The following is a 115343-nucleotide window of genomic DNA, read 5'->3' as shown; positions in this document are numbered from 1 at the left end:
AGCCTTTGTCGTACCGGGATATTTGCTTATGTATAAGTATGCAAAGGTAAATTATTCAGGTGTATTAACGCTAGGTCTATTAGGTGGTGCCATCTTTAGTTACCTATTAAGTCCGACAACAGGCATGGAATTTATTGTTAATGCATTGATGTCTGCACTTGCAGCGGGTCTGTTTTTATTTGGTTTAAGACAGGGTCTTACAACACAATCTTCTCATCAATAGCAGAATATTTAATCAAGCTGACTGAAATTGAGGGCAAAATGTTTTTTTTTGCCCTTAAAAGGTTTCATTTGTCGTCTACAAAGAGTACCTTTAGCTACTGTATGTTTAATAAGAAGTAGTTTGGTATGCAAAAGCAAGATTTTTACCAGTCATTAGTTAAACAAACTGAGTCGCTAATCACTGGTGAATCAAATGTTATTGCCAACATGGCAAATATTAGTGCGCTGTTATTTACCTCTTTAGAGGATATAAACTGGGCGGGCTTTTATTTAATGGATTCACCTGAAGAATTAGTGCTAGGGCCGTTTCAAGGTAATCCTGCATGTATCCGTATTCCAGTAGGTAAAGGGGTATGTGGAACTGCCGCGCAAACACAACAAACACAACTCGTTGAAGACGTTCATGCATTTGCTGGGCACATTGCCTGTGATGCTGCATCGAATTCTGAAGTCGTTGTGCCGATTTTCAAAGACGGTAAAGTATTTGCTGTACTTGATATCGACAGCCCAAGCATTGCGCGATTCGACGCTGATGATCAAGCTGGTTTAGAAGCATTGGTAAAATGCTTTGAGGCAAATCTAAAATGAAAGATCTGCTAAATGTGCAAGATTACCTCTTTGCAATTGCTGATGTTGGTGATTGGGAAGGGGAAGAAGAAGTTGTTGCCGAAAGGCTCAACGACTTGATTCACATGGCTTGGGATCGTCTACCGGATGACCTTGACTGTGAATCAATTGATGAAATTATAAATGGTATTTGGGAACACCTTCGTGGTGATTTAGCGCTTATTGAAGCGGACTTCGAAGAGTTGACCGACTGGGTAACACACTATGTCGATTCATCATTAGATGAAAAGATGTAATAAAAGGTTCTAACATGGAAACCACAAACAAGCTAAAAGATATTAATGAAGTATTGGATTTCTTATACCAAGAATTTCCACAATGTTTTAAACAAAAAGACGGCATTCAACCGCTTAAAGTCGGTATCTTTAAAGATATTGCTGAGCGCATTGAAGGTTCTGAGAAAGTAAGTAAGACTCAGGTACGTCAAGCACTAAGAAAATACACCTCAAACTGGCGCTATTTAGAAGCCGTGACTAAGTCTGAGTTCCGTATCGACCTTGATGGTAATCAAGACGAAAAAGTGGAACAAGAGCACATTGAACACGCGCAAAAAGCGTTAGAAGAAAGCCGCGCTAAAATGGCGAAGCGTAAAAAGCCACAACGTCCACGCAAAGACGGTGACACAAAATCTTACAAAAAGAATACAGGTCATCACGCTAAATCTGGCGAAAAAGGCGCTAAAGTAAGTAATAAGCCTGCTAAAGCTGCTCCTGTAAAACGTTCAGGAAAAGTTGAACCTTTACCTGCCTCTGAGGTCAAGGTAAATAGCAAAGTTAAAGTTAAACTTGGCCAAGCACTTGTAAACGCAGTTATTACTGAAGTGAATAAAGATGAAGTTCACGTTGAGTTAGTAACAGGGATGCAAGTTAAAACCAAAGCAGACAGCCTGTATATCATTTAATAGCTGTAAAAAATAAAGGAGTTGTGTATGAGTAAAAAGTTTACGCTCATTCCGTTAGTCGCTGCCCTGTTTTCAGGTTCATTATTGGCATCGTCAGATAATCTGACAGAAAAAGATTTGCCAGTACTCAAGCAAGAAAGCCAACATAGTACAGCAAGCAAACGGGTGACAAACTTATTTACTCGTGCACACTACAAACCAATTAAATTTAACGATGAATTATCTGAACAGATTTTTGATCGCTACATTGAATCTCTCGACTACAACAAAAGTGTATTTTTAGCGTCTGACATTGCCTCGTTTGAGCAATATAAAGACCAGTTTGATAATGCATTGTCGACAGGTAAATTGGGTTTTGCCTTTGATATTTTTAACTTAAGCTTAAAACGTCGTTTTGAACGTTACGATTATTCTTTATCGCTACTTGAAAATGAAATGAAGTTCGATAATGAAGATGAGTACGTATTTGACCGTGAAGACGCTGATTGGGCAACAAGCCAAGCTGAGCTTGATGAACTTTGGCGTCAACGCGTTAAATATGATGCGTTACGTTTAAAAATGACCGGTAAAGATTGGCAGGGCATCAAAGAAGTTCTGACCAAACGCTACCACAATGCGCAAAAACGTTTAGTTCAGACAAACAGTGAAGATGCGTTTCAAATCGTGATGAATTCATTTGCACGAAGCATCGAAGCACATACCTCTTATTTATCACCACGACGCGCTGAACAGTTCAAGATGGATATGGATCTTGAGTTAGAAGGTATTGGTGCGGTGCTTAGCTATGATGAAGACTACACAGTTATCCGTAGTTTAGTGCCTGGTGGCCCAGCTGATAAATCAGAACAAATTAAAGCAGACGATCGTATTATTGGTGTTGCTCAAGAAGGCGAAGACTTTGTTGACGTAATTGGCTGGCGTTTAGATGACGTCGTTGATTTGATCAAGGGCCCTAAAGGCACAAAAGTTCGTCTGCAATATCTTAAAGGGGCAGATGCTCACGGCACACCGAAAGTGGTTGAAATTACGCGTGATAAAATTCGCTTAGAAGATCGCGCTGCAAAATCTGAAGTATTTGAAGCAAAATATTCAGACTTAACCAGCAAAATTGGTGTGATTGAAATCCCTGGTTTCTATAACAATTTATCGCAAGACGTTAAAGTTGAAATTGCGAAATTAAAAGAAGCTAAAGTCGACGGCATCATCATCGATTTACGTCAAAACGGGGGCGGTTCACTTTACGAAGCGACTCAGTTATCTGGCTTGTTCATCGACCAAGGCCCTGTTGTACAAATTCATACCCTGAATAATCGTATTGAAGAGCAAAAAGATCGTGACGGTGTCACTTTTTATGATGGCCCGCTAACTGTGTTAGTTGATCGCTACAGTGCGTCTGCATCAGAGATTTTTGCAGCTGCAATGCAAGACTATGGCCGCGCAATTGTGATTGGTGAACAAACCTTTGGTAAGGGTACCGTTCAACAGCACAAACCACTTGGCCGTGCTTATGACTTATACGATCACCCATTAGGTAGCGTGCAATATACCATTGCAAAATTCTACCGGATTAACGGCGGCAGCACACAACACAAAGGCGTGATCCCAGATGTATCGTTCCCATCGGCAATTGACCCATCAGAGTGGGGCGAGAGCCAGCAAGATAACGCATTACCTTGGGATAGCATCATCCGTGCTAAGTACAATTCGGTTGATAACCTAAAACCAGCGATTGCTTACGTTAATAAGCTTCATGATACGCGTATTGCCGGTGAGCCTGAGTTTGGCTATGTGTTTGATGACATTAAGCGCTACCAAGAAGAGAAAGACCGTAAAACTATCTCATTGGTTGAAGCGACCCGTCTAAAAGAGAAAGATGAAGGTGAAGAGCGTGCCTTAGAGCGTGCTAATGAACGACTTGTTCGCTTAGGTGAAAAGCCAGTTGAAAACCTTGATGATTTACCAGATAGCCTTGATGAACTAGACCCTTTCTTAGAAGAAGCGGCATTAATCACCCAAGATTATATAAAATATGGTCGTATCGCTAAGAAATAATTAGCAATTAATTAGCAATATAGATTAATAAAAAGGCGCATAAGCGCCTTTTTTGCTACCTAAAACAGGTCATATTGGTATAATCACAATACTTGGCTGCATAAGGCCACTGAAGTTTGCGTCAAAGCTTACAATAATAATTAAACACGCCACATAAGACGTGTAGGAGACTATCTTTTGAATTCAATTGAAGAGAAGCCAATTAAACAGGCCAGTTTTTTAGATGCCTTAATCCCAATTACTGTGCTCGTGTGCCTATTAGGCGCTGCTGTTTATTTATTCGGTGATAATTCATCATCAGGTCCTAACCAAATCGCATTATTATTCGCTACATTTACCGCGGCATTAATAGGCTTAAAAAATGGTTACACCTGGAAGAAACTAGAACAAGCTATGATTGAGGGGATCACCTTATCCCTGGGAGCAATCATTATTCTATTAATGGTGGGTGCCTTAATTGGTACTTGGTTGTTATCAGGCACCGTACCTACTTTAATTTATTATGGTCTACAGATTATCAACCCTAGCTGGTTCTATGCCGCTAGCTGCTTGATTTGTGGCATTGTCGCTATGAGTATCGGTAGCTCTTGGACAACGGCTGCGACCATTGGTGTAGCGTTATTAGGTGTTGCAACTGGTCTTGGTCTTGAACAAGTTGTCACTGCGGGTGCGGTTATCTCAGGTGCCTACTTTGGTGATAAATTAAGCCCGCTTTCTGAAACAACGAATTTAGCGCCGGCAGTGGCAGGGGCTGATTTATTTGACCATATTCATCACATGCTTTGGACAACGGTACCAAGCTTTATTATCGCATTAATCATTTTCATATTTATGGGCTTTAATGCTGGCGGTTCAGCAGAAGCAGGTCGTATTGACGAAATCGTAAATTTACTAGAACAAAATTTTAATATTGGTTTTGAAATGCTAGTGCCACTGGTGGTGCTGTTATTTTTAGCAATTCGTAAGATGCCAGCTTTCCCTGCTATTTCAATTGGTGCAGTGCTAGGTGCAATTTGGGCTATGTTATTTCAATCAGATTTAATCAATAGCCAAATTGATGCATCACAAGGTCATGCTATTGGCTACTTTAAACTAGTTTGGACAACGTTCTTCGATGGTTTTAGCATTGATACTGGCGATGAAAAAATGGACTCACTATTAAGCGGTGGTGGTATGGCTGGCATGCTAACAACAACGTGGCTGATCATGACGGCCTTGATGTTTGGCGCTATCATGGAAAAAACCGGCTTACTTGATATGTTCGTTAAGAGCATCTTAAAAATTGCTAAAAGCACCGGCTCGCTTATCACTGCAACGATTGCAACATGTATTGGTACGAATGCAGTTGCAGCGGATCAATATATCGCGATTGTTGTTCCTGGTCGTATGTTTAAAGATGAATACGAAAAACGCGGTTTAAAGCCGGTTAACTTATCTCGCACATTAGAAGATGGCGGCACAATTACCAGCCCACTTATCCCATGGAACACCTGTGGTGCCTACATGCAAAGTGTTTTATTAATCAATCCATTTGATTATGCCATGTATGCATTCTTTAATTTAATTAATCCACTTTTAGCGATTGTTTACGCTTATTTAGGTATTAAAATTTTACGTATTACCCCAAAGCACCTTAAACAAGAAGCTAACGCTGAATAAACTATATAGGCCCTGCAGTGCAGGGCCATTTGGAGTCAGTTATGTCTACTACGACTAAACCTCAAGCTCAATATTTAAAAGATTACCAAGCCCCACAATTTTCAATCCAGCACATCAATTTACGCTTCGAATTAGCCCCTTTAAAAACATCAGTACAGTCAACAATGACAATCAACCGTACTGATGAGAGCAATGCAGATCTTGCGCTTGATGGTGTTGATTTAACACTTATCTCAGTAAAGGTTGATGATCAAGCGTATGATGATTACACGCTTGAAGATGAAAAGCTGATTATTCATAATCTGCCTGCAAGCTTTATTCTTAAAATTGAAAACCATATTGATCCACAAACGAATACTTCGTTAGAAGGTTTGTACTTGTCGGGTGGAGCTTACTGTACGCAATGTGAAGCTGAAGGGTTTAGAAAGATTACCTATTACCTTGACCGCCCAGACGTACTTGCCAGCTTTGATGTAACCATTATTGCCGACAAAAAGTACACTCATTTACTGTCTAATGGTAACCAAATTGAATCAGGTAACTTAGATGACGGTCGTCATTTTGTAAAATGGCAAGACCCATTTAAAAAGCCTAGCTACTTATTTGCATTAGTCGCCGGTGACTTTGACGTATTACGTGACCATTACACGACGCAGTCTGGTCGAAAAGTAGAATTAGCTTTGTTTGTTGATAAAGGTAATTTATCTAAGACGCCTCATGCTATGACGTCTTTAAAGAAATCAATGCAATGGGATGAAGAGCGCTTTAACCTTGAATACGATTTAGATATCTACATGATTGTTGCCGTTGATTTCTTCAACATGGGCGCAATGGAAAATAAAGGTTTGAATATCTTTAACTCTAAATGTGTTCTGGCGAATCAAGAAACAGCCACTGACAAAGATTATCATACGATTGAATCAATTGTAGGGCACGAGTATTTCCATAACTGGACCGGCAACCGTGTTACTTGCCGTGACTGGTTCCAGCTGTCGTTAAAAGAGGGCTTAACGGTTTTCCGCGACCAAGAGTTTAGTAGCGATTTAGGTTCTCGTGCGCTTAACCGTATCGATGCAGTTAAAGTCATGCGTACTCACCAATTTAGTGAAGATGCAGGGCCGATGGCACACCCAATTCGCCCTGAAAAAGTCATTGAAATGAATAACTTTTATACAGTGACTGTGTATGACAAAGGGGCTGAAGTTATTCGCATGATGCACACCTTACTTGGAGAAGAAAAGTTCCAGCAAGGTATGGCATTGTATTTCGAACGTCATGACGGACAAGCTGTTACCTGTGACGATTTTGTAGCTGCAATGAGTGATGCCTCAGGCATTGATTTAACGCAATTTAAGCGCTGGTATAGCCAAGCGGGAACGCCTAAACTCAGTGTAGAACAAGAGTTTGATGAAAAGAATCAGACCTTTACATTAAGTATTGAGCAGTTTGCACCTGATAATCAGCCTAACAATGCCTTATTACATATTCCATTTGCTATTGAGCTATTAGATAGTGAAGGGCAGTCGCTACCTCTTATAATTGATAATCAGCTCCAAGATTCGGTATTAAATGTCACTGAAAAAACGCAGCAGTTTGTTTTCGAGGGCATTAAACAGCGCCCTGTAGCAGTGCTACTCGAAGATTTCTCTGCGCCGTGTATTGTTAATCAAGATACCTCTGCTGCTGATCTATTACATATCATGCGTTTTGCTCGCAGTGATTTTTCACGTTGGGATGCGCAGCAGCGTTTATTTACCAATGAAATGAAAGCGGCGATTGCCAGTGGTGAAGCCTGTTTATCGGATGACATTTTATTCGCATTAAAAGCATTAATTGATCAGCGAGAAGGTGATCTTGCTCTAATTGCTGAGCTTTTAAAACTGCCTAGCTACGATACCCTCGCAGCAGAATATGCAGTTATCCCTGTTGATGACATTATTGCTGTACAAAATGCATTTGAATCACAAATAGCAACTCACCTAACAGAATCATTGGTAAATTGTTATAACGCGCTAGAAGATGATGGTTCAACATCTGCGACATCTGTTGCCGTACGTGCTCTTAAGCAACTTTGTTTACATTATTTAGCGAAAACGAATCATAGCGACGTTAATAGCCTCATCATAGAATCTGCACACAGTATTAATATGACCAATGCCCTTGCCGCATTGAGTGCGGTGGTAAAAGCAAACCATTCACTATGTGATACGCTGCTAACAGAGTTTGATGCAAAGTGGCGCCATGATGTGCTCGTTATGGATAAATGGTTTGCGTTGCAAGCAATGAAAGATTCTGCAACGAGTATCAACGATATTAAAGCGCTCTATGAACACCCAAGTTTTGACTTTGGTAACCCTAACCGCGTGCGTGCTTTAGTTGGCAGCTTTAGTCACTTTAATATCACTCAGTTCCATCGTGCAGATGGTAAAGGATACCAGCTGTTGGGTGACTTATTAGTGAAGCTTAATGATATTAATCCACAAAATGCATCACGTATGCTGACGCCATTTATGTCATGGAAACGCTATGATGAAAATCGTTCTGCGGCAATGAAAGCACAACTACAACGTTTAGCTGATTTAGATGGACTCAGTGATGATCTGTTTGAAAAAGTAGAGAAAGCACTCGAAAGTTAATGACAGAATATTATTTTGCATTGTATCTGAGTTACTCAGAATGTCTTGATTACTACCACGGTAAATATAAATCGGTGCAAGTCACAGAAGATGGTGGTAAGACAGTTCGATTTGCTGCCGGTCATTTACGTCCTTTTATTTCATCGTTAGGAATAAGAGGGCGTTTTAGATTAACGTTAACCGCAGATAATCAATTCTTAAAACTCGAAAAAATCAGTTAATAAAGCAGCTTCGGCTGCTTTTTTGTCACCTAAAAAGCTAATTTTTACTGTCCCCAATTCGCTAAATTTATTATATTTTTGTTAATTCGATTTGTTCTATTGTTAATTTACGTGTATAAAATATCTGGTATGACGTCTTACCAATACGTAAACGTCACATTTTTAAATAAATATTAACCGATTGAACGCGTTCCGTATTGTAATTTTTGCGTTTCGCTTCTATCGTTAGAAAGATACTAAAAACAACAATTTGATCACAAAACAACCCGTTACAGGGGGATGAACACAATGATAAAACGATCGCTTTTTGTTAAAAACAAAATAGCTTTGGGACTCGCTGCAGCTACACTCGGACTCTCAAGCACATCTTTGCATGCGGCAAATTTTGAGTTAGGTGGTTTCGACGTTCGATTTGACTCTAACTTTTCTTATGGTCAAAGCATACGAATTGAAGACCGTGATTTCCAACATATTGGTAAAAGTAATAATCCTTCATTTGATTGGACGGGTTATCACTCTGCGCTAAATCCAATTTATTCTTCTGCTGATGTATGGAACCAACCGGGTGCTTACTCAAATAATGGTGATGCAGGTAACCTTAATTTTGATAGTGGTGATTCATTTTCAAAATTATTAAAAGGTAACCATGAGCTATCAATCAGCAAAGATAACTTTGGTTTATTTACTCGTTTCATGTATTTCTACGACTTCGCCCTAATGGATGGTGATTTTGCGTATAGCAACCCAACATCAGGTAAAAAAGTAGACCCATGTGATGATGACGACACCAAAGAACAAGTGTGTGCTGATCTGCGTTTATTAGATGCTTATGTATGGGCAAACTTTGATTTAAATGAAGGTCGTAACCCGCTGTCTATTCGTTTAGGCCAACAAGTTGTTAACTGGGGGGAGAGTACTTTAATTTCTCATGGTATTAACGTAAACCCTGTTGATATCGATCGTTTAAAAGCCCCTGGTGCTGAATTAAAAGAAGCCTTTATTCCAGTTGGTATGCTTTGGGCGTCTTTAGGTATTACTGATAATGTAACCCTTGAAGGCTTTTACCAATATCAATGGCATGAAACGCGCCTTCCAGCGGCTGGTACGTACTTCTCGACCAACGATTTCGCATCTGAAAATGGTTATCAACAAAATATCCAATTAGGCTTCACGTCTAACCCAGATATCGACTTAGCATTCTTAACTGAAAGCTTAAATAATTTAGATGACATTGTTCGCTCGCAAGGTGTTGATCCTACATCAGTACAAGGCCGAGCAATGATGGCACAAATGTACCTAGCTTACCCAACTAAAGTGGCGTTAAAAGGCAAGGGTGGTGCTGGTAAAAACGAACCTGATGACGGTGGCCAATACGGTTTACGTTTAGGTATGTTCTTACCTGATTTGAATGATACTGAGTTAGCGCTATATCACATTAACTATCATAGCCGTCGCCCGGTAATCTCTGGTCAGGTTTCAAACTTTACCAGTGAAGCAATTGCTGCCGATATCGGTATGCTTTTAACAACAGATATCACTGAAGATAACGTAACAAACCTACAAGCATTCACTAAAGGCCAGTTAGAATACCCTGAAGATATTAAACTTTACGGTATCAGCTTCAATACCTCGCTAGGTGAAACAGCATTTGCCGGTGAATTTGCCTTCCGTCAAGATGAGCCTCTACAAATTGATGACGTAGAGTTACTGTATGCGGGTATGCCTGAGCAACTAGCTGTTGCGGGTATTCGTCCTGACTTTGCTGGTATTTCGCAAATGAGTCTTGGCGATGCAACAAGTGTTGTAGGTCCGGGTGAAGTTGCACAAGGTTTCATCCTGCGTAATACAGCACAGTTACAATTTACAGCAACACATCTATTTGGCCCATCATTAGGTGCTGATAGCTGGGCAGTTGTTGGTGAAATTGGTGGTGTACGCATTAACGATATGCCTGACTACGACGAGCTTCGTTTAAACGTAGCGGGTACTGGTCGAAGCGGTATCATGCAAGGCCCGTTAAGTGATGATTACTCAACACTTCATCTAGGTCTGTCTAATGGTCCTGAGACGAACCCATTCCCAACAGCATCGGCTTGGGGTTATCGTCTTATTGCGAAAGGTGATTACTACAACATTTTTAATGGTGTTAACTTCTCGCCACGTTTTGTGTTCTCACATGACGTGAATGGTATTACACCAGATCCAATGTTCTTATTTGTTGAAGACCGTAAATCGCTCGGTGTTACTATGAACTTCAACTATCAAAATGCGTGGTCGTTCGACTTTAGCTACAACTCTTTCTGGGGTGGTGGCGCAACGAATACTTTCTCTGACCGCGATTATGTTTCTTTCAATATTAAATATTCAATCTAAGGGTAAATTATGATTATTAGAAAACCTACCCTCATTGCTGCAGCATTTTGTGGCATTTTCGCAAGCTCGAGTGTACTTGCAAAAATTACCGCTGATGAAGCGGCACGTTTAGGTAATGATTTAACGCCAATTGGCGCAGAAAAAGCAGCGAATAAAGACGGCTCAATTCCAGCTTGGACTGGCGGCATTACAACGCCACCGGCTAGTTATAAGCCAGGTATGCATCATCCTGATCCGTATGCAGATGATAAAATTTTATTCACGATTGATAAATCGAATGTTGCCGAGTACAAAGATTACTTGAGCCCAGGTCAAATTGAATTATTCAATACCTATCCTGACACATTCAAAATGAACATCTATCCAACCCGTCGTAGCGCGTCTTATCCGCAGTTTGTATATGATGCAACGAAAAAATATGCAACGACAGCGGAATTAGTGGAAGGTGGTAATGGTATTAAAAACACTGCTGTAGGTGTGCCGTTTCCAATTCCTAAAGATGGTTTAGAAGCTATTTGGAACCACTTATTACGTTTCCGTGGTTTATCAATCGAGCGCTCTGGTGGTCAAGCCGCACCAACAGCATCAGGTTCTTATAACTACGTTGGTTTTGAAGAGCAATTGTTAGTTGAGTATTCATCGCCTGAAGCGACACCTGAAAAACTACAAGAATCAAATATCTTGTTTAAGTTTAAGCAAAAAGTAACTGAGCCTGCGCGTCTTGCTGGTACTGCGTTATTAGTTCATGAAACCATGGACCAAATCTTAACGCCACGCCAAGCTTGGACATACAACTCAGGTCAACGCCGTGTTCGTCGCGCACCTAATGTTGCTTATGATGCACCAGGAACAGCGGCTGACAGCTTACGCACAACTGATGACTTTGATATGTTCAATGGTTCACCGAACCGTTACAACTGGACATTAAAAGGTAAGCAAGAGCTTTATATTCCTTATAACAGCTACAAGCTACACAGTGACAAACTGAGCTATGATGACATTTTACAAGCTGGTCATATCAACCCTGAGCATGTTCGTTATGAAAAACACCGTGTTTGGGTTGTAGAAGCAAATCTAAAAGAGGGCACGCGTCACATTTATAAGAAACGTGTTTTCTATATTGATGAAGATAGCTGGCAAGTACATGTAACGGATATCTACGATAACCGTGATCAAATGTATCGTGTAGCGATGGCACATGGTCTTAACTACTATGAAGTACCAACTCATTGGAGTACGTTAGAAGTTTACCATGATCTTAACTCACGTCGTTATTTAGCAATTGGTTTAGATAACCAAGAAAAAATGTATGATTTCTCTAAATCATTCAACGATAACGAGTTTACTTCAAGCGCATTACGTCGCGAAGGTCGTTAATCAAAATAAGGCACCTGCTAACAGGTGCCTTTTGCAATTCGCGTAAGTCATCAGGACACGCAATTGGTTTTCCCAGTGGCTTTTTTGACTTCTCTTTTTATCATTTCGAAGGCGATTTATCTTTATGAAGTATTTGCTTTATGCCTGTCTTGCTTATAGTGCTTCATGTTTTTCTCAAGACATGCCAGTAGCGCAACACGCCGTTAGCGCTGTTAATGCGAACAAAACTCTTCTTACTGACATTGAATTAGCAGGTTCACAGCTGGTTGCTGTAGGTAAACATGGTGTGGTTATTACAAGCTCAGATGCGCAATCTTGGCAACAAGCGAGTGTTCCAACACAAGTGCTACTCACAGCCGTTGATTTTTACAACAGCGACTTAGGCTGGGCATGTGGTCATGATGCAACCATCATTAACACAGTGGATGCAGGTAAAACATGGCAGTTACAACAATCTTTACCAAACATGGATAAACCGTGTTTGGATATCTTATTTACATCAGAAAAGCACGGTTATGCCGTTGGTGCTTATGGTATGTTCTTTGAAACCAATGATGGTGGTGAGCATTGGCAAAAGCGCTTTTTAGATAGTTTACTGTTTGAAGATGACCGTGATTATTTAAATGACTTAAAAGAAAATGATCCTGAGGGTTATGAAGTCGAGACAGCATCAATACTGCCACATTTTAATCGCATCGTTAAAGCCGGTGAGCGTTTGATTTTAGCCGGTGAAATGGGTCTGATGGCAGAAAGTGTCGACAATGGCCAAACATGGCAACGCCTCGAAGAGATCTATATGGGCTCTTTCTTTACGTTTGCGTCAACTGCAGATCAAGGTGGCGAAGACATCGTTGCAGGACTTCGTGGCAATATTTTTACTCGTCAAGCCGACAGTGATCAGTGGCAGCAAATCCCGCACAGCAATTATGCAACCGTGAATAGCGCAATTAATTACAATAATGAATGGCTATTATTTGCAAACAGTGGCGTGATTTTCCATATTAAAAATGATCAACTCTCAGAAGAACAAATGGCAGATGGTAAGTCATTACTCGATGGCGTTGTGTTTCAAAACAAACTGATTATGGCTTCAGAAAATGGCATTAAAGTGAAGGAGTTGAATCCGTAATGCGTGGTTTTTTAGATATTTTAGAAAGAGCGGTGTTTCGCCATCGCTTGTTCGCAATTATTTCTTTTGCTTTGATCACCTGTTTTTTATTATTCAAAGCAACGCAAATTCAATTAGACGCGTCGTTTAACAAAAATATTCCGCTCAATCATGACTACATGAAAGTTTACACTAAACACGAAAAGCAGTTTGGTGGCGCTAACAGTATTTTAATTTCAGTCTGTGATGCAGACGGTGATATTTTTAATGAAGAATTTTTTACTCAACTAAAAGCAGTTCACGACCAGCTTTACTTTATTCCTGGGGTAAATCGTCCGTTAGTAAATTCAATTTTTGCACCGAGTGCGCGTTTCGTTGAAGTGGTTGAAGATGGTTTCGCCGGTGGTCCCATTATTCCTGCAAACTTTACAGCAGACAAACGTGGTCTTGCGGTTGTAAAAGAAAACATCGAAAAAGCAAAAGTAGTTGGTCGCATGATTGCAAGCGACTACTCGTGTGCAATGGTAACTGCTCAGCTACTCGAGACTGATCCACAAACACAAGAAAAACTCGACACGTTAGCCTTTGCTGAAAAGTTAGAAACACAAGTACGTGAACCGCTAAGCACTGACAAGGTCAGTATTCATATTATCGGTTTTGCAAAAATGGCTGGGGATGTCGCAGAGGGCGCTAAGGGCGTACTGTTATTCTTTGCTATTGCTATTGCTTTCACATTTGTAATGGTTTGGCTGTTCTGCCACTCTTTAAAACTGACTATTTTACCGATTGCTTGTTCGATCATTGCTGTTGTTTGGCAGTTAGGTTTGCTGTCAAGCCTAGGCTTTGGTTTAGACCCTATGTCAATTTTGGTGCCGTTTTTAGTGTTTGCCATTGGTGTAAGCCATGGTGTGCAAATGATTAATGATATCGGTAAAAAAGTCACATCGGGCAGCTCAACCAGAGTGTGCTGTCAGGCAAGCTTTAGAGCACTACTTATTCCAGGCGGTATTGCTCTGTTATCTGATACTGTGGGCTTTTTAACTTTACTGACGATTGATATTGGTATTATTCGTGAGCTTGCTATTACCGCGAGCTTAGGTGTTGCGGTTATTATTTTCACAAACTTAATCTTATTGCCGGTTTGGGCTTCGTATATGCGCTTCGAAGGTTCAGTGCATATTCAAGCGGGTACACATACAGACAAACCGAATTTCTTAGATAAACTACGTGAACTGTTAGTTAAAGCAACAGACCGTAAAACAGCTGTGTTCATCATTGCACTGACAGCTGTGTTATTCGCTGTGGGCTATTGGCAAGCTGATAAGATGCGTATCGGTGATTTACATGCTGGTGCACCATCACTGCATCAAGATGCCCGTTATAACCAAGATACTTTCTTAATATCAGATAAATACACCATATCTTCAGATATCCTAAAAGTGATTGTTGAAGCCTATCCTGCAGCCTGTACTGAGCATGATGTGATGGAACGTATTAGTCGTTTCCAATGGCAAATGGAAAACGTAGCAGGGGTGCAATCGGCTGTGAGTTTAAGCTCAGTTGCGCAATCTGTGAATGCAGGCTTTAACGAAGGTAACTTAAAATGGCAAAGCTTGCCGCGAAACACCGCGAGCTTAGTGCAATCAACATCGCGTGTTGAAACAAGCTCAGGCTTACTTGATGGAAACTGTTCTGTCATGCCGGTGATTATTTTCTTAAATGACCACAAAGCAGAAACGATTGACCACGTTGTTGCTAAAGTTAAAGAGTTTGCTGCTGGCGAAGAAACTGACACGTTGAAGTTTAAACTTGCATCAGGGCCTGTGGGTGTAATGGCTGCAACGAACGAATCAGTATCAGCTGCACAGCTACCTATGATGCTTTACGTTTACGGCGCCGTAATCCTGCTATGCTTAATAAGCTTTAGAAGTGTGAAAGCCACAATCGCCGTAGTATTACCTCTGTACATCGTATCGACGTTAGCGCAAGCGTTGATGGTACAGTTAGAAATTGGCTTAACAGTGTCGACACTACCTGTTATCGCTTTAGGTGTTGGTATTGGTGTTGATTATGGGATTTATATACTGTCATCAATGATGGGGCAGCTAAAACAAGGTGTCGCACTGGAAGTGGCTTATCGCAATGCATTAGCAGAGCGTGGTAGCGCAGTGTTATTCACGGGTATTACCTTAGCCATCGGTGTCAGCACATGGATTTTCTCTGATCTGAAGTTCCAAGTAGATATGGGTATACTTTTGACCTTCATGTTCTTGGTTAACATGTTGGGTGCAGTATTACTTTTACCTGCAATTGGCAGCTTCCTCTGGACTGACCAGAAAAAATAATGTGAATAATTGTGCTCCAATATGGCCAGTAATGGCCATTTATATCTATATTTTGTGAATAGATGACCAAATAGCTGAAAAGCTTAAAATGATTTCATCGAAAAGGCTGTTTATTAGCTGTAAAAGAGTTAGAATTTACCTGACTCCACGCTAATAAATGGCTGTACAAATATTCTACTAATCGATAAGTAGTATAGATTAAGGAACATACAATGACACGAAATGAAGGGCAAGCCTCGGTTATCTTAGATAATGTCTGTAAGCTGATCCAGAAAAAAGTTCACGCTGATAATGTGTTACTCGTTGAGAAATTCGCCAAAGCCTTGTACAGCAATATGTCTAAAGAGGATTTGGCACATCGCAACGATAGTGACTTATATGGCGCTGCACTAAGCCTATGGAACTCGCTAGAAAAAAATAATTCTGATGACGCGGTTGTCCGTGTCTTCAACCCAGAAGTAGCAAAAGATGGCTGGCAGTCATCGCACACTATTGTTGAAATCATCGCGAAAGACATGCCTTTCTTAGTTGATTCTGTGCGTATGGCCATGACTCGCGCAAACATCGCTTCTCACTTATTACTTCACTCTCCGCTGAAAATCCAACGTGATAAAAACACGAAAATCACGGGTATTTCAAGCTTAAAGGCAGAACAAGAATCAACGTCGACAAAAACTGTGTTCTTTATCGAAATTGACCGTCAAACAGATGCAAAAGTAATTGAGTCTTTCAAAGAAGAACTTGAATCTGTGCTTGTTGATGTATCGATTGCTGTAGAAGATTGGAAGCCAATTCGTGACAAGTTGATTGCGGTAACCAAAGAGCTACCAAAACGCCATCATAATAATAACGATAGTGAAGTTGCTGAAACCGTTGAGTTTTTAGACTGGTTAGCAAAAGATAACTTTACCTTAATGGGTTATCGTGAATACGAATTATCAGCGGTTAAAGGTGATTATCAATTAAAAGGTAAAAAGGGCACTAGCCTTGGTTTGATGAAAAATTCAGATGAAGAGCACAGCCGTTTATTATCAGAATTACCTGAAGTTGCTCGTCAAGAAGCACGTAGCAATAACTTACTGATCTTAACTAAAACTAACTCAGTATCTCGCGTTCATCGCCCAGCTTATATCGATTACGTAGGTATTAAGCGTTTTGATGACAAAGGCAATGTAATTGGTGAAGACCGTTTTATCGGTTTATTCTCATCAAGCTTCTACAACAATAGCGCTGCTGATGTGCCGGTACTAAAAAGTAAAATTAACCGCATCATGGATATGTGTGATTTTGCAAAAGGTACACACGCATACAAAGCGGTATTAAACATTCTAGAAACGTATCCACGTGATGAACTTGTGCAAGCACGTGAAACAGAGCTACTTGAAGTTGCGATGGGTGTATTGCAAGTTCAAGAGCGTGATATGTGTCGCTTGTTCGTTCGTAAAGACGCTTATGGTCGTTTCTTATCTTGCATGGTTTACGTACCACGTGAGCGCTACAACACGGCTCTTCGTCGTGAAACGCAACGTATCTTAGCCAATGCATTTAATTCTGACGATAAAGTCGAATTTACTACTTTCTTCTCTGAGTCAACATTAGCCCGTACACACTATACGGTGCGTGTGACTGACAATAATATTGAATATAACGTGAAAGACATCGAAAACAACCTAATTGAAGCTGCCCGTACATGGGAAGATAGACTCCAATCTGCACTCTTAGAAAGCGCAGGTGAAGCACGTGGTAAAGAATTAAACCGTAAATATGCGCAAGCGTTTGCAAGTGCGTATAAAGACCAGGTTCTACCAAGTGCAGCGGTTGTTGATATTGAAAAACTTGAACTTCTGAATGACGAAAACAAACTAGAAATGTTGTTCTATCGTCCACAAGAAGAAGCAAATACCAACGTAGTTCGTTTAAGCTTATTCCATAAAGATGAGCCAATCCACTTATCTGACGTCATGCCAATGTTAGAAAACTTTGGTTTACGTGTCGTGGGTGAAACGCCTTACTCAGTTAAAACAACTGATGGTAAAGTTAATTGGATCATGGACTTCACCATGCTAATTGACAACAAAGGCATTGCTGACTTTGATAAAGTTTCAGCGCGTTTCCGTGCTGCATTAACAAATGTGTGGAATAACCGTTTAGAAAACGATGGTTTCAACCGCTTAGTATTAATGGGTGGTTTAACGGGTCGCGAAGCGTCTATTCTTCGCGCCTATGCAAAATACATGCGTCAAATTGGTGTAACGTTCTCACAGACTTACATTGAAAGCACATTTGCAAATTACCCACACATTGCATCGCAAATCGTAAACTTATTCACTAAAAAGTTCTCAGTTAAGAACCCTGGCAGTGAAAAAGTTTTAGAAAAGCTAATCGCACAAATTTATTTAGAACTTGAAAACGTAGCGAACCTGGATGATGACCGTATCATTCGTTTATACGTAGACATGATCATCGCGACACTAAGAACGAACTTCTTCCAAAAAGAAGCGGATGGCCAATTTAAGTCATATGTATCGTTCAAGGTTCAGCCTTCTATGATCCCAGAAATGCCATTACCGCTTCCAGCGTTTGAGATTTTCGTATACTCACCGCGCGTTGAAGGTGTGCATTTACGTGGTGGTAAAGTTGCGCGTGGTGGTTTACGTTGGTCTGACCGTCGTGAAGATTTCCGTACTGAAGTACTGGGTCTTGTTAAAGCGCAACAAGTTAAAAACACGGTTATCGTGCCAGTAGGTTCTAAAGGTGGTTTCGTATGTAAACAGCTACCGACAGACCGTGAAGCGTTCTTTAAAGAAGGCCAAGAGTGTTACAAAATCTTCATCCGTGGTTTATTAGATATCACAGATAACATCGAACGTGGTGAGATTGTGCCACCAGTTGATGTTGTTCGTCATGATGAAGATGATCCGTATTTAGTAGTTGCTGCCGATAAGGGTACTGCGACTTTCTCTGATATCGCTAACGGCATCGCAAATGAATATAACTTCTGGCTAGGGGATGCATTCGCATCTGGTGGTTCAGTTGGTTATGACCATAAGAAAATGGGTATCACTGCTAAAGGTGGTTGGGAATCTGTTAAACGTCATTTCCGCGAAATGGATATTGACTGTCAAACAACAGACTTCACTGTTGTGGCTATCGGTGACATGGCAGGTGATGTATTTGGTAACGGTATGCTGCTTTCTAAGCACATTCGCTTACAAGTTGCATTTAACCACATGCATATCTTCGTTGATCCAAACCCAGATGCAGCGGCATCTTACCCAGAGCGTGAGCGTTTATTCAATCTACCGCGTTCTTCTTGGGAAGATTACAACAAAGACCTTATTTCACAAGGTGGTGGTGTATTCTCTCGTGCGGCTAAATCAATTAGCTTAAGCCCTGAAATGAAGAAAATGCTTGGCACTAAAAAAGCAAGCATGACACCTAACGAGTTAATCAAAGCTGCACTGATGATGGAGTTTGATTTACTTTGGAATGGTGGTATCGGTACTTACATCAAGAACTCTAAAGAGACAGATGCTGATGTGGGTGACCGCGCGAATGATGCACTTCGTATTAATGGTTCTGAGCTTGGTGCGAAGATCTTAGGTGAGGGCGGTAACTTAGGTGCGACGCAACTTGGTCGTATCGAATTTGCTGCGAAAGGCGGTCGTGTTAACACTGACTTCATCGATAACGTAGGTGGTGTTGCGTGTTCAGATAACGAAGTAAACATTAAGATCTTACTGAATGGTCTAGTTGCTGAAGGTGACTTAACGCGTAAACAACGTGATGAGTTACTTTATTCAATGACTGATGAAGTGTCTGAGTTAGTATTAAAAGACTGTTATCGTCAAACACATACCTTATCGATTACACAATCAAAAGGTACATCAACGCTTAAAGAAAAAGTACGCTTTATCCATGCCCTTGAAAAAGACGGCAAGCTTAACCGTGCAATCGAGTTCATCCCAACAGATGAAGAACTTGCAGAGCGTGCAGCAGCGGGTAAAGACTTAACTCGTCCAGAGCTTTCTGTACTTGTTTCTTACGCGAAAATGGTTCTTAAAGAGTCTCTAGTGGTTGATGAAATCACAGAAAACCCTTATTACCGTCAGTTATTAGTTAATTCATTCCCGGTACCACTTCGTGAGAAGTTCAACGATGCAATGGATAACCACCCACTTCGTAAAGAGATTATCGCAACGAAACTTGCAAACAACATCGTTAACGATATGGGTCTTAACTTTATGGTTCGTATGCACGAAGAAACAGGTGCTAACGAAGCTGAAATCGCACTTTGCTACTCAATTGCAAAAGAAGTGTTCCAGATGCCAGAAACATGGTCATCAATTGTTGCACTTGATAATAAGATCCCAGCAGCTGTACAAACAGAAATGCTATATCAATTACGTCGTACGGTTCGTCGTGCAACACGTTGGTTCTTACGTCATCGCAATAAAGCACAAACGATTGAGCAAGCAATTGAATTCTTTGCACCAACATTTGCTGATTTAAGTGAAAACTTAAACAGCTACATGGTTGAAAAAGAAAGCGAGCGCCTAGTTAAAGCGGCAGATAAGCTAATTGACAGCAATGTACCAAAAGCACTTGCAACACGTATTGTGTCACTATCAAGCTTATTCTCTGTCATGGACTTAGCTGAAATCGCTAACAATTCAGAGCGTAGCATTGATATGGTTTCTAACACCTACTTCAAGTTAGGTGCGCGTATGGGCTTACATTGGTTCCTTGACCAAATCACCAACCAACCAGTTGCGAACCACTGGCAAGCACTTGCTCGTGCTTCTTACCGTGAAGAGCTGGATTGGCAACAACGTACATTATCAGCTGTGGTACTTAATAGCTTTGCTGCAGACAGCAAAGACATTGATGCACAAATTGATGAGTGGATGGATAACCAAGATCTACTATTACAACGTTGGAAGCAGATGCTATCTGAGTTCAAAACATCGCAAAGCCATGATTTTGCGAAGTTCTCAGTGGCACTTCGTGAACTAATGTTGTTAAGCCACAACTGTGACACTTCCAAATAAGTGAAAAGTCGTTAAAATACATACCCCAGCTCGCTGGGGTATTTTTTTGCCCTTAATTTGCAATGGTCCGTTTACAAACGGCTACCTTGTTTATTTTTACCTAAGGAACAAACCATGTTTTATGATCTAGCTCGCCGTTTTATGTTTACCCGTGATGCGGAGTGGGCTCATGAATTTGCACTTAATAATTTACGCCGATTTGCTCATACGCCATTGAGTGCTGCGTGGTCACAAACTGTCCCTAATAAACCCGTTAACTTTTTAGGTTTAGAGTTTAAAAACCCAGTAGGTTTAGCGGCAGGCTTAGATAAAAATGCCGAGTGTATTGATGCATTTTCGCAAATGGGTTTTGGTTTTGTTGAAGTAGGCACTGTTACACCACGTCCTCAAGCGGGTAATGACAAACCACGTATTTTCCGCTTACCTGAATCAAATGCGATTATTAACCGCATGGGCTTTAACAATAAGGGCGTTGATAACCTAGTTAACAATGTTAAAGAAGCGAAATACGACGGTATTCTAGGTATTAATATTGGTAAAAATAAAGATACACCAAACGAGCAGGGTAAAGATGACTACATCCACTGTATGCGCAAAGTATTTGAGCATGCATCATACATCACAGTAAATATTTCTTCACCGAATACGCCAGGCCTTCGTGACTTACAATATGGTGAGGCGCTGGATGACTTATTACAAAGCTTAAAGAACGAGCAACTTGATCTAATTGCTAAACACAACAAACAAGTGCCAATGCTGGTTAAGATCGCCCCTGATCTTGATGAAGTGCAAATTGCCCAGGTAAGTGAGTCATTGATCACTAATAAGATCGATGGTGTTATTGCAACAAATACGACGCTTGAGCGTGCGGCAGTACAAGGCCAACAATACGCAAACGAAGCGGGAGGTTTATCTGGCCAACCAGTACGTCAGCGTTCAACCCACGTGGTTAGTGAGCTTAAGCGTTTAACTGATGGTAAGTTACCTATCATTGGTGTGGGTGGTATTGATGATGCGGATTCTGCAAAAGAGAAATTTGCAGCGGGTGCAGACCTTGTTCAAGTTTACACTGGATTCATTTATAAAGGCCCAGAATTGGTAAAAACGATCCTAAATAGCTTATAAGGATCAGTTATCTAAGCAATTGATCATTAATAAAATGTTCTAAGAAATCATTTTATTAATGGTCTGCTTTAGTTATAATTTACGATTAAGCGCACAGTATTTATTCGTTAGGGAGGAGACATGTTACAAGCATCTAAGCAATGGAAATGGCTTGCTTGTGCGAAAAATAATCGTCTTTTGGTTGACCTTGACCAAGATATGCAACTGTGCACGCCTTATAAACTTCGCCAACTCACTGATGCAGTATTAGAACAACCAAACTTCAGCCTTGAAGATGCGGCTTTCTATCAGCAAGTTTATCAATACCTCGAAACATTCTCACTGTGGAACCCAGCACAGCTTTGTCAAATTGCCCTTAACGCTACAGCGGTTAAATTTCATTTAAAACCAGTACTTGCAAAAAGTTGGTTCTTTCATGAGTATCATGGCAGCCAGCCAAGTGTCGAAGCTGTAGTGAAATTGTGCTCACAGGCACAAGAAGGGGAGTTTTTAATTGTTGACCATTCAAGTGAAGCGTCGGTATGTATTAACCTAAGCCAACACTTTCAACTAGACGAAAACCTTTCTCTTGAACAGTTTGAGGCTATTAAGGTTTTAAATAACCGTATCCATCCTGTTTATATTCAACAAAAACAGTTTAAATCTGCCTAGGGCGTGTTGACCTTTGTGAATTAAAATTTGTTCACTCTAGGGGCGATTTAATCGCGGCGCGAGATTTGTAACCTAGTGGGCTAAGTAAAAATCGAGCAACAAAGAGTTAATCGCCCCTAGGAAGAACCCGAAGGGCAGCGCGTGTTTGGCATTTATGCTGCGTTATCGCCTATTTATGGGAAACAATCACACTACATAGGCTCTGCCTTGCCAAAATACCAAACACACTGCTGCAAAATTAATCAAAAAAAGTCAACACGCCCTACTATCCCTGCAAATGTTGGCGTTTTTGTTCGCCAAGCTATGCTATAATCCTGCGCAATTAGCATTTAAGGGTTTTTACTTTGCAATTTATCGCACTTACTTCTATCGGAATAGAAAATTTACTTGTTGATGAGCTTACTACACTCGGTGCAGAAGTCTCTAAACAAACCGTGGGCTCTGTACGTTTTGAAGCAGATAGCTTATTAGCACAGAAGATTTGTTTATCGAGCCGTTTTGCGACTCGTATCATGATGCTGATAGAAGAAAAGGAAGGCGTAAAAGACAAAGACAGCCTTTATCAATTTGCGCGACTGCAGCCTTGGCAAGAGTGGTTTGGTCCTAAACAAACTTTCGCTGTTGATTTTAGCGGCACCAATAACGATTTAAAAAATACACAATTTTCAGGTCTTGTTGTAAAAGATGCGATTGTTGATTATTTTGCAGATTTATTCGAACAACGCCCAGATGTTGATAAATACAATGCCAATGTTCGTGTTGTAGCAAGGTTGAACCGTCAAGGTGTTGCGCTTTATATAGATTATTCTGGCCCGCGTTTATCTGAGCGTGGTTATCGTCAAGATCAAGGTAAAGCGCCAATTAAAGAGCACTTAGCAGCAGCACTAGTGAAACGAAGTGGCTGGCTTGAAAACGTACAACAACCTTTGTTCGATCCTTGCTGTGGTTCAGGTACTATTTTAATTGAAGCTGCAAGCATGGCGCGCAATGAAGCGCCGGGTTTATTCCGCGAAGGTTTTGCCTTTGAGCGTCTACCAAGTTTCCGTATTCAAAAGTACAAAGAATTAAAAGCTGAATTAATGGCACAAATTACTGATCCTAAACTTTGGCTTATTGGTCATGATATTGACGGTAGTGTTATTGCAAAAGCGCAAGAAAACGCAGAGCGCGCAGACCTTGGTAGTGTGATTAAATTCAAACAGAGTGATGCGACTAAACTAACGTCTGTTGCAAAACTTCCGGGTGTAGTGATATCAAACTTACCTTATGGTGAACGATTAGGTTCAATGGCGGAGCTGGTGAACTTACACCGTAGCTTAGGTGTAGGCTTTAAAAAGCACTTTAATCATTGGAAACTTGCTTTGCTTGGCACCGATGAAAGCTTATTTAAGCTATTAAAATTAGTTAAGTTAAAACGCTATAAGTTTAAAAATGGCCCGTTAGATGTGGTATTAAATCTATACCAATTAGATGATAAACAAGTAGAACTTAGTAAAGAAGATAAACCTGCTCTTAATTTTGAAGGTTCAACAGCGTTTGCAAATCGTTTAAAGAAAAACAAGCAAAACTTAAAGAACTGGTTAAAGCAAAATGAAGTAAGCTGTTATCGTGTTTATGATGCGGATATTCCAGAATATAACGTAGCTGTTGATGTATACGATGATTCAGCGGTTATTTTTGAATACGCTGCGCCAAAAGAAATTGATGACAATACAGCACAAAAACGTCTACAAGATGTGATTAGTCTGACTGCTGAGCAGTTAGAAATTGCCCCTGAAAATATTGCGGTTAAAGTGCGTAAAAAGCAAAAAGGTGAAGAGCAATATACCAAGGTATCAAAGCAAAATCGCACACAAGTGGTAGAAGAATTTGGTGCGAAATTTAAAGTGAACCTATTTGATTACCTAGATACGGGTTTATTTTTAGATCACCGCTTGGCACGTCGTTATATTCAACAAAACGCACAAGGTAAACGTTTCTTAAACTTGTTTGCCTATACTGGCAGCGCATCTGTACATGCTGCTGTTGGTGGCGCTAAAGCCATTACCACGGTTGATATGTCGAAAACTTATTTAAAGTGGGCACAAGAAAACTTTGCGCTTAATGACATAAGTAATACACGTTATCGTTTTGAACAAGCTGATTGCTTGAAATGGCTTGAGTATGCTCAAGGTCAATACGATTTAATCTTCTTAGATCCACCGACGTTCTCAAATTCAAAACGTATGAAAGATGCATTTGATGTACAACGTGACCATATCAAACTACTTACTTGGGTTAAGAAAATCTTAAGCCCGAATGGTACGCTTATATTCTCAAACAATAAGCGTGGCTTTAGCATGGATGAAGTCGGGTTAATGGGCCTAGGTTTGAAAGCAGAAAACATTTCTGACAAGACCTTATCACCAGATTTTAAGCGTAATAAGCAAATTCATAATAGCTGGCTTATTACCCATGGCTAATTTTACCCTGTACCACACTGATGGCTGTCATCTGTGTGACATGGCCGATGAATTATTAATTGCTACAAACGCTTCGTTTGTAGCAAAAGACATTATGGACAGTGAACAGCTGATTGAACTTTACCAAACCAGTATTCCGGTTGTGGAATCTCATCAAGGCAAGAAATTATTTTGGCCTTTTGATGCTGAGCAATTAGCGCAATTTATTGCTGATAATAAAGAATAAGAGTAGTAATCACGATGGATTTAATCAGAATAGCCAAAGCTCAACTCGCTTATGGTACGCATCCGCTACTAGATGATGCCGATGCCGTTATTGAGTCAGGTGAGCGCGTTTGTATCGTTGGTCGAAACGGTGCAGGTAAATCAACACTATTAAAAGTACTTGATGGCCAAGTGACATTGGATGATGGTGAAATCAACCAATTAGGCGGTATTCGCATTTCACGTTTAGAGCAAGATCCACCAAAAGGGGCGGCAGGCTCAGTATTTGATTATGTCGCGCAGGGCATGCCTGACATTGCTAACTTACTGATAGAATATCACCAAGTTAGTAATCAAATGCAGACAGATTATAACGATAAATTGCTTAACAAATTAGAGCGTTTATCTAATCAATTAGAAACCGTTGATGGCTGGCGTTTTGATACCCGTATTCAGCTCGTTTTATCTCGCTTAGAGCTAGACCCAGAAGCCAAGCTGGAATCATTATCGGGTGGTTGGCTACGTAAAGTTGCTCTTGCACGAGCCTTGGTTAGTGAACCTGATTTACTGCTACTTGATGAGCCTACCAACCACTTAGATATGAGTAGTGTTATTTGGCTTGAGCAGTTTTTAAAAGAGTTTAAAGGCGGTATCGTTTTTATTTCTCACGACCGTGCATTCATTCGAGCAGTTGCAACCCGTATTCTTGATTTAGACCGTGGTAAGCTGGTTTCGTACCCTGGCGATTACGCGACGTACCTTGAACAAAAAGCGCATGATCTAAAAGTAGAAGAAACACAAAACGCATTATTTGATAAGCGCTTAGCAGAAGAAGAAGCGTGGATCCGCCAAGGTATCAAAGCACGTAGAACGCGTAATGAAGGCCGTGTACGCGCTTTAAAAGAGTTACGTAAAGAGCGTAAGCAGCGTGTTGATCAAGTTGGTAAAACTGATTTCAATATTGAAACAGCGGACCGTTCTGGCAAGTTAGTATTCGAAGCGAAAAACATCTGTCATGCATTTAAAGATAAAGTGATCGCGAAAGATTTCTCGACCCTTGTTATGCGTGGCGATCGTGTTGGCCTGGTCGGACCCAATGGTATTGGTAAAACAACACTGCTTAAAATTTTATTTGGTGACTTAACACCTGATAGCGGCAGTGTTAAGCAAGGTGTTAACTTAGAGTTTGCTTATTTTGACCAGTATCGTCAAAAGCTTGATGAAGAAGCCACAGTACAAGATAACGTAGCTGAAGGTAAGCAAGAAGTGATGATGGGCGGGCGCTCACGTCATGTACTTGGTTACTTACAAGACTTCTTATTTCCGCCGGCAAGAGCACGTACACCGGTAAAAGCATTATCGGGTGGTGAGAAAAACCGCTTATTATTAGCAAAGTTATTTTTAAAGCCATCGAATATTATCGTACTCGATGAGCCAACCAATGACCTAGATATTGAAACCTTAGAGCTTTTAGAAGAGATTATTAACCAATATCAGGGCACTGTACTGATTGTAAGCCATGACCGTGAATTTATTGATAATACTTGTAATTCTGTCTGGGCATTTGAAGGTAACGGCAAGATCACTGACATTGTCGGAGGCTATAGCGACTATGAAGCATATGCTGCTCATTTAGCTGAGCAAGAAAAACAACAACAGCAACAAATTAAGCAAGAAAAGCCGCCCGTTGTTAGCCAAGATAAAACACCAAAGAAAAGTAATAAACTCTCTTACAAATTAAAACTTGAATTAGAAGAATTACCCAGTAAAGTGGAACAACTTGAAAAAGCGTTAGACGCTCAGCAAGTTGTGGTTAATGACCCAGACTTTTTTAAGCAAGATGCTGCAATTACGACAGAAGCATTGAACCATTTAGCCGAGTTAGAGTCTGAGCTTGAAGCCGCTTTTGAGCGCTGGGAAGAACTCGAAGATTTAAAGAATCAGTAGTAAGGATTAAAATGAAATACAAATTACTCGCTGCCAGTATTTTAGCCACCCTAAGTACCTCAGCGATGAGCGCAACCTATAAATTAGAAGAATTAGGTGGCGTTGATGGCGCTAAATTTAACTACGTAACAGATGTTAGTGAAAACGGTCACATCATAGGCTTAGCAAATGGCCTTTACAAATTACCCGTTGATGTCTCTTATATCGATTTTACAGATTCGTTGATCAAAGATGCTTATGATACAGCTAAAAAGCAGTATGAACTCATTGATAAAGAAATTACTTTCACCCTTGATGATATTGCGAATAACGATGCGGTAAATACCAATGCCGATGCCCATTCATTTATGGTTAGTTTTTTAACAGGTCGTTCAACTGATTCTGAATATCAAAAACTATCAAGCGCTATAGCGACGGTATATTCATCTGAAGGTTCAACAGAGCAAGTATTATTTGATGAACAATCGCTTGATTTTGACGGCTTAACACGTTCGACGTCTAACTTACTAAATGCAGTAACAGATGACGGTGTAATGGTCGGTTGGGGTAGTGCACCTTACGAAAAAACATCGTTCACACAAACTGATGAAGACGAAGAAGAAACACACTTCTTAAGAGACTTTATTAGTCGTGCGATTGTAATCTCAGAAGATGGTGTGAAAGTTGAACTCGCACCTGAGTTTGATGATTACGGCGGTATTAGCTCGGCAAATGACATTATTAAAACAGCTAATGGCTATGAAGTTGTAGGTACAGTATCAACGGATATCGCGGTTGACCCACTTGATGATATTACCGATAACTGTGATGGTGAAGATGAGCCAGTTTCAGACTGTGTAGAAGCTTATAATCGTACTTATACAACTGGCATCTATAACAAACGCGCTGTGAAATGGACGCTTGATAGTAGTCTTAATATCACTAACACTGAAATTTTTGGTTTAGGTTTAACACCTGAAGATGATGAAGATTTTGCTTTTCGAAGTAACGCACTTGCTATCAACGAAAATGGTCTGGTTGTAGGTACTTCTGATGTTCGTTATAAAAGCAATAGCACCCGCATCACTATGCCTGTTATCTTCGAAAATGGTGAAGTAAAAGAGTTTATCAATCAAGAAGACGATTGGATTTCGGGACAGCCACTTGCTGTAAATAATAACGATGTTGTTGTTGGTTACGCAAGCAAACGTATTGATGGTACAACGCGCACAAAATTCTTCTACTACGATAAAAAAAGTGACAGTGTTGTTTTCCCAACTGATTACTTCTCGAGCTCAAGTTCGTTAGCAAATGATGTTAATGACAATGGGATCGTTGTTGGTGAAGGTGAAACTGACATTTACAATACTTCTACGCGTCGTCGTGAAGGTTTCATGTACACCATTGGTGAAGATAAAGTTGTTAACTTAAACGATTTATTACCATGTTACGAAGAAGATGGTGAGACACGCTTTAAGTATACGGTTGCTGAAGCTAAATCAATTAACAACAATAATGAAATCTTCGGTGTTGCGACTAAAACAGTCGAAAAGACAGATTCATTTGGCAATGTAGTTGTCGATGTTGATGGTAATATCGAATATGAAAGTATTGCAGTTGCTGTTAAATTAACGCCAATTGATGGCAGTGTAGAAGAGTGTCCAGCGGAAGAGATTGAACAATATGAGCGTCAATCTGCAAGTTTTCCTTGGTATGCACTATTGTTAGTGCCATTTGCAGCTGCACGTCGCTTCTTTAAAAAGTAATCGTTTCGTAATCGAGACTTACTAATCAATATTAAAAAACCCAGCGTCAAGCTGGGTTTTTTGTCTATACTAAAATTATAAATTGCTAATATTATTTTTTATGGCGATGTATCCAGGCTTTGCGCACTGAGCGCTTCCAAAGCATATCGATACCAAAATAACCAATAATAGCCGCAGCCGTTGCACAAATAAGTGAACCAACTAAAAACGCAGGACCGATAGTTGTCAGGCTTTCGATGAACCATTGCCAGCTTGGTTCAAATTGGAAATGCTGTGGAGGCTGGGCTAGGGCAATCGTGCCAACAATATATGAACAATAGAAAATAGGAGGCATTGTTAGTGGGTTTGTGATCCACACTGTCGCAACAGAGATAGGTAAATTCACTCGAAATGGAATAGCCAGGGCGGCTGCAAGAACCATTTGAAAAGGAACAGGGATGAATGCGAAAAATAAACCAACCGCAAATGCACCGCGTGCAGAGCGTCTATTTAAGTGCCACAAATTGGCATCATGCAATAAACGACCAAAAATTCTTAAATACTTGTGTTCTCTTACCTTGTTATGATCAGGTAAAAACCGTTGGATCGTTTTTTTAGCCATTTAAAGCAACCATTTACATCAATTTGGTTATGCAGCGGCTTTGTCATAGGCTGTTTTATCACCCTATATACATTTGGCACTGCGGCGTTCTATATAATGAGTTTTGCTATTTTATTAGCAGGTGCTTATTTTAAGCCTTTTTTGATTCTATTGTCAGGGTTTATTTGCGCAATTTTTTTAGTGATTTTTCATTACCTAATTTTTTACTCCGTGAGTGATTGCAAAATAAACTACCAACTCACTAGAGTTGTCAAATTTGAGGTAATTGAAAGCGTTAGTGCGAAGAGTCCTTTTTACATCAAAGCCCGATTAATAAATATAGAATCCTGCGAAAGAATAATTCGTCCTGCACCACTTGCCATGCTCAGTATTACATCAGATAAACCACTTCTCTCAGGTGATTTAATAGAAGGCAAAGTAAAGCTCAAGCGTTATCGTTCTGTAAAAAATTTCGATAGTTTCGATAGTGAAAGAAATGCGCTTAAAGAACGGATATTTTACAAAGGTCGTAGTGTTGGTGAAGTTAGCTCCTATGGTCACCAACAAGGCAATAATATTCGAGAACGGTATCGGCAGTACATTGCCAGCATCACTGAGAATACACATTTGCAATGGCTTTACTATGCTTTACTTACAGGTGATAGAAGCAAAATTTCCTATGAAGATAACACTCAATTAAGAGAGTTAGGCCTAACGCATTTGCTCGCGATTTCTGGACTTCATATCGGACTTATCTACGCAATAGGTTTCTATACGAGCAAATGGCTGGTAAAAGTAAGTAAACTGCGGATAAATCAAGCATACCAGTTGAACAACGGTTTTGTTTTATTTGGCTTTAGCTGTGCACTTATTTATGTCTACTTGAGCGACTTTATTGTCTCAGCAACGCGTGCTCTTGTTATGCTCGGCTGCTATTTGGTCATATATCAGTTAGGTAAAAACCCGCTGCGCTGGCGCTCTATTCTGTATGCTTTAACACTTGTGCTGCTGATTGACCCATTTTCGCTTCTAAATCCGGGGCTTTATTTTAGTTTTACTGCGGTGACAATTATTTTCCTATTAACCAAGCATACGTTAGATATAAAACTCGGTTTAATAAAGCGTATTAGCCAACTTATGTATGTTCAGTTGGCCTTGTTCTTTGGCTTATTGCCATTGTCATTATTTTATTTTGACGGTACCAGTATAATTGGTCTTATAGTCAATTTAATCGCCGTGCCACTTGTTGGCTTGGTGTTACTCCCTTTGTTGATATTTTATAGTCTGATTTCAAGTTTTCTCGATGTGGTTAGTTTATTGTCTCTTGTCGATAGTGTTCTGAGTTTTGGCTATCAATTACTACTTAGTATTCCTAAGCATTGGCGTTGGTTTTCTTTCACAGAGTTTAATTTTTCGCTATTGACCATCAGCTATCTTAGTTTGCTCATCTTACTGTTTAGCCCAAAGAAGTACTTATCAGTACTTCCACTTTTTATCCATATCATTGATTGCAAGCTACAGCCACAGGTTCAATTCCAAGTGGATATCTTTGATGTAGGCCATGGCCTTATGGTGATGATAAGTGCACATGAGCATGCCCTAATTTATGATTTAGGGCCAAGGCACTTTTCTCGCTATGATTACATCAATAGGGTGTTAGTTAGGAATATTAATAAACACGCATTAACGGTTTCGGCGACACTAATAAGTCATTTAGATAACGATCATGCGGGTGGTTTAAGTTCTTGGTACCGAGCTGGGTACCGCGATACATTCTCAACCTTTCATCCTGAGGGGCTAAGAAAACCTTGTGATAGTAAACGTTTGATATTTGAAGGGCTAAACATAAATAGCTTTCATGCTGATGTGAATGGTGATAATCGAAATGATCACTCATGCTTACTAAAAATTAGTTCTAGAAATTATTCAGTGTTGTTAACAGGTGATATCTCCGCTTTTGCAGAAGCAACCCTGATTGAAAAGGGCGTTGACCTGCATGCGACTGTTTTATTGAGTCCTCACCATGGTAGTAATACATCATCGAGTGTTCGCTTTATTGATGCTGTAAACCCAGAAATGGTGATTCATTCGTCGGCTTATCAAGGCCAATGGCATTTTCCGCACCCAGAGGTTGTAAAACGCTATCAGCAACGCCATATACCTCAATTCTCCACCGCCGAGCAGGGGCACATTCGTATCCTATTTTATCGTGATAGTTATCGTTTGGAATTTGCCCGCGAGCAGGAAAGTTATTGGTTCGAACAAGATTGACGTTTTGTTTTTAACCCCATGAGGCTACAATAGTCGAAGTCTATGAATAAGAGAGTGTTATGGATCAAACTACATCCCAAATCTATAAGCGATTAATCAGTTATGTGGGTGATTATAAGTTAATCGCGTTTTTCGCCATTGTGGGCATGATTGGTTATTCCGCTATGGATGCATTGTTTATCAATTTAATGAAACCCTTCATTGATGAAGGTCTTAATGCCCGTAACACTGAAGTTTTAACCTATGCCCCATTTGTTGTTATAGCGCTGGTGTTAGGTCGAGGCATGTTTAACTATATGTCGTCGTATTGTTTAAGTTATGTTGGCTCGCAAGTTGTTAGAAGCTTACGTCAGCAATTGTTTGAGCATATCTTACATTTACCTGTTTCATTTCATGACAAAAACTCAAATGGTGATTTAATTTCAAAAATCACCTTCGATACTGAGCAAGTACAGCAAGCTATCACGAAAGCGCTTTTAATCGTGGTTAGAGAAGGGGCCTTTGTAGTCTTTTTGCTATTCAATATGTTTTATACCAGCTGGAAACTTTCTTTAATATTTTTAGTTATTATTCCGCTGGTGGCTGTGATTGTCGCGTTTGTTTCAAAACGTTTTCGTATGATTTCGAAAAAAATTCAGTCAGCCATGGGGCAAGTAACGCGTAGCTCAGAACAAATGCTCTCTGGTCACAAAGTGATTCATGGTTTTGGCGGTCAGCAACAAGAAATTGCTCAGTTTTCAGCAATTAACAATCATAATCGCCAGCAGCGCATTAAAATGGATGCCACCAAAGCGTTAAGTGTTTCTGTTATTCAAATATTGGCAGCAAGCGCTATGGCAGTGATTTTATGGGTTGTGTCGATGCCGTCTATGATTGACACCATTAGCTCTGGCGACTTCGTATTGCTAATTTCATCAATGATGATGTTATTGCGTCCACTTAAGCAACTTTCAAACGTAAATAGCGATTTACAACGTGGTATTTCTGCTGCGCAAAGTATCTTTTTAGTGCTTGATGAAGAGGTTGAAAAGGACACTGGTACATACAGCATTGAGAAAGTGACGGGTCGTATTGAAGTGAATAATGTGACCTTCAAATACCCAACTAAAGATGAGCCTGTTTTGAAAAACTTGTCACTCACGATTAATGCCGGTGAAAGCATTGCATTAGTAGGGCGCTCTGGGTCAGGCAAGTCGACCATCTCGAATTTACTGCCGCGTTACTATGAACTTGAAGGTGAAAGTGAAATTTTGCTCGATGGTGTTAATATCGCGGATTACAAGCTAACGGATCTTCGTAAGCAATTTGCACTGGTTTCACAGCAAGTCGTGCTCTTTAACGACACCATTGCTAATAATATTTGTTACGGTCTAAGCCGTGAATTAACGAACGAAGAATTAATGGCCGTTGCCAAGCAAGCCCATGTTTGGGAGTTTGTAAAAGACTTACCAGAAGGGTTAGATACCATGGTGGGTGAAAACGGCGTGATGTTATCAGGCGGCCAACGTCAACGTATCGCTATTGCACGTGCAATATTAAAAGATGCCCCTATCTTGATCCTTGATGAAGCCACCTCAGCACTTGATACTGAATCTGAAAAACTGATCCAGCAAGCGCTTGATAGTTTAATGAAAGAGAAAACTTCAATAGTCATTGCGCACCGTTTATCGACTATCGAAAACAGTGATTGTATTTATGTCATTGATCATGGACAGGTTATCGAAAAGGGCACACATAGCGAACTGCTTGAAAAAGACGGTACCTATTCAGCCTTATGTAAGATGCAATTTGGTGAGCAATAGTGAGTGTTATTGAAAAAAGCTGGTATAAAAAGCCAGGTTTACTAAGCATTTTACTCTTGCCTTTGAGTGTGCTTTTTTGGTTTATCTCAACACTTCGTGCTTTGTTTTATAAGCTTAATATACTTAAGGCTTTTAAAGCGCATGTTCCTGTTATTGTGGTTGGTAATATCAGTGTAGGTGGCAACGGGAAAACGCCATTTGTTATTTGGCTTGCTGAGTACTTACAGCAACAAGGTTTAAAAGTGGCTGTGATCAGCCGTGGCTACGGTGGAGAGTCAGATTCGTATCCACTGTTAGTGACAGAACAAACGAGTACAACGCAAGCGGGTGACGAACCTGTATTGATACAACGTCGTTTAGGCTGTGTTGTTATGGTTGGCCCTAACAGACAAGCAAGTATTAAGGCATTAGAGTCGCATGGTATTGATGTGATCATTTCTGATGATGGCATGCAGCATTATAAAATGGCGCGTGATATCGAGTGCTGTATTGTTGATAGTGAGCGACAATTTGGTAATGGTCTATTAATGCCAGCAGGTCCACTTCGCGAAACAAAAGCGCGTTTAAAGTCGGTTGATTTAGTGATTGAAAATGGTGGCAACGCACAGAGTCGCTATGATTTGGCATCGAGTCCATTTCGAACCGTGAGTGATTCAAAGCTTGCTAATTCATTTCAAGATAAAGGTCATGCGGTTAGTGCAATAGGTAATCCTAAACGCTTCGAAAATAGTCTTGAGCAGCAGGGAATTAAGTTGTTATCGACTCATCATTTTCGAGACCATTATGCCTACCAAGCAAATGACTTCAACGATTTTGCCGACGATGCAGTGTTTATGACAGAAAAAGATGCAGTTAAATGCTTTAGTTTTGCTAAACCTAATTGGTATTATTTACCTGTTGATGCAAAGCCGACACCAGCAGTTATCGACAAACTAAATTTATTATTAAAACAAAAAGGGATCCTCAATGGCCTTTGATACAAAATTACTTGAAATTATCGCTTGCCCAGTTTGCAAAGGTAAACTACGTCTTGATAAAGAAAATCAAGAGCTTATCAGCACAGCTGCAAAACTTGCGTACCCAATCAAAGACGATATCCCGGTGCTATTAGAAAATGAAGCCCGTGAATTAAGCCAAGAAGAGGTTGATAAGTGGAATTCGTAGTCGTTATTCCTGCACGCTACGCATCAACACGTTTGCCGGGTAAACCACTGGCTGATATCTGTGGTAAACCCATGATCAAACATGTTTATGAAAAAGCCGTTGCCTCAGGTGCATCACAAGTTTACGTTGCCACCGATCATCAAGCTGTGTTTGATGCAGTAAAACTCTTTACTGATAACGTGCTTATGACGCGTGAAGATCATCAATCTGGTACAGAGCGTTTAGCTGAAGTTGTTGAGCAATTAGAGCTTGAAAGTGACATCATTGTTGTGAATGTGCAAGGCGATGAGCCTTTATTGGCGAGCGAAAATGTTTCTCAAGTTGCCACGCTACTTGCAGACTCAGATGCGCCAATGGCGACTTTGAGTACAAGCATTGATGAGATTGACGATATTTTTAATCCTAATTGTGTCAAAGTTATTAACGATGCAGATAACAATGCGTTGTATTTTTCACGTGCGCCAATCCCTTATCATCGTGAAGCGATGATGAATGATGATAAAGCAAAATTAAATCTTGCTGATTTTGCACGCCATATTGGTATTTATGCGTACAAAGCAGGTTTTATAAAGGACTACATCGAGTTACCTGAGTCTCGTTTAGAAGTACTTGAGTCTTTAGAGCAACTTCGTGTCCTTTATCATGGTTATAAGATTAAAATCGCAAAAGCAGTGTGCGCGCCACAGGCGGGTGTTGATACACCTGAAGATTTAGCGCGAGTCATTGCTGTACTTGGCAAATAGCGCATGTACGATGTAAACACTGTTCATCTTCATGCTAGTGAAGATGACTTTTTTGTTTTTTATAAACCAGCAGGTGTAAGCTTTCATAGTGAACAGTGTGCTGGTTTTGTCGTACTTGCTGAAAAGCTCGTAAACGAGAAGCTCTATCCGGTTCATAGGCTAGATAAAGTGACTTCTGGTTTAATTATTTTAGCCCGCAATAAAGAAGCCGCAGCCGAATTCACCACGCTATTTTCTGATCATAAAATAAATAAATTTTATCTAGCCGTCAGTGATGCCAAACCGAAGAAAAAACAAGGTTGGATAAAAGGGGATATGCAAAAAAGTCGTCGTGGTGCATTTAAGCTTTTAAAGACGCAAACAAACCCAGCGATTACTCGTTTTTATTCCACAAGTATTCGCCCAGGGCTTCGTGCTTATTTGTTAAAACCTTATTCAGGTAAGACACATCAGCTTAGAGTCGCGATGAAAAGCTTAGGCGCCCCAATTCTTGGTGATTCCACTTATGCAGGAAGTAAAGACGAGCGCACTAATTTGCATGCCTATGCACTACAATTTAGCTATAAAGGGCAGCTTAAAGAATATCGATGTGGTTACACTTTTGGCTCGCATCTTAACGAAGTTTTTAACGCAGACGAATTCCAAGAGTGGTTCACTCCTTGGACGTTGGATTGGTAAATGAAAGAAACAACACAAGACATCCGCTTTGGTGGCATTAAACGTTTATATGGTCATCAACAATTTGATTGGTTACAACAAGCCCATTTTTGTGTCATTGGTATTGGTGGCGTAGGTAGTTGGGCTGCTGAAGCATTGGCTCGAACGGGTGTTGGGCAACTAACGCTTATTGATCTTGATGATATTTGTGCAACCAATGTAAATCGTCAAATTCATGCTTTAACGGGCACTGTTGGTGAAGCAAAAGTTGAAGCCATGAAAACACGTTGTGAGTTGATAAACCCAGATATCAAAATTAATGTTATTGATGATTTTATTACCCTTGATAACATTCGTGAACATATTCAAGGCTTTGACTATGTAATTGATTGTATTGATGCTGTAAAAGAAAAAGCAGCGCTAATCGCACATTGTAAACGTATAAAACTACCTGTAATAACAACTGGTGGCGCAGGCGGGCAAACTGACCCTAGTCAAATCAGTTTTGGTGATGTTGCAAAGACAACACATGACCCATTACTTGCAAAAGTACGTTATATTTTGCGAAAACAGTACAACTTTAGTAGCAATCCAAAGCGAAAATTTAACGTTGATTGTGTTTATTCAACTGAGCAGCTTGTATATCCAACCTCAGAAGGTGAGGTTTGCCAAGCAAAACAAGGTGCAGATGGTTCAATGAATATGGACTGTAATAATGGTTTTGGCTCTGCAACCATGGTGACAGGCAGCTTTGGCTTTTTTGTAGCAGCCAAAGCGATTAGAAAATACCTAGATAAAAAACAGCGCGGTGCTTAACTTAGCGCTTTTGTTCAGCCATGGTTTGAATTTTATCGACCATGGCTTTGATGCCATTGCCGCGGGAAGGGCTTAAATGGTTAATTAGACCAAGTCGTTCAAATTCATCATAGGCATTTATTTGCGCTGCTTGCTCCGGTGTTAGACCATTGTATAAGGCTAAAATCAAAGCCAGTAACCCTTTGACGATACGCGTATCTGAATCGCCTGCTAAAACAAGGCTATTTTCCGAGTGATCAAACTCAATATAAAGCCACACTTTACTCTCGCAGCCTTTTACAAGCGCATCATCGACCTTTAATGCATCAGGCATTGCTGGTAATTGTTTACCCAGTAGCATAATTTGGCGGTATTTTTGTTGCCAACCTGCCGCTATTTCAATGTCTTTAGTTACGGCTTTAAACGTTGAATTCATATCTTATCCAAAATTAATCTAATAATTCGATACTGTTTTTAAGTGCATTTATAAAGGCGTCAACATCGTCTTTATTGTTATATAAGGCGAAACTAGCGCGTACTGTTCCAGGAATACCTAGTTGGCTCATGATTGGCTGGGTACAGTGGTGACCACTACGTACCGCAACACCAAATCCATCAAGTAAGGTGGCAAGATCAAAAGGGTGTTCATCTTTATAATTAAAACTGATGTTACCAATGTTACATTCTTGATTTGAATATATTCGAATACCGTCAATTGCTGCTAACTGGTTTATCGCATAAGCGAAAACTGTATGCTCATGTTGACGCATTTGCTGAAAATCTAAAGACGTTAAATAATTAATTGCCTCTGCAAAGGCAATGACACCCGCAATATTAGGTGTTCCTGCTTCGAATTTACCCGGTGCATCACGAAAAGTGCTCTGAGTTAAGGAAACTGTTTCTATCATTTCGCCACCGGTTTGATAAACATCGAGCGATTTTAACAGCTCATAACGTCCATATAAGCCACCTAAACCTGTTGGGCCGAGCATTTTATGGGCAGAAAATACGTAAAGGTCACACGAAATTTCTGGTAAATGAGGGCGCAAATGCATCGCCGCCTGCGCACCATCTACAACCGAAATAGCATTAATGGCTTTACATGCGCTAATGATAGGCGCTAAGTCAGTAATATTACCTAAAGTATTTGATGCATGGGTAATGGCGACAATTTTTGGCCTTTGTTGTGTGATAAATTCACTACAGTGTTCGCTATTAATACTTAAATCATTTTCTATCGGCAAAATAATGACTTGTGCACCGGTACGCTGAGCGAGTTGTTGCCAAGGGACGATATTGGCGTGATGCTCAATAGCAGATAAGGCAATCTTATCGCCAGGATTAAGCCTAGAAGCCAGACCATTTGCGATTAAATTAATCGATTCAGTTGCGCCTTTGGTCCACACTATCTCATTACTTTTTACAGAAAAATAATCAGCAAGTAGCGTTCGGGTATGTTCATAGTTGCGTGTGGCGTTTTCACTGAGAGTATGACGACCACGGTGGACATTTGCATTCTCATGGCTATAAAAGCGTGCAAGGGCATCAATTACAGCTTGTGGCTTTTGAGAGGTCGCCGCTGAGTCTAAATATACCAGAGGCTGCTCATTAACCGTTTCATTCAGCAGTGGAAAGTCAGCACGTATTTTAGCAATGTCGAACATGGAAGGCCCTTAACAGCGAGAATGCGACGATTTTAATTACTTTGCACAAATAGACAAGTGCAGGGCAACAAAAAAGGCCGCATAGCGGCCTTTTTTAAACACAAATACAGTCTAGCGTTTGTCAGCTGGAACGTAATCGCGTGAAGTTTCACCAGTGTATAACTGACGAGGACGGCTGATCTTGTGACCAGGTTGAGAAAGCATCTCATCCCAGTGAGAGATCCAACCAACAGTACGTGACATTGCAAAGATTACAGTGAACATGCTTGTTGGAATACCGATTGCTTTTAAGATGATACCTGAGTAGAAATCTACGTTAGGGTAAAGTTTCTTCTCTACGAAGTATGGGTCTTCAAGTGCAATTTGCTCAAGCTTCATTGCGATATCAAGAAGTGGATCTTGAATGTTTAGCTCAGCAAGTACTTCGTGACACGTTTGACGCATTACTGTCGCACGTGGGTCGAAGTTTTTGTATACACGGTGACCGAAGCCCATAAGACGGAAAGGATCAGACTTGTCTTTCGCTTTCGCAACGTACTCATCGATGCGGTCAACAGAACCGATTTCTTCTAACATGTTAAGACATGCTTCGTTAGCACCACCGTGTGCAGGACCCCATAGAGATGCGATACCCGCCGCGATACACGCGTAAGGGTTAGCACCTGAAGAACCTGCTAAACGAACTGTTGACGTTGATGCGTTTTGCTCGTGGTCAGCGTGAAGCATGAAGATTTTGTCCATTGCTTTAGCAAGAACAGGGCTTACTTTATATTCTTCAGCAGGTACTGAGAACATCATGTGTAAGAAGTTTTCAGCAAAGCTTAAATCGTTACGTGGGTATACGAATGGTTGACCAACGTTGTATTTGTAAGCCATCGCAGCGATAGTTGGTAATTTAGCAACTAGCTTGATTGCGCTTGTTTTACGTTGTGTAGCATCAGTGATGTCTAAATCTTCGTGGTAGAAAGAAGAAAGAGCACCTACAACACCACATAGCATTGCCATTGGGTGAGCGTCAAAGCGGAAACCTTGGAAGAAGTTTGCGATTTTAGTATCAAGCATTGTGTTGTGCGTGATTTCTTGTGCAAACGCATCGTATTGTTCTTTAGTCGGTAATTCGCCGTTTAATAGTAAGTAGCAAAGCTCGATGTAGTTTGAATCATCAGCTAATTGCTCGATTGGGTAACCACGGTGTAATAAAACACCTTTGCCGCCATCGATGTAAGTGATTGAAGATTCACAAGAACCGGTCGACATGAAACCTGGGTCATAAGTGAAATAGCCATGAGAACCTAACGTACGTACGTCGATTACGTCTTGGCCAGCAGTGCCTTGGTAAATTGGAAGTTCGATTGGATCAAGACCATCAATATGGACCGTGGCTTTCTTATCCGCCATCTATTTATCTCCTATTAAGATAACAACTCTGATTGTTATGTTCTGAATCTGTTTAAGCACATTCTTTTCATTTTAACGTGAAAGAGGGGTGTAAAGTCAATTTTTATAAACATTATGCACAAATGGATAATAAATATTCTAGCAGGATTAAATATTATACCATTGGCTAATTCGCAAACGTCTCTTACTAAACAAGAATTGTAAAAAGACCTTGGGCTATATATACTATCCAAGGTTTTATACCGTATTGTCTGTAGGTAAACTTTATTTTTACATTTGAGTTTTGCATAAGTGTGAACTTTTTGTGTATCAACACGGTTTACTTAGATAGTTCCATCGAAATTCATTTTGATGGGTTTTAGAAAAACAAGTAGATGAGCTCCTTAGTGGGCAAGATGGGCAAGTAACTGTGAAAAAGCAAAGACCTGTAAATCTAGATCTAACAACTATATCTATGCCGGCAACGGCTAAAGCATCAATTTTTCACCGCGTCACCGGTGTTGCATTATTTTTTGCTTTAACGTTTGTCATTTGGGCTTGGTCTGAGTCTCTTTCTTCTGCGGAAGGTTTTGAATTCGTCAAGGGTCTGTTCAGCGGATTCATTGCCAAATTCATAGCATGGGGCACCATTTCTGTATTGGCGTATCACTTAATCGGTGGTATTCGTCACATCATTATGGACATGGGTCACTGGGAAGAACTTGAATCAGGTAACTTCAGCGCTAAAGTTGCATTAGCTTTAGGTGTTGTAGCTGCAATTCTAGCAGGAGTGTGGATATGGTTTTAAATCAAGCAACTCTTAAACGTGATGGTGTACAAGATTTCGTATCACTACGTACAACAGCATTAATCATCAGCGCTTACGCGATTTTTATTGTTGGCTATTTTTTATGTACACCAGAAGTCACTTTTGAAGCCTGGCAAGGCCTATTCTCTAACCTAGCAATGAAAGGGTTTACACTAATTACCCTAGTTTGCATCATGGTTCACACCCGTATCGGTCTTTGGCAAGTTCTTACGGACTATGTTAAAAACGCGAAATTACGTGCTGTTTTAGGCTTTGTATTAAACCTTATGGCTGTTGCTTACGTAGCAATTGGTCTAATCGTTTTATGGGGTGTTTAAGTGAATTATTCTGTTCGTGAATTTGACGCTGTAGTGATTGGTGCCGGTGGTGCGGGTATGCGTGCTGCACTAGCTATCACTGAATCAGGCAAAACCTGTGCACTTATCTCAAAAGTTTTCCCTACACGTTCTCACACTGTGTCTGCACAGGGTGGTATTACGGTTGCGCTGGGTAACTCACATGAAGATAACTGGGAATGGCACATGTACGATACTGTTAAAGGTTCCGATTTCATCGGTGACCAAGATGCTATCGAATATATGTGTAAAACAGGTCCAGAAGCTATTACTGAATTAGAAAACATGGGTTTACCATTTTCTCGTTTTGAAAATGGCCGTGTTTATCAACGTCCTTTCGGCGGTCAGTCGAAAAACTTTGGTGGTGAACAAGCTGCACGTACTGCAGCAGCAGCTGACCGTACAGGTCACGCGCTATTACACTGTCTTTACCAGCAAAACGTTAAAAACAAAACAAACGTATTCTCTGAGTGGTATGCACTAGATTTAGTTAAGAATAGCGACGGTCACGTTGTAGGTTGTACAGCAATCGACATCGAGTCTGGCGAAGTTGTTTATTTCAAATCTAAAGCTGTTGTACTAGCAACAGGTGGTGCAGGTCGTATCTTCGCATCTACAACAAATGCTCACATCAATACAGGTGACGGCGTTGGTATGGCAACACGTGCTGGTGTTGCAATGCAAGATATGGAAATGTGGCAGTTCCACCCAACAGGTATCGCTGGCGCTGGTGTACTTGTAACTGAAGGTTGTCGTGGTGAAGGTGGTTACCTTCTAAATAAAGACGGCGAACGCTTCATGGAACGTTATGCACCAAACGCGAAAGACTTAGCATCTCGTGACGTTGTTGCTCGTTCAATGATGACTGAGATCCGTGAAGGTCGTGGTTGCGATGGTCCTTACGGTCCACACATCAAGCTTAAGCTTGACCACTTAGGTGAAGAAACACTTAACCTACGTCTACCTGGCGTATGTGACCTTGCGAAAACATTCGCACACGTTGATCCGGCAAAAGAGCCAATCCCAGTTATCCCAACATGTCACTACATGATGGGTGGTGTTCCAACTAACGTGAATGGTCAAGCATTACAAGTTGATGCAAATGGTCAAGAAAAAGTAGTTGAAGGTTTATTCGCTGTTGGTGAGATTGCGTGTGTATCTGTACACGGTGCGAACCGCCTAGGTGGTAACTCGCTACTTGACTTAGTTGTATTCGGCCGTGCGGCTGGTAACTTCCTAGGTAAATACCTAAACGGTGTTGAAGCAGGTAAAGATGCGTCTGAATCAGACCTTGAAGCATCACTTGCACGCTTTAACCGTTGGGAAAGCTCTAAAGCTGGCCAAGGTGAAGACCCAGTTCAAATCAAGAAAGACTTACAAATGTGTATGCAACTTAACTTCTCGGTATTCCGTGAAGGTGATGCAATGGCAACAGGTCTTAAAGAGCTTAAAGAAATTCGTGAACGCCTTCAGTACGCTCGTCTTGACGACAAGTCAACTGAGTTCAACACTGCACGTATCGAATGTCTAGAGCTAGATAACTTGATGGAAACAGCTTACTCAACAGCAGTAGCTGCTAACTTCCGTACAGAAAGCCGTGGTGCTCACTCTCGTTTTGACTACCCAGATCGTGATGACGAAAACTGGTTATGTCACTCAATCTACGATCCTACGACCGAAGAAATGAGCAAACGTGATGTAAACTACGCGCCGAAACTGCGTGAAGCTTTCCCACCTAAAGCACGTACATACTAGGAGCGAGACGATGGCACAAGTACAATTTTCGGTATATCGTTACAATCCAGATGTTGATAATGCACCACGTATGCAAGACTTCTCGCTAGAAACGCAAGAAGGCCAAGATATGATGGTATTGGATGCGCTTATGCAATTAAAAGAGCAAGATCCAACATTATCATTCCGTCGTTCATGCCGTGAAGGTGTGTGTGGTTCAGACGGTATCAACATGAATGGTAAAAATGGTTTAGCGTGTATCACGCCTTTATCAACGCTACTTAAAGGTGGCAAAGGTAAAATCGTAATTCGCCCATTACCAGGTTTACCTGTGGTACGTGACCTTGTTATTGACATGAGTCAGTTCTACACTCAATACGAAAAAGTTAAGCCTTACCTAATCAACGACACGCCAGCGGCGGGTGAGCGTCTTCAGTCAATCGAAGAACGTGATAAGTTAGATGGCTTATATGAGTGTATCTTATGTGCATGTTGTTCAACATCGTGTCCTTCGTTCTGGTGGAATCCAGACAAGTTCATCGGTCCTGCGGGTCTTCTTCATGCGTATCGTTTCTTGGCTGATAGCCGCGATACAGCAACTGAAGAGCGTCTTGCTGACCTTGACGATGCGTTCAGCGTGTTCCGTTGTCACAGTATCATGAACTGTGTTAGCGTGTGTCCAAAAGGTCTTAACCCGACCAAAGCAATTGGACAAATCAAATCAATGCTATTAAACCGCGCTGTTTAAAGCTTGAATATGTAAGGTGGTTAAGTGATTAACCACCTTGTTTTTACAACAATTAATTTCTGCGCTAAAGAAAAGGGCTTATAAATGCACGAAGGTGTGATGAAGGCATGGCTAGAATCTTCTCACTTAAACGGCGGTAACGTTGCTTACGTAGAAGAGCTTTATGAAGCGTACTTAGATGATGCGACTTCTGTGCCAGAAGAATGGCGAGAAGTGTTCGAACAATTACCAAAAGTTGATGGTGTGGATGTTGACGTTAAACATTCAGAAGTTCGTTCACAATTTGCACAGCTTGCTAAAAACAAGCATAGAGAAGTAGTGGTAGCAGAGGGTGGCTCTGGTGATCCTAAACAGGTCAAAGTGCTACAACTTATTAATGCTTTCCGTTTCCGTGGTCACCAAAATGCCAACCTAGATCCATTAGGTATTTGGCAACGCGAACGTGTTCGTGATCTTGAATTAGAGTACCACGAATTATCTGAAGCTGATTTTGACCGTGAATTCAATGTGGGTTCGTTTGCTGTCGGTCGCGAAACCATGCCATTAGGTGAGCTATATCAAGCGCTTAAAACGACTTATTGTGGGTCGGTTGGTGCTGAATATATGCACATCACTTCAACTGAAGAAAAGCGTTGGTTACAACAACGTTTAGAATCAGTGCAATCACGCCCAACCTTCTCAAAAGAAGAAAAGCTACGAATCCTTAAAGGATTAACAGCTGCAGATGGCCTTGAAAAATACCTAGGGGCTAAGTTCCCAGGTGCAAAACGTTTCTCACTTGAAGGTGGTGATGCGTTAGTACCAATGCTTAAAGAACTTATTCATCGTGCAGGTGAAAGCGGTCAAAAAGAAGCTGTTATTGGTATGGCTCACCGCGGTCGCTTGAACGTACTAGTGAACGTATTAGGTAAAAACCCATCAGAATTATTCGATGAGTTCGCTGGTAAACACAAAGACACATTAGGCTCAGGTGATGTTAAATATCACATGGGTTATTCATCTGACTTTGCAACTAAGGGCGGCAACGTGCACATGGCACTTGCATTTAACCCTTCTCACTTAGAAATCGTTAACCCAGTAGTTATGGGTTCGGTACGTGCGCGTTTAGACCGTCTAGGTGACAAGTCAGGTATTAAAGCTTTACCAATTACTATTCACGGTGACTCTGCAATCGCAGGTCAAGGTGTTGTACAAGAAACATTTAACTTATCGCAAACTAATGCATTTAGTTGTGGTGGTAGTATCCGTATCGTTGTTAATAACCAAGTTGGTTTCACAACGTCTAAGCAGTCTGATGTACGTTCTACACCATACTGTACTGATATTGCGAAAATGGTTCAGGCACCAATTTTCCACGTTAACTCTGATGACCCAGAAGCGGTTGCATTTGTAACTCAAATCGCTCTTGATTTCAGAAATCAGTTTAAACGTGATGTAGTGATTGATTTAGTATGTTATCGCCGTCATGGTCATAACGAAGCGGATGAGCCGAATGCGACTCAACCACTTATGTACCAAAAAATCAAAAAACACCCAGTTCCTCGTTTAATTTACGCAGATCAACTTGTTGCTGAAGGTTCATTCTCTGAAGATGAAATTAAAGCACTAGCAGATGATTACCGTAATGGCTTAGACAAAGGCAACTGTGTTGTTGAAGAAATTCAGCTAGAAACATCACACTCTTCTGATTGGGCTAAATTTGTTGGCCACGATTGGGATGTTGAGTACGATGCAACAGTGTCTGTTGAAAAGTTAAAAGAACTTGGTGAAAAGGTCGCAAACTACCCAGAAAGCCACAAAGCTCAGTCTCGTGTTAAGAAAATCTACGATGACCGTAAGCTAATGGCAACAGGCGAAAAAGCGCTTGATTGGGGTATGGCCGAAACACTTGCTTATGCAACACTTGTTGATGCAGGTACTGATATTCGCTTAACAGGTCAAGACTCAGGCCGTGGTACATTCTTCCACCGTCATGCTGTAATCCATAACCAAAAAGACGCTTCAACTTACTTACCGCTGCAAAATATCAGCGAAAAGCAAGGTGCGTTTGAAGTATTCGACTCTGTACTTTCAGAAGAAGCGGTACTTGCATTTGAATACGGTTACGCAACAGCTGAACCGACTTCACTTGTTATGTGGGAAGCGCAGTTTGGTGACTTCGCTAACGGTGCGCAAGTTGTATTCGACCAATTCTTAAGCTCAGGTGAGCAGAAGTGGGGCCGTTTATGTGGTCTTACATGTTTACTTCCACATGGTTATGAAGGTCAAGGTCCTGAGCATAGCTCGGCACGTCTTGAGCGTTTCTTACAATTGTGTGCTGATCACAACATGCAAGTTTGTGTGCCTTCAACACCTGCGCAAGTTTATGCAATGCTACGTCGCCAATCTGTACGTCCACTTCGTCGTCCATTGATTGTTATGACACCAAAGTCATTACTTCGTCATCCGCTGGCAACATCAACACTTGAAGAGTTATCGGAAGGTGTGTTCCACAACATGATCGACGAAATCGATGATATTGCAGCAGACAAAGTAGAACGCGTTGTATTCTGTAGCGGTAAAGTTTATTACGAGCTACTACAAGAGCGTCGCAAGCTTGAATTAAATAACATTGCTATTGTTCGTGTAGAACAATTATATCCATTCCCACATGCTGAAATGGATACAATCATGCAACGTTACCAACACGTTAAAGATTTTGTTTGGTGTCAAGAAGAGCCACAAAACCAAGGTGCATGGTATTGCTCTCAACATCATTTTGTTGATGCAATCCCAGCGGGTGCTAAATTAACTTACGCAGGTCGTAAAGCATCAGCATCACCAGCGTGTGGTTACATGTCAGTGCATAATAAAGAACAACAAGCGCTCGTTGCTGATGCGCTTACTATTGAAAAGAAAGGATAAGCAATGAGCACAGAAATTAAAGTTCCTGTACTTCCTGAGTCGGTTGCTGATGCTACAGTTGCAACATGGCACGTAAGTGTTGGCGACAAAGTAAGCCGCGACCAAAACTTAGTAGATATCGAAACAGATAAAGTTGTTTTAGAAGTTGTTGCACCAAATGACGGTGTGATCACTGAAATTTCACAAGAAGAAGGTGCAACGGTACTTGGCGAACAAGTAATTGCATTACTTGGTGATGCAGATGCTGCACCAGCAAGTGATAGTGCACCAGCTAAATCAGAAGACGCGCCAGCGGCGCAATCAGCACCAGCATCAGAAGGTAAAGAAGTGGACATTAAAGTACCTGTACTTCCAGAATCAGTCGCAGACGCGACAATTGCTACTTGGCACGTTCAACCAGGTGAAGCGGTAACTCGCGACCAAAACCTAGTTGACATCGAAACTGATAAAGTTGTTCTTGAAGTTGTTGCTCAAGAAGACGGTATCATGGGTGAGCACATTCACGCTGAAGGCGAAACAGTACTTGGTGAGCAAGTAATTGGTACAGTTAAAGCGGGTGCAGCACCGGCAGCAGCAGCTCCTAAAGCTGAAGCAGCTCCAGCAAGCGATTCAAGCGACAGCTCTGACGTTTTAACACCGTCAGTACGCCGTTTAATTGCTGAGAAAGGTCTTGATGCATCTAAAATCAAAGGTACAGGCAAAAACGGTCGTGTAACTAAAGAAGATGTTGATACATTCTTAAAAGCACCTGCAGCAGCACCAAAAGCTGAAGCAGCAGCGCCAGCAGCACCTATGGGTGACCGTACGCAAAAACGTGTTCCTATGACGCGTTTACGTAAAACAATTGCTAATCGTCTTCTTGAAGCGAAAAACTCTACTGCAATGTTAACGACGTTCAACGAAGTTAATATGAAGCCAATCATGGATCTTCGTAAGCAGTACCAAGAAGTATTTGAAAAGCGTCACGGTATCCGTTTAGGTTTCATGTCTTTCTACGTGAAAGCTGTAACTGAAGCACTTAAGCGTTTCCCTGAAGTTAATGCGTCTATTGACGGTGATGATATTGTTTATCACAACTACTTCGACATCAGCATCGCGGTTTCTACACCTCGTGGTCTTGTGACACCAGTTCTTAAAGATTGTGACAAACTTTCAGTTGCTGAAATCGAAAAAGGTATCCGTGAGCTTGCGATTAAAGGTCGTGACGGTAAATTATCTATCGAAGATATGACAGGTGGTAACTTCACAATTACTAACGGTGGTGTGTTCGGTTCATTACTATCTACACCAATCATCAACTTACCACAGTCTTCAATCTTAGGTATGCACAAAATCCAAGATCGTCCAATGGCTGTAAATGGTAAAGTTGAAATCTTACCAATGATGTATTTAGCGTTATCTTATGATCACCGCCAAATCGATGGTAAAGAATCAGTAGGCTTCCTAGTAACAATTAAAGAGTTACTTGAAGATCCAACTCGTTTACTACTAGATGTTTAATCTGGTTGTATAAAAACTAAGCTGTGAACCTCGTTCACAGCTTTTTTTTTGCGCCTTTGGTCTAACTGGGGTTTTCATGTGGAGCCTTGGGATTTATACTAAGTGCGCAATTTGGGATAGCTGGCTATTTGCATAAATATTCAGCTCTTTTAGTATAAAAAATTGGATAAAGCATCATGAATTTGCATGAGTATCAGGCAAAACAACTTTTTGCCGAATATGGTTTACCAGTTTCTCAAGGTTTCGCTTGCGATACACCTGAAGAAGCTGCAGCAGCTGCTGAGAAAATCGGCGGTGATATGTGGGTTGTTAAAACACAGGTTCACGCAGGTGGCCGTGGTAAAGCTGGCGGTGTTAAGCTAGTTAAAACAATCGACGAAGTTAAAGAGTTCGCTGCGAACTGGTTAGGTAAAAACTTAGTTACTTACCAAACAGACGAAAATGGTCAGCCAGTAGCTAAAATCCTTGTTGAAAGCTGCACTGACATCGCTAACGAATTATACCTTGGCGCTGTAGTAGATCGTGCTTCTCGTAAAGTTGTTTTCATGGCATCTACTGAAGGTGGTGTTGAAATCGAGCAAGTTGCAGAAGAAACTCCAGAATTAATTCACAAAGCTGAGATCGATCCACTAGTTGGTCCTCAAGCTTACCAAGCTCGTGAATTAGGTTTCAAACTAGGCTTAAACCCTACTCAAATGAAACAGTTCGTTAAGATCTTCATGGGTCTTGCAAACATGTTCAACGATTTCGATTTCGCATTATTAGAAATCAACCCGCTAGTAATCACAGACGAAGGTAACCTTCACTGTCTAGACGGTAAAATCGGTGTAGATGGTAACGCGCTTTACCGTCAACCTAAAATCCGTGAAATGCACGATCCTTCACAAGAAGACGCGCGTGAAGCTCACGCTGCAAGCTTCGAGCTTAACTACGTTGCACTAGACGGTAACGTTGGTTGTATGGTAAACGGTGCAGGCCTAGCGATGGGTACAATGGACATCGTAAACCTACACGGTGGTAAGCCAGCTAACTTCCTAGATGTTGGTGGTGGTGCTACTAAAGAGCGTGTATCTGAAGCATTCAAGATCATCCTATCTGACGACAACGTTAAAGCTGTTTTAGTTAACATCTTTGGTGGTATCGTACGTTGTGACATGATCGCTGAAGGTATCATTGGCGCAGTTAAAGAAGTAGGCGTAAACGTTCCTGTAGTAGTACGTTTAGAAGGTACTAACGCTGAACTAGGTCGTGAAGTACTTGCTAAGTCTGACCTTAACATCATCGCTGCTGAATCACTAACAGACGCAGCTGAGAAAGTTGTTGCTGCTGCGGAGGGCAAATAATGTCTGTATTAATCAATAAAGATACAAAGGTTATCTGTCAAGGTTTCACAGGTGGTCAAGGTACTTTCCACTCTGAGCAAGCGCTTGAGTACGGTACACAAATGGTTGGTGGTGTAAGCCCAGGTAAAGGCGGTCAAACGCACCTTGGTCTTCCAGTATTCAACACAGTACGTGACGCTGTTGAAGCAACTGGCGCAACTGCATCAGTTATCTACGTACCAGCACCTTTCTGTAAAGATGCAATCTTAGAAGCTATCGATGCTGGCATCGAGCTAATCGTTTGTATCACTGAAGGTATCCCAACACTAGACATGGTTGACGTTAAAGTTAAGCTTGAAGAAACTGGTGTTCGTATGATCGGTCCTAACTGCCCAGGTGTTATCACTCCGGGTGAAACTAAGATCGGTATCATGCCTGGTCACATCCACAAGCCTGGTAAAGTAGGTATCGTATCACGTTCTGGTACTTTAACTTACGAAGCGGTTAAGCAAACTACTGACGCTGGTTTCGGCCAATCAACATGTGTTGGTATCGGTGGTGACCCAATCCCTGGTACTAACTTCATCGACGTTTTAGAAATGTTCGAAAAAGACGAGCAAACTGAAGCTATCGTTATGATCGGTGAAATCGGTGGTACTGCAGAAGAAGAAGCTGCAGAATACATCAAGCACAACGTGACTAAACCTGTTGTTTCTTACATTGCGGGTGTTACTGCACCTCCAGGTAAGCGTATGGGTCACGCAGGTGCAATCATCGCAGGCGGTAAAGGTACTGCTGATGAGAAATTTGCTGCATTAGAAGCTGCTGGCGTAAAAACTGTACGTTCACTAGCTGATATCGGTGCTGCACTTAAAGAGAAAACAGGCTGGTAATCAGTTCTGAACTCTTAAAGAAGGCTCGCTTATGCGGGCCTTTTTTGTATCTATCACTTTCTTATAACCCGCACGAAAATTCCGCCTGCAAATTAAGAATAATAATGCTTTATTTGTGAATATAAATTCTCTACACTTGTGGCTTGTATAGTTGTTTTTATTAAAACATTCGACTTTAATAAGGTAAATATTACGTGCGTACCACAGAATTGGTAGATGGATTTCGCCAGTCAACCCCTTATGTAAATGCTCACAGAGGCAAAACATTCGTTGTCATGCTTGGTGGTGAGGCGATTGATCAGTCTGGTTGTCGCAGTATCATCAATGATATTGCGCTTTTAACGAGTCTTGGTATTAAGATTGTTTTAGTGTTTGGTGCTCGCCCACAGTTTAATGCCGCGCTTGAGCAAGTTGGCATAACTAGTCAGTTTCACAATGAGATACGAGTGACCGATAACGAAACGTTTGATGTAATAAAAAAAGTTGCCGGTGCAATGCAATTTGACATCACAGCACGCTTATCGACATCTTTGAGTAGTACACCAATGTCAGGTTCTTTCTTAAATGTTGTCAGCGGTAATTTTGTTATTGCTCAACCCTTAGGTGTTGATGAAGGTGTCGATTACCATCACTCAGGAAGAGTGAGACGCATTGACGTTGCAGGCATTCGCCATCAGCTAAATAACAACGGTATCGTGTTACTCGGTCCGATTGCAGCATCAGTGACAGGTGAAAGCTTTAACTTAACAGCAGAAGAAATTGCCACACAAGTAGCGTTAAAACTGCGTGCTGATAAGATGCTAGGCTTTTGCCAAGAAGCTGGTATTTTGGATGAAAATGGCGAAGCAATCGCTGAGCTTATGCCAAATGAAGCAGAGCATGTATTAGCGAATTATCGCAATCAACCAGATTCATGTTTAAGTGCAACCGTATTCTTACAAGCGGCGATTGATGCGTGTCGTGGTGGTGTACATCGCTGTCACTTAGTGAGTTACAAAGAAGACGGTGCTTTGTTACAAGAGCTTTTCTCATTAGATGGCATTGGTACGCAAATCGCGCCGCAAAGCTCTGAACAGTTACGAAGTGCAACAATATCTGATATTACCGGAATTATTAATCTGATCAGACCACTTGAAGAGCAGGGCTATTTAGTTAGGCGTTCTAGAGAGCAGCTTGAGATAGAAATAGAGCAATTTACTGTCATTGAGCGTGATGGTTTAATTATCGCCTGTGCTGCGCTGTATCCGTTTGCTGAAGAACAAGTGGGGGAGTTTGCGAGTCTGGCTGTTCATCCACAATACCGAGATGCAGATAGAGGGAGTTACCTACTGCGTTTTATTATTAATAAAGCTAAACGTGCTGGTTACTCGCATTTATTCGCTTTAACCACACGGAGTATTCATTGGTTTTTAGAACAAAGCTTTGAATTAGTGACCGTTGATGAGTTACCGGCGAAGAAAAAGGCACTGTATAACTATGAGCGCCGTTCTAAAGTGCTACGACTGGACCTTACTAAACTAAGTAAAAACCGGTGATAGTACAACCGTGTAATAATACTTAATTGAGTGGATTGCTATAAAAAAGGTGACGCATGCGCGTCACCTTTTTTATATATTGTATTTAATTAATACTCATAGTTAATGTGCTGATAAAAGCGCACACGTAAATCTTGGCGCGTTGGATTAAAGGCCAGCTCGTCAGTTACTTCATTAATTGTGCTTTGCACTTGATTCATAAACTTACCATAACCAATGTCATGCTTGTCTTTATCGGCTGCGGCAATCACAAAATGTAGAGAATCAACAAGTTGATTTGCATCCCAATAATGTTGTAATTGCACTTGCTCTGAGCTGCAATCAAAGGTTAGCTTTTGCAGTTCACTGTTACTTTGTGCGTTATCAATATTGCTATTACGCACAATTGGGCGCGTACCATTTGCGATAAAAGCACCAAGGGTTAGCGCTCGTTTTTCGCAAGCTCGTTTAAATGCATCAAAAATATATTGATAAAATTGCGTGTAATTCTCTTCATTCAACATATGTTGAAATTGCGTTTTAATGGCACGTGTAACAGGAATTGAAAAACCAGCATAAGTCATTTCACTGTGCTGTGTTGGTAAATGACATTGGCGAGATTGATAGCGTGGATATAAGCTACGCAATTTATAGCCATAGCTTTCTTTGTGACCTTTTGCTTTAGCAAATAAATCATAAGTAAGATGCTGGTGATCGCGAATTTTAAGCGGTGGTTGGCCGCTTAATAGTTTTTCTTGTAATGAGTTAATCACTCGTTGCACATTATGATGAAAACTTGCTGCATGTGCACGAATATCTTCACCGGTTGCTAAGAATAATAAACGTATTTTTTTGCATCTAACTTCACCATCGGCAAATACATTATGTGCTTCATGGTATTGCGGATTGTAGAAAAATAAAATCTGCTTAGCGGTTTCTAAACTGTATGCTTCATCATGGTAACGAACCACAGGTAGTTTATCGTTTGCGATTAAATGTACGTTATGCAATTCATACTCATCACATAGCGCAAATAATTCCCTTGCAAGACGCTTATAAGCGCAGCTCACATTAGTAAACTGGGCAAAAAACTCATCAGTAGGTTTAAATTCAACTAACACATACTGGTTTGCACGTGCTGAGCTAGGAATATAGACTCGGTGTTGATTGAGCGAAGCCATCTTTTTTCCTTATTGGTAATGAAACTGACGGCACTATATCGCTAGTCAATGATCATTTTATTGCGTTAGAACAATTTTTTTACCGATTTTGTCCAGTCTGTGAACTATGTATTCAAGAATCGACTTATTATCTTCAATAAACATGGTTCAACTACTGTATGTTAGGGTTTGTTTTTGTAATAATGCAGTAGTTTTGTCACCATGCAATATTCAGAGGATTATGCTCCTATGGCGGAAATTGAGAATCGCCCAAGTAACTTTATTAGAACGCGTATCGATGAAGATCTCGCAAGCGGTAAGCATGCGACTACGCACACGCGTTTTCCACCAGAACCAAACGGTTTCTTACACATTGGTCATGCAAAGTCGATTTGCTTAAACTTTGGTATTGCCAAAGATTATCAAGGTCTTTGTAATTTACGTTTTGATGATACTAATCCAGAAAAAGAAGACATTAATTACGTAAACTCAATTAAAGAAGATGTGCAGTGGTTAGGTTTCCAGTGGGATGGTGAAATCAAATATTCATCTAACTATTTCGATGCGTTATACGGCTATGCTGTTGAGCTAATCGAAAAAGGCCTTGCGTATGTGTGTTTCTTGTCACCAGAGCAAGCACGTGAATACCGTGGTACATTAAAAGAGCCAGGTAAAAACAGCCCTTACCGTGATACACCGATTGAAGAAAACTTAGCGCTTTTTGAAAAAATGCGTAATGGTGAATTCAAAGAAGGCGAGTGTGTACTGCGTGCGAAAATCGATATGGCTAGCTCGTTTATCGTTTTACGTGACCCGATTTTATACCGTGTACGTTTTGCACATCATCACCAAACGGGTGACAAGTGGTGCATCTACCCAATGTATGACTTCACGCACTGTATCTCTGATGCGTTAGAAGGTATCACACATTCATTATGTACTCTTGAGTTCCAAGATAACCGTCGTTTATACGATTGGGTATTAGATAACATCAGCCTTGAATGTCATCCTCAACAAATCGAGTTTTCACGTTTAAACCTTGAATACACGATTATGTCTAAGCGTAAATTAAACGACTTAGTGGTTAATGGTCATGTTGAAGGCTGGGACGATCCGCGTATGCCCACAATTGCTGGTTTGCGTCGTCGCGGTTATACACCTGCATCAGTACGTGAATTCTGTTCTCGCATCGGTATCACCAAGCAAGAAAACATGGTTGAAATGGGTATGCTTGAAGCGTGTATCCGTGAAGATCTTAATGAGCATGCACCGCGTGCAATGGCTGTTCTTGATCCGGTGAAGATTGTTATCGAAAACTATGATGCAGATAAAGTAGAAACTTTATCTGTAGCAAACCACCCTAATAAAGAAGAAATGGGTCGCCGTGATGTGCCTTTCACTCGTGAACTGTATATCGAGCGTGAAGATTTCCGTGAAGAAGCAAACAACAAGTTCAAACGTTTAGTACTTGATAAAGAAGTACGTTTACGTGGTGCTTATGTAATTAAAGCTGAACGCGTTGAAAAAGACGAAAACGGTGAAATCACGACTATTTTCTGCTCATACGATCCAGAAACACTGGGTAAAAACCCGAGCGATGGTCGTAAAGTTAAAGGTGTTATTCACTGGGTTTCAGCGAGTGAGTCAATCACTGCAGAAGTTCGTTTATACGACCGCTTATTCAACGTACCAAACCCAGCTGCTGCTGAAGACTTCAATGCAACGTTAAACCCTGAATCACTTGTGGTTCTTGCTAACGCGAAACTTGAACCGTCACTTGTTAATGCACAAGCAGAGCAGGGCTTCCAGTTTGAACGTATGGGTTACTTCTGTCGTGATAACAAAGCCGACTCATTAGTATTCAATCAAACTGTGGGTCTTCGTGATTCATGGGCGAAGATTGAACAAAAAGGCTAATACCAATCCGCAATAATACTTAATCATTTTGAGGGATTAAACCTGTCGCTAACGGCGTTAAAAATTTCTGATTTAGAACAACTAAATAACGAAATTTTTGCCTTGTTATCAACGAGGTTTCATTGCCTCAAAATAGACTACTTAATTAAGCGAATTGGTATAATAGCTAATCTATTAAGTTTCTAAACTTAATAAAAAACCCTTTCACTTTTAAAGTGAAAGGGTTTTTTTATAACCATTTAAAGCGATTAGAAATAACCGCGAATACCCAAGCTGAAGTTACGACCAGGTAATGGTGCTTTTTCTTTAATGAATGAACTGTGTACGAAACCTAATTCATCGGTTAAGTTGTCAACATTAATATAAAGCTGTGTATCAACAGGGCCTAAATCAAGTTGGTAGTTAGCTGATGCATCAAACAATGTGTAACCATCTGTTTTTGTTTCATACGCAGTGATGTCAGATTGCTCAAAGTAATGAGTGCCTGTTAGGCTAAATTGCCAATCCGCTACTGTGTACTGTAATTCCGAGCCTAGTTTATTAGCCGGAATACGCGGTAAGTAACCTTCATCATCTTTTAGCTTAGCGGTTGTTGAATCGCCAAATACTTTAACTAGGGCACTTGGTGTGACTTGATAGTGCACATCAAATTCAATACCGTATAGTTTTGCGTCTTTACTAGTAAACTGATAAACCGCCATCGCATCTTCATCAGCATCAGCTTGACTGGTTAAGCCATTATCTTCATCAAAGGCTAAGCCCGTATTCTGCTGGTAATAGTAGTTTTCAATATCGTTATAGAAAAAGTTAACGGTATAACCAAAGTCACCAATAAAACGACGGAAACTTAAATCAAAGTTGGTTGATGTTTCTTGTTTGATATCTTCAGGTTCAAAATGAATTTCACCGTCTTCGATATGATAGCCAAGACCTAGTTCATAAGTGCCTGTTGCAATATGAACACCATTTGATAGTAATTCAGCACTTAGCGGCGCACGCTCAGAACGAGATACACTTAAAGCAACACTTTGGCCTTCTTGATACTGCCAAATTGCGCCTGCAGATAAGCTAAGGTTAGTGAAATCTTCACTGTAGTTAATGATTTCTGCTTCTTCTTCATCGTGATCTTCTTCTTCTGCTTCATGATCATGATGATGTTCAGCCATGCTAACTGCAGAGTCGATTTGGTAATCTTCAAGTCGTGCACCTAATTCAACGGTAACATCACCAAATTGACGCTCTTCAAGCATGAATAATGCATTTGATTTTGTCACACTTGCAGGTGTAAAGGCTTCTTCACCATCTGCATCATAGTCTGATTCCGTGTAGTGATAACCTGCCATACCGTGCCAAAGACCTAATTTATGCTCAACAGTGGCACGTGCTTCTGTGGTTTTGTTTGAAAACACAGTACCAACAGCACCATCTTCAATTTCAGCATGTTTATAGTCAGTGTAACCAACACGTAATGAGATATTTTCAATCCAATTATCATGCAGCGCATAGCTCATGTAACCTTGCCAACGATCTTGCTCTAATTGTGCAAAAACAGACTCTTCATGTTCTTCTTCATCATGATCAGCCGCTTCTTCTTCATGATGGTGGTGTTCATGTGCTGGAATACCATAGTCAGTTTCGATACGACCATAAGATACACCTAAGGTCAGGTGTTCACCCACATAGCTGGTACCAAAGTTTACATTTTGGCTATCGATAAAGGTGTTTTCAACACTGTTAGCTGTTTCGTGCTCTTCATGATCTTCACCTTCATGTTCATCGTGCTCCTCAGGAAGCTCGAATGTTGGTGTTTTGTAGTCATGGCCTTTACGCTTAGTACCATCAAAATGGAAGTTGAAGCCATCGTTACCGGTTTCAAGTTTTGCAGCATAGGTGTTGGTATTTGATACTGTATCGTGAGTGTACTGAGCAGCACCGGTTAAAGTGTCAATGTTATCGGTAGGAATACGGTTATCAACTACGTTAACCACACCACCAATTGCGCCAGAGCCATAAAGTAGGGTAGCTGGGCCGCGAAGTACTTCGATTTGCTCAGCTGCTAAGCTGTCGTTCGATGTTGCGTGATCTGGACCAATACGAGATGCATCGCTGCTATCAAGACCATTTTGAGTGATTTTAACACGTGGACCATCTAAGCCACGAATAATCGGGCTCGAAGATACTGGGCCAAAGTAACTGGCATTAACGCCTGGTAATCCTTTGAGTGTTTCGCCTAGAGTTGGTTTTGCCTTATCTTTTAGTTCATCACCGGCTAAAACATTCACTGGTGAAATCATTTCAAGGCTATTTTTATGAAGTGCAGAGGCATAAACAACCACAGTCTCAACTGAGGTTGGGGTAAGTGTAACAACCAGGTTTTGATTTTCACCGTTGATAGCAACGCGTTTATCAATGTAATTGTCTTTACTAATGTGCAGCTGGCCTTTGTTGTCTACATCAATTTTAAATTGACCTTGTGTATCGGTGACAACAGATTGCGATTTACCATGTACGTGTATTTCGGCATTACTGATAGGTTGTTGGTTTTTATCTAATACTTGACCTGTGATCACAGCAGCCATTGTTGATTGAGAAAACAGCGCAGCGGCAACAGCACTAGAAAGAATTGAAAGTTGCTTCATCATTACTACTTCTAAGTTTGTTGTTGAGTGTTGTGATATAATATAACACCGCAATTTTTTAACTGCAATAACGTTATACTATAACTTTACCTTATGTCGCGATTTTAACACCATACACTATACTTAGACTGTTACAGTGAGATGGCCAACTCTTATGTCTGATAAAAATAGGGTGTTTAAAGCAAATTTTACGATTGCTGATTTAAGAGCACATCGTAATCACAAAGAGGTGTTTACTACGGCCTGTGGTCGTCGTGAAAGCTATCAGCATTTTGTACTTAAACTATTAAGTTATTGCTTGTTTTCTCATAATGAATCGGCCATTTTGAATACAAGCCATAGCGATTCTGAACCTGATGTGTCAATAAAAGCGTTGGATGATCATTATCAAACCTGGCTAGCTGTTGACCAACCAGATATTGTGCAGCTCAATAAAATAGCGAAACGCGTGGATGAATTATGGGTTGTTACGACGCTAAACCATGAATGGTTACAAGAGTATGAGCATCAACTAGAGCTGATAAATAATAGCCATTTAATTGCTTTTGATGACAACTTTATTGAGCAATTGGCGAGTCATTTAACGAAGAACTTACAGTGGGATGTAACCATAGATCAACAAACAGTGAGTGTGTCAGACAAAGAAAACTTCTACCAAACAAATGAACTTGTGTGGCATTAAAGTTCTATTTTCACCTTACCATTGGGTTTACTACAGCACAGTAACACTTCACCTGTTCGAACAAACGCAAGTGGCTCTTGATTGTAGCTCACATCACCTTCAACTAATTTTGCACGGCATGCGCCACAATAACCTTCACGGCATTGGTAGGGGACATCTATTTTGTGTTGTTCTAGGCATTCAAGGAGAGATGAACAGCCAGAATCAAAATCAAGATCCTGGCTGTCTGTTCCTGCAAGGATAACCTGTGCAGTGGTATTCGCGCTCATTACAGGTCGAAGTCACCAAAATCTGATGCATCAACTTGTGAATCAATTTGGCCAACTAGGTAAGAGCTGATTTCAGCTTCTTGTGGCGCAACCTGAACATTGTCAGATACTAACCATGAGTTAATCCAAGGAATAGGGTTACTCTTACTTTCAAATTGAGCTGGCAAACCTACCGCAGTCATACGTGCATTTGTAATGTATTCAACGTATTGACATAAGATATCTTTGTTAAGACCGATCATTGAACCATCTTTAAATAGATACTCAGCCCAATCTTTTTCTTGTTCAGCGGCCTCTTTAAACATCTGGATCGCTTCTTCACGGCATTGTGCAGCAACGATTGCCATTTCTGGGTCGTCTTTACCTTCTTGCATGATGTTTAAGATGTGTTGCGTACCAGATAAGTGCAATGCTTCATCACGCGCGATTAGCTTGATGATTTTTGCATTACCTTCCATTAATTCACGTTCTGCGAACGCAAATGAACAAGCAAAACTAACGTAGAAGCGAATCGCTTCAAGAATGTTAACCGACATCATCGCAAGGTAAAGTTGCTTTTTAAGATCAAAAAGGTTGACCTTAACTTCTTCACCGTTGATCACATGTTTACCTTCACCGTACAGGTTGTAAACAGAAATCATGTTGATTAAGTCATCGTAGTATTTAGTCACGGCATCCGCACGCTCACTGATTTTCTCGTTACTTACGATGTCATCAAAGATAAGCTCTGGCGATTGCGTCACGTTACGAATAATGTGCGTGTATGAACGGCTGTGAATGGTTTCACTGAATGCCCATGTTTCTATCCATGTTTCAAGTTCAGGAATAGACACAATTGGTAGTAACGCAACGTTAGGCGAGCGACCTTGTACACTATCAAGTAATGTTTGATATTTTAAGTTACTTAAAAAGATGTGTTTTTCGTGCTCTGGTAACGCTTGGAAGTCAAGACGGTCTTTACTTACGTCAACCTCTTCAGGGCGCCAAAAGAACGATAATTGTTTTTCAATTAGCTTCTCGAAGATAGGGTACTTTTGTTGGTCGTAACGTGACACGTTTACCGTTTGGCCGAAAAACATCGGTTCTTGTAATTGGTTATTATGATTTCGGCTAAAAGTTGTATATGACATAGTGATTACTCAAAAAACAGTCAGGACAAAGCGGGCTAATGAGCCCGCTTTTGTTATGTTATTAATTTAATTAGATTTTACAAGCGCCGCCTGCACAACCATCATCTTCCACCTCTGGTGTTAGCTCATCTTGAGCATCCGATGCACCGTCACGCGTGTTGTGATAGTACAGGGTTTTAACACCAAGTTTGTAAGCAGTCAGTAGGTCTTTTAATAGCACCTTCATAGGTACTTTACCGCCTTCGTACTTAGATGGATCATAGTTAGTGTTAGCAGAAATCGTTTGGTCAACGAACTTTTGCATAATACCAACAAGTTGTAGGTAACCATCGTTTGAAGGAATATCCCACAGTAGCTCGTAGTTATCTTTCAGATTTTCATAATCTGGCACTACTTGCTTTAAGATACCATCTTTACTTGCTTTAACGCTGATATGACCACGTGGTGGCTCAATACCATTTGTTGCGTTAGAGATTTGTGATGATGTCTCTGAAGGCATAAGGGCAGATAGCGTTGAGTTACGCATACCGTGCTCTTGAATGCTTGCACGTAATGAATCCCAATCTAAGTGAAGTGGTTCATTACAGAACTGATCTAGGTCACGTTTGTAAGTATCTGTTGGCATAATGCCTTGAGAATACGTTGTCTCGTTAAATTTAGGACACGCACCGCGCTCTTTTGCTAACTCATTTGATGCTTTCATTAGATAATATTGAATTGCTTCAAATGTTTTGTGAGTTAGTGCGTTTGCGCTGCCATCTGAGTAACGCTTACCATTCTTCGCTAAGTAGTAAGCAAAGTTGATTACACCGATACCTAGCGTACGACGACCCATTGTTGCGTTTTTAGCTGCAGGAACAGGGTAGTCTTGGAAATCAAGTAAGTTATCAAGGGCACGAACAGCAAGTTCAGCAAGCTCTTCTAATTCATCTAATGACTCAATAGCACCTAAGTTAAACGCTGAAAGCGTACATAGTGCAATTTCACCTTCTTCATCCATTACATTGCTTAGCGGCTTAGTCGGTAATGCAATCTCTAAACATAAGTTAGATTGACGAATTGGCGCCACAGTCGAGATGAACGGGCTGTGCGTATTACAGTGGTCAACGTTTTGTAAGTAGATACGACCTGTGCTCGCACGCTCTTGTGCGAACATTGAGAATAACTCAATCGCTTTAATACGCTTTTTACGAATAGACTCATCTTGTTCGTACTTAACATATAGCTCATCAAATTTGGCTTGATCTTCAAAGAACGCATCGTATAAACCCGGTACATCTGACGGGCTAAATAATGTGATGTAATCGTCTTTGATTAAACGGCTATACATTAATTTGTTGAACTGTACACCGTAGTCAAGGTGACGAACACGGTTGTCTTCAACACCACGGTTATTCTTAAGCACAAGTAAGTTTTCAACTTCTAAGTGCCATAGTGGGTAGAATAGGGTTGCTGCGCCGCCACGTACACCACCTTGAGAACAGCTTTTAACTGCTGTTTGGAAGTGTTTATAAAACGGGATACAGCCAGTGTGGTACGCTTCGCCGTTACGAATTGGGCTACCTAGCGCACGAATGCGACCGGCATTGATACCAATACCTGCACGTTGTGAAACATACTTAACAATCGCAGACGATGTTGCATTGATAGAATCTAGGCTATCACCACATTCAATTAATACACATGAACTGAACTGACGTGTTGGTGTACGCACACCTGCCATAATTGGTGTTGGTAATGAAATCTTGAATGTCGATACTGCATCGTAAAAACGCTTGATGTAATCAAGACGTGTCTCTTTTGGATAATCAGAGAATAAGCTTGCAGCCACTAAGATATATAAAAACTGTGCACTTTCGTAAATTTCGCCAGTAACACGGTTTTGAACTAAATACTTACCTTCAAGTTGCTTAACAGCAGCGTAGCTGAAGTTTAAGTCACGGTTGTGATCGATGTAAGCATCTAACTCGTCAATTTCTTGCTCGGTATAATCAACTAATAGGTGTTGATCATAACGCTTGTCTTCAACTAATTTCGTGATGTGATCGTATAAGCGTGGTGGCTCAAATTGGCCATATGCTTTTTTACGTAAATGGAATACAGCTAAGCGAGCAGCAAGGTACTGGTAATCAGGCGTATCTTTAGAGATCTGATCAGCTGCAGCTTTGATGATTGTTTCATGAATGTCATCGGTGCGAATGCCGTCATAAAATTGAATATGAGATTTTAATTCAACTTGTGAGACAGACACATTATCAAGACCTTCTGCGGCCCAAGCGATCACGCGATGGATCTTATCTAGATCAAGTGACTCTTTACGGCCGTCACGTTTGCTTACAGATAGCTGTTGGTTCATAGTTTTGCCTGTATTCCTTGGGAAATTATAGTTGTAAAGACAAAGGTATTCTTTATGTAATTATTATTATTAAACACCAGAGAACTAATTGAATAACATTTAGCCACAATATCTGGTGTTGTTTAAATTGCAGATCACAAGATAGTGTGGTCTGCGCTGTTTTGCAAGGGATAGAATTGCCCCATTTTGTGGATAACTATTGGATAAACGCTTTGTGTTAGTAACCATTAACCTTTGAACATTCATAGACGACGAAATTTGTAGAAATCAACAAAAGATCCAGAAAATTTACCGTAATTAAAAATAAATTTTGACTGTTTTTTTTATCATCAAAGAATGTTCAAAAGTAAATCAGATCACAATATATGGTGTTTTAGATATTAAATAACACTATATATGGTTAAAGCCATCAATTGGCGAGTGCCAATTAAAATCCGCTTGCCAGCCAAGCGCAGCGTCTAGACTGGGTATGTAACCCCATAACGCCGTGGCGCTGTACATATTCGCAGCCTTTGCCGCTTGAATATCACGCTCAGCATCACCGATATATAAACAACGGCTCGGATCAACCTCTAAGATTTCAGCGGTATGGAGAAGTGGATCCGGCGATGGTTTTGCCACAGCTAATGTATCACCACTGACAACAGCCTGGGCATTACTTAATGACGGGATTGCTTGCACTAAAGGTTCAGTTAAAAAGCCGGGCTTATTGGTCATAATGCCCCACTTAATATTGTTTTGTTTAAGCGCAATTAAAAGCTGCTCGATGCCAGTGAAGCATTTACTGTGTACAGCGATATCTTCGGCATAGTAATCCAGAAGCTGTTGGCGTAAAGCAAGTTGTTCAAGTTCAGGCCATTTATCACCAAAGCCGGCTTCTAATAATGCATTAGCGCCATTAGATGCAGCAGGGCGGTATATATGTTCAGCAACAGGGGCCACATTGGCATCTGCTAACACACGGTTTAATGCGCCACCTAAATCATCTGCGGTATCGAGTAGTGTGCCATCTAAATCAAAAATAAAGGCATCAAAATCGATAGAGGGTGTTTGCACACCACTCATTAGGCTAGTTTCTCAAAGTGCAGGATGTAATTAACACTTACATCATCATTTAAGCTGTATTGCTTTGAAAATGGGTTGTAGTTAAGGCCAGTACTGGCTCTTACTTTTAGACCCGCTTCTTCAGCCCACGCAATAAGTTGTGCTGGTTTGATAAACTTTTTGTGGTCATGGGTACCTTCAGGCACCATTTTTAATAGCTTTTCAGCACCTACGATGGCAAACAAATAGGCTTTTGGTGTTTTATTTAGTGTTGAGAAAAACACATCGGCACCCGGTTTAGCAAGCTCAGCGACAGCGCGGATAATAGAAGCTGGATCTGGAACATGCTCAAGCATTTCCATACAGGTCACAACATCAAAGCGAGCAGGCTGCTCAGCAGCAAATTGTTCTGCAGGTACCTTTATATAGTCAACAGGCACGCCTGTTTCTAAACTATGTAATTTAGCAACGGTTAAAGGCTCTTGGCCCATATCGATGCCGGTTACTTTTGCGCCCATACGCGCCATACTTTCACTTAAAATGCCGCCACCACAGCCAACATCTAAAGTTTCCTTATCAAATAAGCCGCCCACTTTATCAGCGACAAAATCCAAACGCAGAGGATTTATTTCATGAAGGGGTTTGAACTCTCCGTCGCGGTCCCACCAACGTTCAGCGATGGCTTCAAACTTTGCAATTTCTGCATTATCTACATTTTGATGCTCGGTCATAAAAAACTTCCTCGTTAATCTGAGGCCATTATATAGGGGGAAATTAATAAATCGCAAAGATTTAGCGCCTGTAAATCTAAATAAATTGTGATAGCATGGTCTGGAAATAATAACTAAAGCTCTTAAGACGGCGGTTTGCCTCTTAATGAGTCAATACTGAAGGAATGTGAAATCAAATGACTGATCTCGCCAATGAAATTCTGCCAGTCAATATTGAAGATGAATTAAAAAATTCCTACCTAGATTATGCAATGAGTGTAATCGTAGGACGTGCATTGCCAGACGTACGTGACGGCTTAAAGCCAGTTCACCGCCGCGTTTTATTCGCAATGAACGAACTCAATAATGATTGGAATAAACCTTACAAGAAATCAGCACGTGTTGTTGGTGATGTAATCGGTAAATACCACCCACATGGCGACAGCGCGGTATATGACACCATCGTTCGTATGGCGCAGCCTTTCTCATTACGCTATATGCTTGTTGACGGCCAAGGTAACTTTGGTTCTGTTGACGGTGACTCTGCGGCAGCAATGCGTTATACGGAAGTCCGTATGGCGAAAATGTCACATGAATTATTAGCTGACTTAGAAAAAGAAACGGTTGATTACGTACCTAACTACGACGGTACTGAGCAAATTCCTGACGTATTACCTACAAAAGTACCTAACTTACTAGTAAACGGTTCTTCAGGTATCGCGGTTGGTATGGCAACGAACATTCCGCCTCATAACTTAACAGAAGTTATCAATGGCTGTTTAGCGCTTATTCAAAACCCTGATATGTCAATTGCTGATCTTATTGAATATATCCCAGGTCCGGATTTCCCGACTGCGGCGATTATCAATGGTAAAAAAGGCATTGAGCAAGCGTACCTAACAGGTCGTGGTAAGGTATATATCCGTGCTCGTGCTGAAATCGAAGTTGACGAAAAAACCGGTCGTGAAACAATCATCGTTCACGAAATCCCTTATCAAGTTAACAAAGCACGTCTTATCGAAAAGATCGCAGAGCTTGTTAAAGATAAGAAGATTGAAGGTATTAGCGCACTACGTGACGAATCTGATAAAGACGGTATGCGTATCGTTATCGAAATCAAACGTGGTGATGTTGGTGAAGTAATCTTAAACAACCTATATGCACAAACTCAGTTACAAACTGTGTTTGGTATGAACATGGTTGCACTTGATAACAACCAACCTAAGTGTTTCAACTTAAAAGAAATGCTTGAAGCGTTTATCATTCACCGCCGCGAAGTGGTAACACGTCGTACAGTATTTGATTTACGTAAAGCCCGTGACCGCGCTCACACGCTTGAAGGCTTAGCAATTGCCCTTGCGAATATCGACCCTATTATCGAACTTATTCGTAAGTCACCGACACCAGCAGAAGCAAAAGCTGCATTAACAGCACGTTCTTGGGAACTAGGTACTGTTAAAGCAATGCTTGAAAAAGCAGGTGAAGATAACGTAGCACGTCCTGATTGGTTAGCCGCTGATCTAGGTATCCGTGACGGTCAGTACTATTTATCTGAGCAACAAGCACAAGCTATTCTAGACCTACGTTTACACAAATTAACGGGTCTTGAGCACGAGAAGATCTTAGACGAGTACCAAACACTTCTAGATCTAATTGCTGAGCTTTTACACATTCTTTCAAGCCCAGAGCGTCTAATGGAAGTTATCCGCGACGAGCTAGTAGAAATCAAAGAGCAATATGGTGACGAACGTCGTACTGAAATCAGTGCAGCTGCTCACGATATTAGCCTTGAAGACCTAATCAATGAAGAAGACGTTGTTGTAACGCTTTCTCACGAAGGTTACGTTAAGTATCAACCATTAACTGACTACGAAGCACAGCGTCGTGGTGGTAAAGGTAAATCAGCAACGAAGATGAAAGATGAAGACTTCATCGAACGTCTATTAGTTGCCAATACTCACGATACAATTCTGTGCTTCTCAACGGCAGGTCGTTTATATTGGTTGAAAGTATATCAATTACCATTAGCAAGCCGTGCAGCGCGTGGTAAGCCAATTGTTAACTTATTACCACTTGAAGCTGATGAGCGTATCACTGCTATCTTACCAGTACGCGAGTACGAAGAAGATAAATACATCTTCATGGCAACAGCGTTTGGTACAGTTAAGAAAACACCACTGACTGCATACAGCCGTCAACGTGCAAGCGGCATCATCGCGGTTAACCTAAATGAAGGCGATAGCCTAATTGGTGTTGATATCACTGATGGCACGAATGAAATCATGCTATTCACTGATGCTGGTAAAGTTGTTCGCTTTAAAGAAGCAGAAGAATCAGAAGTTGTTGATGAAAACGGTAACCCAGTTCTAGATGAAAATGGTAACCCAGAAATCCGCTTCAAAGGTGTACGTCCAATGGGCCGTACAGCAACAGGTGTTCGTGGTATTAAGATGGCTGACGACCAACGCGTTGTGTCGTTAATCGTACCTAAGTCAGATGGCGCAATCTTAACTGTGACAGAAAACGGTTATGGTAAGCGTACTGCACTTGAAGATTACCCATCGAAGAGCCGTGCAACACAAGGTGTTGTATCAATCAAAGTAAGCGAGCGTAATGGCGCTGTGGTTGGTGCAGTACAAGTTGACGAAAACGACGAAATCATGATCATCTCTAATCGCGGTACACTTGTACGTACGCGTGTAAACGAGGTTTCTACGGTTGGTCGTAATACTCAGGGCGTTATTTTGATACGAACTATTGACGAAGAGCAAGTAGTTGGTTTACAACGTATCGAAGAAATCGAAGTTGATGAGCTAGAAGCCATCGAAGGCGAGGCCGTTGAAGTAGTCGATACAAATACTGAAGAAACGGGTGATAACCCACCTTCAGAATAACATTGATTTAAAAAGCGGCTTCGGCCGCTTTTTTTATCCGCACTATAATTACTGGAATGAGGCAAAGTAATGACTAAATATAATTTTTGTGCAGGACCGGCAATGTTACCGCCGGCAGTTATGCAAAAAGCACAAAAAGAGTTTATTGATTGGCAAGGTTTAGGTGTTTCTGTGATGGAAATCAGCCATCGCAGCAGTGACTTTTTAGCGCTAACCGCCAAATGTGAAGCAAGCTTACGCCGCTTAATGAATATTAGCGATGAGTTTGAAGTGTTATTTATGCACGGTGGTGGCCGTGGTCAATTTAGTGCGGTTCCTTTGAACCTTCATCTTGATGGTAAGCCTGCTGTGTACTGTGAAAACGGTGTATGGTCAAAAGGTGCCACTGAAGAAGCTGCAAAATTCACGACTGTTCAAAGCATTAATGTACGTGATGATGAACAGCAAAATGGCCAGTTTTCTATTAAACCAGCGAGTAGCTGGGAATTACCTGCGGATGCGTCATACATTCACTATTGCCCGAATGAAACCGTCGACGGCATAGAAATTTTTGAAGTACCTTCACACCCATCTGCACCGATTGTGGCTGATATGTCTTCAACTATCTTATCGCGCGAGTTTGACGTAAATCAGTTCGATCTAATTTACGCGGGTGCACAAAAAAATATCGGCCCGTCTGGTTTATCGATTGTTATTGTTCGTAAAACGCTCCTTGAGCGTGAAGGTCTTGCAAAGCCGGGCATACTTGATTACGCCTTAGAAGCAAAACAAGGCAGCATGTATAACACACCACCGACATTTGCGTGGTACTTAGCTGCTGAAGTGTTCGAATGGCTTGAAGCAAACGGTGGCGTTAAAGCGATGGAAGAGCAAAACATCGCAAAAGCAGAACTACTTTATAACTTTATTGATAGTTCAGCGTTTTATAGCAATAAAGTTGCTAAACATTGCCGTTCACGTATGAACGTGCCGTTTTGGCTAAATGATGAATCACTGAATGATAAATTCATTAGTGAATCAAAAGAAGCTGGCCTATTAGCCCTTGAAGGCCACCGCATTGTGGGTGGCATGCGTGCGAGTATCTACAATGCGATGCCGCTTGAAGGTGTTCAAGCGTTGGTTGATTTTATGGATAAATTCGCCAAGGAGAACAGCTAATTATGGAACAGCTTCGTCTTGAACCTATCTCTAAAGTAAATGGCAGTGTGACACTGCCTGGCTCAAAAAGCTTATCAAACCGTATCTTGTTACTAGCCGCACTGGCAGAGGGTACAACGGTTGTTGAAAACCTACTAGACAGTGATGATATTCGCCACATGCTAGGTGCGTTAAAACTGCTAGGTGTGAATGTTACGTTAAATGAAGACAAAACAGTGGCAACTGTAGAAGGTGTTGCTGGTCAATTCAAAACGCCAAGTGAGCCACTGTTCTTAGGTAATGCTGGTACGGCTTATCGTCCTCTTACTGCGGTGTTAGCGGCGGTAGAAGGCGAATACCAGCTAGTGGGTGAGCCACGTATGGAAGAGCGCCCAATCGGCCATTTGGTTGATGCTCTGCAAGCACTTGGCGGTGATGTTGAATACCTTAAACATAAAGACTATCCACCACTGGCCATTAAAGGCGGCAAAATCAATGGTGGACAAGTTGAAATTGATGGCAGTATTTCAAGTCAGTTCTTAACTGCACTATTAATGGCAGCGCCACTATTTAATGGTGACACAGAAATTACCATTAAGGGCACGCTGGTATCAAAGCCTTACATTGATATTACCCTTGATGTAATGGAGCGTTTTGGTGTGACAGTAAGCCATGATAACTACCAAACGTTTTACGTAAAAGGCTGTCAGCAGTACCAAGCACTTGAGCGTATTATGGTTGAAGGCGATGCTTCAAGCGCCTCTTATTTTGTTGCGGCGGCTGCAATAGCGGGCGGCGAAATAGAAATTAATGGGGTAGGTGCGGCATCTGTTCAAGGTGACATTGGTTTTGCCAAAGTGATGGAACAAGTGGGCGCTAAAATTGATTGGTACGATGAAAAGCTGGTGGTTCGTAAAGGCGAGCTCAACGCAGTGGATATTGATGCTAATGCAATTCCTGATGCGGCAATGACGCTGGCCACTGTTGCGTTATTCGCAAAAGGTAAAACAGCAATTCGTAACATTTATAACTGGCGCGTAAAAGAAACAGATCGCTTGTATGCCATGGCGACTGAGCTTCGTAAAGTCGGCGCAGAGGTTGTTGAAGGGGAAGATTTCATCGAAATTACACCACCTGAGACATTCAACGATGTCGCGATTGACACCTATAACGATCACCGCATTGCCATGTGTTTTGCAATGGTTGCCGTTGGCGGAAAGCCAATAACCATTAACGATCCTAAGTGTACATACAAAACTTTTCCAACGTTTTTCAAAGTACTAGAGTCTGTCTCAAGTCAATAAAACAGAAGAAAATATAAAAAGTTACATTCTAAATGCGGATCTATTTCAAGAACTGGCGTATAATGTCGCGGTTTTATTTTGGTGTGCATTGCAGGAGGTTATAAATGCAGGCGTTATCAATGCCCGTAATCACCATCGATGGCCCAAGTGGTTCAGGTAAAGGAACTGTTTGTCGCTTGTTAGCCGAGAAATTAGGTTGGGATGTATTAGACAGCGGTGCGATTTATCGTGTGCTGTCACTTGCAGCGCTTCATCATCAAATTGAATTAGATAATGAAGATGCGCTAGTGCCGCTAGCTGCAAACTTAGATGTACAGTTTTTGGTCGATAGCCAAACGCACACATCTAAAATTGTCTTGGAAGGCGAAGACGTCACAACCACAATTCGTAACGAAGAAGTCGGTGCTGCGGCATCTAAAATTGCTGCATTACCACGGGTGAGAGAAGCATTATTACGTCGTCAACGTGCGTTTCGTACTGAGAGCGGCCTAATTGCCGATGGTCGTGATATGGGCACGGTTGTGTTCCCAGATGCACCATTAAAGATTTATTTAACCGCAACGGCTGAAGAGCGTGCTCGTCGTCGCTTTGCTGAGTTGAACGAACGCGGTCTTGATGTTACACTAAGTGGTCTACTAGAGGACATAAAAGCTCGCGATCACCGTGATATGACACGTGAAGTTGCGCCGCTTGTTCCTGCAGAAGACGCAATTGAAATCGATACTAGCGAGTTCAATGCATTGCAAGTGTTTGATAAAGTTGTAACTTTAATCGACGAAGCCGTACTTGCAGGTAAGCTTCCAAAAGCTAAAAAGTAATTTATTAAGGTGCCGGCAGGAAGCCAGTGCTATTTTAACAACCCCATGCAGCATGGTTGCTAATTGGTTATTTAATTATTTAGAGACGTATAATGTCAGAAAATTTTGCGCAGTTATTTGAAGAAAGCCTAAAGGGTTTTGAAGCAGAGCAAGGCTCTATCGTTAAAGGTACAGTTATCTCAATCGAGAACAACATCGTACTTGTTGATGCTGGTCTTAAATCTGAGAGTGCAATCCCTGCTGAGCAATTCAAAAATGCTGCTGGTGAACTAGAAGTTGCTGTTGGCGACGAAGTAGATGTAGCTTTAGACGCAATCGAAGACGGTTTCGGTGAAACTATCCTTTCTCGTGAGAAAGCGAAGCGTCACGAAGCGTGGATCCGCTTAGAAAAAGCATGTGAAGAGCAAGAGACTGTTACTGGTGTTATCAACGGTAAAGTTAAAGGCGGTTTCACTGTTGAAGTTGATTCAATCCGTGCATTCTTACCTGGTTCACTTGTTGATGTTCGTCCAGTACGTGACACAACTCACCTTGAAGGTAAAGAGCTTGAGTTCAAAGTAATCAAGCTTGACCAAAAACGTAACAACGTTGTTGTTTCTCGCCGTGCAGTTATCGAATCAGAAAACTCACAAGAGCGCGAAGAGCTTCTTGCTAACCTTGTTGAAGGTCAAGAAGTTAAAGGTATCGTTAAGAACCTTACTGACTACGGTGCGTTCGTTGACCTTGGTGGTGTTGACGGTCTACTACACATCACAGACATGGCGTGGAAGCGTGTTAAGCACCCTTCAGAAATCGTTAATGTTGGCGACGAAATCGCAGTTAAAGTTCTTAAATTCGACAAAGATAAAACTCGTGTATCTCTAGGTCTTAAACAACTTGGCGAAGATCCATGGGCAGCTATCGCTGGTCGTTACCCAGAAGGTTCTAAGCTTTCTGGTCGTGTAACTAACCTTACTGACTACGGTTGTTTCGTTGAAATCGAAGAAGGCGTAGAAGGTCTAGTACACGTTTCTGAAATGGATTGGACTAACAAGAACATCCACCCTTCAAAAGTTGTTTCACTAGGTGACACTGTTGAAGTTATGGTTCTTGAAATCGACGAAGAGCGTCGTCGTATTTCTCTTGGTCTTAAGCAATGTATTGCTAACCCATGGCAAGAATTTGCTCGTCTACAAAACAAAGGCGACCAAGTTACTGGTAAGATCAAATCAATCACTGACTTCGGTATCTTCATCGGTCTTGAAGGCGGTATTGACGGTCTTGTTCACCTTTCAGACATTTCTTGGAACACGCCAGGCGAAGAAGCTGTACGTGAATTCAAGAAAGGCGACGAAATCACTGCTATCGTATTACAAGTTGACCCAGAGCGTGAGCGTATCTCTCTAGGCGTTAAACAAATCGAAGCTGACCCATTCAATAACTACCTGGACGCAAACAAAAAAGGTGCTATTGTTAAAGGTAAAGTGACTGAAGTTGATGCGAAAGGCGCAACTGTTGAGCTAATCGAAGGCGTTGAAGGTTACATCCGTGTAGCTGATATCGCTCAAGAGCGCGTTGAAGATGCTACTACTGTAGTTTCTGTAGGCGACGAAATCGAAGCGAAATACGTTGGTGTTGATCGTAAGAACCGCACTTTAAGCTTATCTGTTAAAGCTCTTTTCGAAGCAGAAGAGAAAGAAGTACTAGAGAAGCTTAAGAAAGAAGAGCCAGCGTTCGAAAACGCTATGGCTGCAGCATTCAAAAATGCTCAAAAAGACTAATATCTAGTCTTTTAAAATTGGAAGGGCAGTTTTGCCCTTCCTTTACCACTCTTTAAGGAAACGCTATGACTAAGTCAGAATTGATAGAACAACTTGCCGAGCAACACGCACACATCCCTGTGAAAGATGTTGAAAATGCCGTTAAAGAAATTCTTGAACAAATGGCCGGCTCATTATCTAGCTCAGATCGCATCGAGATCCGTGGCTTTGGAAGTTTCTCATTGCATTATCGTTCTCCTCGCACAGGTCGTAATCCAAAGACTGGCGAAACAGTTGAGTTAGACGGTAAGCACGTACCACATTTTAAACCAGGTAAAGAATTACGTGACCGCGTAAATGCGAGTATTGCCTAGTTTTATACAGGAGTAGTTACTTGTTTAGGGTATTAAAAATCGTATTGATTGCGCTGTGTTTATTTATTGCGTTTGTACTTGGTTCACAGAATCCACAATTGGTGCAAATCAATTATTTAATCGCGAGTAATACATTGCCCCTAGCTGTTGTAATAAGTATCTGCTTTATTTTAGGTGTCGCAATTGGTTGTTTTATAAGCTTTACACTGTTTTCTCAGTTAAAGTGGCAAAATTATCGTTTAAAAAAGAAATTAGCGCCTGAAAAAAACAATAAAAAGCTTGTTGCTAATAAAGACACCTAATCATGATTGAGCTTCTGTTTTTACTTTTACCCGTTGCAGCCGGTTACGGTTGGATAATGGGTAAAAACAGCGCTAAAAACCAAGCTCATCAGCTTAATCGCCAAATTACCTCTGAATATTCTAAAGGCCTTAAATTTCTCTTAGACAGAGAAGAAGACCAAGGCTTAGAACACCTTATTAATCTACTCGAAGTTGCTGCTGATTCTGTTGAACACTATTCAACGCTAGCCACTATGTTCCGCCGCCGTGGCGAACTTGACCGTGCTATTAAAATTCATGAGCTGCTATTAAAGCACCCAAGTCTTGATGAGCAACAAGCTGCAACCAGCCGCTTAGAACTTGCTGAAGATTACATTATGGCAGGCTTGTTAGATGGTGCAGAAGAGCATTTAGTATGGCTTGTTAAGGCAGGCTATAAAGAAGCGTTAGAGCCTATTATTAATCTTTATTCACAAACCCGTGAATGGGAAAAGGGCATTAACATGTACGAGGCCCACAGTGAGTTGTTCACTAAACCTCAGCATGTAAAAGCGATTGCAAATTTTTATTGTGAAGCAGCCTTACAAGATAACGATACGCAAATTATGCGTAAAGCTATTAGCTTAAACCACAAAGCTATTCGCCCTTTGTATGAGCTTGGCCACAGCGCTTTTACTAAAGAAGATTATGTAAAAGCAATTTACTATTGGCGTGAGCTGATTAGCCAGTTCACGTTTTTTGCGCCAGTATTTATTGAAGAATTAGCACTGAGCTATCAAAAGCTTAATTTAACGCATCAGTTTTACGAATTACTCAATGAACTGCTCGATAAAGGTGGCGTATTAATAAAAATAAAACACTGCCAAGCTTTACTTGAGCAAGGCCATATCGAGCAAGCAATCAAATTTTTAACGGATAGTTTAAAGCGTCATCCGACTATTCGTGGCTTTAGCTTTTTATTACAGCTACTTGCCAAACAAAACAACGATATTAAAGATGTACTCGATCAAATTGATAAGCTAGTAACGTCTTATATCGCAACCAAACCTGATTTTCAGTGCCAACACTGTGGCTTTACCAGTCATACCATTTATTGGGTATGTCCATCTTGTAAGCACTGGGAAACAATTGTTCCAAGCCGTGGCATAGACGGTTTTTAATTCATATTAGTCCATTAGTTTTTAGGAAAGTTATGTCTGTCGAAGATTCAAAAAAAGTATTAATTGCCCTTGATTATGATGATCAACAAACAGCTCTTGCGTTTGTAAAGCAATTATCGCCTGATACGTGTCGCCTTAAAGTAGGCAAAGAAATGTTCACGTATTTCGGTCCTAGCTTTGTTAAGGAACTAATCGACTTAGGTTTTGATGTATTCTTAGACCTAAAATTTCACGATATTCCAAACACAGTAGCTAAAGCTGTAACCGCAGCTGCAAAAATGGGTGTATGGATGGTTAACGTGCATGCCTCTGGCGGCGTTGAAATGATGACTAAAGCAAAACAAGCTTTAGAGCAGTTTGGTGATGATGCTCCATTACTGATTGCAGTAACTGTACTAACTAGTATGGATGCCGCTGAGCTTACTCGTTTAGGTGTAGATAAAACACCAGAAGAGCAAGTAATTTACCTAGCAAATCTTGCTAAAGAATCAGGCCTTGACGGGGTAGTGTGCTCAGCACAAGAAGCGAAAAAGCTAAAAGCAGAACTCGGCGCAGACTTTAAACTGGTTACCCCTGGTATTCGCCCAGCAGGCAGCGATGCAGGTGACCAAAAGCGCATCATGACACCAAAACAAGCCGTTGAAGATGGCAGCGACTATTTAGTTGTAGGCCGCCCAATCACCCAATCGGCAGATCCAGTTGCAACACTAAAAGAAATTAACGACTCACTAAAATAACCTCGTTATTTTTAAATAGTCTTAAAGAGCATTGTAGGCACGGTTTATATCGCGCTAGATACAATGCTCTTTTTGTTTTTTTGGCAAGCTCACAATACTTAATCAGGTGAATTCCCTAGAACTCTAGCGATCAAAAAGTGTTTATTAGGATTGGCAAAATATCATATTTAATCAATTGCTAAACAGCTCTTTTCATATATATCAATGAAAGTGAACGTTGCGATCTGATTACTTTTATAATTTTATTTTGATGTCTTAAAAAACTTCGTGGTAGTAATCATTTAGGGAATTTGTTAAAAATATAGAAACCAGATAATTGGCGTTAAGTCTGCAAAGTATGCGCGATGAACGCACCATTTAAATGTTAGGTTTCTATGGATAAAGTATACCTGCTAGAGCATTTGCACATAATTTCTGAAAACAATGAATGTGTAAAGACAATCGGGATTTATGCTTCTGAGCAAGAGGCAATTGCTGCTGTTGGAAGGCTAAAAGAGCAACCTGGGTTTAGTGATTTTCCAAATATTAACCCCGCTGCTTGTGACGAAAGTGGTTTCTATATATCGTGTTACCCACTTGGTAAAGATTATTGGGCTGAAGGTTTCGTAATAATCGACACCTAACACATATCAACATGCTGAATGCTTAGTTCAAGTAAGCATAACGATTCTTTTTTGCTGCTTTAAGTAGCTAATTTTTCTTTTATTATTTTAAAAACCTGTTTATCTTTGATATGTCTGTTAGCCGTTAAAATATTTTCGGCAAACACATATTGAGGGTCTCTTTCTTGATTTCATTAAAACTAAATATCAGAAGGTTATGTGATTTATTATAGATGAATTAAATCGCCAAAAATAGAAGCATTATGAGTAACTGGAAACCTATCACAAAACCTCATTTAGAAGGCATTATAGAAATTGCTGAGTTCAACATGTCTTTTGTAGAAAGAAACCTGTGGAACCAAATTAAACTAAACGAGCTTGAAAAATGGACTCAGTATCCATTTGGTGAAGAGGGCAATGGCTTTTGGGTTGTCGCAATAATTGGTAAGCGATGTCTTTATTATAATGATATAGAAGACGGGTTCAACTTAAGTAACTTCGAAGTTTGGGGTGAGATTGCTGACTATTATTCTAATCAAACTGATCTTTTAAGCTTCTTACAATCTGTATTCTTTAGAGGTATTTAAAAGCAAGTTAGCAAGTTAATATTAGAAGGAGGAATGCGGTATGCTATGTCTCGTGCCACATTATTTTTAGTCTATAGCTGTAAATTTTCTTCAATTATAAAATTGCTTCAAGGTTATTCGTAAGGAAAATATTAGGACATGGAAAAATTTGTACTCGCAATTTTAGTAATCCCACTGCTTATTGGGTTTGTAATTTTTTCTGTCAATTCAGTCTCTGAATTTAGAAAATCATTAGAAAATTGTTCTCATCCATTGTTCGTTAGTTGTTTCCCGTTTTTATTTCTAACTAATAACTTCTTCAATTCAATTGCGATTTCACATAAAAAAGAGGCTTTTAAAAACCTAGGACTGGCTTTATTGTGCTGGCTAACCGCAGCTGTTATTTTGTATGTTGCCCATCAATTCCAATATGTATAAGAAGCAAATGTATAGCGGTGGACTTGAATTAACTCTTTGTTTGATTGAGATATTACTTATTATTATGTGTTTGTTATTAGTGACTCTTTTGGTATAAAAAGCTATGTACCTTTAAGTGTTTATGAACAATAAGTTGCAATTGATGAAGAGCATCAGCTTTACCTTGAGCTTTCTATTTTATTTCTAGCTTAAGCTAATTATCTGTTGCTAAGGATTATTTTGAGTAACTATCTATTTTTATTAGTTTCATTTACTTGTTTAGCTATACAAGGAAATGAATCGCCTGAAACTGTTTGGGCTTATTCACCAAAGCATTTTAAGTGTAGCCCTAATGAAATTAGCGTAAACGGTAGCGTCTCTATTATGTTTGGTGAGAACTCATTTAAAGAGCTAGCTATTTATCGTGAACCTGATAGCACATGGTTATTTTTGGTTGTTGATAGTGCTCCAAAAGAAATGAAAAGTTTAATGTCTACTTCTCAGCTTAAAGCTACAAGTTTAGTCAGCTTAACCCCCGAAACCATGGGTTTTCGCTGGGAAGCTGATGGTTTTAATGAGATTCTTTTCACAGTTCCCGGTAAATACACTTTATATAATAGTGATAATTTAGAAAGCGAAATGGGTGGTTATAAATGCGATATTGTTATTACCCGAAGCTGATTTTCTAAACTACAAGGTATGATATGTGGAGTGAAATCGATAACGGAGAAACCATAGGAACGATAGGTCTGAAAGTGGTTAAATAATTAAAGACGAGGAGCATTCAAAAGGTGCTCGCCTAACTTTTGAAAAAGATAGTGTTAATGCACCATACACCTTAACAAGTGGGGTTTACGATTGCTTCTTTCATACAACTCAGTTATCAAACATAAAAGAGGGGATTAGTGAATTTGAAGCAATGAAAGCTGAAATATCAGAGTTCGTTAATAAAGAAACATCAACTGATGAAGAACATGATTGGATTTTAGCGTTTGTTGGTAGAAATAAATAACTATCAATTAATTATAAAGTAGAAATTAAACAGGTATAGCTTTATCGACAAACACTTTGTGTAAATATTAATACCTAATAGTAGCCTTTAACAGACAGTACAAAATAAGCTATGGAAAAATTTGAAGAAGAGCTAACAAACTACATTCACGATTTGTTTCTAGAGAATGAATTCTTACAATGGAGAAAAGGGCTTAAGCAATATTCAGAAGGCCAGTGGCACTCGCTAATCGTAAAGTTAGCTAACGCCAATGCACCGATAGATAAGTTAATGTACTTCGGTGAAAAAATTTATTCTCAATTAGTTTTCAATTATGTTAAAGCTCCGGATTACAAAGAATCTAGAATGTTAATGATCCAGTTTACTGTCACAGGGAGCCTATGGCACTGTTTGGTATGGCATTGTCCAGAACGAAATTAAAACGCTTATTAAATCACTCAACCTATACGCTTACTATTCTGACGCTAAGAAAGAACAGTCAAAATGTTTTTTAAATTGGGGATAGAAATTACAAATAGAGTTAGTTCAAAGAGAATGTTGTAAGCATTTATGTGTAGTTTATGCTCTTATTGAAGTATATAAACCATTATAATCTCTTAAGTAAAGGATTTAATTAATGGAAATCAAACTAGGTCATGGAATCGACACAATTCAATTTGGTCTTACAGAGACGCAAGCTGTTTCTGCGTTAGGTGTACCTGATAAGATATTTTTCACCGATTCAGAAAATAAGCGATTGCAGTTTAACCAGCTTTTAATAGAGCTGACTTTTGAAATTGACAATGATAATCGTCTTGGCTGGATCGAAGTTTACAATAAAAGTGCAGCTTTGTTTGGTTATCAACTTATAGGTAAGCCAATGGCCGAAGTTTTATCAATTATTAAGACCGAACTAGACTCTGAACCTTCTGTTGATGATTATGGCTCGTTTGTATCTGTAACGTTTGAAAAAGAATGGCTAGAACTTCAATTTCATTTTAATAACCTCACAAACATTAATTTTGGTGTTTTGTATAGCGATAACGATCAGCCTATATGGCCAACAACACCACAAGGATGCATTTAACAGCGAGTATAAAACCTTGTATGTTCAGATTAATTTAGGTTTACTATTAAATTTAATTAACTCAAACGTAAATTACATAGTTATTGAAACTAAAAAAAGAGTAAAGCTTTCACTTTACTCTTTCAGATAATTCATTATCTTGTTAACTCGCAACTCGCAACTCGCAACTCGCAACTCGCAACTCGCAACTCGCAACTCGCAACTCGCAACTCGCAACTCGCAACTCGCAACTCGCAACTCGCAACTCGCAACTCGCAACTCGCAACTCGCAACTTACTTCAATCTAATCGACGTTGCTTCAATCTCGATTAAACCTTGCTTAAACAAACCGCCAATGGCTTTTTTGTAGTTTGCTTTACTGGTTGAGAAAGTTTTTTTAATTGCTTCTGGGTCTGACTTATCACCTAGGTGAAGTACGCCGCCTTCGGCTTTTAATTTAGCTAATATTTTTTCGCCTAAGTCGTTCACTTTGCCCATACCTGGCTTTTCAAGTAATACGTCGATTTTGCCGTCTTCACGTACTTTTTGAATAAAGCCTTTTAAGCGCTGGCCAACAAATAGCTTTTTAAATACGGTGTTGTAGTAAACAACGCCAATGTGGGCTTCGTTCACGAGTACTTTGTAGCCAAGGTCTGTTTTACCGGCAACGATTAAGTCAACTTCTTCCATTACTGAGTAAGTTGGTTCATCTTTTGATAAAAACTTATTAAAGTTGCTCGATGCACAAATACGTTGGCTGGCGTTATCGAGGTATAAACGTACAAGATACGAAAAGCCGTCTTTCATTTTTGGCTTTTGTTCGTTGTATGGCGCTAGTACGTCTTTTTCGAGGCCCCAATCCATAAACGCACCAGTGCTGTTGATTGCTTTAACACGAAGTAGGGCATATTCGCCCACTTCAGCTAAAGGTTTTTTTGTGGTGCCGGTTGGGTGACCTGCGTGATCTAAGTAAATGAATACTTGCACGCTGTCGCCAGCTTCTAGTTCGTAATCAATTTCTTTGCTTGGTAAGAATACTTCGCCTAAATCACGGCCGTCTAAATAAGCACCTTCGTTAGATATTTCGTTAACGAAAAGGGTTTGTGTGGTTCCTAAAATACTCATTGTTATTCCTGTTCTGGCTTTTTCTTACGGCGCATTGGAGCAAAACCATCTACATCAATTGGTGCTTGAATAGGGGCTTTAGGCTTTTTAGGGGCTGCTTTGCGTTTTGGTTTAGCAGGTTTTGCAGCCACTTTTTTCTCTGCTTTATTCCAAACAGTGTTTGGTTTTTTCTCACGCAGACCTTTAAATTTACCAACAAGGCCGTCAACGGTGAAAAAGCTTAATTCATCATTTAAAAATGCTTTAATTGCTTTATAGCTAGGCCAATCTTTCGGGCCCACTAACGAAATAGCAGTTCCTTTAAAGCCTGCGCGACCAGTACGACCAATACGGTGCACATATTCTTCAGCATGTTTTGGCAGGTCAAAGTTAATTACGTGGGTCACGCTTAATAAATCAAGACCACGTGATGCAACATCAGTGGTGATTAAAATTTTAAAGTTTTCACGGCTAAAGGCATCCATAATTTCAAGGCGCTTAGCCTGTGTTAAGTCACCCGCAAGTGCTTGTGCTTTTAGGCCTTTATCAGATAATAATTGGCTTAAACGCTGAGTATCGGCACGTGTTGCAGTGAAAATAATGCATTGGCCAACATTGTCTTGTTTTACAAAGTGCTCTAGTAGCGCTTCTTTGTGATCTAGATGATCAGCTAAATAAAGCTGCTGGGTAATGTCACTATGCTGCTCGTTAGAGGCACTTAACAGTATTTGTTTTGGTGAACGTAATAAGTTACGCGACAAAGCATCAACTTGGGCATGGTCAAGGGTTGCTGAAAACAATAACGTTTGGCGTAAACGGTGATCAGCAAGCTCGTTGATCATTTTAACTTGATCGGTAAAACCTAAATCTAAAATACGGTCCGCTTCGTCAAAAATTAATAGCTCTAAGCCTGAAAGTTGTAACGAGCGTTGACTTAAGTGATCAGCAATACGCCCCGGTGTGCCTACTACAAAGTGCGGGTCTTTACGAAGTGCTTTGATTTGATCGTTAAAGTTTTCACCACCCAGTATTTTTACTGCACTAATGTTGGTGCCTGCAATTAAAAGTCTTAATTGGCTGTATACTTGGGTTGCTAATTCGCGGGTAGGCGCAACGATCAAAACGCGAGGGTCGCGTTTACTGAGTGCTTTTTGTTTCATTACACGCTGTACAGCAGGTAATAAAAACGCCAGCGTTTTGCCCGATCCTGTTTTTGACTGTGCAAAAATATCATGGCCTGCGATAGCTGTTGGTACCGCGTGAGCTTGAATGTCAGTGGGCTGGGTGATGCCTTGATGCGCAAGTTGTTTTTCGAGGCGTGTATCAATCCCAAGTTCAGTAAAATGCAATGCGTAATCTCCGATGAGCAAAATTTGTAAATCTTGTTCATTATAACGCACTTGCCTCACTAGGAGACAGTAAAAACACAGCTATTTCGCATCAGTTTTTGCAATTATCGCTAATTCGCGTAAAATACGCGCCCTCAATGCGCCGGATTTGCGATTCGGTTAACGCCCCACATGGGTATTTAAAGCAAAAGGTAAAACCATGACTGCTGTTCATAAAGACAATGTAACTAGCGAGCACTTTGTTGTTTGCGCACTTTACAAATTTGTAGCCCTTCCTAATTTTGAAGCGATTCGCCAACCATTACTTAAAGTGATGGAAGACAATGAAGTACGCGGTACTTTGTTACTTGCGGCTGAAGGTATTAACGGTACTGTTTCTGCTAAACGTGAAGGTATCGATAACCTACTTGCATGGTTAGATGCACAACCAAACCTAGACAACATTGTGTCTAAAGAGTCATACGATGATGAATGCCCGTTCTACCGTACTAAGGTAAAACTGAAAAAAGAAATCGTAACTATGGGTGTTGAAGGTATCGACCCACGTGAAGTAGTGGGTACATACGTAAAACCAGCTGATTGGAATGCGTTAATTTCAGATCCTGAAGTGATTCTTATCGATACGCGTAACGATTACGAAATCGAGATCGGTACTTTCCAAAATGCCGTTGATCCAAACACGAAGACATTCCGCGAATTCCCTGCCTGGGCGAAAGAAAACCTAGACCCAGCAAAGCACAAAAAAGTAGCGATGTTCTGTACTGGTGGTATTCGCTGTGAAAAATCAACTGCGTACATGAAAGAGCAAGGCTTTGACGAAGTATTCCACCTTGAAGGCGGTATTCTTAAGTACTTAGAAGAAGTACCAAAAGAAGAAACCATGTGGGAAGGTGAGTGTTTTGTATTTGATAACCGTGTTGCGGTAAATCACGACTTACAAAAAGGTTCTTACGACCAATGTCATGCGTGTCGTATGCCTATCACTGAAGAAGAAAAGCAAAAGCCAGAATACATGGAAGGTGTTTCGTGTCATCACTGTCACGACAGCCTAACAGAAGAGCAACGTGCACGTTTTGCTGAGCGTCAAAAGCAAATCGAATTAGCACAAGCGCGTGGCGAAGGTCACATCGGCAACGAAGCGCAAGAAGTTCTTCGTAAGCGTAAAGAAGCTAAAAAAGCGCAAAAAGAAGCACAGCGCCAACAGTAAATGTTAGCTTTATAAATTGATAGAAACCCCAGCATAGTCTGGGGTTTTTTTATGTCTGTCCGTTTTTGCTACATACAGTTTTTTACACATCTTAAACAGTCTCTAACTGATGTTAGGAATAGTATCTAACTTAAGCTTTTATACTGATGGGATGAGAATAGAATGAATAAATTACTGCTAGGTTTATTATTTTTAGGTGGCTGCGCGACACAAGGGGTAGATAGAGCCGACCAAAATGTGATGATCAAACGCTTTTATGCAAAGGTAACATCAGTAAAACCCGTTAAATTATCATCGAATGTTAAAACGGGTATAGCAGCAGGCTCTGCGATAGGTTTTGTTGATGAATTAGATGGCAACCACGAAGAGATGATTGCAGGCGCCCTTGCTGGAGCACTGGTCGGCGGGATTTTTACTGCAATTGCAGAGGGAAGCAACGATGCCTTTGAATATTCATTACGTTCAGAGCAAGAAGGGAGTTTTACGCTAATTCAAAAGGAACAAGTTGATATTAACTCAGGGTGTGTAGAGGTTACCATTGCAAGCGAAGCACACTTAAAAGGGGTCGATTCATCACATTGTCGTTCTTAATTTGAAAACAAAGGCGATGTATGCATTTATTTCACCTTGGCTAATTGTTTATTAAACGAAGTCATCTTTTTATTGATCACAAAGCTGTTACACTTCGTAACAATTAAAACGATTCTTATTTAGGTGAAATTTTGACAATTGGCAAGTTACATACATGGACTTTAATTGCCTGTATTAGTTGTGTTTCCGTCGCTGAGGCGGCTAATGTAGTTGTAGAATCAGTGTCTGTTGAAAAGTCTAAACAACAGATAAAAGCAGTGGGTAACGCTGAAGCGATCCACTCAGTCACACTTTACCCAGCCGTTGGTGACAGAGTCACCGCTGTTTACTTTAAACCAGGCGATAACGTTGCCAAAGGTGACTTACTATTAGAGCTTGATTCACGTAGACAAAAAGCAGCGTTGATCGAAGCCGAAATTACATTAAAAGATGCTGAGCGCACCATGAAAAGGCTTGAAGAAAGTCACGCCCGTGGTGCGGTGCCACAAAGTGATTTAGATGATGCGAAAACGCTTTATGAGCTTGCAAAAGTCCAGTTAATGCAAGCCCAAACAGAGCGTGAAGACCGCGAAGTTCGTGCTCCTTTTAGTGGTGTTATGGGTTTAACTGACGTCGAAGTAGGCGACAGGATCACAACCCAAACAGCCATTGCCACTATCGATGATATTTCTGAACTTTATATCAATTTTAATGCCCCAGAGGCCGCTATATCAGTGCTTAAACAAAAATCCTCGGTCGAAGTGGTGCCTTGGTTAGGCGATAAAGGGTATACGGCTAAGGTGGCAGAGCTTGATTCGCGTATCAATGCCCAAACCCGCACACTTAGAACAAAAGCCAAACTTGATAATAATGGCCAGCAATTTATGCCGGGTATGAGTTTTCGTGTGCACATAAATATTCTGGGTGAAGAGTTTGCGGTCGTACCCGAAGCTGCCATGATGTGGGGTGCTGCAGGCCCTTACGTATGGAAGAGTGTCGATAAAAAAGCAACTCGTGTTGATGTAAAAATTGAGCAGCGTCTAGCAGGGCGTTTACTAGTCTCTGGTGGCTTAAACGAAGGTGACTTATTGGTGACAGAAGGCGTTCAGCGCCTAAGACCTAATCAAGAGCTTAATTTCATCAATGAAGTGCAGCTAGCCAAGGAGTAATGATGAAACAGCAACCTATGATGGAAGACTTACCATCAATGGCGATACGTCGCCCTGTTTTAATTGTGGTACTTAACTTACTCATTATTATTGCCGGTATTGCTGCAATAGCAGGGGTTGAAGTACGTGAGCTTCCTGATGTTGATAGGCCACGTATTACCGTATCAGCGTCTTTTCCGGGTGGTTCACCGGAGACCGTAGATACCGAAGTGACTAGTAAGCTCGAAGGGGCGGTTGCGAGGGTAAGTGGTGTAAAGTCGATTCGTGCGCAAAGTGAAGAAAACAACGCTCGTATCGTGGTTGAGTTTCGCCCCGGTGTTAATTTAGATGATGCTGCGAACGAAACACGCGAATCAGTAGCCCGTGTACAGCGTGAACTACCCGAAGAAGTTGAACGGGTATCAATTATCAAAGCCGATAACGATGCCGAAGCGGTAGTATCGTTAACGGTATCAAGTGATAGCTTATCCCTTGAGGCACTAACAGAGCGTGTTGATGTTGACTTAGCCCCGCAGTTTTTAACTATTCCTGGAGTTGCCGATGTTCGCTTAAATGGTGACCGTGAACGGGTGCTTAGAGTGCGTATCGACCCACTTAAGCTGAGCAGCTTTAACCTTACCGTACCAGATATTGCCAACGTACTTCGTCAGGCTCCCTTTGATGTGCCTGCAGGTAGTTTAAAATCAAGTGATCAACAAGTCATCGTTCGTGCTGATGCAACGTCAATTTCTGCTGAACAAGTAGCCGATATCATCGTTCGCGACGATACCCGTATTGGCGATGTTGCAGCTGTTTACTTTGGCCCAGCTGATCCGCGTTCGTTCGTAAGGCTTAATGGCACACCTGTCATTGGCATGGAAATTATTCGTCAGGCGCAATCGAATACCATCGAAATTTCTGATGAAGTGCTCACTTTAATCGAGCGCATGCGAGTCCGTTTTCCTGAAATGGAATTTACTCTCACCTCTGATGATGCGCAGTTTATCAGAAGTTCAGTTGATGAAGTCATTAATTCCTTGTTGCTAACCGTGCTGTTAGTGGTGATAACACTGTGGGTGTTTATTGGCTCATGGCGCGCAACCCTGGTTCCTGCATTTGCAATACCTGTTGCATTAATTGGCTCTTTAGCACTTATTTGGGCGCTTGGTTTCTCAATTAATATTCTTACTTTGCTTGCATTAGTGTTAGCAACCGGCCTAATTGTTGATGATGCCATTGTGGTTAGTGAAAATATACAACGTCAGCGGGGCTTAGGTCTTGGCCGCCGTGCAGCTGCAGTGGTTGGTACGCGTGAAGTATTCTTTGCTGTTGTGGCAACAACCGCCGTATTGGCTGCGGTGTTTGTGCCTATTGCTTTTTTACCTTCAACAGCAGGACGCCTATTTAGAGAGTTTGGTGGTGTATTAGCTGGCGCTGTGATCATCTCAAGCTTTGTAGCACTGTCTTTGGTCCCTGCGTTGACTTCAAAATTGAAATTAAAGCAGGGTGGTTTTCATCCATTCGCGAAAGTTGGCCATGGTTTAGCCGCCGTTTATAAGCGCACAATACATGGGGTGCTTGAGCATGCATGGCTTACCTTTTTTGCATGTTTGTTGGTTGCAGCAGGCTCTGGGGCACTTTATTTCAACCTAGATAACGAGTTATTACCATCAGAAGATCGCGGTAAAATCCGTATTTTTGCCCGAGGTCCTGATGGTGTTGGCCTGAACTTTATGGACAGGCAAGCGGTGCAAATGGAAGATATCTTACTGCCTTATGTTGAAAGTGGTGATATTGAGTCTATTTACACTGTGGTTGGGCAATGGGATCCAAATATTGTATTTATCACTGTGCCACTAAAACATTGGGACGAACGTCATTTTAGTCAGCAAGAAATTATCAATAAAATACGTGAACCTTTAGGGAATATTCCTGGTGCGGCTGGTTACCCAGGTGGCTCAAATAGTTTGAACTTACGTGGTCAAGGCGGTGGTATTGAGCTTGCTTTATTAGGGCAAGATTACCTCGAGATATTTAAAGCCGCGCAAGAGTTCTCTGCTGAAATTGAAAAAGCAGTGCCAGAAGTGGCGCCTGTGCGTATTTCATATCAGCCGTCACAGCCACAATTACGGGTTAATATTGATAGGCGTCGTGCTGAAGAGCTTGGTGTATCGCTCAGTGATATCTCTGTGACACTACGCGCAGCAATCAATGGTGATGATATCGCCGATTTAAACATTGGTGACCAATCAATCCCAATTATGTTGCAAGCACAAAACCAAACAATCACAAACCCAAGTGACTTAGCTAATTTGTATGTTGGTGGCCGTAATAGTCAGTTAGTGCCACTGAGTAGTGTGGCAACGATTACTGAAGAAGGTGTTGCCGCTGAGCTTGAGCGTCATGCGCAGCGCCGTGCTATTGAACTAAGTATGGAAATGCCAGAAGGCGTTACCATTGCTGAGCTTGTAACAAAAATCCGTGATATTTCAGAGCAATCTCTGCCTGCTGGCATCAGCTTAGCGTTTAAAGGTGAGGCATTAACTTTTGAAGAAACCGCTAATGAAGTATTAGTAACCTATGTATTGGCCTTTTTAATTGTACTACTGGTTTTGGCAGCGCAATTTGAAAGTGTAAATAGTGCAATTGTTGTGATGATCACCGTACCGTTTGGTATTACATCAGCGATTTTGGCGCTTTATCTAACGGGTACATCATTAAACATTTACTCGCAAATAGGTTTAGTGATGCTGATTGGTCTCATTGCTAAAAATGCCATATTGCTGGTGGAGTTTGCCGACCAATTACGTGATCAAGGCCGATCGGTTAGAGCTGCGGTAGAAGAGGCAGCATTGGTTCGCCTTCGCCCAATCGCGATGACACTGGTTTCAACCTTACTAGGAGCATTACCACTTATTTTATCTACCGGCGCGGGGGCTGAGGCTCGTAACGCGATTGGTTGGGTGGTATTTGGCGGTTTAGCACTTGCGGTGTTATTTACCCTGTATCTAACGCCTGTCATATACCTTGGTTTAGCTCGCTTTACTAAACCAAGAGGTGATGAGTCGAAACTTCTGGCCGAAGAGTTAGAAAAGGCTTAATCCTATTGAATTGGCTATTTTTCTTTGAAAAAATAGCCAATTACCCTCACAATTAATACAAATGCTATGAACTAGGTACGCGTATGCAAGCCGAACATGTCGATATTGCCCAATTTCTTTCTGATCATGCACCGTTTGATGATCTTCCTGAAGAGGCCGTCAATAAACTCGCCTCACAAGTCGAAATCTCTTATTTTCGTGTGGGTACACAAATATTAAATTACGGCGAAGATATCGCTGATTTATACGTTATACGCACCGGCGCTGTAGAAATGTATCGCCGTGATGGTGAGTTATACAACCGCTTAACAGTAGGGGGGATATTCGGGCAGATGGGTTTGCTGATGAATCGCAAAGTGCGCTTCCCGGCAAAGGCGCTTGAAGATACCTTAGTTTATTGCATTAACGTTGAGTTGTTTAACCAATATTGCGATGAATACGACGTGTTTGCTGATTTTTTTGAAGCCGATGGTAATGTTAGGCTTCATCAAGCTGTTGTAGAGCAAGCAGACAGCAACGATTTAACAACCGCTAAGGTCAAGTCACTTCTTCATCGCGATGTTGTTACTGTAGCAAAAGATGCGTCTGTGCAAATGGTTGCACAGTTGATGACGCAAGAGTCAGTTTCATCAGTATTAGTCACTGATGCAGATAAACCGATCAGTGATGATCCTGATGATGATGACGGCCAAGTAGTTGGCATCATTACCGACCGTGATTTACGTACCAGTGTGATTGCAAATGGCTTAAGCTATGAAGCCCCAGCAGCGCAAATTATGCAAACCGATTTAGTTTTGCTTGATAGCAATGCCTATGTGTTTGAAGCAGTACTTGCAATGCTCAGAGACAATATTCACCACCTGCCAGTTGTTGTGAAGAAAAAGCCTATCGGTGTTATTTCGCAATCAGATATCTTACGCTACGAATCACAAAGCAGTTTATTGCTAGTGCGGGGTATTTTAGCGCAGCAGTCGGTTGAAGATTTAGCTCACTATGCAAGGCAGTTACCTAATGTGTTTGTACGCATGGTGAACGAGGATGCTAACTCCCACATGATAGGTACGGCCATGGCCGTTATAGGCCGTACATTTAAACAACGCTTACTTGATTTAGCCGAAGAAAAGTTTGGTCCGCCACCGGTGCCATACTGTTTTATTGCTTTAGGCTCTATGGCTCGTGATGAACAGTTAATTGTTACCGACCAAGATAACGCTATTATCCTCGATAATGGTTTTAACGAAGAATTACACGACGAATACTTTCAAAACTTGGCTGACTTTGTTTGCGATGGTTTAGCTGAGTGTGGCTATAAGTACTGTGAAGGTGAAATTATGGCGTCATTCAAAAAATGGCGTTTAACTCGCGAGCAGTGGCAAGAACAATTTGCAGATTGGATGGCCGAACCTAAACCGCAGGCTTTATTACACAGCTCGATCTTTTTTGATTTAGACGGTGTGTACGGTAAAAACAAATGGGCTGATGAACTTAAGCGTTTTATCGCAACAGAAGGGCGTAAGAATAAACGTTTCTTGGCTAACCTTGCTTCGAATGCGCGCAACAGAACACCGCCTCTAGGTTTCTTTAAAGACTTTGTGTTAGAGCATAATGGGCAACACAAGCGTTCTATGAACTTAAAACGCCGTGGCACAGCGCCTTTGTCTGATGTAATACGTGTGCATGCATTAGCTATCGGTAGCCGTAAACAGAATTCATTTGAGCGACTAGAAGATATTATTGATGCCAAATTACTTCCTGAGGGTAAAGCGCAGGATTTACGTGATGCGCTAGAGTACATTGCGATGGTAAGAATTAGGCACCAAGCATGGCAAATTGAAAAACTTGATGAAGCGCCTGATAACGATCTTGAGCCTCATTTACTATCACCCTTTGAGCAGCGCAATCTTAAAGAGGCATTTGCGATTTTAGATAAAGCACAGAATTTCCTTAAATTCAGATACTCAGCTAACTCAGGGATGAAATAATGGCAAAGCAAGGCGCTAAACTTGATTGGCCAAGCCGCTACCAGCAGCAACTAAAGGTAAGTAAACAGCCATTAATCCAAGAGTTTTATTCTTCAGCCATCAATGATTTAAGCATGCCTATCAGCGACGTTCCTATGGTCGCGCTAGATTTTGAGACGACTGGTCTAAATTTTGATGGTGACGATATTGTCAGTGTGGGATTAGTGCCTTTTAATTCAAAGCGAATTTTTTGCAAATACAGCAAGCATTGGATTGTTCAACCACGGCAAAAGCTCGCTGAAGAGTCGATTGTTATTCATGGTATAACTCACTCAGAAGTGAGTGAAGCTCCAGATTTTTCTTCTATCATGGAGCCTTTATTATCTGCATTAAATGGCAAAGTGATTGTGGTTCATTTTGCACCTATTGAACGGCACTTCTTATATCAAGCGTTGCAAGCACGTTTAGGGGAAGGACTTGAGTTTGCAGTTATAGACACGCTAGACCTTGAAACGCGAGCGCTTAAAGCAAAGCAAGGCATACTAGGACGGTTATTTAATTCTAAGCTCGACTCAGTACGATTAGCTGACTCGCGTATTCGGTATTCATTGCCGGCCTATCAAAATCATAATGCGCTTAATGATGCCATAGCCACCGCAGAGCTATTACAAGCACAGCTTGCCTACCATTATCGCTCTGATACACCATTAGGTGAGTTACTTATATAACGTGAGTAGCACTGACTTTAGTCGGGTATTTAAAAATAGTTGGTAAAGCTTAAATAATAAAAAACGCCGCAGTGCGGCGTTTTTTGTTATTTAAAGTTTTGTGATTAGTTTCTTGGCTCTGTTCTCAAACCAAGAATTAAACTCACGCACATTAATAACAATACAAAGGTAAACGGTAAGCCCGTAGATACTGCACCGGCTTGTAAAGCTTCGATAGCTTGAGTGCCACCAATCCAAACAAGTGCAGCTGCAATAGCGCCCTCGATTGTTGCCCAGAAAATACGTTGTGGCACTGGCGCATCCACTTTACCGCCAGCGGTAATTGAGTCGATTACTAATGAACCTGAGTCAGATGACGTGATAAAGAACACGAGTACTAGCACAATTGCAATGAACGAAAGCACTTGCGACATTGGCAGGGCTTCAAACATTTGGAACATAGCAAGAGGTACATCAGTTAAGCCTTTCTCACCTAGCACACCCACTTTATCAATAACTTGCTCAATGGCGATACCACCGTAAATTGACATCCAAAAGATGGTAACGATAGTAGGAATAAGCAATACGGCAATTAAGAACTCGCGAATTGTTCGGCCCTCAGATACGCGCGCAATGAACATACCAACAAATGGTGACCATGAAATCCACCAAGCCCAGTAGAATACGGTCCATCCGTGCATCCATGTTTCATCTTCTCGACCATGCGGGTTACTCAATGGAATGATGTTTTCAACATAACCCATTACTGTATTCGGGATATTACCAAATGCCGCGGCAAAACCGACAACACCAACAAACACTAACAAGACAAAGGCAATGACCATATTAACGTTGCTCAGTAATTTTACACCGCCGTCAATACCGCGAACAACTGAGATCACCGCAAGTAACGTTACCCCAGTGATAACACCAATTTGTAAGCCAATTCCTGCATCAGTACCAAATACATGATTAATACCTGCAGCCGCTTGCTGCGCACCTAAGCCAAGTGATGTTGCAAGGCCAAATAACGTAGCAAGTACCGCTAAAATATCGATGATATGACCCGGCCAACCCCAAGCTCTGTCACCTAAAATAGGGTAAAAAATCGAACGAATAGATAACGGCAAGCCTTTGTTATAGCAAAAGAATGCCAATGACAGTGAAACAACGGCGTAAATTGCCCAAGGGTGAAGACCCCAGTGGAACATGGTTGCACCCATTGCAAGTTTGGCGGCTTCAGGGGTGTTAGCTTCAACGCCGAGTGGTGTTTCGTACCAGCCTGTAAAGTAGGCCACAGGTTCTGCGACGCCCCAAAACATTAAGCCAATACCCATGCCCGCAGCAAAGAGCATGGCTAGCCATGAAATTCGAGAATGAGATGGTCTTGCGTCATTGCCACCTAAGCGAATATTACCGTAGGGTGAAACAATCAACGCAAGGCAAAACAATACGAATAAGTTTGCTGACCACATAAAAAAGCCATCAAAGTTATTAATAATGTCATTCTTAATGCCATTTAGGGTTGTTTTTGCTGTTTCAGCATCTGAAATGAGTGTTGCCACTAAAAATAGGGCGATTAAACCCGCACTGATGCCAAAGACAGGGTTGTGCACATCAAAACCCCATTTTTGTACATTGTCCTGACCGACAGTGTAGTCGGTATTGTCGATACTGTACTTGTCATGATGTTCGCTCATGAATACCTCTTGTTGTGATTATGTTTAGCAGAGAGCTAAACGGCCGGTTGCTACCTATTTATTTCATTGCAAGTTATACGTATGAACACTAAAAATAGTTCGTAGACGAAATAAATTTGTACCAAATATTAGTCTTTAGTGTAGGAGTTCGAAAATAAATGTAAATGGTTTAAGCACTAAATAGGCGAATAAAAGCCATTTTTATGTGTTTTTGACGGATTTGTGAACGATTTTACAAGTGGGAATAATTATTTGATTAAAGTATTATTTCAAATCAAATTATTTTAATTCAGAGGAAAGTGCTGCAAACACAAGATTTGCAGCACAAAAACATTACTTCTTATAGGCGTCGTTATGAACGCCTGCAGCACGACCTGAAGGGTCAGCATTGTTCTGGAATGACTCATCCCAAGCCAGTGCTTCAGGTGTTGAACAAGCAACCGATTTGCCGTGCGGAACACATTTAGCTGCTGCATCGCCAGGGAAGTGTTCTTCGAAAATACTACGATAGAAATACGCTTCTTTAGAATCTGGCGTATTGATCGGGTATTTGTACTTAGCATTAGCAAGGTCTTGATCGCTTACTTGCTCGCTCACGTACTCTTTCAACGTATCAATCCAGTTATAGCCTACGCCATCAGAGAACTGCTCTTTTTGACGCCATAGCACTTCTTCTGGTAGATAGCCGTCGAATGCTTCACGAATAATGTGCTTTTCGATTTTACCGTCTTTACACATTTTCGCTTCAGGGTTGATTCGCATTGCTACGTCTACAAATTCTTTATCTAAGAATGGTACACGTGCTTCCACGCCCCAAGCTGCCATTGATTTATTGGCACGTAAACAGTCAAACATATGTAGCTTAGACACTTTACGGTTAAGCTCTTCATGGAACTCTTGTGCATTTGGCGCTTTATGGAAATAAAGGTAACCACCAAACAATTCATCAGCACCTTCACCCGACAACACCATTTTAATACCCATGGCTTTGATCTGACGTGCCATTAAATACATAGGCGTTGAGGCACGAATGGTTGTTACATCGTAGGTTTCGATGTGGTAAATCACTTCACGAAGGGCATCAATGCCTTCTTGAATAGTAAAGTGAATAGGGTGGTGAACCGTGCCAATCATATCAGCTACTTTTTGTGCAGCTGCTAAATCTGGCGACCCTTCAAGCCCCACAGAGAATGAATGCAGTTTTGGCCACCACGCATCTGACTCGTCATTGTCTTCGATACGTTTTGCAGCAAAACGCTGTGTGATAGCTGAAATAACAGATGAATCTAAACCACCAGATAATAGAACACCGTATGGAACGTCACACATTAATTGACGTTTAACAGCTGCCTCTAGGCCTTCTTTTACATCGCTTGCTTTAGCTTCGTTGTCTTTAACCGCATCAAAGCTTTGCCAATCACGGCTGTAGTACTTACGAAGTTGACCATCTTTGCTCCATAAGAAATGACCCGGCGGGAATTCTTCAATATGTTTACAAATTGGCGATAATGCTTTTAATTCTGAGGCAACATAAAAGTTACCGTGTTCATCGTGACCCGTATAAAGCGGAATAATACCGATATGGTCACGACCAATTAAGTAGGCATCTTGCTCTTCGTCGTATAAACAAAAAGCGAAAATACCATTTAAATCGTCTAAAAACTCTGGGCCTTTTTGCTTGTATAAAGCTAAGATAACTTCACAGTCAGACTGAGTTTGGAAAGTAAAATCTGTTTCTAAGTTAGCTGCTAACTCTTTGTGGTTATAAATTTCACCGTTAACCGCAAGAATATTTGTACGCTCTGGGTTGTACAAAGGTTGTGCACCACTTGATACGCCAACAATCGCTAGACGTTCGTGCACTAAAATAGCTTTATCTGATGAATATACCCCTGACCAATCTGGCCCGCGGTGTCTTAAAAGTTTTGACATCTCAATTGCTTGACTTCGCAATTGGACGGGATCAGATTTAATATCTAATACCCCAAAAATTGAACACATAGTGACTCCTCATTCCAAATATGTGCGCAGTTAACAGAATTTATATAACTGCGAATGTTTGTTTTAACAGAAATAATTACCTAAGTCACACAGGTTTTTTAATTAATTAAGAATAAAATATGCACCTTAAGCGGCGGCTTTGCACCAGTATGGGGTAATTGTTTAAAGCATGAGCAGTTTAAATGCTTGATTTACACAAATAGGTTGATATAGAACCCGTAACAAAGGCTATTATTACTATCAACACTGCACAAGTTTGGTGCAAAGGGTTATGTGAATTTTTTATTATTTAAATGTATAGACAAGTGGTGAAGGCAACGCGAGCAAAGGTTTTCTTTGCTCGCTATTTTTAAAAAGTATTTAGGCTTACTTGTTAATATAGTTTAGTGCTATCGCTAGTTGATTTAAGTGCGCAGTGAGCTTTTCTTGTGCTGCATGGGCCTCTTTAAGTGTGACAAACTTAAAGTGCAAGAAGTCTCCAGGTTTTAATTGTGCAAAATGACGAAGATCTGCTTCGATCACTGTGCCTAGTAATGGGTAACCACCTGTCGTTTGCGCATCATTTAATAACACGATGGGTTCACCATTTGGCGGTAATTGAATACAGCCCGGCGCAACGGCCATAGAGGGTAATGAAACAGTGTGACGAATGTCGCATTCATCACTTAATAGCCTTGTGCCCATGCGGTTACTATTTGGCGATACATGCCATGAATGATTAATAAAGTTAACGATAGTGTCTTTTGGTAACAGTGCTGCATGAGGTCCCGCATGAATACGTATTTGCGTACTCTTTGGCGGTAGCATAGCGCCTAAGCCAACTTTAGTATTGTACTTAGGGGTAACCTCAAAACTATCGCCAGCTTGTAAAGCTTGACCAGTCAAGCCACCAAATCCCGCTGAAATATCAGTTGAGTAAGAATTCAATATTGGGTCTGGTAAATGCCAGTCCCCGCCAATAGCAAGGTAACTTCGAAAACCATGGCGCGCAGCATTGAGTTTTAGTACATCGCCTTTTTTGATGTAGAAGCTCCAACCAGGCTCAACAGCATTGCCGTTCACGGTGGCTTTCATATCTGTGCCGTGCAGTGCGATGTAGTAATCGTTATCGAACTGAATTTCAGCAAGCCCTAAAGTAATTTCAATAACGGGGTTGTTATCATCATTGCCGACTAAACGGTTTGTAATAATCTGCGCGTAAGGGTCAATGCAACCAGAATGACCAATACCTAAATGGCGAGAACCAGTACGGCCTTGATCTTGTATAGACATTTGCATGCCAGGTTTGATGATGGTGATCATTTTAACACCTCCTGAATAACAAACTCCAAAGTATCACCGGGTTCTATCGCACAGGGCGAGGCTGCATTAATATCAAATAGGCGAAAATCTGTATGACCAATAATTTGCCAGCCACCAGGAGAGCTTTCTGGGTAAATGCCGGTTTGTTCGCCGCCAATAGCAACAGACCCTTTTGGAACCGAGAGCCTTGGTTCAGCATGACGAGGGGTAAATAATTGTGGGTTTAGTCCGTCTAAATAAGCAAAGCCGGGCTTGAAACCAAGAAACAACACATGGTATTTGGCACTACTGTGCATTTGAGCAACTTCATCGACAGACAGATTATGATGTTTAGCTACATGAGCGATATCTGGTCCATATTCACCACCATAACGTGTCGCGAGTTTATGATGACGCGAATTGAAGTCACTGGCTTTAAGTTCATGCCATTGATCTAGTAACCGTGGCAGCCAGCCAGCAAGTTGGGCGGGCTCTTTAAGGTAAAGCGTTAAGTTATTATTGGCGGGGACTATATCAACAAAGTCATCACTGCTTTGACAGTACTGTGCTAAAGCCCATATTTTCTTTTGGGTTGTTAGTGTGTCGCTGCCTGTTTCATAGGCATCAAAAAAGATGCTATGTGTCGTGAGCGCCATAATCTTGGGTGTTCTATCGGTCGTCATTGCGTATCAATCTTATTATTATCCCTTGATGCTTATTAGCATATAGGCTGGATGTTGATGATGTAAATGCGTCTTTAGCGTTAATTAGAAAAAATCAAGATAGCCAAGCGGTTATAACCGCTTGGCCGATGACTAACTTGGTTAATTTGCGTTATTTAATAACCAATTAGACAATAAACGTACGCCGTAACCTGTACCACCTTCAGCAAGTTCATCTTTCGCTTTTGAGTTTAGCGCGTTACCAGCAATATCAATGTGAACCCAACGCGTGTCACCAGCAAAGTTTTGTAGGAAACTTGCAGCTGTGGTTGCACCTGGACCATGTGAACCGATGTTTTTAAGATCAGCAATATCAGACTTTAATGCATCTTCGTAACCGAGCGGTAAACGCCAAAGGTTTTCGTTTACTTGCTTACCCGCAACAGTTAGTTGCTCAACAAGCGTATCATCAGCTGAGAATACTGCTGCATAGTCATTACCTACAGCACCAATCTTAGAACCCGTTAGTGTTGCAACATCAACCATAATACTTGGTTTGAATTTGTCGCGGGCATACCACATTGCATCACTCAGTACTAAGCGGCCTTCGGCATCCGTATTTACAATCTCAACACTTAAACCTTCTGCTGTTCTTACAACATCACCCGGCGCTACAGCAAATTGCGATACCATGTTGGCAGCCATGCCCATGACAGCAACAACGTTTGTGTCGGCTTTAGCCAGTGCCATTGCTTTAACTGTACCCAGTACTGCAGCTGCACCTGCCATGTCTGATTTCATGCGGGCAATTGAAGCACCAGTTTTAAGGCTGTAGCCACCTGAATCAAACGTAATACCTTTACCTACTAATGCGATAGGGGTGTTTTTATTTCCTTGATAATGTGCAACAACTAAACGTGAACCTTCTTCGCTACCACGGCCAACTGCTTCAAGTGCACCCATGCCTAGCTTTTTAATTTGCTTAGGTTCTAAAACAGTAATTTTAACACCCAGCTTTTTAAGTTCTTTTGCCGCTTTAGCAAAATCAGCAGGCGTCATTTCTGTTGCAACTTCAGAGGTTAAATCACGTGCTAAAAATACGCCTTGTTCAATGTGTTGTAGTAATTTATGGGTTTTGACTGCTTGGTCTAAATTTTCAACGTCGACAGTGTAGTTTACAACATGGCTATCTTGTTCTTTTTTGTACTGCTCAAAACGGTGGTCACGTAAATTCGCACCATGTGCAAATTCAGCTGCGTATTTAGCATTGATTGCGCTGTCTTTTAGCTCTGAAAAATCGAGGCTTACGGTTGCTTGTTTAGCAGACTGTAATTTTGCGTGAACATTACCACCGAGTTTTGCCATTTTTGCTGCATCTAGTTTTGGCTGTTCTCCTAAGCCAACAAGTAAGATGCGCTGGTGGTCGCTGCCATTAGGAGCGATGACTTCTAATGTTTTGCCATAACCAGCTTTAAAATCGCTGAACTCAATGACCTTATTTAGGTGAGTTTGGGTTTCTGGCTTTAAATAATTAAAGTTAGCAACTTGACTTTCAGTGTCTAAAAATAAAACTAAGGTGGAGTCGTTTGGCTTAATTGACTTTGCAAAAGTGAACTCTGCGGCATTCACTTGCGTAGCAAGTGTTAACCCTAATGCAATAGCAGACAAGCTGTGTGCAATTTTCATTTTTTAATATCCCAATGTTAAAAAGCTGTGTTTTACCGTAAATAAGGTTAAGAGTTAAATTGTTAGCGGTGAATAGCTGTTTGCATGCGTTTAAGCTGAAATTATTAATGCTTATGCTCGGTCTCCTTTAAATACAGGCTTTTAAGAGGAAATTAGTATGACAATTAAGTCGATGTTACTGACACTATTTACTTGCAGTGCCATTTTTACCACCAGCCAAATTAAAGCTGACACAATGCCAGATAACGCAACAGGGCATATTGAATCGATCGTGCTTGGCTCTGGTTGCTTTTGGGGAGCTGAAAAACGATACGAAGCACTGGATGGCGTGTTAGATGCTGTATCAGGTTATGCCGATGGGCATGGATTTAAAGCGACCTACAAGAATATAACACGTAGCTCACGACGCTTTGATGAAAACAATTATGCAGAAGTTGTTAAAGTCACATACAACAGTAACGAGTTAACAACACAATCACTTTTAAAGCATTATTTTGAAAATCATGATCCAACACAGCTAAATCGCCAAGGTAATGATATTGGTACTCAATACCGCTCAACAATTTTGGTTAGTAATAACGAGCAACTCGAGATTGCTAATAAACTTAAAGGTGAATACCAAAGCAAATTAATGGCAGCAGGGTATGGCAAGATTGTAACTGTGATAAAACCACTTGATGCGTTTTATGCTGCAGAGGATTACCATCAAGATTATTTAAAGAAAAACCCTAATGGTTATTGCCCGGATCATTCAACGGGCGTTGTATTCACGCCAGTAAAAAAACAGCAGGTTGATAACACAGCCTTATTGGCCGGCAAGCAAATTGTGGTGATTGATGCTAAAGGCTATTGTCCTTATTGTGAAAAGTTTAAAAAAGACGTCGCGAATGAGTACATGGGAACAATTCCGATGACGTTTCGACATGCTGATCAGCTCGATGGTTTAACAATTAAAACCCCAACATGGGCGACACCCACACTCTTATTTATTGAAAATGGCGAAGAAGTGTATGGGAGACAAGGTTATGTTAGTAGAGATGAATTTTACAAAGCCTTAGGTGCATTTAAACTGGGGGACAGTGAAGCCTTTAGAGTGGCATTTCATGCCAGAACAGATAGTCCATTTTGTAAACAATACGATATCTTTAAAAATACACCTGATGGGATTTTTATTGATAAGTTAAGTGGAGTGCCACTTTTTGATACCCGAGATCGATTTAATTCAGGCACCGGCTGGCTTTCATTTACTCATCCGATAAAAGACAGTGTAACTATGCATGAAGATAATAGTTATGGCATGCAACGTATTGAGCTTAAATCAAAAAGCTCAGGTATTCACTTAGGGCATTTGTTTCCAGGTGAAGGGCCAAGAGGTAAAGACCGATACTGCATTAATGCTACCGTGCTTGATTTTGTGCCAAGAGATAAATCTTAAAAGGTAATTGATGTAAGAAAACCAGCCGACATGGCTGGTTTTCTTTTAGCCTGATGACTTATTACCACAATTTTAATTCCTGTTTAGCGAGATTTAAGTTAAACGACACCAGCTCGTTATTATTGAGCTGCACAGCCTCATAAAAATCAGCAATGGCCGCCGTATCATTTTTTGCCATTAGTCGAGCAATGCCTCTATTACTTAATGCATAAGACGTCAGTTCATTACGCTTATAATGTGGAGCATTGACCTTTTTTAGCATCGCGATTGCTTGTGAGCAATCTTGATCAGCTTTATCAAACTGTTTTAGTTTCACACTCACAACGCAACGATTAAATGGCACGATATAGTTGTTAGCATCGTTCATCGTCTCTAAAGAATTAGCAAAGTTACCTTGCATAATTGCTTTTGAGCTTGCGTTATCGTCAACAACCATGAGTTTAAAGTCGTTGTTGTTGGCGAATACAAAATTTGAACAAACAAATAATATTAACCATAGGCAGGGTTTAAAATTTAATTTAAACATTGTTTTCTCCTTGTTAGCGTAAGCAATATGCTTACTCTATAAAGTTAGAAAACAGGGTATAAAACTGACAAACGAGATATTCGCACTCGTTAGGTGAAGAAAAGTATTTTATAGATAAGAATATGACAGGCAAAAAAAAGCCCGGTCAGAACACACAAGAACCGGGCTTTCGACAACAATTTGGTTGGGGGAACTTTTACAGCGCTAAGTTTTGTTTTGCGCGGCTTAAGTTGTGATTAACAAGTTCATTTTTTGAAATTTGCACTGCTTCATAAAAGTCAGAAAGTGCAGCTGTATCGTTTTCAGACATGATGCGTGCAACACCACGGTTACTAAGTGCAAACGATGTTAATTCGCGACGTTTGTAACCAGGTACTTTACTTGTACTTAGAAGTGAAATTGCTTGTGTACACAGGCTTTCCGCTTCTGAAAAATTCTTTTCTTTAACGCTTAATGCACAGCGGTTGAAGGCAGTTTCGTATTGGCTTGTTGCATTATCGTTAGTTTGAGCTTGCTCAATAACCATCAGTTTATAATCAGCTTGATCGGCTACTGCCATCGCTGAGCAAGTTAATAAAGAGCTAAGTGCAATAGTGGTTACAAGTGTTTTTAACATGATAGTTTTCCTCTGAATAAGTTGGTGTTTCTTGCCAACGAGTGAACTTTAAAATATTCCTATAAGCTAAACAAACGATTAAATTAAAACTGATAGATGAAGAAATTTAATCTATAGAGTAATTACTCAATTCTCAGAAGTTTACTAGGGTGTAGAGCAAGCAAGTGAATTTGATTATTTATTTAAAGGTGAAATTTACTTAGACGAGTGTTTATAAGTTAAATGCTGTCACTAATGCATAGAAATGTTATTTGGGTCTGTAATTTATGGTTTAAAATTGTAGTTAGGTTAAAGGGGCACAGCCTTAATGTTTGAACAGTAGCAATCGGTTAGTAACTTTGTTAAAACTAAACCTCTTTAATAACAGGTGTTAACATCACAAAGGAATTCTGGTGCAAGGATATAAAATCAGCACAGATAAAACTGACCTCGATTTTGAAGTAATTTACGGTTTTATTTCAAAAAGCTATTGGGCGTCAGGAATACCAAGGCAGACGCTAGAAACAGCCATTTCAAACTCATTTTGTTTTGGTGTCTATGATAGCCATGATTATCAAATAGGTTTTGCCCGCCTCATAACAGACAAAGCAACATTTGCCTATCTTGCTGATGTATTCATAGTAGAGAGTCATCGAGGCAAAGGTTTGAGCAAGTGGCTCGTTGAAAGCATAGTTTCTCACCCCGAGCTTCAAGGCTTAAGGCGTATGGTATTGGCAACAAGAGATGCGCATGGTTTGTACACGCAATATGGTTTTCAACCAATTGAAAATCCAGAGATGTTTATGCAAATTTGGAATCCAAGTGTTTACCATGACCTAGAAAAGTAACAACAATTTCAAAATTATATAAAATCAGGTAGTTATAGTTTGTTGCTAACTTTAAGTGTCAGTGTTCTTGCAGTGTAATAATGAATAGACATTAGAGTAGATAAGGGAAGTCATGGATAAATTTTGTTGGGAAATTACTGTTCAAGATCTTAATGAACATGCTGTTTGGCTTTTTAAGTATTGTAAGGATGATTCAGTTGATGAAACGATTGTAACACCAGCAACTGAAGCTGATACCTTAAACCCAAATAATCATTTACTCGTAAAATCCCTGTTTACTGATGCTATTGGCAATAAATTCTTGGGTTACATTAAGGTTGGCTTAGCTGGAGTTGTGTACACACAACCATGTATGTTTTTTGATGATGAACCTGTTAGCTTTTGGTTTGGCATATCAACACCCAATACAATTGATTTACCAAAGCTAAACTTTCCAATTCAAGCTGTTTCAGAGCCTATCTATGGCCTGCCTTCTCAAATCGAGACAATTAGTGGTTATGGCTATTTAGACATGCACTCAAACAAAACCTATCTCGATTAAGCCTGATTAATCGCTTTATTCTGTTTAGGATGTATTTTACTCGAAATTTTTGAAATATAGATTTGCACATAAACATTTATACAAAGGAATTCATCAATGAAAATCCCAGCAGCCAATTCAGCACCATGGAATATAGCAGAAAGTGATAATGGCGGTATGCCAAGATTAATTCGTTATCGAACTGATCTGGCACCTTTTATCGCCAACAGTGATTATCCTCAAAGATTAGTTATCATATGGGAGTATGATGCAGATAACCTTAATGGAATGCCATCAACTGAGCAAAGTGAAACGATGAAATGTTTTGAGAACGCTTTAGATGCGACTCTTGACTCAGATCGTTTAGCTGTCTTATCCCTTGTATTTACTTGTAATGGAAGCCGTGAATGGCATTACTATATTAATCGTGTTGACGAAGTCGGTCTTAGAATCAATACAGCCTTATCTGAGTTTCCAAAATTACCTATACACCTGCAGGTTGAAAACGATCCTGAGTGGGAGCAAATTAGTCTTGTATACCAAATCTGCGGTGTTTAGCTAAAACAATTAAAATGTTGTTCAAAGGTTTGATCCACGATGAATAAATTAATTATTTCAAGTTTAATGCTTGTTAGTATGATTACATTTTCTGCACCTGGTCAAGTTATGCATTGGGGGGATTTAGCATCAATTAAGAGAGAATTAATCGAAGATAAAGCAAGAACATTTTTATTGCGTGAGAAGCCCGAACTCAAAAATGTTGCGGTTAAATTTGTTCAAATCGATGCTCAAATCCATAAAAACGAAGGCCCAACTTTGAATGTGGTGTTTATACATGCAAACTCCTTTAAACCAATCGAGCAAAGTGAACTTTACGATAAATCAAAGAATTCCAGTGAAATCAAATATTGTATGGAATTTATCTTCATCTTTTTTCAAAAAATGGCGAACCAGACAAATTGGTCGTAAAAGATGTTTTGCTTAGTAAAGATATTGAATCTTCGAAGAAAGGTTTTTGGGATACATACAATTCATTTTAATACAGAAAAAATGAGTTAAGATTTTAATCTTATTTTTACTTCTTGGTATGCTTTAAAGTAAATTTTAACTTGGAGCTTATACTTTTTAAGGACAAAATTATGAAAACAGGACTTTTATCAATCGGGTTATTATTTACATCAAATCTTGCTTTTGCTGATTGTAAAGTAGCGCTTGAGGAAAGGTTAAAAGACGATTTGAACCTCACATACCAACAATTTGATCAGACATACGATGCTGGGTTTAGATTGTTAGAAAAATCAGGTTGCCATGCTGAAGCCGCAATTCTGATAAAACGTTTTATCTCTCATAATAACTCAAAAGAAAGCTCATTAACGTGGCATTTAGCGCAAATGGAAGGGCTAGCTGGTGATTATCAACAAGCTGTTTTTCACGCAAAAAAAGTATTGGACCCCGATGAAGAGCTAAGTGGTTCAAAAATGTATTGGAATGACTTTGTGTTAGGAAACATTGCTTTTTGGAATAAAGACAAAGAAAAGCTAAAACAACACATAGCAAATATTGAAAAGGGACAAGGCTTTAAACCTAACCAGATAAATCTGAACTACCTGAATCAGTTGCTCAAACATTTTGATTTAAGTTACAAGCAAGCATTGTCTGAAGCTTAAGGTAAGCTTCTTAGCTTAATTTCTAGATTGCTACTCGAATTTGCAAGAAGCATAAAATGATCAGTACATATACGACAAAACCCAGCCGAGGCTGGGTTTTGAGACAACACAATTCTGTGAGAACTTATAACGCTAAGTTCTTTTTTGCACGTGTTAAGTTGTGTTCAACTAACTCGTTACCTGAAATTTGTACTGCTTCGTAAAAGTCAGACAATGCAGCTGTGTCGTTTTCAGACATGATGCGAGCTACACCGCGGTTGCTTAACGCAAATGACGTTAATTCACGACGCTTATAAGCAGGTACTTTGCTTGTGCTAAGTAAACTGATTGCTTTTGAACAAAGCGCTTCAGCTTCTGTAAAATTCTTCGCTTGAACACTTAACGCACATTGGTTAAATGCTAATTCGTATTGACGGTTAGTCTCTACCGATGCTTGTGTAGATTGGTCAATAACCATCAATTTGTAGTCACTTTGATCAGCCACTGCCATAGCTGAACAAGTTAATAAAGAGCTAAGTGCAACGCGTTTCATAAGTGTACTAAACATAATCATTTCCTCTATTTAAATCGGTATCAATCGCCGACAACTGAACTTTAATTGAACAGCGCTGATTCAACAAACGATAAAAAATGACCTAATAGATGAAGAAATTTAACCTATAGACTTTAGTCTAATGTAATGAGTTAGTCTTAAAGCTGTCAGCTGTCAGCTGTCAGCCGTGAGCCGTGAGCCGTGAGCCGTCAGCCGTCTGATCTGACCCCGATAAAGCAGATACAGGGTTTAAATAGGTAATGTTTACGATAAAGAACAATAAAGGAGTAGAGTACGCAAAACAAACAAATTGTTGTTAATTAAAAATAAAATCGGTACTTTATGATGGTATGTGTAGTTGATAACTTAATTTATTCTGAATAAGCGTATAACCATGAAACTGATATTTGCGTTGTTATTTTTAGGGCCTGTTATTGCCAATGCAGCTGAAGATAAAGTGGCTGTTTATCTTAATTTTGAGCAGGCTTATTTGAGCAACGATGTATCTTTGCTTACGCCATTATTAAGTAAAAACTATACCATTAGACAAACATTGCATATTCCAGGCATAGGGTCAGATACTGTGCCTGTTACTAAAGCTCAGTTACTTGAAGGCATGAAGCAAAATCCTAAGCCTAGTTCATTACCGCGTTCAAAAGCTGAATCAGTCAAAGTAGAAACAATTTCATCAAATCAATTCTGTGCAAATTCACAAACTCTCGATCAAGTCGTCGTGGCAGGTAAAAACTACGAAGAGAAGGAACTGCGCAAAGCCTGTTTTAAACACGAAAATAACCGGTATGAAGCTATATCACATACCATTGATGTGTATTATAGAGAGCTTTGATTGTGATAGTTAACATTCTGAAATTTCTTGTATCAAATAAACCTAGTAACTGATATTGATTACGGATAAACCCTATAATTGAGATAAGGAAATTTATATGAACAAACAGTTAGGTTTAATAGCTGGAGCGTTGCTAGTAGCAAAGAGCTGTTTCGCAGCTGATAGCTTTCAAGTTGAAACATCTGTTTATAAAGCGAATGAGCTATTAGCATCGCCAGTAATGCTGGTGGAAGAAAAAAAACCTGCGACCATCTCTATAGGTGAGGGGTTTAGCTATAAAATTACAGTGATACCACAACAAAATAATACGGCAGCTGTAGAAACATCAATCACACTCGCTGACAGCAATTTTACACCTTCTTTTATTGTGGAATATGGTAAACAATCATCTTTTGAAATAGGTGAAAATAAAGTGAGTATCTTAGTCAGCAAGTCTAAAAGCTAAATTTTCAATAAACGACCCTCAATGATATTGAGGGTCTTTACGATTTATCATTTAAGATGTTTAAAGGTATCAAGCATCCATTTAATAAATAACTCTAATTGTGCATTGGTTTCACTAGGATCGTGTTGCACTAAGTAATATTTATCTTTTGTTTTTAATGGCATATCTGTGAAATTAAATAGCCATTGCTCATCAAACCAAGTTTGACTAATTGGCAAGGGGATTAGGGCAATACCCATACCCTGTTGCGCCGCACGTGCCACACCAAACATACTATCAACCTGAATAATTTGCTTTGGTGCAAAGTCATCAATACCAGCATGCTCTGCCCATTGGTGCCAAGCCCAAGGGCGTGCTTTATGAAGAATGAGTGGAACTTCATTTAAAGCCTGAAACGGGTTTTCTTGCCATGCTTGCCAGTTTTCTTTGTTGCAAGCTGGAGTGTACGAGAGTGAAAACAGCTCATGAACAACGCCTTCATGCGGTTTAGACGAAGACAATACAATCGACAAGTCACTTTGTTTAGTCAGCTCTTTACGCGTTTTTAAGGTATTAAGCTGTAAGTTTGTATTTGGATGTTCGCTTGTCCATTCGCTTAGTTTTGGCATTAAAAGCTCACTAGCGAAAAACTCAGGTAGCGTAATACTGATAGTCACATTTTCTTGTAACTGACTAAACTCGTTGATGGTTTTTTCTAGCGCTTTAATAAGCGGCGATACAGAGTCATAAAAATTCTTGCCTGCAGCTGTCAGACGAATTGAACGGGTTTGACGTTCAAACAGTTCAATACCCAATTGTTCTTCTAATTGTTTGATCTGATGGCTTACGGCAGACGGTGTAAGGTAAAGTTGGTTTGCTGCATCTTTAAAGCTAAGGGTGCGTGCAGCAAAACAAAATGAGCGTAGGCCACGAATAGGTGTTTGCATAGTTAATTTCAGTAAGTCTCAAAAGCGCTTGTTAGTTAATTAACTGCTAAGCAATTATTATCCCAAAATGTAAAAAAATAGATATTAAAGAATGAATATAGCTAACTCTTGCCATATTGTATAAAAAACAGTCGCGAATCGCTCGTTTAATCTATGTTTAGGCAAATGTTTAGCAAAAAAGTGATCTTAGCAGTTTTAGCTATTAGGTCATAGTCTCAGTATTAGATACTGCCAATTCACTAAAGCAGGGCATTTTATACTATTTATATGACAAAATGGTGCGGCGAAACGTGAACGTTAGATAAAAAAAATCCCTCTTGCGAGGGATTTTGGGTAACTCAGCGCCATTGGCACTGGGAATGAGGTCGGTACATGGGATGTGAGTGGTTTAAAAAACCATCTCTGGAACATCACCTTCAACAAGCAATTTGCCTGCCGTTTTGCTAATTATTTCATCTACTGACACGCCCGGAGCGCGTTCGATTAGATGAAATGCGCCGTCTTTAACTTCTAGTACGGCTAAATCAGTTACGATTTTCTTTACACAGTTAACCCCAGTTAGCGGTAAAGTGCAACTTTCTAATAACTTAGAGTCGCCATGCTTGCTTGCATGAGTCATCGTAACAATAATATTCTTCGCGCCAGCAACGAGGTCCATCGCGCCACCCATGCCTTTAATTAGCTTTTTTGGGATCATCCACGATGCGATGTTACCGTTCTGGTCAACTTCAAATGCACCTAAGACCGTTAAGTCTACATGACCACCCCGTATCATGGCAAAACTATCTGCACTATTAAATATTGCTGCACCTGTGGCTGCTGTCACGGTTTCTTTACCCGCGTTGATCATATCTGCATCAACTTGGTCTTTTGATGGGTACGCACCCATGCCTAATAAACCATTTTCAGACTGCAGCATAACTTCGATACCCTCAGGTACATAGTTAGCAACGAGAGTAGGGATACCAATACCTAGGTTTACGTAATAGCCATCTTGTAGCTCTTGTGCAACACGCATTGCAACTTGTTCACGTGATAATGCCATTTTATTGCTCCTTAATCGCGAGTTGTTACACGTTCAATGCGTTTTTCAAAGTCACCTTTGATCACGCGATTAACATAAATACCTGGGGTATGAATTTGGCTTGGCTCAAGTTCACCTGGCTCAACAATTTCTTCAACTTCAGCAACGGTAATTTTACCTGCTGTCGCGGCCATCGGGTTGAAATTCATAGCTGTGTGGCGAAATACAAGATTACCGTAGCGGTCGGCTTTCCATGCTTTAACAATGGCAAACTCACCCGTAATTGACTCTTCTAAGATATACGGGCGACCATCAAATTCTTTAACTTCTTTACCTTCTGCAACCGGAGTGCCGTATCCTGTTGCAGTATAAAACGCAGGAATACCCGCACCACCGGCACGCATCTTCTCAGCGAGTGTACCTTGTGGTGTTAAAACCACATCAATTTCGCCATCGAGTAGTTGTTTTTCGAAAAGCGCATTTTCACCTACATAAGACGCGATGATTTTTTTAATTTGCTTATCGTGAAGTAAAATACCTAAGCCGAAATCATCAACACCGCAGTTGTTTGAAACAACGGTTAGATTTTTAGTCTGTTTACGCTTAATTTCACTGATAAGTCCCTCAGGAATACCACACAAGCCAAAGCCACCAGCGATGATAGTATCGCCATCTTTTAAACCTTCCATTGCAGCTTCATAACTTGAAACCACTTTATCGAAACCGGCCATGAGCCTACTCCTTAATTATTCTGAGTGTTCTTTAGAGCAAGTGATACCTTGCTGACAGGTTGTTTATTTAATGCACTGCAAATAGCCCAACCAGCTTTCGCCAGTCTTTCTAAATCAATTCCATGCTCTATGCCAAGCCCTTGCAGTAAGTAAACTACATCTTCAGTGGCAACATTTCCTGACGCCCCTTTGGCATAAGGGCAACCCCCAAGGCCTGCAACGGCACTGTCAACCGTTGCTATACCGCGGCTTAGGGCGGTGTAAATATTTGTGAGCGCTTGCCCGTAGGTGTCGTGAAAATGTACAGCGAGTTTAGATTTATCAATATGTTGCAAGAGTAAATCTAATAACTCATCGACTTTTCTCGCTGTACCTACACCAATGGTGTCACCTAGGCTAATTTCGTAACAACCAAGCTCAAGTAATCGCTTTGAGACGTTTAATACATCATTGTAGTCGACATCACCTTGATATGGGCAACCCATAACGCAGCTAACATAACCTCTAACACGAATGCTATTCGCTTTGGCAAAAGCCATAACATCTTTAAAGCGATCAATACTTTCATCAATAGAGCAGTTAATGTTCTTTTGACAAAACGCTTCACTTGCTGCTGTAAAGATAGCAAATTCTTGTATGCCGACTTGTTTTGCCGCCTCTGCACCTCGTAAATTTGGGGTGAGGGCACTTAAATTAACGTCTGGCAAACTTAACGCGCTTATTACATCGCAAGAGTCAGCCATTTGTGGCACCCATTTAGGTGACACAAAGGCGCCTGCTTCAATATCTTTAAGGCCTGCATCTGCAAGGCCGTTGATAAGAGCGACTTTATCTTGAGTGCTAACGGCGGCTTCATTTTGCAAACCGTCTCTGGCGCCAACTTCTACAATGCGAACAAAATCAGGAAACTGTGCCATTACGCCTCCGGCTCTTCAACAATCGCGAGCATATCACCATGACTCACCAGTTCACCTTCAGCAAAGCAGTAGCTCGTTAATACACCATCATGCGGGGCATTAAGGGTGTATTCCATTTTCATTGCTTCGATGATGATAACCGCATCACCTTTAGCAACCGTACTACCCACCTCAACCAAATGCTTAACAACAGTACCATTGAGTGGCGCAGCAAGTGGTAGTGCATCACTTTCGTGTTCACTAATATAGTGTTTATCAATCAGCTCTAGCACCGTTTGTTGAGCTTTGTACATCACTGTGATGTGAGAGTCTGTTTGATTAATATGAGCGACGACTTTTTCGCCATTAACGACTAAGTTCGCAAGGCCATTTTCAATGCTACCTGAAGTTGTATAGTCAACTCCATCTAGGTTGATTTTAAAGCCTTCTGAGGCCTTAACAGCATGAACATTTAAATCAACAAACGGAATCGTTGTCTTAGCGTCACTGTTTAGCATAAAGCCTGTTAATTGTTGCCATGGGCTACTGCTTTCACCTTTTAGTTGATGTGCATACGCATAGGCTGCCACAACAGTTGCAATAACAGACTGTTGCTCACTTTTAGCAACAAGGCGCTCACCTTGGTCTTCAATAAAGTGCGTATCGGGTGCACCTGCTTGAAAAGTAGGGTGGTTAGCAAGATTATGTAAGAAATTAACGTTACAGCTAAAACCTGATAGGTGGAATTGCTCTAGTGCTTTTGATAAACGCTCAAGCGCTGCCTCACGGGTATCGTCATGAACAATTAACTTAGCAATCATAGGATCGTAGAACGGGCTAATTTCATCACCCGCGGCAATCCCTGTATCTATACGTACAAACTCAGATTCGTTCGGTGTAAATAGGGCATCAATGTGGCCAGAACACGGAATAAAGTCATTACTTGGATCTTCTGCATAAATACGCGCTTCAAAGCTGTGACCTTGTAGCTTAATATCGGCTTGGCTAAGTGGTAAAACTTCACCTGCCGCAATATTGATTTGCCAATTCACCAAATCAACACCGGTTACCATTTCTGTTACTGGGTGCTCTACTTGTAAACGGGTGTTCATCTCCATGAAGAAGAATTCATCACCGCATAATAAAAACTCAACAGTACCTGCTCCGCGATAGTTAATCGCTTGGGCACAACGTACCGCCGCTTCACCCATTTCTCTACGAAGCGCATCAGATAAACCCGGAGCAGGGGCTTCTTCAATTACTTTTTGGTGACGACGCTGTAATGAGCAGTCTCGGTCGCCTAAGTACACACAGTTACGATGACTATCGGCAAAAACTTGTACTTCAACATGGCGAGGTTTGGTGACATAACGCTCTAACAGTACTAAATCGTTACCAAAACCGGCTTTTGCTTCACGTTTTGCACCTTCAAGTGCACCGATAAAGTCTTTAGCGTGTTCTACAACTCGCATACCTTTACCACCGCCACCAAAAGCAGCTTTAATCAGTACCGGGTAACCAATTTTTTCAGCTTCAGCTTGTAAGAAATCAGTATCTTGATTGTTACCATAATAACCAGGCACTAAAGGTACATTTGCTTGGTGCATAATTTCTTTAGCGCGGGTTTTTGAACCCATGGCTTCAATGCTGGATGCTGGCGGGCCAATAAAGGCGATATCATTTTTCTCACACGCGAGCGCAAAGTCACAGTTCTCAGATAAAAAACCATAACCTGGGTGAATACAATCAACACCTGCTTGTTTTGCAACATCGATGATTTTGTCTGCCACTAAGTACGAGTCTTTACTTGGCGCAGGACCAATGTGATACGCCTCATCAGCAAGCTTTACGTGCTGAGCATGTTTATCAGCATCTGAGTACACTGCAACCGTTGTTAAGCCCATTTGCTTTGCTGTACGCATAACTCGGCAGGCAATTTCACCACGGTTGGCAACGAGAATTTTTTTCAATGATTTTGTTGTCATAATGGTTCCTATTTCTGCCAGTTAGGGGCACGTTTTTCAAAAAAAGCAGTTAGGCCTTCTTGGCCTTCTTCAGATACACGAATGCGTGCAATACGTTCTGCGGTTAACTCAATCAGTGCATCATCAATTACATTGCCAGCTACATCATTTATAAGCTGCTTTGCTGCTTTAACGGCAATAGGGCCATTGTTCACAAGGTTTTGTAAGTGTTTGTCGAGCGCTGTTTGTAAATCGCCGGTGATCTGGTGAATTAAACCCAGTTGCTTGGCTGTATGCGCGTCAAAAATCTCAGCCGTTAAAAAGTAACGACGTGCAGCGCGTTCACCAATAGCTTTAATGACATAAGGGCTGATAACCGCAGGAATAAGACCCAGCTTTACTTCACTTAAGCAAAATTGCGCATCGTCTTGGCAAATCGCGATATCACAACAGGCAATCAAGCCTAAGGCACCGCCAAATGCAGCACCTTGTACGGCACAAATTGTAGGGTGAGGGCTTGTAGCAAGGACTTTCATAAGCTTTGCCAGCTGCATAGAATCCGCTAAGTTTTCAGCAAAGTCATTGCCAGCCATCGACTTCATCCAATTTAAATCAGCCCCAGCAGAGAAGTGCTTACCTTCGGTTTTTAAAACCAGTGCGCGCACATCGCAGCTGTTTGCGTGTTCAATTAAACGGATCAGCTCACTGATGACTTCTTCGTTAAATGCATTGTGTTTTTCAGGGCGACTTAGTACCAGCACAGCCACATTTGATTTTGTTATTTCGAGTGTTACTGACATAAGGCCTCCATTACATTCTAAATACGCCGAACTGAGAATCGCGCTCTGGTGCATTTTTAGATGCGCTTAAGGCAAGCCCTAATACATTGCGGGTATCAGCAGGATCGATAATGCCATCATCCCAAAGGCGGGCACTGGCGTAATATGGATGACCTTGTTTTTCGTATTGCTCGATAATTGGCTTTTTAAACTCACTGACTTGCTCATCAGTCATGCTTTCGCCTTTTCGGGCTAAACCGTCTTGTTTAACTTGTGCAAGAACGCCAGCCGCTTGTTCACCACCCATTACAGAGATACGGGCGTTTGGCCACATCCACATCATGGTTGGTTCGAATGCACGGCCACACATACCGTAGTTACCTGCACCATACGAGCCACCAATTAACACGGTGAATTTAGGTACATCAGCACATGACACAGCGGTTACCATTTTCGCACCATGCTTGGCGATGCCTTCGGCTTCGTATTTCTTACCAACCATAAAGCCAGTAATGTTTTGTAAAAACACCAAAGGAATTTTGCGTTGTGCACATAGCTGAATGAAGTGCGCGCCTTTTTGCGCAGATTCACTAAATAAAATGCCGTTGTTGGCAACAATACCTACTGGGTGACCAAAGATTTTTGCAAAGCCAGTTACTAAGGTTTCGCCAAAGTAGCGTTTAAATTCATCAAATGATGAATCATCAACAACACGGGCAATCACTTCGCGTACATCAAATGGCTTTTTAAGGTCGGTACCCACAATGCCGTAAATTTCGTTAATGTCGTAACGCGGTGGTTTAACATCATCAAGTAACGGTGCAGTAGGGCGCTGATAATTAATTCGTTCAATACATTGGCGAGCAATCGAAAGTGCATGGGCATCGTTTTCAGCATAGTGATCGGCAACACCTGATGTTTTACAGTGAACATCAGCACCACCGAGATCTTCAGCACTTACTTCTTCACCTGTAGCCGCTTTAACCAGTGGCGGGCCTGCTAAGAAAATTGTGCCTTGCTCTTTTACGATAATACTTTCATCAGCCATCGCTGGTACATAAGCACCACCTGCAGTACATAAACCCATTACGACCGCAATTTGTGGAATGCCTTTACCAGACATACGTGCCTGATTATAGAAAATACGGCCAAAGTGTAATTTATCTGGAAATACATCATCTTGTTCAGGCAGGTTTGCACCGCCTGAATCAACTAAATAAATACACGGTAAATGACAACGCTCTGCGATATCTTGGGCACGCAGGTGTTTTTTCACTGTTAGTGGAAAGTATGTGCCGCCTTTTACGGTTGCATCATTGGCGATGATCATACATTCAACGCCTTTCACACGACCAATCCCAGCCACAACACCGGCACAAGGAATAGCTTGTTCATATACGCCAAAGGCAGCAAATTGAGAAATCTCTAAAAATGGCGAGCCTTCATCAAGTAGCGTTTCAATACGGTCACGAACAAACAACTTACCACGGCCTTGGTGGCGCTCAATCAGGGCAGGGCCACCACCTAAACGGATATCCGCTACTTTTTCACGTAAATCACTTACGAGAGCGGCCATGTTGTCGTGATTTTGCAAAAATTGCGGATCGTGTGGATTTACACTCGATTTTAAAATCGTCATAACAAGGTCCTATCGGCTTTCAGTGAATAATTCGCGACCAATTAGCATGCGGCGGATTTCAGAGGTACCTGCGCCAATTTCATATAGTTTTGCATCACGCAATAAACGACCTGTCGCGTATTCGTTGATATAACCATTACCACCTAAGATTTGGATAGCATCAAGGGCCATTTTAGTCGCCAGCTCTGCGGCATATAAAATCGCACCAGCAGCATCTTTACGTGTTGTTTCACCGCGGTCACATGCACGAGCTACCGTGTAAACGTATGAACGAGCTGCATTCATTTGCGTGTACATATCAGCGATTTTGCCTTGAATAAGCTGGAACTGACCAATCGGGCTATCAAATTGTTTACGCTCATGAATATAAGGAACCACAATGTCCATACATGCTTGCATAATGCCAAGCGGGCCTGCGGCTAAAACAACACGCTCATAATCAAGGCCACTCATAAGTACTTTTACACCTTCGTTTAAGTTACCTAGAATGTTTTCTGCTGGTACTTCGCAGTTCTCGAACACTAATTCACACGTGTTAGAGCCACGCATACCAAGTTTGTCTAGCTTCTGTGCAGTAGAAAATCCTGGTGTGTTTCGTTCAACGATGAACGCTGTGATCCCTTTAGGCCCGGCATTTAAATCTGTTTTTGCATAGATAACAAAGGTATCGGCATCTGGACCATTAGTGATCCACATCTTGTTACCGTTAAGTACAAACACATCGCCTTTTTTCTCAGCTTTTAATTTCATTGATACAACGTCAGAACCTGCATTTGGCTCACTCATCGCAAGGGCACCAATGTGCTCACCGCTGATAAGCTTAGGCAGGTATTTTTCTTTTTGAGCCTGTGACCCATTACGGTTGATTTGGTTAACACATAGGTTTGAATGAGCACCATAACTTAAACCAATCGATGCGCTTGCACGGCTAATTTCTTCCATTGCGATTACATGCTCAAGGTAACCAAGGCCCGCACCGCCAAATTCTTCAGGTACTGTCATACCTAATAATCCCATTTCGCCAAGCTGTGGCCAAAGTTGATTAGGGAAGGCATTGTCTATATCGGTTTGTTCTGCAAGTGGGGCAATTTCTTGGCTCGCAAAGCTATTAACGTGATCGCGGATCATGTCTGCTGTTTCGCCAAGTCCGAAGTTCATTTCTTTGTATAGTGAAATAGTGCTCATAATGTGTGTTCCTGTGAGAGTCTGTTGACGAGATTGTTGTCAGGTTATTCGTCTAAATTATTAAGGGTTTCACGACAGCGGCGTTCTGCTGTAACCAATTCCATCAGTACAACTTTAATGTCGTCCATCTGTTGGCTTAGGTCCGCTTTTTTTTCTGCGATAAGGTCAAGCATAGTCACTAGCTGTTTAGCGCTTGATTTATCTGCGTCGTAAAGTTCAAACAAACGGCCCGTTTCGGCCAAGGTAAAACCTAAGCGTTTACCGCGTAGAATAAGTTTTAGTCTTACTTTGTCGCGTTTTGAATAAATACGGGTTTGACCATTGCGATCAGGTGAGATCAAGCCTTGGTCTTCATAAAAGCGGATAGAGCGGGTTGTAATATCAAATTCTTTTGCTAGTTCGCTGATACTAAACGTTTGCTCATTGCTAGCAGGTTCAACTGCTGCGCTTTCAAAGTTTGTTTGATTGTCTTGTTTCATGATTTATTTACCTCATTCGAATAACACCAATATAAGTGAAGTTTACGTAAAGGTAAAGGGCGATTTGGGAGTTATACTTTAGACTTATAAAGATAACTGGTTGGATTTGTTGAAAAGCTTTATTTATCTAGCCTTGTAAGCAGATGTTCGATTTTTAACACAACAAAATACAGATAAGTTTACAGTTTTACCGGCCGCAAAAATGTTGATTTTAGATTTACGTTGGCGTAAACGTAAATATTATGTATGCTGAATTAAATCGAAATTAAACTATAACAAATTAACTGTTTGGTTACACATGATTTGAACACATGATGATAACCACTTACATGGAGCCAATTATGACTACTGAAGCCGTTGTTATTGTTGCCGCAAAACGTACCCCTATGGGTGGTTTTATGGGCGCACTAAGTGGTGCACACGCAACTGATTTAGGTGCTACAGCTATTAAAAGTAGCTTAGAGCAAGCCGGTTTATCTGCCGATAAGATTGACGAAGTGATCATGGGCTGTGTATTACCAGCTGGTCTTGGTCAAGCACCTGCGCGACAAGCAATGTTAAAAGCGGGCCTTAACCAAGGTACTGGCGCAACAACAATCAACAAAGTATGTGGCTCTGGCTTAAAAGCTGCAATGTTTGCCCATGACTTAATTAAATCAGGCTCTATAAACACCGCTGTTGCAGGTGGTATGGAAAGCATGAGTAATGCGCCTTATATGTTACCGAATGCACGTTCAGGTATGCGTATGGGTCATGGCGAAGTAAAAGATCACATGATGTGTGATGGCCTTGAAGATGCTTACGACAACAAAGCAATGGGTTGTTTTGCACAAGACACTGCCGATCAATATTCAATTGGTCGTGAACAAATGGATAACTTTGCACTTAGCTCACTGACTAAAGCAAACAGCGCGATTGAGACAGGCGCATTTGATAATGAAATTGCAGCGCACACTATTTCTACACGTAAAGGTGATGTGACCGTTGCGATTGATGAGCAACCAGGCAATGCACGCCCTGATAAAATCCCAGGTTTACGTCCTGCATTCAAAAAAGATGGCACGATTACAGCTGCAAACTCGTCATCAATTTCTGATGGTGCAGCAGCGCTTGTGTTAATGCGTGAATCTGATGCTAAAGCACAAGGTTTAACGCCACTTTGCCGTATCGTTGCTCACAGCACACATTCTCAAGCTCCAAGCGAATTTACTTTAGCACCGGTTGGCGCGATGCAATCGCTTTTAGAAAAAGCAGGTTGGTCTGTGAATGATGTTGATTTATGGGAAATCAACGAAGCGTTTGCCATGGTGACTATGCTTGCAATTAACGAGTTAAAACTTGATGAAAGCAAAGTAAACGTAAACGGCGGTGCTTGTGCACTTGGTCACCCAATTGGTGCAAGCGGCGCGCGTATCTTAGTTACCTTAATTCATGCATTAAAGAATCGTGGTCTTAGCAAAGGTGTTGCCTCACTGTGTATCGGTGGTGGTGAAGCTGTTGCTATGGCAATCGAAGCTATTTAATCGCTTTAGAATTTTAATCTCTCACAGCCGCAACGTATTTTAAAAACTATCATGTTGCGGCCTCTTTATACCCACTGGGGAGGAGTGCCTCATGCACCAAGTACCTTTATTTATCAACGGCGAATTTACCCAATCAAGTTCAACGCAGTTGATTGATGTTATCAATCCTGCAAACCAAGAAGTGTTAGCGCAAGTTCCGTGTGCAACGGATGCTGAAATGGATGCAGCCATTGCCTCTGCAAAAGAAACATTTAAAACATGGAAAGAAGTGCCAATTTCTGAGCGTGCGCGCATTATGATGAAATACGCTGCACTACTAAAAGAAAACCATGACGAGCTTGCGACGATTATTTGTCATGAGCTGGGTAAAACTTTTGAAGACGCCAAAGGCGATGTTTGGCGTGGTATTGAAGTGGTTGAGCAAGCAGCCAATGCACCATCACTAATGATGGGCGAAACAATGGAAAACGTAGCGCGTAAAATCGATACTTACTCTTACATGCAGCCACTAGGTGTATGTGCGGGTATTACGCCATTTAATTTCCCTGCGATGATCCCATTATGGATGTTCCCACTGGCTATTGTGTGTGGTAACACCTTTATTCTTAAACCATCAGAGCAAGATCCACTAACACCAATGCGTTTAGCTGAACTATTTGTTGAAGCGGGCGCGCCAAAAGGGGTGTTACAAGTTGTTCACGGTACAAAACCACAAGTTGACCGTTTATTAGAAGACCCAGCAGTACGTGCTATTTCATTTGTTGGTTCGTGTGG

General features: G+C 40.9%; 98 protein-coding genes (2 of these 98 only partly in view). 68 read left to right on the top strand and 30 right to left on the bottom strand.

What is annotated here, in order from left to right; genetic code table 11:
* From NH153_RS15750 to NH153_RS15660, 19 genes are all read left to right on the top strand, one after another.
* Nucleotides 1–223, top strand: partial view of a hypothetical protein gene (locus tag NH153_RS15750; RefSeq protein WP_063705582.1) — the 3' portion only. It extends 173 nt beyond the left edge of the window; 223 of the gene's 396 nt are visible here — the last part of the coding sequence; its start codon lies off the left edge, out of view; the stop codon is at nt 221–223.
* A gap of 125 nt (nt 224–348) precedes the next feature.
* Entirely contained in the window at nt 349–810 is a 462-nt protein-coding gene (locus NH153_RS15745) for a free L-methionine (R)-S-oxide reductase MsrC (protein ID WP_063705580.1), read from the top strand.
* A complete protein-coding gene (locus NH153_RS15740) occupies nt 807–1085 on the top strand; it encodes a hypothetical protein (RefSeq protein ID WP_063705577.1) in 279 nt (92 codons plus the stop codon). Before NH153_RS15745 ends, NH153_RS15740 begins: the two co-directional genes overlap by 4 nt.
* A 14-nt stretch (nt 1086–1099) precedes the next feature.
* Nucleotides 1100–1750 carry an RNA chaperone ProQ gene (gene proQ / locus NH153_RS15735; RefSeq protein ID WP_063705575.1) on the top strand — a complete coding sequence of 217 codons (651 nt, stop codon included), beginning with the start codon at nt 1100–1102 and terminating at the stop codon, nt 1748–1750.
* A gap of 27 nt (nt 1751–1777) precedes the next feature.
* The gene (gene prc, locus NH153_RS15730) at nt 1778–3802 is read left to right on the top strand and encodes a carboxy terminal-processing peptidase (RefSeq protein ID WP_063705572.1); all 2025 of its coding nucleotides are present in this window, start codon (nt 1778–1780) and stop codon (nt 3800–3802) included.
* Nucleotides 3803–3979: 177 nt separating this feature from the next.
* Complete coding sequence (nhaC, locus tag NH153_RS15725; RefSeq protein ID WP_063705570.1) at nt 3980–5461, top strand: Na+/H+ antiporter NhaC; 1482 nt, start codon at nt 3980–3982, stop codon at nt 5459–5461.
* A 41-nt stretch (nt 5462–5502) separates the two neighbouring features.
* Nucleotides 5503–8097: an aminopeptidase N gene (pepN, locus tag NH153_RS15720; protein ID WP_063705568.1), complete on the top strand. Its 2595-nt coding sequence runs from the start codon at nt 5503–5505 to the stop codon at nt 8095–8097.
* Nucleotides 8097–8318, top strand: coding sequence for a DUF2835 domain-containing protein (locus tag NH153_RS15715; RefSeq protein ID WP_063705566.1), 222 nt, complete (start codon nt 8097–8099; stop codon nt 8316–8318). Before pepN ends, NH153_RS15715 begins: the two co-directional genes overlap by 1 nt.
* A gap of 288 nt (nt 8319–8606) precedes the next feature.
* Nucleotides 8607–10691: a DUF1302 domain-containing protein gene (locus NH153_RS15710; RefSeq protein WP_063705564.1), complete on the top strand. Its 2085-nt coding sequence runs from the start codon at nt 8607–8609 to the stop codon at nt 10689–10691.
* A gap of 12 nt (nt 10692–10703) precedes the next feature.
* On the top strand, nt 10704–12068 hold the full coding sequence (locus tag NH153_RS15705) for a DUF1329 domain-containing protein (protein ID WP_063706176.1): 1365 nt from the start codon (nt 10704–10706) through the stop codon (nt 12066–12068).
* Between the two features lie 124 nt (nt 12069–12192).
* Nucleotides 12193–13197, top strand: a complete 1005-nt coding sequence (locus tag NH153_RS15700; RefSeq protein WP_063705561.1) for a WD40/YVTN/BNR-like repeat-containing protein — start codon at nt 12193–12195, stop codon at nt 13195–13197.
* Nucleotides 13197–15521: an efflux RND transporter permease subunit gene (locus NH153_RS15695; RefSeq protein WP_063705559.1), complete on the top strand. Its 2325-nt coding sequence runs from the start codon at nt 13197–13199 to the stop codon at nt 15519–15521. The genes NH153_RS15700 and NH153_RS15695 overlap by 1 nt, the downstream gene beginning before the upstream one ends.
* Before the next feature lie 212 nt (nt 15522–15733).
* Nucleotides 15734–20572 (top strand): NAD-glutamate dehydrogenase, encoded by a 4839-nt coding sequence (locus tag NH153_RS15690; RefSeq protein ID WP_063705557.1) that lies wholly within the window; start codon nt 15734–15736, stop codon nt 20570–20572.
* Between the two features lie 114 nt (nt 20573–20686).
* Nucleotides 20687–21697, top strand: a complete 1011-nt coding sequence (pyrD, locus tag NH153_RS15685) for a quinone-dependent dihydroorotate dehydrogenase (RefSeq protein WP_063705555.1) — start codon at nt 20687–20689, stop codon at nt 21695–21697.
* A gap of 120 nt (nt 21698–21817) precedes the next feature.
* Nucleotides 21818–22348: a cell division protein ZapC domain-containing protein gene (locus NH153_RS15680; RefSeq protein WP_063705553.1), complete on the top strand. Its 531-nt coding sequence runs from the start codon at nt 21818–21820 to the stop codon at nt 22346–22348.
* Between the two features lie 344 nt (nt 22349–22692).
* Nucleotides 22693–24810 carry a bifunctional 23S rRNA (guanine(2069)-N(7))-methyltransferase RlmK/23S rRNA (guanine(2445)-N(2))-methyltransferase RlmL gene (gene rlmKL / locus NH153_RS15675; RefSeq protein ID WP_063705551.1) on the top strand — a complete coding sequence of 706 codons (2118 nt, stop codon included), beginning with the start codon at nt 22693–22695 and terminating at the stop codon, nt 24808–24810.
* Nucleotides 24803–25036, top strand: coding sequence for a glutaredoxin family protein (locus NH153_RS15670; protein WP_063705548.1), 234 nt, complete (start codon nt 24803–24805; stop codon nt 25034–25036). Before rlmKL ends, NH153_RS15670 begins: the two co-directional genes overlap by 8 nt.
* Before the next feature lie 14 nt (nt 25037–25050).
* Nucleotides 25051–26961, top strand: a complete 1911-nt coding sequence (gene uup, locus NH153_RS15665) for an ATP-binding cassette ATPase Uup (protein ID WP_063705546.1) — start codon at nt 25051–25053, stop codon at nt 26959–26961.
* An 11-nt stretch (nt 26962–26972) separates the two neighbouring features.
* Nucleotides 26973–28706 (top strand): DUF3466 family protein, encoded by a 1734-nt coding sequence (locus tag NH153_RS15660; RefSeq protein WP_063705544.1) that lies wholly within the window; start codon nt 26973–26975, stop codon nt 28704–28706.
* Between the two features lie 91 nt (nt 28707–28797).
* On the opposite strand, the gene NH153_RS15655 is transcribed toward NH153_RS15660, so the two are convergent.
* Nucleotides 28798–29307: a DUF2062 domain-containing protein gene (locus tag NH153_RS15655; RefSeq protein WP_063706174.1), complete on the bottom strand. Its 510-nt coding sequence runs from the start codon at nt 29305–29307 to the stop codon at nt 28798–28800.
* Nucleotides 29308–29403: 96 nt separating this feature from the next.
* Between NH153_RS15655 and NH153_RS15650 the strand changes: the two genes are divergently transcribed.
* Genes NH153_RS15650 through tcdA form a run of 7 tightly spaced genes read left to right on the top strand, consistent with a single transcriptional unit; the run spans nt 29404 to nt 36739 of the window.
* On the top strand, nt 29404–31557 hold the full coding sequence (locus NH153_RS15650) for a DNA internalization-related competence protein ComEC/Rec2 (RefSeq protein WP_082874085.1): 2154 nt from the start codon (nt 29404–29406) through the stop codon (nt 31555–31557).
* Nucleotides 31558–31616: 59 nt separating this feature from the next.
* The gene (msbA, locus tag NH153_RS15645; RefSeq protein WP_063705541.1) at nt 31617–33359 is read left to right on the top strand and encodes a lipid A export permease/ATP-binding protein MsbA; all 1743 of its coding nucleotides are present in this window, start codon (nt 31617–31619) and stop codon (nt 33357–33359) included.
* A complete protein-coding gene (gene lpxK / locus NH153_RS15640; RefSeq protein WP_063705538.1) occupies nt 33359–34336 on the top strand; it encodes a tetraacyldisaccharide 4'-kinase in 978 nt (325 codons plus the stop codon). Before msbA ends, lpxK begins: the two co-directional genes overlap by 1 nt.
* Nucleotides 34326–34523 carry a Trm112 family protein gene (locus tag NH153_RS15635; protein ID WP_036968654.1) on the top strand — a complete coding sequence of 66 codons (198 nt, stop codon included), beginning with the start codon at nt 34326–34328 and terminating at the stop codon, nt 34521–34523. The genes lpxK and NH153_RS15635 overlap by 11 nt, the downstream gene beginning before the upstream one ends.
* Nucleotides 34511–35266, top strand: a complete 756-nt coding sequence (gene kdsB / locus NH153_RS15630; protein WP_063705537.1) for a 3-deoxy-manno-octulosonate cytidylyltransferase — start codon at nt 34511–34513, stop codon at nt 35264–35266. The genes NH153_RS15635 and kdsB overlap by 13 nt, the downstream gene beginning before the upstream one ends.
* Nucleotides 35267–35269: 3 nt before the next feature.
* Nucleotides 35270–35944: a TIGR01621 family pseudouridine synthase gene (locus NH153_RS15625; RefSeq protein ID WP_063705536.1), complete on the top strand. Its 675-nt coding sequence runs from the start codon at nt 35270–35272 to the stop codon at nt 35942–35944.
* A complete protein-coding gene (gene tcdA / locus NH153_RS15620) occupies nt 35945–36739 on the top strand; it encodes a tRNA cyclic N6-threonylcarbamoyladenosine(37) synthase TcdA (protein WP_063705535.1) in 795 nt (264 codons plus the stop codon).
* A 1-nt stretch (nt 36740) separates the two neighbouring features.
* Here tcdA and NH153_RS15615 read toward each other — a convergent pair whose 3' ends face one another.
* From NH153_RS15615 to NH153_RS15605, 3 genes are all read right to left on the bottom strand, one after another.
* Nucleotides 36741–37154 (bottom strand): SufE family protein, encoded by a 414-nt coding sequence (locus NH153_RS15615; protein ID WP_063705534.1) that lies wholly within the window; start codon nt 37152–37154, stop codon nt 36741–36743.
* A 13-nt stretch (nt 37155–37167) separates the two neighbouring features.
* Nucleotides 37168–38382: an aminotransferase class V-fold PLP-dependent enzyme gene (locus NH153_RS15610; RefSeq protein ID WP_063705532.1), complete on the bottom strand. Its 1215-nt coding sequence runs from the start codon at nt 38380–38382 to the stop codon at nt 37168–37170.
* A gap of 111 nt (nt 38383–38493) precedes the next feature.
* Complete coding sequence (locus tag NH153_RS15605) at nt 38494–39780, bottom strand: citrate synthase (protein ID WP_063705530.1); 1287 nt, start codon at nt 39778–39780, stop codon at nt 38494–38496.
* Between the two features lie 409 nt (nt 39781–40189).
* On the opposite strand from NH153_RS15605, the gene sdhC reads away from it, so the two are divergent.
* From sdhC to argA, 9 genes are all read left to right on the top strand, one after another.
* Nucleotides 40190–40567 (top strand): succinate dehydrogenase, cytochrome b556 subunit, encoded by a 378-nt coding sequence (gene sdhC, locus NH153_RS15600; RefSeq protein WP_082401567.1) that lies wholly within the window; start codon nt 40190–40192, stop codon nt 40565–40567.
* Nucleotides 40558–40905 (top strand): succinate dehydrogenase, hydrophobic membrane anchor protein, encoded by a 348-nt coding sequence (gene sdhD, locus NH153_RS15595; RefSeq protein ID WP_063705528.1) that lies wholly within the window; start codon nt 40558–40560, stop codon nt 40903–40905. Before sdhC ends, sdhD begins: the two co-directional genes overlap by 10 nt.
* Nucleotides 40906–42678: a succinate dehydrogenase flavoprotein subunit gene (sdhA, locus tag NH153_RS15590; RefSeq protein WP_063705526.1), complete on the top strand. Its 1773-nt coding sequence runs from the start codon at nt 40906–40908 to the stop codon at nt 42676–42678. It begins immediately after the preceding gene.
* Between the two features lie 10 nt (nt 42679–42688).
* Entirely contained in the window at nt 42689–43405 is a 717-nt protein-coding gene (locus tag NH153_RS15585) for a succinate dehydrogenase iron-sulfur subunit (protein ID WP_054551369.1), read from the top strand.
* A gap of 84 nt (nt 43406–43489) precedes the next feature.
* A complete protein-coding gene (locus NH153_RS15580) occupies nt 43490–46309 on the top strand; it encodes a 2-oxoglutarate dehydrogenase E1 component (RefSeq protein WP_063705523.1) in 2820 nt (939 codons plus the stop codon).
* 3 nt (nt 46310–46312) lie between these two features.
* Complete coding sequence (gene odhB / locus NH153_RS15575) at nt 46313–47809, top strand: 2-oxoglutarate dehydrogenase complex dihydrolipoyllysine-residue succinyltransferase (protein ID WP_063705521.1); 1497 nt, start codon at nt 46313–46315, stop codon at nt 47807–47809.
* Between the two features lie 176 nt (nt 47810–47985).
* Nucleotides 47986–49152, top strand: a complete 1167-nt coding sequence (gene sucC, locus NH153_RS15570; RefSeq protein ID WP_063705517.1) for an ADP-forming succinate--CoA ligase subunit beta — start codon at nt 47986–47988, stop codon at nt 49150–49152.
* Nucleotides 49152–50024, top strand: coding sequence for a succinate--CoA ligase subunit alpha (sucD, locus tag NH153_RS15565; protein ID WP_063705515.1), 873 nt, complete (start codon nt 49152–49154; stop codon nt 50022–50024). Before sucC ends, sucD begins: the two co-directional genes overlap by 1 nt.
* A 194-nt stretch (nt 50025–50218) precedes the next feature.
* Complete coding sequence (gene argA, locus NH153_RS15560; protein ID WP_063705513.1) at nt 50219–51559, top strand: amino-acid N-acetyltransferase; 1341 nt, start codon at nt 50219–50221, stop codon at nt 51557–51559.
* 89 nt (nt 51560–51648) lie between these two features.
* Here the strand turns inward: argA and NH153_RS15555 are convergent, their stop codons facing one another.
* Nucleotides 51649–52719, bottom strand: coding sequence for a DUF3083 family protein (locus NH153_RS15555; protein ID WP_063705511.1), 1071 nt, complete (start codon nt 52717–52719; stop codon nt 51649–51651).
* A gap of 228 nt (nt 52720–52947) precedes the next feature.
* Between NH153_RS15555 and glnS the strand changes: the two genes are divergently transcribed.
* Nucleotides 52948–54615 carry a glutamine--tRNA ligase gene (gene glnS, locus NH153_RS15550; protein ID WP_063705509.1) on the top strand — a complete coding sequence of 556 codons (1668 nt, stop codon included), beginning with the start codon at nt 52948–52950 and terminating at the stop codon, nt 54613–54615.
* Between the two features lie 248 nt (nt 54616–54863).
* On the opposite strand, the gene NH153_RS15545 is transcribed toward glnS, so the two are convergent.
* Nucleotides 54864–57254: a TonB-dependent receptor gene (locus tag NH153_RS15545; RefSeq protein ID WP_063705508.1), complete on the bottom strand. Its 2391-nt coding sequence runs from the start codon at nt 57252–57254 to the stop codon at nt 54864–54866.
* A 154-nt stretch (nt 57255–57408) separates the two neighbouring features.
* Between NH153_RS15545 and NH153_RS15540 the strand changes: the two genes are divergently transcribed.
* The gene (locus NH153_RS15540) at nt 57409–57936 is read left to right on the top strand and encodes a YaeQ family protein (RefSeq protein ID WP_063705507.1); all 528 of its coding nucleotides are present in this window, start codon (nt 57409–57411) and stop codon (nt 57934–57936) included.
* Here the strand turns inward: NH153_RS15540 and yfaE are convergent.
* The 5 genes from yfaE to ubiG all read right to left on the bottom strand — a co-directional run bounded on the left by yfaE (nt 57933) and on the right by ubiG (nt 63466).
* Complete coding sequence (yfaE, locus tag NH153_RS15535; RefSeq protein ID WP_063705504.1) at nt 57933–58205, bottom strand: class I ribonucleotide reductase maintenance protein YfaE; 273 nt, start codon at nt 58203–58205, stop codon at nt 57933–57935. The genes NH153_RS15540 and yfaE overlap by 4 nt on opposite strands.
* Nucleotides 58205–59335, bottom strand: a complete 1131-nt coding sequence (gene nrdB / locus NH153_RS15530) for a class Ia ribonucleoside-diphosphate reductase subunit beta (protein WP_063705502.1) — start codon at nt 59333–59335, stop codon at nt 58205–58207. Before nrdB ends, yfaE begins: the two co-directional genes overlap by 1 nt.
* Before the next feature lie 70 nt (nt 59336–59405).
* Nucleotides 59406–61691 carry a class 1a ribonucleoside-diphosphate reductase subunit alpha gene (nrdA, locus tag NH153_RS15525; RefSeq protein WP_063705499.1) on the bottom strand — a complete coding sequence of 762 codons (2286 nt, stop codon included), beginning with the start codon at nt 61689–61691 and terminating at the stop codon, nt 59406–59408.
* A 390-nt stretch (nt 61692–62081) separates the two neighbouring features.
* Nucleotides 62082–62756 carry an HAD family hydrolase gene (locus NH153_RS15520; RefSeq protein WP_063705496.1) on the bottom strand — a complete coding sequence of 225 codons (675 nt, stop codon included), beginning with the start codon at nt 62754–62756 and terminating at the stop codon, nt 62082–62084.
* Nucleotides 62756–63466: a bifunctional 2-polyprenyl-6-hydroxyphenol methylase/3-demethylubiquinol 3-O-methyltransferase UbiG gene (ubiG, locus tag NH153_RS15515; RefSeq protein WP_063705493.1), complete on the bottom strand. Its 711-nt coding sequence runs from the start codon at nt 63464–63466 to the stop codon at nt 62756–62758. Before ubiG ends, NH153_RS15520 begins: the two co-directional genes overlap by 1 nt.
* Nucleotides 63467–63642: 176 nt before the next feature.
* Between ubiG and gyrA the strand changes: the two genes are divergently transcribed.
* The 15 genes from gyrA (at nt 63643) to NH153_RS15440 (ending at nt 77552) form a co-directional block, all read left to right on the top strand.
* Nucleotides 63643–66339 carry a DNA topoisomerase (ATP-hydrolyzing) subunit A gene (gene gyrA, locus NH153_RS15510; RefSeq protein ID WP_063705490.1) on the top strand — a complete coding sequence of 899 codons (2697 nt, stop codon included), beginning with the start codon at nt 63643–63645 and terminating at the stop codon, nt 66337–66339.
* 69 nt (nt 66340–66408) lie between these two features.
* The gene (gene serC, locus NH153_RS15505) at nt 66409–67497 is read left to right on the top strand and encodes a 3-phosphoserine/phosphohydroxythreonine transaminase (protein ID WP_063705487.1); all 1089 of its coding nucleotides are present in this window, start codon (nt 66409–66411) and stop codon (nt 67495–67497) included.
* 2 nt (nt 67498–67499) lie between these two features.
* Nucleotides 67500–68780 (top strand): 3-phosphoshikimate 1-carboxyvinyltransferase, encoded by a 1281-nt coding sequence (aroA, locus tag NH153_RS15500; protein ID WP_063705484.1) that lies wholly within the window; start codon nt 67500–67502, stop codon nt 68778–68780.
* Between the two features lie 104 nt (nt 68781–68884).
* Nucleotides 68885–69598: a (d)CMP kinase gene (cmk, locus tag NH153_RS15495; RefSeq protein WP_063705481.1), complete on the top strand. Its 714-nt coding sequence runs from the start codon at nt 68885–68887 to the stop codon at nt 69596–69598.
* A gap of 92 nt (nt 69599–69690) precedes the next feature.
* A complete protein-coding gene (gene rpsA, locus NH153_RS15490) occupies nt 69691–71358 on the top strand; it encodes a 30S ribosomal protein S1 (protein ID WP_063705479.1) in 1668 nt (555 codons plus the stop codon).
* Between the two features lie 65 nt (nt 71359–71423).
* Nucleotides 71424–71711, top strand: coding sequence for an integration host factor subunit beta (gene ihfB, locus NH153_RS15485; RefSeq protein WP_036968575.1), 288 nt, complete (start codon nt 71424–71426; stop codon nt 71709–71711).
* A gap of 20 nt (nt 71712–71731) precedes the next feature.
* Nucleotides 71732–72013 carry a lipopolysaccharide assembly protein LapA domain-containing protein gene (locus tag NH153_RS15480; protein ID WP_054551349.1) on the top strand — a complete coding sequence of 94 codons (282 nt, stop codon included), beginning with the start codon at nt 71732–71734 and terminating at the stop codon, nt 72011–72013.
* A 2-nt stretch (nt 72014–72015) separates the two neighbouring features.
* A complete protein-coding gene (gene lapB / locus NH153_RS15475) occupies nt 72016–73152 on the top strand; it encodes a lipopolysaccharide assembly protein LapB (RefSeq protein WP_058585078.1) in 1137 nt (378 codons plus the stop codon).
* 32 nt (nt 73153–73184) lie between these two features.
* The gene (gene pyrF, locus NH153_RS15470) at nt 73185–73889 is read left to right on the top strand and encodes an orotidine-5'-phosphate decarboxylase (RefSeq protein WP_063705476.1); all 705 of its coding nucleotides are present in this window, start codon (nt 73185–73187) and stop codon (nt 73887–73889) included.
* Between the two features lie 374 nt (nt 73890–74263).
* On the top strand, nt 74264–74512 hold the full coding sequence (locus tag NH153_RS15465) for a hypothetical protein (RefSeq protein ID WP_063705472.1): 249 nt from the start codon (nt 74264–74266) through the stop codon (nt 74510–74512).
* Nucleotides 74513–74754: 242 nt separating this feature from the next.
* Nucleotides 74755–75078, top strand: a complete 324-nt coding sequence (locus NH153_RS15460) for a hypothetical protein (protein WP_063705468.1) — start codon at nt 74755–74757, stop codon at nt 75076–75078.
* A gap of 138 nt (nt 75079–75216) precedes the next feature.
* Nucleotides 75217–75495: a hypothetical protein gene (locus NH153_RS15455; RefSeq protein WP_063705466.1), complete on the top strand. Its 279-nt coding sequence runs from the start codon at nt 75217–75219 to the stop codon at nt 75493–75495.
* A gap of 219 nt (nt 75496–75714) precedes the next feature.
* Nucleotides 75715–76155 (top strand): hypothetical protein, encoded by a 441-nt coding sequence (locus NH153_RS15450; protein ID WP_063705464.1) that lies wholly within the window; start codon nt 75715–75717, stop codon nt 76153–76155.
* Nucleotides 76156–76597: 442 nt separating this feature from the next.
* Entirely contained in the window at nt 76598–76906 is a 309-nt protein-coding gene (locus tag NH153_RS21865) for a hypothetical protein (RefSeq protein ID WP_063705461.1), read from the top strand.
* 196 nt (nt 76907–77102) lie between these two features.
* Entirely contained in the window at nt 77103–77552 is a 450-nt protein-coding gene (locus NH153_RS15440; RefSeq protein WP_063705457.1) for a hypothetical protein, read from the top strand.
* A 273-nt stretch (nt 77553–77825) separates the two neighbouring features.
* Here NH153_RS15440 and NH153_RS15435 read toward each other — a convergent pair whose 3' ends face one another.
* Together NH153_RS15435 and NH153_RS15430 are read right to left on the bottom strand one after the other, a co-directional pair.
* Nucleotides 77826–78656: a CvfB family protein gene (locus NH153_RS15435; RefSeq protein ID WP_063705453.1), complete on the bottom strand. Its 831-nt coding sequence runs from the start codon at nt 78654–78656 to the stop codon at nt 77826–77828.
* Nucleotides 78657–78658: 2 nt separating this feature from the next.
* Nucleotides 78659–79984, bottom strand: coding sequence for a DEAD/DEAH box helicase (locus NH153_RS15430; protein WP_063706172.1), 1326 nt, complete (start codon nt 79982–79984; stop codon nt 78659–78661).
* Between the two features lie 199 nt (nt 79985–80183).
* On the opposite strand from NH153_RS15430, the gene trhO reads away from it, so the two are divergent.
* The 6 genes from trhO to NH153_RS15400 all read left to right on the top strand — a co-directional run bounded on the left by trhO (nt 80184) and on the right by NH153_RS15400 (nt 88699).
* Nucleotides 80184–81191, top strand: a complete 1008-nt coding sequence (gene trhO, locus NH153_RS15425; protein ID WP_063705450.1) for an oxygen-dependent tRNA uridine(34) hydroxylase TrhO — start codon at nt 80184–80186, stop codon at nt 81189–81191.
* A 162-nt stretch (nt 81192–81353) separates the two neighbouring features.
* Nucleotides 81354–81782: a hypothetical protein gene (locus NH153_RS15420; protein WP_063705447.1), complete on the top strand. Its 429-nt coding sequence runs from the start codon at nt 81354–81356 to the stop codon at nt 81780–81782.
* A 131-nt stretch (nt 81783–81913) separates the two neighbouring features.
* Nucleotides 81914–82930 carry an efflux RND transporter periplasmic adaptor subunit gene (locus NH153_RS15415; RefSeq protein ID WP_082874084.1) on the top strand — a complete coding sequence of 339 codons (1017 nt, stop codon included), beginning with the start codon at nt 81914–81916 and terminating at the stop codon, nt 82928–82930.
* A gap of 2 nt (nt 82931–82932) precedes the next feature.
* Nucleotides 82933–86010 (top strand): efflux RND transporter permease subunit, encoded by a 3078-nt coding sequence (locus NH153_RS15410; protein ID WP_082874083.1) that lies wholly within the window; start codon nt 82933–82935, stop codon nt 86008–86010.
* An 83-nt stretch (nt 86011–86093) separates the two neighbouring features.
* On the top strand, nt 86094–87992 hold the full coding sequence (locus NH153_RS15405) for a DUF294 nucleotidyltransferase-like domain-containing protein (protein WP_063705441.1): 1899 nt from the start codon (nt 86094–86096) through the stop codon (nt 87990–87992).
* On the top strand, nt 87992–88699 hold the full coding sequence (locus tag NH153_RS15400) for a 3'-5' exonuclease (RefSeq protein ID WP_063705438.1): 708 nt from the start codon (nt 87992–87994) through the stop codon (nt 88697–88699). The genes NH153_RS15405 and NH153_RS15400 overlap by 1 nt, the downstream gene beginning before the upstream one ends.
* 104 nt (nt 88700–88803) lie before the next feature.
* Here NH153_RS15400 and NH153_RS15395 read toward each other — a convergent pair whose 3' ends face one another.
* The 5 genes from NH153_RS15395 to NH153_RS15375 all read right to left on the bottom strand — a co-directional run bounded on the left by NH153_RS15395 (nt 88804) and on the right by NH153_RS15375 (nt 96008).
* Nucleotides 88804–90378 carry a BCCT family transporter gene (locus tag NH153_RS15395; RefSeq protein ID WP_063705435.1) on the bottom strand — a complete coding sequence of 525 codons (1575 nt, stop codon included), beginning with the start codon at nt 90376–90378 and terminating at the stop codon, nt 88804–88806.
* Between the two features lie 333 nt (nt 90379–90711).
* Nucleotides 90712–92379, bottom strand: coding sequence for an asparagine synthase B (asnB, locus tag NH153_RS15390; RefSeq protein WP_063705432.1), 1668 nt, complete (start codon nt 92377–92379; stop codon nt 90712–90714).
* Between the two features lie 366 nt (nt 92380–92745).
* Nucleotides 92746–93681 (bottom strand): 5-oxoprolinase subunit C family protein, encoded by a 936-nt coding sequence (locus NH153_RS15385; protein WP_063705428.1) that lies wholly within the window; start codon nt 93679–93681, stop codon nt 92746–92748.
* Nucleotides 93678–94343: a 5-oxoprolinase subunit PxpB gene (gene pxpB / locus NH153_RS15380; protein ID WP_063705425.1), complete on the bottom strand. Its 666-nt coding sequence runs from the start codon at nt 94341–94343 to the stop codon at nt 93678–93680. The genes NH153_RS15385 and pxpB overlap by 4 nt, the downstream gene beginning before the upstream one ends.
* A gap of 141 nt (nt 94344–94484) precedes the next feature.
* Nucleotides 94485–96008, bottom strand: coding sequence for a leucyl aminopeptidase (locus NH153_RS15375; protein ID WP_063705422.1), 1524 nt, complete (start codon nt 96006–96008; stop codon nt 94485–94487).
* Nucleotides 96009–96165: 157 nt separating this feature from the next.
* Here NH153_RS15375 and msrA point away from each other — a divergent pair, with 157 nt between their 5' ends.
* A complete protein-coding gene (gene msrA, locus NH153_RS15370) occupies nt 96166–97443 on the top strand; it encodes a peptide-methionine (S)-S-oxide reductase MsrA (protein ID WP_063705419.1) in 1278 nt (425 codons plus the stop codon).
* A gap of 61 nt (nt 97444–97504) precedes the next feature.
* Here the strand turns inward: msrA and NH153_RS15365 are convergent, their stop codons facing one another.
* Together NH153_RS15365 and NH153_RS15360 are read right to left on the bottom strand one after the other, a co-directional pair.
* The gene (locus NH153_RS15365) at nt 97505–97969 is read right to left on the bottom strand and encodes a tetratricopeptide repeat protein (RefSeq protein WP_063705416.1); all 465 of its coding nucleotides are present in this window, start codon (nt 97967–97969) and stop codon (nt 97505–97507) included.
* Between the two features lie 196 nt (nt 97970–98165).
* Nucleotides 98166–98585: a tetratricopeptide repeat protein gene (locus tag NH153_RS15360; protein WP_063705413.1), complete on the bottom strand. Its 420-nt coding sequence runs from the start codon at nt 98583–98585 to the stop codon at nt 98166–98168.
* A gap of 392 nt (nt 98586–98977) precedes the next feature.
* Here NH153_RS15360 and NH153_RS15355 point away from each other — a divergent pair, with 392 nt between their 5' ends.
* From NH153_RS15355 to NH153_RS15335, 5 genes are all read left to right on the top strand, one after another.
* On the top strand, nt 98978–99412 hold the full coding sequence (locus NH153_RS15355) for a GNAT family N-acetyltransferase (protein ID WP_063705410.1): 435 nt from the start codon (nt 98978–98980) through the stop codon (nt 99410–99412).
* Between the two features lie 112 nt (nt 99413–99524).
* On the top strand, nt 99525–99953 hold the full coding sequence (locus tag NH153_RS15350) for a hypothetical protein (RefSeq protein ID WP_063705407.1): 429 nt from the start codon (nt 99525–99527) through the stop codon (nt 99951–99953).
* Between the two features lie 96 nt (nt 99954–100049).
* Nucleotides 100050–100490 (top strand): DUF695 domain-containing protein, encoded by a 441-nt coding sequence (locus NH153_RS15345; protein WP_063705404.1) that lies wholly within the window; start codon nt 100050–100052, stop codon nt 100488–100490.
* Between the two features lie 39 nt (nt 100491–100529).
* Nucleotides 100530–100901 carry a hypothetical protein gene (locus NH153_RS15340; RefSeq protein ID WP_063705401.1) on the top strand — a complete coding sequence of 124 codons (372 nt, stop codon included), beginning with the start codon at nt 100530–100532 and terminating at the stop codon, nt 100899–100901.
* A gap of 140 nt (nt 100902–101041) precedes the next feature.
* Nucleotides 101042–101599, top strand: a complete 558-nt coding sequence (locus NH153_RS15335) for a hypothetical protein (RefSeq protein WP_156503649.1) — start codon at nt 101042–101044, stop codon at nt 101597–101599.
* Between the two features lie 124 nt (nt 101600–101723).
* On the opposite strand, the gene NH153_RS15330 is transcribed toward NH153_RS15335, so the two are convergent.
* Nucleotides 101724–102146 carry a hypothetical protein gene (locus NH153_RS15330; protein ID WP_063705394.1) on the bottom strand — a complete coding sequence of 141 codons (423 nt, stop codon included), beginning with the start codon at nt 102144–102146 and terminating at the stop codon, nt 101724–101726.
* A gap of 379 nt (nt 102147–102525) precedes the next feature.
* Here NH153_RS15330 and NH153_RS15325 point away from each other — a divergent pair, with 379 nt between their 5' ends.
* Together NH153_RS15325 and NH153_RS15320 are read left to right on the top strand one after the other, a co-directional pair.
* The gene (locus tag NH153_RS15325) at nt 102526–102978 is read left to right on the top strand and encodes a hypothetical protein (protein ID WP_063705392.1); all 453 of its coding nucleotides are present in this window, start codon (nt 102526–102528) and stop codon (nt 102976–102978) included.
* A 97-nt stretch (nt 102979–103075) separates the two neighbouring features.
* Nucleotides 103076–103423: a hypothetical protein gene (locus tag NH153_RS15320; RefSeq protein WP_063705390.1), complete on the top strand. Its 348-nt coding sequence runs from the start codon at nt 103076–103078 to the stop codon at nt 103421–103423.
* Between the two features lie 47 nt (nt 103424–103470).
* Here NH153_RS15320 and NH153_RS15315 read toward each other — a convergent pair whose 3' ends face one another.
* The 9 genes from NH153_RS15315 to NH153_RS15275 all read right to left on the bottom strand — a co-directional run bounded on the left by NH153_RS15315 (nt 103471) and on the right by NH153_RS15275 (nt 113046).
* Entirely contained in the window at nt 103471–104349 is an 879-nt protein-coding gene (locus NH153_RS15315) for a LysR family transcriptional regulator (protein WP_054553795.1), read from the bottom strand.
* Nucleotides 104350–104737: 388 nt separating this feature from the next.
* The gene (locus NH153_RS15310; protein ID WP_063705387.1) at nt 104738–105394 is read right to left on the bottom strand and encodes a 3-oxoacid CoA-transferase subunit B; all 657 of its coding nucleotides are present in this window, start codon (nt 105392–105394) and stop codon (nt 104738–104740) included.
* A gap of 11 nt (nt 105395–105405) precedes the next feature.
* Nucleotides 105406–106104, bottom strand: coding sequence for a CoA transferase subunit A (locus tag NH153_RS15305; protein ID WP_055197201.1), 699 nt, complete (start codon nt 106102–106104; stop codon nt 105406–105408).
* An 11-nt stretch (nt 106105–106115) separates the two neighbouring features.
* On the bottom strand, nt 106116–107021 hold the full coding sequence (locus tag NH153_RS15300; protein ID WP_063705384.1) for a hydroxymethylglutaryl-CoA lyase: 906 nt from the start codon (nt 107019–107021) through the stop codon (nt 106116–106118).
* Nucleotides 107021–108985, bottom strand: coding sequence for an acetyl/propionyl/methylcrotonyl-CoA carboxylase subunit alpha (locus NH153_RS15295; protein WP_063705380.1), 1965 nt, complete (start codon nt 108983–108985; stop codon nt 107021–107023). Before NH153_RS15295 ends, NH153_RS15300 begins: the two co-directional genes overlap by 1 nt.
* 8 nt (nt 108986–108993) lie before the next feature.
* Nucleotides 108994–109764: an enoyl-CoA hydratase/isomerase family protein gene (locus NH153_RS15290; RefSeq protein WP_054553800.1), complete on the bottom strand. Its 771-nt coding sequence runs from the start codon at nt 109762–109764 to the stop codon at nt 108994–108996.
* A gap of 10 nt (nt 109765–109774) precedes the next feature.
* Nucleotides 109775–111382, bottom strand: a complete 1608-nt coding sequence (locus NH153_RS15285) for a carboxyl transferase domain-containing protein (RefSeq protein ID WP_063705378.1) — start codon at nt 111380–111382, stop codon at nt 109775–109777.
* A 9-nt stretch (nt 111383–111391) separates the two neighbouring features.
* Nucleotides 111392–112567, bottom strand: coding sequence for an isovaleryl-CoA dehydrogenase (locus NH153_RS15280; protein ID WP_063705375.1), 1176 nt, complete (start codon nt 112565–112567; stop codon nt 111392–111394).
* 44 nt (nt 112568–112611) lie between these two features.
* Nucleotides 112612–113046 carry a MerR family transcriptional regulator gene (locus tag NH153_RS15275; RefSeq protein ID WP_054553803.1) on the bottom strand — a complete coding sequence of 145 codons (435 nt, stop codon included), beginning with the start codon at nt 113044–113046 and terminating at the stop codon, nt 112612–112614.
* 341 nt (nt 113047–113387) lie between these two features.
* Here NH153_RS15275 and NH153_RS15270 point away from each other — a divergent pair, with 341 nt between their 5' ends.
* Nucleotides 113388–114569, top strand: coding sequence for a thiolase family protein (locus tag NH153_RS15270; RefSeq protein WP_063705371.1), 1182 nt, complete (start codon nt 113388–113390; stop codon nt 114567–114569).
* A 91-nt stretch (nt 114570–114660) separates the two neighbouring features.
* A protein-coding gene (locus NH153_RS15265; protein WP_063705367.1) for a CoA-acylating methylmalonate-semialdehyde dehydrogenase crosses the window boundary here: on the top strand, nt 114661–115343 show its start. 808 nt of this gene lie beyond the right edge of the window; 683 of the gene's 1491 nt are visible here — the first part of the coding sequence; it begins with the start codon at nt 114661–114663; its stop codon lies off the right edge, out of view.

Origin of the sequence: Pseudoalteromonas gelatinilytica, from assembly GCF_001641615.1 — a bacterium.
Taxonomy (GTDB): domain Bacteria; phylum Pseudomonadota; class Gammaproteobacteria; order Enterobacterales; family Alteromonadaceae; genus Pseudoalteromonas; species Pseudoalteromonas gelatinilytica.
Note: the sequence above shows the minus strand (reverse complement) of the source record. Positions and strands in the feature narration are given on the sequence as shown.

What these genes read in the sequence shown, in the direction of transcription:
- NH153_RS15745 (WP_063705580.1), top strand. Translation starts at nt 349, where the DNA reads ATGCAAAAGCAAGATTTTTACCAGTCATTAGTTAAACAAACTGAGTCG.
- NH153_RS15740 (WP_063705577.1), top strand. Translation starts at nt 807, where the DNA reads ATGAAAGATCTGCTAAATGTGCAAGATTACCTCTTTGCAATTGCTGAT.
- proQ (WP_063705575.1), top strand. Translation starts at nt 1,100, where the DNA reads ATGGAAACCACAAACAAGCTAAAAGATATTAATGAAGTATTGGATTTC.
- prc (WP_063705572.1), top strand. Translation starts at nt 1,778, where the DNA reads ATGAGTAAAAAGTTTACGCTCATTCCGTTAGTCGCTGCCCTGTTTTCA.
- pepN (WP_063705568.1), top strand. Translation starts at nt 5,503, where the DNA reads ATGTCTACTACGACTAAACCTCAAGCTCAATATTTAAAAGATTACCAA.
- NH153_RS15715 (WP_063705566.1), top strand. Translation starts at nt 8,097, where the DNA reads ATGACAGAATATTATTTTGCATTGTATCTGAGTTACTCAGAATGTCTT.
- NH153_RS15710 (WP_063705564.1), top strand. Translation starts at nt 8,607, where the DNA reads ATGATAAAACGATCGCTTTTTGTTAAAAACAAAATAGCTTTGGGACTC.
- NH153_RS15700 (WP_063705561.1), top strand. Translation starts at nt 12,193, where the DNA reads ATGAAGTATTTGCTTTATGCCTGTCTTGCTTATAGTGCTTCATGTTTT.
- NH153_RS15695 (WP_063705559.1), top strand. Translation starts at nt 13,197, where the DNA reads ATGCGTGGTTTTTTAGATATTTTAGAAAGAGCGGTGTTTCGCCATCGC.
- NH153_RS15690 (WP_063705557.1), top strand. Translation starts at nt 15,734, where the DNA reads ATGACACGAAATGAAGGGCAAGCCTCGGTTATCTTAGATAATGTCTGT.
- pyrD (WP_063705555.1), top strand. Translation starts at nt 20,687, where the DNA reads ATGTTTTATGATCTAGCTCGCCGTTTTATGTTTACCCGTGATGCGGAG.
- NH153_RS15680 (WP_063705553.1), top strand. Translation starts at nt 21,818, where the DNA reads ATGTTACAAGCATCTAAGCAATGGAAATGGCTTGCTTGTGCGAAAAAT.
- NH153_RS15670 (WP_063705548.1), top strand. Translation starts at nt 24,803, where the DNA reads ATGGCTAATTTTACCCTGTACCACACTGATGGCTGTCATCTGTGTGAC.
- uup (WP_063705546.1), top strand. Translation starts at nt 25,051, where the DNA reads ATGGATTTAATCAGAATAGCCAAAGCTCAACTCGCTTATGGTACGCAT.
- NH153_RS15660 (WP_063705544.1), top strand. Translation starts at nt 26,973, where the DNA reads ATGAAATACAAATTACTCGCTGCCAGTATTTTAGCCACCCTAAGTACC.
- NH153_RS15655 (WP_063706174.1), bottom strand. Translation starts at nt 29,307, where the DNA reads ATGGCTAAAAAAACGATCCAACGGTTTTTACCTGATCATAACAAGGTA.
- NH153_RS15650 (WP_082874085.1), top strand. Translation starts at nt 29,404, where the DNA reads ATGAGTTTTGCTATTTTATTAGCAGGTGCTTATTTTAAGCCTTTTTTG.
- msbA (WP_063705541.1), top strand. Translation starts at nt 31,617, where the DNA reads ATGGATCAAACTACATCCCAAATCTATAAGCGATTAATCAGTTATGTG.
- NH153_RS15635 (WP_036968654.1), top strand. Translation starts at nt 34,326, where the DNA reads ATGGCCTTTGATACAAAATTACTTGAAATTATCGCTTGCCCAGTTTGC.
- NH153_RS15625 (WP_063705536.1), top strand. Translation starts at nt 35,270, where the DNA reads ATGTACGATGTAAACACTGTTCATCTTCATGCTAGTGAAGATGACTTT.
- tcdA (WP_063705535.1), top strand. Translation starts at nt 35,945, where the DNA reads ATGAAAGAAACAACACAAGACATCCGCTTTGGTGGCATTAAACGTTTA.
- NH153_RS15615 (WP_063705534.1), bottom strand. Translation starts at nt 37,154, where the DNA reads ATGAATTCAACGTTTAAAGCCGTAACTAAAGACATTGAAATAGCGGCA.
- NH153_RS15610 (WP_063705532.1), bottom strand. Translation starts at nt 38,382, where the DNA reads ATGTTCGACATTGCTAAAATACGTGCTGACTTTCCACTGCTGAATGAA.
- NH153_RS15605 (WP_063705530.1), bottom strand. Translation starts at nt 39,780, where the DNA reads ATGGCGGATAAGAAAGCCACGGTCCATATTGATGGTCTTGATCCAATC.
- sdhD (WP_063705528.1), top strand. Translation starts at nt 40,558, where the DNA reads ATGGTTTTAAATCAAGCAACTCTTAAACGTGATGGTGTACAAGATTTC.
- NH153_RS15585 (WP_054551369.1), top strand. Translation starts at nt 42,689, where the DNA reads ATGGCACAAGTACAATTTTCGGTATATCGTTACAATCCAGATGTTGAT.
- NH153_RS15580 (WP_063705523.1), top strand. Translation starts at nt 43,490, where the DNA reads ATGCACGAAGGTGTGATGAAGGCATGGCTAGAATCTTCTCACTTAAAC.
- odhB (WP_063705521.1), top strand. Translation starts at nt 46,313, where the DNA reads ATGAGCACAGAAATTAAAGTTCCTGTACTTCCTGAGTCGGTTGCTGAT.
- sucC (WP_063705517.1), top strand. Translation starts at nt 47,986, where the DNA reads ATGAATTTGCATGAGTATCAGGCAAAACAACTTTTTGCCGAATATGGT.
- sucD (WP_063705515.1), top strand. Translation starts at nt 49,152, where the DNA reads ATGTCTGTATTAATCAATAAAGATACAAAGGTTATCTGTCAAGGTTTC.
- NH153_RS15555 (WP_063705511.1), bottom strand. Translation starts at nt 52,719, where the DNA reads ATGGCTTCGCTCAATCAACACCGAGTCTATATTCCTAGCTCAGCACGT.
- glnS (WP_063705509.1), top strand. Translation starts at nt 52,948, where the DNA reads ATGGCGGAAATTGAGAATCGCCCAAGTAACTTTATTAGAACGCGTATC.
- NH153_RS15545 (WP_063705508.1), bottom strand. Translation starts at nt 57,254, where the DNA reads ATGAAGCAACTTTCAATTCTTTCTAGTGCTGTTGCCGCTGCGCTGTTT.
- NH153_RS15540 (WP_063705507.1), top strand. Translation starts at nt 57,409, where the DNA reads ATGTCTGATAAAAATAGGGTGTTTAAAGCAAATTTTACGATTGCTGAT.
- yfaE (WP_063705504.1), bottom strand. Translation starts at nt 58,205, where the DNA reads ATGAGCGCGAATACCACTGCACAGGTTATCCTTGCAGGAACAGACAGC.
- nrdB (WP_063705502.1), bottom strand. Translation starts at nt 59,335, where the DNA reads ATGTCATATACAACTTTTAGCCGAAATCATAATAACCAATTACAAGAA.
- nrdA (WP_063705499.1), bottom strand. Translation starts at nt 61,691, where the DNA reads ATGAACCAACAGCTATCTGTAAGCAAACGTGACGGCCGTAAAGAGTCA.
- NH153_RS15520 (WP_063705496.1), bottom strand. Translation starts at nt 62,756, where the DNA reads ATGAGTGGTGTGCAAACACCCTCTATCGATTTTGATGCCTTTATTTTT.
- ubiG (WP_063705493.1), bottom strand. Translation starts at nt 63,466, where the DNA reads ATGACCGAGCATCAAAATGTAGATAATGCAGAAATTGCAAAGTTTGAA.
- gyrA (WP_063705490.1), top strand. Translation starts at nt 63,643, where the DNA reads ATGACTGATCTCGCCAATGAAATTCTGCCAGTCAATATTGAAGATGAA.
- serC (WP_063705487.1), top strand. Translation starts at nt 66,409, where the DNA reads ATGACTAAATATAATTTTTGTGCAGGACCGGCAATGTTACCGCCGGCA.
- aroA (WP_063705484.1), top strand. Translation starts at nt 67,500, where the DNA reads ATGGAACAGCTTCGTCTTGAACCTATCTCTAAAGTAAATGGCAGTGTG.
- cmk (WP_063705481.1), top strand. Translation starts at nt 68,885, where the DNA reads ATGCAGGCGTTATCAATGCCCGTAATCACCATCGATGGCCCAAGTGGT.
- rpsA (WP_063705479.1), top strand. Translation starts at nt 69,691, where the DNA reads ATGTCAGAAAATTTTGCGCAGTTATTTGAAGAAAGCCTAAAGGGTTTT.
- ihfB (WP_036968575.1), top strand. Translation starts at nt 71,424, where the DNA reads ATGACTAAGTCAGAATTGATAGAACAACTTGCCGAGCAACACGCACAC.
- lapB (WP_058585078.1), top strand. Translation starts at nt 72,016, where the DNA reads ATGATTGAGCTTCTGTTTTTACTTTTACCCGTTGCAGCCGGTTACGGT.
- pyrF (WP_063705476.1), top strand. Translation starts at nt 73,185, where the DNA reads ATGTCTGTCGAAGATTCAAAAAAAGTATTAATTGCCCTTGATTATGAT.
- NH153_RS15465 (WP_063705472.1), top strand. Translation starts at nt 74,264, where the DNA reads ATGGATAAAGTATACCTGCTAGAGCATTTGCACATAATTTCTGAAAAC.
- NH153_RS15460 (WP_063705468.1), top strand. Translation starts at nt 74,755, where the DNA reads ATGAGTAACTGGAAACCTATCACAAAACCTCATTTAGAAGGCATTATA.
- NH153_RS15455 (WP_063705466.1), top strand. Translation starts at nt 75,217, where the DNA reads ATGGAAAAATTTGTACTCGCAATTTTAGTAATCCCACTGCTTATTGGG.
- NH153_RS21865 (WP_063705461.1), top strand. Translation starts at nt 76,598, where the DNA reads ATGGAAAAATTTGAAGAAGAGCTAACAAACTACATTCACGATTTGTTT.
- NH153_RS15440 (WP_063705457.1), top strand. Translation starts at nt 77,103, where the DNA reads ATGGAAATCAAACTAGGTCATGGAATCGACACAATTCAATTTGGTCTT.
- NH153_RS15435 (WP_063705453.1), bottom strand. Translation starts at nt 78,656, where the DNA reads ATGAGTATTTTAGGAACCACACAAACCCTTTTCGTTAACGAAATATCT.
- trhO (WP_063705450.1), top strand. Translation starts at nt 80,184, where the DNA reads ATGACTGCTGTTCATAAAGACAATGTAACTAGCGAGCACTTTGTTGTT.
- NH153_RS15420 (WP_063705447.1), top strand. Translation starts at nt 81,354, where the DNA reads ATGAATAAATTACTGCTAGGTTTATTATTTTTAGGTGGCTGCGCGACA.
- NH153_RS15410 (WP_082874083.1), top strand. Translation starts at nt 82,933, where the DNA reads ATGAAACAGCAACCTATGATGGAAGACTTACCATCAATGGCGATACGT.
- NH153_RS15405 (WP_063705441.1), top strand. Translation starts at nt 86,094, where the DNA reads ATGCAAGCCGAACATGTCGATATTGCCCAATTTCTTTCTGATCATGCA.
- NH153_RS15400 (WP_063705438.1), top strand. Translation starts at nt 87,992, where the DNA reads ATGGCAAAGCAAGGCGCTAAACTTGATTGGCCAAGCCGCTACCAGCAG.
- NH153_RS15395 (WP_063705435.1), bottom strand. Translation starts at nt 90,378, where the DNA reads ATGAGCGAACATCATGACAAGTACAGTATCGACAATACCGACTACACT.
- asnB (WP_063705432.1), bottom strand. Translation starts at nt 92,379, where the DNA reads ATGTGTTCAATTTTTGGGGTATTAGATATTAAATCTGATCCCGTCCAA.
- NH153_RS15385 (WP_063705428.1), bottom strand. Translation starts at nt 93,681, where the DNA reads ATGATCACCATCATCAAACCTGGCATGCAAATGTCTATACAAGATCAA.
- pxpB (WP_063705425.1), bottom strand. Translation starts at nt 94,343, where the DNA reads ATGACGACCGATAGAACACCCAAGATTATGGCGCTCACGACACATAGC.
- NH153_RS15375 (WP_063705422.1), bottom strand. Translation starts at nt 96,008, where the DNA reads ATGAAAATTGCACACAGCTTGTCTGCTATTGCATTAGGGTTAACACTT.
- msrA (WP_063705419.1), top strand. Translation starts at nt 96,166, where the DNA reads ATGACAATTAAGTCGATGTTACTGACACTATTTACTTGCAGTGCCATT.
- NH153_RS15365 (WP_063705416.1), bottom strand. Translation starts at nt 97,969, where the DNA reads ATGTTTAAATTAAATTTTAAACCCTGCCTATGGTTAATATTATTTGTT.
- NH153_RS15360 (WP_063705413.1), bottom strand. Translation starts at nt 98,585, where the DNA reads ATGTTAAAAACACTTGTAACCACTATTGCACTTAGCTCTTTATTAACT.
- NH153_RS15350 (WP_063705407.1), top strand. Translation starts at nt 99,525, where the DNA reads ATGGATAAATTTTGTTGGGAAATTACTGTTCAAGATCTTAATGAACAT.
- NH153_RS15345 (WP_063705404.1), top strand. Translation starts at nt 100,050, where the DNA reads ATGAAAATCCCAGCAGCCAATTCAGCACCATGGAATATAGCAGAAAGT.
- NH153_RS15340 (WP_063705401.1), top strand. Translation starts at nt 100,530, where the DNA reads ATGAATAAATTAATTATTTCAAGTTTAATGCTTGTTAGTATGATTACA.
- NH153_RS15330 (WP_063705394.1), bottom strand. Translation starts at nt 102,146, where the DNA reads ATGTTTAGTACACTTATGAAACGCGTTGCACTTAGCTCTTTATTAACT.
- NH153_RS15325 (WP_063705392.1), top strand. Translation starts at nt 102,526, where the DNA reads ATGAAACTGATATTTGCGTTGTTATTTTTAGGGCCTGTTATTGCCAAT.
- NH153_RS15320 (WP_063705390.1), top strand. Translation starts at nt 103,076, where the DNA reads ATGAACAAACAGTTAGGTTTAATAGCTGGAGCGTTGCTAGTAGCAAAG.
- NH153_RS15315 (WP_054553795.1), bottom strand. Translation starts at nt 104,349, where the DNA reads ATGCAAACACCTATTCGTGGCCTACGCTCATTTTGTTTTGCTGCACGC.
- NH153_RS15310 (WP_063705387.1), bottom strand. Translation starts at nt 105,394, where the DNA reads ATGGCATTATCACGTGAACAAGTTGCAATGCGTGTTGCACAAGAGCTA.
- NH153_RS15305 (WP_055197201.1), bottom strand. Translation starts at nt 106,104, where the DNA reads ATGGCCGGTTTCGATAAAGTGGTTTCAAGTTATGAAGCTGCAATGGAA.
- NH153_RS15300 (WP_063705384.1), bottom strand. Translation starts at nt 107,021, where the DNA reads ATGGCACAGTTTCCTGATTTTGTTCGCATTGTAGAAGTTGGCGCCAGA.
- NH153_RS15295 (WP_063705380.1), bottom strand. Translation starts at nt 108,985, where the DNA reads ATGACAACAAAATCATTGAAAAAAATTCTCGTTGCCAACCGTGGTGAA.
- NH153_RS15290 (WP_054553800.1), bottom strand. Translation starts at nt 109,764, where the DNA reads ATGTCAGTAACACTCGAAATAACAAAATCAAATGTGGCTGTGCTGGTA.
- NH153_RS15285 (WP_063705378.1), bottom strand. Translation starts at nt 111,382, where the DNA reads ATGACGATTTTAAAATCGAGTGTAAATCCACACGATCCGCAATTTTTG.
- NH153_RS15280 (WP_063705375.1), bottom strand. Translation starts at nt 112,567, where the DNA reads ATGAGCACTATTTCACTATACAAAGAAATGAACTTCGGACTTGGCGAA.
- NH153_RS15275 (WP_054553803.1), bottom strand. Translation starts at nt 113,046, where the DNA reads ATGAAACAAGACAATCAAACAAACTTTGAAAGCGCAGCAGTTGAACCT.
- NH153_RS15270 (WP_063705371.1), top strand. Translation starts at nt 113,388, where the DNA reads ATGACTACTGAAGCCGTTGTTATTGTTGCCGCAAAACGTACCCCTATG.